Below are 115,343 nucleotides of genomic sequence, written 5' to 3'. Positions count from 1 at the left end.
TCGACTCCGCCCTCCACGAGCGCGCGCCCGGCGCCGACCCGACCTCGTTCGCGATCTCGCGGCCCGCGTCGTTCCTCTGCCGCGTCGCCAGCAACAACGCGATCAAGGTGAAGGCCGAGGTGCACACGTGAGCGACTCGACGTGGCTGCCGAACCTCGTCGGCGGGACTTCCATGTGGAAGCTCGCCGTCGACCTCAACGAGGCGAAGTTCTTCGACGGGCGGCTCCTCGTCCCGGAGACGGAGGGCTCCGAGTCGCTCCCGGTCACGGTGCGCTGGGACCTCACCGGGCTCATCCCGCTCGCGGAGGCGCGCGCGCAGCACCCCGAGGACGCCGCGCAGGCGACGAAGGACTTTCAGGCCGCGCTCGAGCGCGTGGCGAAGGTCTTCGCGACGCCGAACAGCGGCTTCGACAAGTACAAGTCCGCGTTCACGGTGCCGTCGCTCGACGCCGACGACGGCGCGAACTACTTCTACTCCCCGGCGAAGAAGAAGCTCTTCGTCATCAACTGGGGCGCCTCCCCGCGCGCGATGGGGGGCAAGGCCGAGTACGTCTTCGGCTTCGAGGACTGGGCGAAGCAGTGGGCCGATCCCGCCGCGCTCGCAGTCGCGGGCGGCGCCGCCGCCCTCGCGACGGCGGCGGTCGCGGCCGACGCCAAGCCGGCCGAGGCGCCGAAGAAGGAAGAGAAGAAAGACGAGAAAAAAGACGAGAAGAAGAAAGACGAGAAAAAGGGGCGACCGTGGTGGGTGTGGCCGCTCTTCGGCCTCCTCGTCATCGCGCTGATCCTGCTCGCGCTCTTCCTCCTCAAGGCGTGCGAGGAGCAGAAGGCGAAGGAGCTCGCGGAGGCGGGCCTCCCCGACGGCGCGACGTTGCTCGACGACGGCGCGGTGCTCCTCGCCGACGGCGCGGTCGTCTCGCTCGACGCGGCGCTCGCGGCGGACGACGACGCCGGCGCGGACGCAGGGGCCGACGCCGCGGCGGCCGACGACGGCGGCGACGGCGGCGACGCGGGCGCGCAGGGCGACGGCGGCTCCGACGCGGGGGCCGACGGCGGCAAGAGCACGAAGAACGACGGCGGCGCGGGCGACGACGACGACGATGACGACGACGTGCTCGGCTCGTCCGGCGGCGGTGGTGGTGGCGGCGGCACGGTGATCGTGAAGACGTTCCCCGGCCCGAGCGGCGGCGCCAAGACGCCGACGCATCGCAAGCACTACTCGAACGACGCCGTGCACTGGCGCATCACCGGCGGTCAGAACAAGGTCTCGCGCACGGAGGACAGCGGCCACCGCTTCGACGTGTGGCTCCAGCCGGGCCAGACCTTCGAGGGCGTGAAGGTCGAGTGGCAGGACTCGAGCGGAAAGTGGCACGTGCACTGATGGGAGATCTCGTCGCGACGCTGGAGCAGGCGATCACGGAGACGCAGTCGGTCATCGCCGGGAACCAGGAGGCCGAGAACGAGGCGGTGCTCCTGCGCGACCTCGCGCTCCGGACGCGGAAGCTGCGGCGCGCGTGGGCGCGGAAGCAGAGCCTCGGCCTCTTCGGGCCGTCGCAGGCGGGCAAGAGCTTCCTCGTCGGCGCGCTGCTCTCGCACGAGGTCGGATCGCTCGAGGTGCTCTCGCGCGGCGGCGCGGTCGACTTCCTGAAGGAGATCAACCCGGCGAAGGGCGTCGAGTCGACCGGCGTCGTCACGCGCTTCACCGCCCAGCCCGCGCCGCCGCTCCGCCGCGGCGACTTCTACTGCGAGCTCCTCTCCCTCGAGTCGGTGCTGCAGTCGATGGCGACCGGCTTCCTCGTCGAGTGCACGTCGCCCGCGCTCGACGTCGATCGCGTGGAGCGCACGCTGCGCGAGGCGCGCCTCCAGGCCGGCCCGCCCGCGCCCGCGGTCTACGCGCGCGCCTGGGAGACCGTCTGGCACGAGCTCACGAAGAAGTACCAGGACCGGCACCCGTACCTGAACGAGCTCCGGCGCCACCCCGCGCTGAAGCAGGGGATCGACGTCGTCACCGCCGCGGGCTGGCAGCTCGTGTACTCGCTCCTCTGGGGCGGCCCCGGCCACGCGCAGGACCTCGACGCGCTGATGCGCACGCTCGTCGCGGGCATCGAGCAGCTCGGGCACGCCGAGGCGGTCGAGGTCGGGCTCGCGCACGTGCGGGCGTCGAGCGACGCGCCCTCCGTCATCGACGCCTCGTGCCTCAACGCGCTCGGGACCTCGCGCACGGTCGTGCCCGCGACGACGATCGACGGCCGCGACAGCGCGCTCGATCCCGGCGTCCTCGCCGCGCTCATCGCCGAGATCCGGCTCCCGCTCCGCGGCGTGCCCGGCTCGCTCCTCGACAAGGCCGACCTCCTCGACTTCCCGGGTGGACGCGCGCTGAAGGGCATCAACGGCTTCGGCCCCGCCGAGCTCAACACCGGGAAGCTCGAGAACGCGATCGAGGTCTTCAAGCGCGGGAAGCTCACCTACCTCTTCGAGCAGTACTCGGTCGATCGCGAGATCACGGCGCTCCTCCTCTGCTCGCCGGGGCCGACGAAGCCGGAGGCGATCCAGCTCCAGTCCCAGGTCGAGAGCTGGCTCGCGATCCGGCACGGCTCCGCGACGCCGAAGGACCCGAAGGAGATCGAGCACCCCTCCCTCTTCATGGCGCTCACGAAGTTCGACATGAGCCTCGGCGCGCTCCGGAGCGACAACGCGAAGGACCGCTGGGACTCGCGCATCGAGGAGGCGTGCATCGACTTCTGGGCGCGGAGCCACGCCTCGTGGATCTTGAACTGGGGCGCGAAGAGCCGCCCCTTCACGAACCTCTTCTGGATCCGGAACCCGTACGCCGATCAGATGCAGGCGCTCAAGCCGGGCGAGCCCGACTACGAGAAGGTCAAGGAGGGCTACCTCGCGTCGCGCGCCGCGAACACGTACTTCGGCGCGATCGCGGAGAAGTGGGCCGCGGTCGAGGGCGTCGATCCCACCACCGACCTGCCGCGGAGCGGGATCCCGCTCCTCGCGACGCACCTCAAGGACAAGCTCGCGGAGGACATCAAGGGCAAGGAGCTCGGCGCCGAGGCGCGCGCGATCCGCTCCGAGCTCCTCAGCGTGCTGAAGGCGCTCACGCCCTCTCGCGACGAGACGGAGGCGCGCGCGCGGCGCATCGAAGAGGCGAAGCAGCTCGTCTCCGCGATGGACGCCGAGATGCAGCGGCGCTCGAGCGGGGCGGTGTTCGGCGAGTTCGTCGACAAGATCGTCCCCCCCGAGAACGACGTCGAGGCGGAGGTGAAGAAGGTCCTCGACGCCGTCTTGCCGATGAGCATCAAGGCGAGCGACAAGGTGAAGAAGGTCCTCGTCCACGTCCTCAAGTGGTGGGCGAAGACGGCGGCGGAGCGCCTGCGCGAGAGCGAGCTCGCGATCCCGCACGCGCAGGCCGAGAGCTTCGTGCGCGAGGTCTGCACCTCGAAGCTGCTGCTGCCGATCCTCGGCCAGGCCATCTTCCCCTACTTCGGGCGCACGCAGATCGACGTCGGCCTCGTGGCGATGGTCCTCCGCGTGAAGATCACGGACGGCATGCTCGCGCTGATGACCCCGCAGAAGCGGCGCACGCCGGAGGGTCCGGTGCGCCTCTCCTACGCCGAAGACGCGGCCGAGACCGCGGCGACGGTGGACTGGAGCGCGGTCGACTTCGACGACGAGCCGGCGGAGCCCACCGGCAACGGCATGTCGATCGTGTTCGCCGGCAACCGCTACTACTCGCTCTGGTCGAACGGCCTCGGCGACTTCTACGTCCGGAGCGGCGGGTCGCGCCCCAACCTCATGGAAGACGCCCGCGCCTCCCGCTTGCTCGAAGTGCTGAAGCGGGTGGAAACTGCAGGGGATGGCTGACGCTCGGCCGGAGGAAGCGCCTGACGACGAGGAGATCGAGGACGCGCTCGATCTCGACCTCGACGGGATGAAGCTGCGCGGTGACGTCGACGGCATCCTCGATCTCGCGAAGGCGTACCGCTCCGGCAAGGCCCCCGGCGGGCGCGACCTGAAGAAGTGCTACGAGGCGTACAAAGTCGCGGCCGAGCTCGGGAGCGGCGACGGTGACTACGCCGTCGCGCTGTTCCACCTCACCGGCGGCGTCGTCAGCCAGGACCTCAAGGAGGGCACGACGCGCCTCCGCGCGGCGGCGGAGAAGGGCTCCGTCCCGGCGAAGGTCTACCTCGGCAACCTCTACGAGCTCGGGATCTTCTACAAGGCGGACAAGGAGAAGGCGGACGTCTGGTACCGCAACGCGGCGCGCGGCGCGCACGTCGAGTCCGATCCCGGCAGCGACGACTACAAGCAGGAGCTCGCCGAGCTCGGATGCGCGCGCTACGTCCTCGCGCTCACGAGCGGGGACCTGCTCGACGAGGCCGACAAGGCGCGCCTCCTCCAGCGCGCGAAGGCCCACGGCTACGGCCTCAGGATCAAGGACGACAGCGGTCCGCTCTCCGTCACGCCGGGCGATCGCCCTACCCTCCAAGCCGCGCTCGAAGGCGCCGAGAAGCTGCCCGACGGGCTCTCGGAGAAGATCCGCGTCGCGAGCGTCCCGCCGCCGGCGCCGGCTCCGGCGAAGGACGACGCGAAGAAGGCCGCCGCGGAAAAGAAGCCGAAGCCGGCGGGGCCGACGCAGGCGCAGATCGCGCTCGGCGCGTTCGGCTACGCGCTCCTCTTCGTGCTCGCCGGCGCGGGCGCGGGCTACGCCGCGGTCTACGGCGCGGAGGAGCTGATCGAGAACGGCACGAAGCTCCCCCTCGTCGGCACGCAGACCGAATACGTCTTCCCGATCGTCTGCGGCGTGCTCGGCGTCCTGCCGGCCGGCGTCGGCTACAAGCTGGGCGCGTGGCTCAAGGCCCTCATCATGGGCGCCGCGATGGCGGGCGTCGGCTGGGTGGCGTGGGGGACCGGCAAGGCCGCGCTGCACGCGAGCCGCCCCATCCAGGCGAGCGCGTTCGCGCTCGCCGGCTTCCTCGCCGCGCTCTTCGTCCTCGGTCTGCTCGGAGGAACGAAGAAGCAGCCTCCGCGCGCGCCGACGAAGAAGAAGGCGCTCTGAGCGAGCCGGACCATTTCGCCACGGTTTCGGTTCCCCGAACCAGAACGCCACAGGGGCACGCCGTCGCGTTGTGAGAATTCCGACGAACGGGTACCCCTTTGCCTTGCGTCTCTGCGTGCCGCGATCGTTCGGCGCGGGAACGCGTGGAGGGTTTCCATGGCGTCGAAGTCGACGGTCGTGACGGCGGCACCGGGCGGGAGGTCGAAGAAGAAGACCAAGAAGACCGCGAACGGGAACGGACACGCTCCAGGAAGCCCGCCGCGCGCGCGCGCCGGCACGTCGACGATGATGAACGCGATGGGCGACACCGTGCCCGTCACCGAGTGGGACCTCCTCTCGGCCGACACGCGGCGCGAGGTCGACCACCTCATCGAGGTGCTGAAGGCGATCAAGCAGGGCGACTTCCAGGCCCGCGTCGAATACTCGAAGAACGGCATCCTCAACCGCGTCGGCGAGCTCGTGAACGACATCGTCGCGCAGAACGAGCACATGTCGAGCGAGCTCGTGCGCGTCGCGAAGGTCGTCGGGCAGGAAGGCCGCATGCACGAGCGCGCCTCCGTCGGCGCCGCGCGCGGCTCGTGGGCGGCGGGGATGACCTCGGTCAACCAGCTCATCGCCGACCTCGTGTCGCCGACGAACGAGGTCGCGCGCGTCATCACCGCCGTCGCGCGCGGGGACCTCTCGCAGAAGATGGTCCTCGAGATCGAAGGGCGCCCCGTCCGCGGCGAGTTCCTCCGCATCGGCACCACCGTCAACAGCATGGTCGATCAGCTGAACTCCTTCGCGGCGGAGGTCACCCGCGTCGCGAAGGAGGTCGGCAACGAAGGCAAGCTCGGCGGGCAGGCCGAGGTCAAAGGCGTCAGCGGCACGTGGAAGGACCTGACCGACAACGTCAACGGCCTCGCCGCGAACCTCACCGCCCAGGTCCGTAACATCGCGAAGGTCACCACCGCCGTCGCGCAGGGCGACCTCTCCCAGAAGATCACCGTCGACGCGAAGGGCGAGATCCTCGAGCTGAAGAACACGATCAACGTCATGGTCGATCAGCTCTCGTCGTTCGCGGCGGAGGTCACCCGCGTCGCGAAGGAGGTCGGCAACGAAGGCAAGCTCGGCGGCCAGGCGGAGGTCCGCGGCGTCTCCGGCACGTGGAAGGACCTGACCGACAACGTCAACGGCCTCGCCGCGAACCTCACCGCCCAGGTCCGTAACATCGCGAAGGTCACCACCGCCGTCGCGAACGGCGACTTGAGCCAGAAGATCACCGTCGACGCGCGCGGCGAGATCTACGAGCTGAAGAACACGATCAACACGATGGTCGACACGCTGCGGAGCTTCGCGGCGGAGGTGACGCGCGTCGCGAAGGAGGTCGGCAACGAGGGCAAGCTCGGCGGCCAGGCGGACGTCAAGGGCGTCTACGGCACGTGGAAGGACCTGACCGACAACGTCAACGGCCTCGCGTCGAACCTCACCGTGCAGCTCCGTGACGTCTCGCGCGTCGCGACCGCGATCGCGAACGGCGACCTCACCCAGAAGATCACCGCCGACGTGAAGGGCGAGATCCTCCAGATCAAGGACGTCATCAACCGGATGGTCGATCAGCTGAACTCCTTCGCGGCGGAGGTCACCCGCGTCGCGAAGGAGGTCGGCACCGAAGGGAAGCTCGGCGGTCAGGCCGACGTCAAAGGTGTCAGCGGCACGTGGAAGGACCTCACCGACAACGTCAACGGCCTCGCCGCGAACCTCACCGCCCAGGTCCGCAACATCGCGAAGGTCACGACCGCCGTCGCGAACGGCGACTTGAGCCAGAAGATCACCGTCGACGCGCGCGGCGAGATCCTCGAGCTGAAGAACACGATCAACGTCATGGTCGATCAGCTCTCCTCGTTCGCGGCGGAGGTGACGCGCGTCGCCAAGGAAGTAGGCACCGAGGGAAAGCTCGGCGGACAGGCGAACGTCAAGGGCGTCAGCGGCACCTGGAAGGACCTGACCGACAACGTCAACGGCCTCGCCGGCAACCTCACCGTGCAGCTCCGCGACGTCTCGCGCGTCGCGACCGCGATCGCGAACGGCGACCTCACCCAAAAGATCACCGCCGACGTCCGCGGCGAGATCCTCCAGATCAAGGACGTCATCAACCGGATGGTCGATCAGCTGAACTCCTTCGCCGCGGAGGTCACCCGCGTCGCGAAGGAGGTCGGCACCGAAGGAAAGCTCGGCGGCCAGGCCGACGTCAAAGGCGTCTCCGGCACCTGGAAGGACCTCACCGACAACGTCAACGGCCTCGCCGCGAACCTCACGAGCCAGGTCCGCAACATCGCGAACGTCACGACCGCCGTCGCGAACGGCGACTTGAGCCAGAAGATCACGGTCGACGCGCGCGGCGAGATCTCCGAGCTGAAGAACACGATCAACGTCATGGTCGATCAGCTCCGCTCCTTCGCCGCGGAGGTCACCCGCGTCGCAAAAGAGGTCGGCACCGAAGGAAAGCTCGGCGGCCAGGCCGACGTCAAAGGCGTCTCCGGCACCTGGAAGGACCTCACCGACAACGTCAACGTCCTCGCCGCGAACCTCACCACCCAGGTCCGCAACATCGCGAAGGTCACGACCGCGGTCGCGAAGGGCGACCTCTCCCAGAAGATCACCGTCGACGCGAAGGGAGAGATCCTCGAGCTGAAGAACACCATCAACACGATGGTCGACACGCTGAACAGCTTCTCCGCCGAGGTCACCCGCGTCGCGAAGGAGGTCGGCACCGAGGGCAAGCTCGGCGGTCAGGCCGACGTCAAAGGCGTCTTCGGGACGTGGAAGGACCTCACCGACAACGTCAACGTCCTCGCGTCGAACCTCACCGTACAGCTCCGCGACGTCTCGAAGGTCGCGACCGCGATCGCGAACGGCGACCTCACCCAGAAGATCACGGTCGACGTCAAAGGGGAGATCCTCCAGATCAAGGACGTCATCAACAAGATGGTCGACCAGCTGAACTCCTTCGCCGCCGAAGTGACGCGCGTCGCGAAGGAGGTCGGCACCGAAGGGAAGCTCGGCGGCCAGGCGGAGGTCACGGGCGTCAGCGGCACGTGGAAGGACCTCACCGACAACGTCAACGTCATGGCCTCGAACCTCACGAAGCAGGTCCGCGGCATCGTCAAGGTCGTCACCGCCGTCGCGAACGGCGACTTGAGCCAGAAGTTCGTCCTCGAGGCGAAGGGCGAGGTCGCCGCCCTCGCCGAGACGATCAACAACATGACCGACACCCTCCGCACCTTCGCGGATCAGGTCACCACCCTCGCGCGCGAGGTCGGCATCGAAGGCAAGCTCGGCACCGAGGCGCGCGTGCCCGGCGCGTTCGGGGTGTGGCGCGACCTCACCGACAACGTCAACATCATGGCCTCGAACCTCACGAAGCAGGTCCGCGGCATCGTCAAGGTCGTCACCGCCGTCGCGAGCGGCGACCTCTCGCAGAAGTTCGTCCTCGAGGCGAAGGGCGAGGTCGCCGCCCTCGCCGAGACGATCAACAACATGACCGACACCCTCCGCATCTTCGCGGACCAGGTCACCACCGTCGCGCGCGAGGTCGGGTTCGAAGGGAAGCTCGGCGGTCAGGCGAAGGTGCCGGGCGCGGCCGGGACGTGGCGCGACCTCACCGACAACGTGAACCAGCTCGCCGGGAACCTCACCTCGCAGGTGCGCGCGATCGCGGAGGTCTCCACCGCCGTCGCGAAGGGCGACCTCACGCGCAGCATCTCGGTCGAGGCGCAGGGCGAGGTCGCCGCGCTCAAAGACAACATCAACCAGATGATCGCGAACCTGAAGGACACGACGCACAAGAACCAGGAGCAGGACTGGCTGAAGACCAACCTCGCCCGGTTCTCGAGCATCATGCAGGGCCAGCGCAACATCATGTCGGTGGCGCAGCTCATCATGAGCGAGCTCACCCCGCTCGTCGACGCGCAGCACGGCGCGTTCTACATGCTCGACGAGTCGAGCGGCGAGCCGGCGCTGAGCCTCATCGCGTCGTACGGCTTCGGCGGCCGGAAGAGCCTCGCGACGTCGTACCGGATGCGGGAGAGCCTCATCGGGCAGTGCGCGTTCGAGAAGAAGCGCATCCTCGTCGTCGAGGTCCCGCAGGACTTCATCTACATCTCGACCGGCATGGGCGAGGCGCCGCCGCGCAGCGTCGTCGTGCTCCCGGTCCTCTTCGAGGGCGACGTGAAGGCCGTGATCGAGCTCGCGACGTTCCGCCGCTTCGACCCGAACCACCTCACCTTCCTCGATCAGCTGATGGACTCCGTCGGCGTCATCCTCAACATGATCTCGAGCTCGATGCGCACCGACGAGCTGCTCCAGCAGCTCAAGAAGTCGAACGCGGAGCTCGAGGAGCAAGCCGCGGAGCTGAACGACAAGGCGAAGCTCCTCGAGGTGAAGAACAACGAGGTGGAGCTCGCGTCGCGCAGCCTCGAGGAGAAGGCGGAGCAGCTCCAGCTCATCTCCAAGTACAAGTCCGAGTTCCTCGCGAACATGAGCCACGAGCTCCGGACGCCGCTGAACTCGCTCCTCATCCTCTCGAAGATGCTCGCCGAGAACTCGGCCGGGAACCTGACCGCGGAGCAGGTGAAGTTCGCGCAGACGGTCTACACCTCCGGCAACGACCTGCTCTCGCTCATCAACGAGATCCTCGACCTCTCGAAGGTCGAGGCCGGCAAGATGCCGATCGACCCGCGCATCGTGCCGATCACGGACGTGCGGGACTACCTCGAGCAGACGTTCCGGCACATGGCCGACCAGAAGGGCCTCTCCTTCGACGTGAAGCTCGAAGAGACCGCGCCGCGGACGCTCTTCACCGACGTGAACCGCCTCCAGCAGATCCTGAAGAACCTGCTCTCGAACGCGTTCAAGTTCACGAGCAAGGGCTCCGTCACGCTGACCTTGAAGCGCGGCGCGAAGGAGACGATCAGCTTCGTCGTCACCGACACCGGCATCGGCATCGCGCCGGAGAAGCAGAAGCTGATCTTCGAGGCGTTCCAGCAGGCGGACGGCACGACGAGCCGCAAGTACGGCGGCACCGGCCTCGGCCTCACGATCAGCCGCGAGATCGCGCGCCTGCTCGGCGGCACGATCGACGTCGTCTCGGTGCCGGATCAGGGCAGCACGTTCACGCTCTCGCTGCCGGTGCAGTACATCGGCCCCGAGGCCGCGCCCGACGGAGCGACCGCCGACCTCGAGCCCGGCCCCGAGGTCCCACCCCTGCCGGAGGACGCCGACTTCACGGGGACGCGCGTGCTCGTCGTCGACGACGACATGCGGAACATCTTCGCGATCAAGAGCGCGCTCGAGGCGCGGGGGGTCGAGGTCCTCCACGCCGAGAACGGCAAGAAGGCGCTCGAGATCCTCAACGCGACGCCCGACGTGAACCTGATCCTGATGGACACGATGATGCCGGAGATGGACGGGCTCACCGCGACGCGCGCGATCCGCGACATCCTCCAGTTCCAGTCGCTCCCGATCATCTCCGTCACGGCGAAGGCGATGAAGGGCGATCGCGAGAAGGCGCTCGAGGCCGGCGCCTCGGACTACGTCACGAAGCCGGTCGATCCCGAGCACCTCCTCTCCGTCATCTACATGTGGCGTCGCCGCGCGGTCGCGCTGCAGAAACAGCTCTCCTGATGCAAGCAAACGAGCCGGCGAGCATCTTGCTCGTCGACGACACACCCGCGAACCTGTTCGCGCTCTCCGCGGTGTTGAAGCCGCTGGGCGCGCGGATCGTGGAGGCCAAGTCCGGGCCCGAGGCGATCGAGCACGTCGCGAAGGAGTCGTTCGCGGTCGCGCTGCTCGACGTGCAGATGCCGGAGATGGATGGGTTCGAGGCGGCCGAGAAGATCCGCGCGATGGACGGCGGGCGCGAGCTGCCGATCATCTTCCTCACCGCGATCCACCGCGACGATCGCTTCGTGAAGCGCGGCTACGACGCGGGGGCGGCGGACTACATCACGAAGCCCTTCGACGCCGACATCGTCCGCGCCCGCGTGCGCGCCTTCGTGAAGCTCTACGAGCAGCGCGAGGCCACGCGCCAGGCGCAGGTCGCGGTCCGCACGCAGGAGCGCGACGAGGCGATCCGCCGGCTCGTCGCGTTCGAGCGCATCGCGACCGCGGCGCTCCAGACCGCGGACCTGTCCGCCTTCCTCAACGAGCTGCTCGGCGTGTTCATGAGCGCGGCGGCGGACGCGGACTCGGCCACGATCCTGCTCCGCGACGGCGACGAGCTCCGCGTGCAGGCCTCTGTCGGGCTCGAGGACGCGCTGATCGAGCGCTTCCCGGTGAAGGCGGGCGACAGCTTCGTCGGGTCGGTCGCGGCGTCGCGCCAGCCGATGGAGCTCCACGACGCGGCGGCGTCCTCGAGCGTGCGCAGCCCCGCGCTGAGAGCGCGCGGGACGAAGGGGCTCTACGCCGTGCCGCTCCTCCACGACGGAGACGTCCTCGGCGTCGCGCACATCGGCTCGGTGCGGACCGACACGTTCTCCGACGCGGACAAGCGGCTCTTCGGCGCGATGGTGGAGCGCGCGGCTTGGGCGGTCGGCGAGCGCGTGAAGCGCGCGCGGCTCCACGAGATCCTCGCCTCGGCGCCGGCGATGATCGCGATCTTGAAGGAGGACGGGGCGGTCGACTTCCGGAACGCCACGTACGAGGGGTTCTTCGGGAGCGCGCTCGAGGCGCCGCTCGCCGCGCTCGCCGCCGCGGCGCAAGAGAGCGGCGAGACGCGCGCGGCCGACGAGCTCAAGGTCTCCGGCGACCGCGTCGTGCGCGCGGCCGCGAAGCCGCTCCGGAACCACGCCGGCTCGGTCGATCGGGTGGTCCTCTTCGCGATCGACGTCACCGCGCAGGCCAACGTCCGCGCGCAGCGGTCGCGCCTGTTGGAGCTCGAGCGGACCGCGCGCCTCGAGGCCGAGACCGCGAGCCGGATGAAGGACGAGTTCCTCGCCACGGTGTCGCACGAGCTCCGGACCCCGCTCAACGCGATCCTGGGGTGGACCGTCACCGCGCGCGCGAAGTCGCCGCCGGAGCTCGATCGCGCGCTCTCGATCGTCGAGCGCAACGCCCGCGCGCAGGCGCGCATGATCGAGGACGTCATCGACGTGTCGCGCGTCACGAGCGGCAAGCTCCGCCTCGACATGTCCGACGTCGTGCTCGACGACGCGGTGAGCGCTGCGCTCGACGCGGTGCGCCCCGCCGCGCTGGCGAAGAACATCACCCTCACCGTCGAGACGCCGGCGCGCGTCGTGCTCCACGCGGACGCGCAGCGGCTCCAGCAGATCGTCTGGAACCTCCTCTCGAACGCGATCAAGTTCACGCCGAAGGACGGCCACGTGAAGCTCGTGACCTCGCGCGAGGACGACGACGTGACGCTCACGGTAGAGGACGACGGCGAAGGGATCGAGCCGCAGTTCCTCGCCCACGTGTTCGAGCCGTTCCGCCAGGCCGACGCGTCCACCACCCGGCGCCACGGCGGCCTCGGCCTCGGCCTCGCGATCGTGAAGCAGATGGTCGACGCGCACGGCGGCACGATCTCGGTGCACAGCGACGGACCCGGCGCGGGCGCGCGGTTCACGATCGTGTTCCCCGTCGCGGGCACCTCCGCGACCGACAGCGCCGCGGCGCAGGTCCCCTCGCGCCCGCCGCTCCCCGACGGCGATCGGATCACGCTCGGCGGGATCAAGGTGCTGGTCGTGGACGACGACGACGACGCGCGCTCGCTCCTCGCGCACATCCTCGCCGAGCGCGGCGCCTCGGTCGCGGAGGCGGACTCCGCGAGCTCCGCGTTCGACGAGGTCGAGCGCTTCCGCCCCGACGTCATCGTGAGCGACATCGCGATGCCGGGCGGCGACGGCTACGGCCTCATCCGCGCGGTGCGCGCGCTGCCGCTCGAGCGCGGCGGGCGCACGCCCGCGATCGCGGTGACGGCGCACGCGCGCCAGTCCGACGGCGAGCGCGCGTTCGCGGCCGGCTTCCAGGGTCACATGCCGAAGCCGGTCGACCTCTCGCGCCTGGTCTCGATGATCAAGAACCTCTCCGGACGCTCGTACGACGAGCAAGCGAAGGCCTGAACGATGCCTGCATCCACGAAGAACCCCGGCGGCCCGCTCACCCAGGCCGCCGCCGCGCTCGAGAGCGAGCTCCGTCGCTACGAAGAGACCGCCGCCGAGCTCGACAAGGTCGCCCTCACCTCCGAGAAGACCCTCCAGCGCGCGCGCAAGGTCCTCGAGGAGTGCGCCGCGCACCAGAGCGAGCTCGCGCTCCTGCTCCCCGCGTTCGCGCAGGCGATGCAGGCGGCGCAGGCGAAGCAGCAGGCGTGCATGGAGCTCACGGCGCGGGGGACCGCGCGGATCAAGGAGCGGTTCGAGGCGCGGATGGCGCTCCTCGAGCGCGTCGCGGCGCTCGGGCAGCGCGCGCAGGACATCAACGGCCCCGTCGCCGCGGTCATGGACGGCGACGCGGAGCGCACGCCGGCGGAGCTGCTCAAGTCGCTCGAGGAGGTCGCCGGTCGCACCGAGGCCGTCATCGCCGAGGCGAGCGAGGTCCACGCCGCGGCGGAGACCGACGACTGGCAGGACATCGCGCGCGACACCGACGCGCTCAAGCAGCAGTTGCAGTCTGCACGCAACAAGCTGCTCGTCGCGCAGCGCAGCGTCGCCGAGCGCGCGCCGTCCTAGCGGCACTGCGGCGGGAGGAACTTCTCGCGGTAGTACTTCTGGAGCGGGGCGCGGCTCTCGGTCTCGAGCCACGTGCCGCCGTACGTCAGGTTCGTGGCGGCGGGGCACGCGCTGCCGTTCCAGGCGACGCCGCCGAGGCGCGGCTGCGTGCGACCCTGCACGAGCATGCCCTGCCGCAGGAAGAAGTTGAACGTCATCGCCTGCGTCCCGTCTCCGTCGACGCCGACCGCCGATCCCCAGCTGTTCCGGAAGAGGACGATGCCGCCCTCGGCGCGCACGATGCGGCCGAGGAGGCTCGACCGTCGGAGGTCGCGCTGCGCGGCCGGATCGCTCGGCACCGGGCCGTAGTCCGGATCGAGCGACTTCGCGAGGCGATCGAAGGCGCCGTTCACGAGGATGCCGCGCGACTGCTCGGCGACGGAGTCGATCTCCTCCGCCGTGACGTAGCCGACGCCGACGACGGCGTGGCCGCCGCCGGCGCCCATCTCCACCGTCGTCATCCAGACCGGCTCGCGGTTGTTCGGCGCCGCGGGGACGGCGAGGGCGAGGAACGCCGCGTCGCCCTTGTCCATGAGGCCGAGCGCGAGCTGGAGGCTCTTCTTGTGCGCGGCGAGCTGGGCGTCGACCATGTGCTCGATCGCGGACGAGGTGAGCGAGCACTCGTCATCGCCGGTCGCGGCCGCGTCGGCGGCCTCGCCCGCCGCGGCCGCGTCGAAGTTGCACGTGAAGTAGCGGTTCGGATCGAAGTCGAAGCACATCACGAGGGCCTCGCGCGGCGTGACCTGGAGCTTGTTCGTCGCCGCTTCGGGGTTCGCGGAGAAACACGACGCGTGTTTGCCGTCGAGCTCGACCTCCGGGATGCGCGCGTTCGGCGCGATCGTCGCCTTCATCGGCAGCGTGACCGGGTACGGGCCGGCGGGGAGCTGCCCGAGGTACTTGGGGCCCGCGACGACGTCGCTGCGTTCCTTCGTCGAGTCGGCGGTGCCCGCGATCGCGTCGGTGAGCATGACCTCGCCGGCGGAGTCCGTGACGAGGCCCTGCGCCGCGTCGCTCTCGAAGCGATGCATGTTCTTCGCGACGGCGGAGTACGGGTACGCCGACTCGGGGAGGACGCCGATCTTCGCCGTGAGCTCGGCGAAGCGCGCGATGACGCCGGGATCGCCGCCGAGCGTCCCCGTCTGGAAGTAGTTCGAGTAGACCATGAAGCGCTCGGAGAGGTCGGGCGTGATCCCGCGCTCGTTGAACAGCTGGTTCTCGAGGAGACCGAGGAAGGAGAAGCTCGCGCACGCGGCGAGGCTTCCCTGGTCGCGCGCCGCTGCGCCGAGGTCCATCACGCTCGCGCCGAGCGGCTCGAACGGCTCGAGGCGGCGCATGCCGGCACGCACCTCGGTCGGATACGGCGCGAAGTCCGCCGTCGCGCTCTGCTCCGAGGACGCCGCCGCGTCCTCCTGAACAGCCTGGGTGCAAGCGAGGAGGATCAGCGGAAAAAGGGAAAGTGCCCGTCGCATGGCCGGGATGTACGCAAAGGTAAGACCAGCAGAACGATCCCATGAATCCAGGTACTTACGCAGATCACCTGAGGTCGCGCTCACCTCAGTCCGCGCCGGCGCGATCCAGGCGGCGAAACACCGCATACCCAGCGCTGCCAAGGGGTAGCGCGGCGATCTGCGCGAAGCGCTCGCGGAAGAGCGGCGCGCGGAGGATGCGCTGCTCGACGTGGCGCGGCGGCGCGTAGAGGACGACGGTGTCGACGTCGCGATCGAGCAGCATCGCGACGTCGACCGCCTTCGACGTGTGTCCGCCGGGGAGCACCGCGACGCTCGGATCGGTGAGCCCCGCGAGATCGACGACGCGGGCCTCCGTCGCGGCGCCGACCCACCCGACGTCGAGCGCGGCGACGACCTTCGACGACGCGAGGACGGGACGCGCCGACGCGACGAGCACGCGGCGATCGGGATCGACGTGCCGGCCGGCGGGGGCGGCGTTCGCGGCGAGGTAGACGCCGAGGGTCGCGGCCGCGGCGAGGCGGGCGAGCGTGACCGCGCGGTGCGCGACCGCGGCGACGTCCGCGGCCGCGAGCACGAGGCCCGGCACGATCGGGACGATGAGCCGCGCGAACGGCATCCAGTCGCCGCCCACCGCGACGAGGACGAGCGCGTGCACGAGGAGCGCGACGACGAGCGAGCGCGCCCGCGCCGTCGCGCGCCGCAGCGCGAGCGGGGCGAGCACGAGGAGGGGCAGCAGCGCGACGACGACCGCCGCGACGGCGTACACGACCCCGTGCGCCGCGTCGCTCGGCTTCGCGAGCACCGCGAGAGGCGCCGCGCGCCCGAACGCGACGACGCGCACGAGCGTGCAGACCGCGAACGGCGCGAACGCGAAGAGCGCCGGGAGCGCGAGCGCGCGCCGCCGCGCCTCGGCGCGGGCGATCGTTGCGCCTACCGCGATCGTGAGCGCCCATGGGGTGAGCTCGGGGCGAAGTGAGGCGGCGAGGCCGGCGAGGAGGCCGGCGCGGTTCGGGCGCTCGAAGTTGCATGCTGCAAGCGTCGCGAGGGTGGTCGCGAGGCCGGTCTCCATGCCGGCCGCGGCCCAGGCCCCGACGGGGAACGCGAGCGCGAGGACCGCAAGCAGCGAAACGCGGCGCGCGTGTGGACCTTCGGCGGCGCCGAGCTTCGCGCCGAGGGCCGCGCCGCCGGCGGTCCAGGCGACGACGCCGAGGACCTTCGCGCGCGTGAGGACGGCGAGGAGGTCGGGCGTGCGCGCGAGCGGCGCGAGGAGGAACGGCCACGGGAGCGGCGTGACGCCGTCGGTCGCCGGCGCGCCCGCGTTGAAGGACCAACCCGCGCCGGTGACGAGGTGGTGCGCGTAGCGGATCGAGATGAGCGCGTCGTCGACGGTGAACCCCCACATCGCGATCGACGGGACGAGGGCGGCCGCGGCGCCGGCGAGCGCGTACCAAGCACGTCCTGGGGTGTCCACTCTCCTGCAGTCCATGCCGAAAACTACGAACGAGGCCGCACGCTTCTTAGCATCAGTGACGTTCAAGAATGCGCAGCTTCGAGATCTTCGTCGAACCGCAGCACACCACCAACGCATGGAACGGCGACGACGTCGGCGCCGCGACGGGGAGCATCGCTCCGCGCTCGCAGGTCCCCGCCTCGCACAAGCGCGTCCGTCCGAACGAGGTGCTGGACCTCTTCATCCACGGCGCGAACGTGACCGCGCGCGTCGCCGAGAGCCACGCCTCGTGCGTGCTCCGCGACCTCGCCGTCGCGCTCGGCGACCTCACCCGCGAGCCGCGCGGCAAGCGCATCGTCCGCTTCTACGACGACGCGTGGGAGCTCTGCGTCGAGCGGCTCGGCCGCGGCGCGACGCTCAGCGTGTACCGCGGCGGCGCCGAGCCCACCGTCCTCGTCTACGACCGCCCGGTCGTGTTCGCGGAGATGTGCGCGAGCGTCGTCGACGCGATCGACGCCGCCCTCGCGCGGAGCCCGGAGGACGGGGTCACGCGTGAGCTCGCCCTCGTCCGCGAACCGCTCGGGGAGCCGCTCGCGGTCGACGAGGAGGTCTCCGTCGCCCTCGCGCCGCCGGTCGCGATCGACGTCGAGCCCAACGCGCCCCTCTCCTTCGCGGTCGAGTTCGCGCTGCGCGGGAACGGCGCGGCGAACGCGGAGCGCGGGATCGAGCGGGCCGACCTCCACGCCCTCCTCGTGCGCGGTCCGATGCGCGCGGAGGTCCGCGGCCGCTCCGTCGACCTCGGCGAGAGCTACCCCTTCCTCTTCGCCGAGCGCCTCCTCGATCTCTCCCGCCGCGCCCTCGACGCGTGGGAGCGCGGGCAGCCCTTCTACACCCGCATCGACGCCGGCGGCATCATGCTCGGCCTCCGCTCCAACGCCGAGGAGAACCCGCGCGCCGCGCTCACGCTGATGCCGGGCGGCGCCGAGCACGCGAAGCTCGAGCTCGTGATCGAGGGACCGCCGAGCGCGCGCTCGCGCTTCGGGCAGACGACCTTCCCCGAGCTCTGCCTCTTCGACGTCGTCGAGTCGGGCCTCGCGTTCGGTCGCGCGCTCGTCCGCGCGATCGTGCGCCGTGACCGCGCGCAGAGCTCGAACCTGCGCCTCTCCGCCTTCCGGCGCGATCTCCGCGCGACCGAGGGCGCGCTCCGCGACGTCCGGCGTCAGGACGCGCGGATCAACCCCGCGCCGGAGTCGTACCGCGCGTTCGCCGAGAGCCGCCGCGCGAGCGACGTCCCCGCCGGCCCCCCGCTCTCCGCGTCCGCGCGCCTCCGCTACGCCCAGCGCTGGCAGGCGCTCGTCCCCGGGATCGATCTCCGCTCGACGTTCCTCTGCGGCGACCGCCTCGTCATCGGCGCGGCGGCGGAGACCTTCTGCCTCGATCGCATGACGGGCGAGCTCTTGTGGCGCAAGGCGACCGCGCGCGCGGCGAGCGTCGTCACGCCGGCCGGCATCGCCCGCGTCGCCCCCGACGGCGCGATCGCGCTCCACGACTTCGCGACCGGCGACGTCACGCTCCGCACCTGGATCGCGCCGCGCGTGAGCGGCCCCTCCGCCGGCGCGGTCGTCAGCGCGCAGGGGCTCCCCCGCCTCCTCATCGTGACGGAGGGCGAGCGCCACCTCGTCGCGATCGACCTCACGAGCGGCGAGGCGCGCTGGCGCTACCCGTGGACGACGAGCAGCCGCGCCGGCGCCCCGCGCCTGAAGCGCTCCGGCAAGCTCCTCTACGTCGCCTCCGGCGACAGCGCGCTCACCGCGATCGACGTGCAGACCGGCGCGGTGGTGTGGCGGATGCGCGATCGCCTCCGGTTCGTCGCGCAGCCCACCGTCGACCACGAGTCGCTCTTCGCGATCGCGGGCGGCTCGAGCAGCGCGGCCGCGCTCCACTCGATCGATCCGTTCTCCGGCAAGAGCCTCTGGACGGCGCGTCTCCTCTCGACCCCGAACAGCGTCGAGGGCCCTCCCCTCCTCGCCGCGTCCTCCGTCTGCGTCGCGGTCCGCGCGCGGCGCGGCCTCCGCCTCGCCGGCTTCGCGCGCGCGGGCGGCGCGCCGCTCTTCGAGACCGACGCGCCGGTCGCGCCGGTCGGCACGTCGTGGCTCGCGGTCGACGACCTCCTCGTCGGCAACACCCCGACCGGCGAGCTCGTCGGCGTCGACGCGACCACCGGCGCGGTGCGCTATCGCCACGTCTTCGGCCGCACCGCGGACTCGGACGTCCCGCGCCGCCTCGAGCCGGTCCTCCGCTCCGGCGCCCTCTTCGTCCCGCACGTCGACGTCCACGTCTTCCGCCCGAGCGACGGCGCGCACCTCGCCCAGATCGGGCCGTGCGACGCGATCCCGGATCTCCTCCGCGTCGACGAGCGCTGCGACGTCTACGTCGCGGAGGAGAGCGGCCACATGGCGGCGTTCGGCGTCGGCCCGCGCCTCGCCCTCGTGAAGTAGATCGGCTAGAACGCCGGCGATGGCGGACACCGCGCCGGCGACGGTCGACTCGATGCTCGGCCGCACCGTCGGCCACTTCCGGATCGACGCGCTCCTCGGCTACGGCGGCATGGGCGCGGTCTACCGCGCGTGGGACCTGAGCCTCGAGCGCCCCGTCGCGCTGAAGACGGTGCTCTTCGAGAGCGAGCACACGCGCGCGCTCTTCGTCCGCGAGGCGCGCGCGCAGGCGAAGCTCCGTCACCCCAACGTCGTGCCGGTCCACTTCATCGGCGAGCACGAGGGGCACACGTACCTCGTGATGGAGCTCGTCGAAGGCGAGTCGCTCGCGGCGAAGCTCGAGCGCGAAGGGCGCCTGCCGGAGGCCCGCGCGCTCGAGATCGTCGACGCGGTCGCCGCCGCGCTCGAGTCGGCGCACGGTCAGGGCCTCATCCATCGCGACGTGAAGCCCTCCAACGTTCTCGTCGAGAACGCCGGGCGCGTCCTCCTCGCCGACTTCGGTCTCGCGAAGGGCGTCGGCGCGCCGATCCCGGTCGAGGAGGCGGGGGCGCATCGAGCGGTCGACAAGAGCGGGATCGTCACGCACACGAAGGGCACGGTCGGGACCCCCGCGTACATCGCGCCGGAGCTCACCGCGGGAGGCGGCGAGATCGACCATCGCGCCGACATCTACTCTCTCGGCGTCACGCTCTACGAGGTCGTGACCGGGACGCGGCCGTTCAGCGGACCGACGAACAGCCGCGTCGCCGCCGCGCACGAGCGCGCCCCCGTCATCGCGCCGCGCATCATCGAGCCCAAGCTCAGCGAGGCGACCGAGGCGGTCATCCTCCGCATGCTCGCGAAGACGCCCGCCGAGCGCTTCCCGACCTACGCCGATCTCCGCCGCGCGATCGCCGACATCCGCGTCCAGCGCGTCCCCGCCGCCTTCCTCTCGCGCGCCGGCGCCTTCCTCATCGACCTCACGCCGTTCGCGATCTTGAACAGCGTCCTGCTCTGGTCGTTCCCGCGCGGAGAGTCGCGTCCCCTCGTCTGGCTCCTGGCCGCCGCCGTCTACGCGTGGTTCGAGTCGCGCAAGGGCGCGACGTGGGGGAAGCGCCTCGTAGGGATCCACACCATCAACGAGCTCGGGCGGCGGCCCACGTTCTCGCGCGCGTTCGTCCGCGGGCTCGTGAAGCTCTGGGCTCCGCTCGCCGGCGCCGTCCTCGATCTCGTGCTCTACCACGGCGGCACGGTCCTCTCGATGCAGGTCAACGGCGTCGGCCCGAGCACGCCGCCGCGCGGAGGTCAGACGAGCGCGATCGTCACGGCGCTCTGGGTGATCTGGATCGTCCTGATGTTCCTCGCGCTCCGGAAGGACCGCCTCACGCTCCACGATCGCGCCGCGAAGACGCGCGTGCTCGTCGACCTCGGGGCCGCGTGAAGCGCGCGCTCCTCGCGCTCCTCGTGCTCGTGGCGTGCGGCGATCGCCCGCCGAGCTCCACCGCGGGCTGGCCCGGGGCCGCGACCGAGCCCACCTCCGCTCCTGCCGCTGCGTGCAGCAAGGGGAGCGCGCCGAAGGGCACATTCAAGAGAACGGTGAACGTGTTCGGCAAGAGCCGGAGCTACACGCTCGTCGTCCCGCCCGGCTACGCGGCGGGCACGTCGCATCCGCTTATTTATGTGCTTCATGGTCATGGCGGCACGGGCGCGCAGGCGCGTTCGTCGTTCGACCTCGAGGGCGCGAGCGGCGGGAAGGCGGTCTTCGTGTACCCCGACGGCATCGGCGGCGGCTGGGACCTCGACTCCCCCACCCCGAAGAACGGCGACGTCGCGCTGTTCGACGCGACGCTCGCGATCGTCCAGAGCGACTACTGCGTCGATCTCCATCGCGTGTTCATCGCCGGCTTCAGCAACGGCGCGTACATGGCGAACCAGCTCGCGTGCCGCCGCGCCGAGCGCGTGCGCGCCGTCGCGACGCACTCCGGCGGCGGCCCGTACGAGAACGGCCCCGACGCGAAGTACGACGACAGGGGCGCGCTCGTGTGCAGCGGCAAGCCGGTGGGGAGCCTCGTCATCCACGGCGCCGCGGACGGCACGGTCGCGCCGGCGGAGGGCCAGAAGAGCGTCACGCACTGGACGGCCGCGAACCGCTGCGGCGCGACGCCCGCGAAGAACGGCGCGTGCGCGGCGTACTCGGGCTGCGTGAACCCCGTCGTCGCGTGCAAGGTCCCCGGCCTCGGCCACGCGCTGTGGCCGGAGGCGAAGGCGCGCGTCTGGGCCTTCTTCGATCAGCAGAAGTGACGCCTCACGTCACGGCGGCGCGAGGACCTCGACCGCGGCGAGCGCCCCGGCCGGCTCCCCCGCCGCGGTGGCGAGGCGCGTCGCCGGGACGCCCTTGTCGCGCGCGGCCTCGGCGATCGCCTTCGCCGCCTTCTCGCCGCCCTTCGCGGTCACCTTGAAGTAGGCGCGATCGAACACGCCGGAGAGGAACCGGAGCTGCGTCGCGACGGCGTCAGCATCGCCGGCCGTCGCGCGGTAAAGGACGAGCGGGACCGCGCCGGCCGGGAGCGGTCCGAACGCCGCCGCGCCGGCGTCTTCCTCCGGGGGCGGCGCGGGCGTCTCCGTCTTCGGCGCCGGGGCGAACCCGGTGATCACGCGCGCGTCGATCGGGAGCGGCTCCGGCGCGGCCGTGGTCGTGAGGCCGCCGCCGCGCGCGAGCTGCCACGTCTTCGTCATCAGGGCGTCGAGGTTCGCCGGCGCTTTCGCGAGCGGACCGAGGATCGACGTCTCGTCCTCCAGCGTCGTGCGCTCGAGGAGCCCGAGCCGCTCCACCAGCACGAGCGCCTCGGGCGCGCCGCCGACCCCGGCCCCGAGCACGAACGACGGGTCCTTCGCCGCGAGCTTCCGCGCGACGCCGGGGACGTCGGCCGCGACCTTCCCCTGCCCTTCGAGCCAGCCCTTCGCGAAGCTGCGGAGCACGTCCTCGCGCGCGTCGATCACCGCCTTCGGCGCGAACGCGACGATCGGGACGAAGTGCGACGCGTCGACGGTGGAGAACGCGAGCTTGCGCGGATCGGTGGTCCCGACCCCCGCGAACGCGGCCGCCTTCCCTTCCGGCGTCTCCGCGCCGACCAGGCGGAGACGCGACGGCGCGACGCCGAGGAGATCGACGGCGAAGAGCGCGAGCACCGTCGCCGACTCGGTGTTGCCGCGGACGAGCTTCACCTCGTCCGCGCCCGGCGGCACGCGAAGGAGCGCGCCTGGATTCGCGTGGACCTGCTCGCGCCCGCGCGAGAACCCGACGACGAGGAACACACGCGGCTCGAGCGCGCGCAGCCGCTCGTACGAGGCGACGAACGACGGCAACGGCAGCACCGCGACCTCGGCGCCTTGCGGATCGCCGCCGCCGCGCGCGAGCCGCGCCTCGATCGCGGACAGCTCGCTCTCGGGCGCGAGCTCCAGCGCGGGGATCCCCGCGCCCGGCGCGGCGAGCTCCCAGCCCAGCGTCGCGACGCGGAGCGGCTTGTCGCCGACGCTCGCTTCGATCGCGGCGACGCCCGCGTCGGCCGCCGCGAGCGGGACGGCGGAGGCGTCCGCGCTGTCCGCGTCGGCGCCCGCGTCCTCGCTCTTCGTCTCCTTCACCTCGATGATCTCGGCGGGCGCGTCGTGCTTCGTGCGATCGCGCGTGAGGAGGAGGAAGACGAGCCCGAGGCTCATCACCGCGATCAGGAAGAAGGTCGCGTAGTGCTTCACTTCGACGCCTTCGGTGTCGCTGGCGCCGCGGCGGGGCGCTCCTCCGGGAACACGGGGCTGACGCCGCCGAGGAAGTACGCGAGGCGCGCCATCGTGCGCGAGCCGCTCTGCGCGTAGCGATCGCCCTCGCTGACGAGGAGCGGCTTCGACGCGAAGTCGGCGGCGACGAGGAGGAGCGCGACGCCGAGGAGGACGATCGCGAAGACGTCGACGACCATCGCCGCCCCCCCGCCGAGCTTGGTGCGCTTGAACAGCCGATCCGAGACGAACGCGGGGAAGCCGACGACGACGACGACCGCGACGAGGAGCCGGACCCAGAAGTTGTCGGTCGCGAAGCCGACGACGGACATCATGCCGACGAGGGTGACGAACCCGCCGAGGACGATCCCGATCGTGCGGGTGATCCTCATGAGCCGGATCATCTGCGGCGACGGAGAGTCGCCGCTCGAGTTCCCTTTGCCGGTGCTCGCCGCCGACTTCTTCTTCGGAAGCAGGTCGTCGTCCTTCGCCACGCGCCGGATAGTAGTCCGTTCACGCGGGCGGCGGCGGGCTAATCTGGAGCTGCTTGGGACGCGCGACATGAGCGACGAGGGCGAGCTCGGACGGCTCGGCTACGCGCAGGAGCTGATCCGCCGGATGGGCGGGTTCTCGAGCTTCGCGGTGAGCTTCTCCATCATCAGCGTGCTGACGGGCTGCATCGTCGCGTACAAGGACGCGTTCGCGGTCGGCGGGCCGGGGAGCTTCGGCATCGGCTGGCCGCTCGTCGCGGCGGGCACGATGCTGGTGGCGCTCGCGATGGCGGAGCTCGCGAGCGCGTTCCCCACCGCGGGGGCGCTCTATCACTGGTCGGCGCTCCTCGGCGGCGCCGGCGCGGGGTGGGTCACCGCCGCGATCAACGTCACCGGCCAGCTCGCGATCGTGGCCGCGATCGACCTCGGCTGCGCCGCCGAGCTCGCGCCCGTCCTCGGCGTGCCGGAGGCGACGCTCCCGCTCCTCGGCGTCGTCCTCGCGTCTCACCTCGTCGTCAACGCGTTCAGCGTGCGGCTCGTCGCGCTCCTCAACGACTTCTCCGCCACGGTGCACATCCTCGGCGTGGTCGTCATCGTCGGCGCGCTCTTCCTGTTCGCGCGCGCGCAGCCCGTCTCGTTCTTCTTCGCGACGAACCTCGCGGTAGGGCCGCTCGGCTTCTGGAACGGCCTCGTGCTCAGCATGTTCACGTTCACCGGCTACGACGCGTCCGCGCACCTCGCGGAGGAGACGCACGATCCGGCGCGCCGCACGCCGTGGGGCATCCTCGCGAGCGTCGGCGTCAGCGCGGTGTTCGGCTGGCTCCTCCTCGCCGCGATCACGCTCGCGATCGACCCGAACGATCCGTCTCCCCTCGCCGCGATGACGACCGGACTCGGCAGCGCGGCGGGGCGCGCCGCGATGAGCCTCGCCGTCGCCGCGATGTGGTTCTGCGGCCTCTCCAGCGTCACCAGCGCCTCGCGCACGGTCTACGCGTTCGCGCGCGACGGCGGCCTCCCCGGCTCGCGCGTGCTCGCGCGCGTGAATCCGCGGACGCGCACGCCGATCGTCGCGATCGTGGCGGTCACCCTGCTCCCGTTCCTCCTCGTCCTCGGCACCCACGTCGCGTCGAGCGCGGGTCTCCTCGACGTGATGACGAAGATGGCGACGATGGGCCTCTACGTGAGCTACGCGATCCCGATCGCGCTCGGCGCAGTGGCGCGCAGCCGGCACAAATGGCGACGACCGGGTCCCTTCCACTTGCGTGGGTTCGGGATCCCGGTCGCCTGGGCCGCGACGGCGTGGTGCGCCTTCGTGCTGGTCGTCTGCTCGCTGCCGCCCAACCTCGTGGCGGCGGAGATGCTCGCCTGCGTCCTCGTGGTGCTCGCGGTGATCTGGTTCGGCTTCGTGCGGAGGCGTTTCGTCGGGCCGAAGGTCGATCTCGCGAGCCTCGAGGAGCGCCGGAGCTGACGCGGACGCTCCGCGGCTCAGCGCTCAGCGGCGCGGCGGGTTCGCGAAGCGCGGGTCGGCCGGGAACGGGCTCGCGTTGTCGCGGAGCCGGGCCTCGCCGGAGAGGTCGAAGGAGTCACCGCGCTCCGAGAAGAACGCGACGCCGATGACGCCGACGTTGCGCGCGGACCCCATCTGGGCGGCGTACGACTCGCCGACCGCGGCGAAGCGGAACGCGGCGACGGCGTTCATGCTCTGACGGAAGCCTTCGATCTCGAGGGTCGCGAACGGCATGAGGACGTAGCCGCGGTTCTCGGCGGTGCCCGGCTTGCCGTTGATGACGTCGAGCCCGTCGACGGTGACGACCGACTCGAAGCGGTGGCTCGTGTGGTTGGTGAGGACGATCGAGTAGCGCTGGCCCGCCTGGCCGACGACGAAGGTCCGGTCGCCGGCGCGCACGGCCTCGAGGTTGTTGCCGTTCGCGTCGCGGATCGCGACCGTCACCGCGCCGCCGCCGGCGGGCACGTCCCGCCGCGTCTCGCGCGAGCCATGGAGGTTGGCCTGCGCCTCGACGCCGCGACGATCGTTGTAGTTCATGCTCGCGACGGCGAAGGGCCGGCTCGAGTCGCGGACGAAGGTGACGTCGTGCACGCGCGAGTTGCGGGTCTCCCCCCACTCGGTGCCGAGACCGGGCCGAGACTCGGGCGCCGGCTCACGCGACGCCCGCGAGTCGGCGCTCTTGGCCGGCGGCGCGGCGGGAGAAGGCTGGGCGCCGGTAGCCGACTCCGCGGCCGGAAAGCCGGCGGGTGAGCTCGGCAGCGCATCGGCGTCTCCGCCGAAGGCGTGCTGGGCGGGCGGCGGCGAAGCGGTCGACGCCGACTTGGCGCTCGGCGCTGCCCCTCCGCATCCAGCGAGGACGAGCAGGAGAGAGAGGAACAACCAGAGCTTCTTCGTCGTCGACATCGTGGCCTCCAAGTGAAGGCATCAACGCGCCGCCGGCGGCGTCCTTACAGCTCCGTCGGGCCTCAGTGGTCCGGCTCATAGCGGAAACCGCTTGCTAATGATCTTCGGTCCCCCCGCGAGGGTGGCCCCGGGCCAGGAGGTGGCCGGCCCGGGCCAGGGTAAGGGGTGGCGGGGGCCGGGCCGGGGCCGGGGGGTGGAAGCCCCGGCCGGCCGGGGCCGCGGTGGCCGGCGTTAGCGCAGGGTCAGGAGGAGGCTCTTCATGTGGACGTCGCGGGTGGGGGGGGGCGGAAAGTCTGGGGCGTCGGGGAGGTCCTTGAGCTGCATGACCTCGCGCTTGGCGGCGCGGGCGCCTTCGTGGAGCATGCGGCGGAGCTTTGCGCGTGTGAGCTTGCGGTGGTTGCAGCAGGCTAGGATGCGCGCGCCGGGGGCGGCGAGGGCGGCGGCGAGCGTTACGAGCTCGCCGTAGTCGGCGTCGGCGACGAAGCGGCGCTTCTTCGTCGATGAGTAGCTCGGTGGGTCGAGCACGAGCACGTCGTAGCGCTCTCCCCTCTTCGCCGCCTTCGTGAGCCACGTGAAGCAGTCGTCGCCGATGAAGGTGTGCGATGCGCCTAGCGGGATGCCGGCGTATGCGAAAGCCTCGCGGCCGCGTTCGAGGGCGGAGAGGGAGGCGTCTACGCTCACGGTACGCTTCGCGCCGCCTCGGGCTGCGGCGACGCTGAAGGCGCACGTGTACGCGAAGAGGTTCGCGACCGATGCTCCGCGCGCGGACTCGCGCAGCGCGCGGCGGTTGAGCCGCTGGTCGAGGAAGATGCCGGTCGATAGGCCGTCGTCGAGGCGCACCAGGAACGGGATCCCCTCCTCCTCTATCGGGAGCGGCGACGGCGCGGCCTCGCCGCGGACCGGGGCGCGTGGGGCGACGTCCTCGCGTCGCGTGTCGATGAGGACGTTCGATTGCTTCGGGCGGACCTTCAGATAGATCCCGTCGAAGCCGAGGGCGTGGAGCGCGTCGAGCACGCGGTCGCGGCGGCCGGGGACCGACCACTCCTCGGAGGCATAGAGCTGCGCGACCAGGTGCGCGCCGTACACGTCGACGGCGAGGCCCGGCAACGCATCGCCCTCCTCGTTGACGAGGCGGAACGCGGTGGTGCGGCGCTCGGGGGGATCGCGATCCGCGCTGCGGCCCAGGCCCCAGCGACGCTCGAGCGCGAGGGAGAGCGCGCGGTCGAGGGCAGCGCGATCGTCGTAGACCGCGTAGCCGAGGTCGCCGCGCGTGAGCCATGCCTCGAGCTCGGGGCGCGCTCGTGGGTCCTCGATCACCAGGCGCTTCTTCGTTCGCGGATGGTCGAGCGTGAGCGAAGAGGCGTGGAGAAGGAGGCGCGGGGCGGGGGCGGGGGCGGGGGCGGGGGCGCCGCCGTAGATGGGGTCGCCCGCGATCGGAGCGCCTGCGTGCGCGAGCTGGACGCGCGCCTGGTGCGTGCGGCCCGTCTCGAGCACGAGATCGAGGAGCGCGCGGTCGCCGCGCGTGGCGCGGAGCGTGACGTGCGTCACCGCGCGCTGCGGCTTCTGGCGCGGGCGGGAGCGGGTCTTGCTCGCGACGCGCATCGTTTTGTCTTCGCCGGGGACGAGGTCGTCCGTGAGCGTCACTCGCTTCGGGCCGCGCCAGCCGACCACGCCGGCGAGGTAGCGCTTCTCGAGGGAACGACGCTCCATCTGCGCGGCGATCGCGGCGTTCGCCTCGGGGCGCTTCGTGAACAGCACGACGCCGCTCGTGTCGCGGTCGAGGCGCTGGTGCACGCCCAGGTACGCGCCGCCGAGGTGGGCGCGGAGACGCGTCACGAGATCGTCCGGGCGCGTCGGGTCGGCGGCCTGGCTCGCGACGCCGGCTGGCTTGTGGACCACGAGGAGATCGTCGTCCTCGAAGAGCACGTCCTCGGGACGGAAGAACGGCCAGACGCGCGCGCGGTCCATCGGGTCCGCGCATTGTGCGTCAGAAGAGGCCGCTCGCGGTCAACAACCCACCGTCGTAGCTCGGCGTGACGCCGATCCAGACCGGGCGCTGCTTCACCGAGTCCTCGCGATGGAGGTGGACCACGAGCGCCCCCACCGCCGTGCCCGCGAGCGCGCCGCAGAGCACGTCGGTCGGGAAGTGCGAGCCGCCGCGGACGCGCTCGTATGCGACGAACGTCGTGAGCGCGAGACCGGCGCCCATCGTGATCCACGGACGGGGCGAGCGGGCGCCCGAACGCACGAACGCGATGTACGTGGCGGCCGACGAGAGCGACGCGACCGCCGACGTGTGCGCGGAGAAGAACGAGAGCGAGCTGTCGGTCTCGGCGTTGTTGTACACGTTGGGATCGCCGCCGCGCGCGATGAACTCGTTCCGCTCGATGTACGCGATCGGACGCGGGCGCCGGAACGCGATCTTCGCGAGGTTCGTGACGCCCTGCGTGATCGCGGCCGCCTCCGCGTACATGATCGCGTCGACGAGCGCGGCCGTCTTTCCCTCGCGCCAGATGTCGGCGATCGAGTCCGCGAGCGCGAAGGCGGCGGCGGAGTAGAGGGCGATGTTGGAGCGCGTCGACGAGCTGTGGTCGACGGTCTGGGTGACCGCCCCGCGATCGATCGCGAGGAGCTGGCTCGTTTGGAAGTCGGGAGCGATCTGCTGGGGCCGGATCTCGCCGGTCGAGAGCATCTGGCTCGAGAGCACGCCGAACGTGAGGCCGAGCAGGATGACGCCCGTGTCGGCGACCGGATCGGCGGTGAACTTCTGGCCGCGTGAGGGCTCTTGCGCAGAGGCCGTGCCGGTCACCGTGAGACCGACGAAGAGACTCGTGAAGAATACACGTATGCGCATTCGTCGAGGAGTAGCCGCCGAAGGCTACACCGTCGAAGCGGTTCTCGATCTCAGCCTGGCTCGAGGCCGACTTCCGAGAGCGAGGGGTTCGAGTCCTTGTCGCGCTCGAGGCGCTCCAGGCCGCGCTTGTGGAGGACCAGCGTCGCGTTCTCGATCTGCTTCGTCGCGCCCGCCTGCACCTCGACCCGGATCGGGAGGCGGTAGCAGCGCGGCGCGTCGATGAAGCGCACGCGGCGCGTCGTGTCGTCGAGGACCGGGACCGGCTTCGTCGCGTCGTCGAGGCGCGCGAAGATGGGCGAGAGGTCGTAACGGAAGACGTGCTTCACGCGGCGGACACCCGACGCGACGAGCTGCGCGTTCGGCAGCACCTCGCCGTTGTGCTCGTACGTGAGGACCGTCACCGCGGTCGAGGCGCCGCACTCCGGGTTCAGCGGATCGGGCACCCGGTTCACGTTCTGCGTGAAGCTCTCGCGCGCGCTGACGACGACGTCACGCGTAGGGAGACGCCGATGCGGCGCGCGGTAACGCGTGATGCGCTGGGCGCCCCAGACGCGGTGGACGCGGCGGGTCATCCAGTCGCGGCCGATCTCCTTGAAGCGGTCCTTCGTCGCGTAGACCAGACCCGCGAGGATGGTCAGGAGGACGAAGCCGGAGCTCACCGTCGCGGTCGCGTTCTGCGTCGCGTTCTGGAGGAGCGCGATCTGCCACGCGAACGCCCACGTCGACGCGATGATCGCCGCGATCGCGGCGACCCAGTGGTACGCGCGCTCCGCCGTCTTGAAGCTCTCTTGCTCGAGGAAGAGCACCTCCTGGAAGTGCTTCTTCAGGCGGCTCGCGCGATCGAGGTACTTCTCGAGCGCGTGCGGCGACGACGGATCCGCGACCGTGAACGAGTGCTCGGCGCGGTAGGCGAGCTCGTTGCCGAGCGCCTCGCCGAGACGCCCCTCCACCGCGGCGAGCACCGGCGCGAGGCGCGTGGCGTGGAGGCTCTTCGACTCGACCACGTTCGAGAGCCCGCGCTCCGCGCCCGCGAGCATCTCGAGGAGCCGCACGCTCACGTACTCGTCGACGAGCTTGCGCTCGCGCGCGAGCTCCGAGGCCTCCCCATCCTCGCCGCGCGTGAGCCGTTCGCGAGACTCCTGCGCGATGCGCACCGACGCCTCGATCCAGATCGTGAGCGCGTCTTCGAGCTCGCTGTGAGGCGCCGTCGCGAAGAGTGAGCCCGCGAGGCGGCAGTGACGCTGGAAGCCGTCGCTCGCGCGCGCGAGCTGGTTCGCCATCGCGAGCGCGCCGCGGCGGAGCGCGTCGATCGTCACGACGTCTCCGACCGCGGCGAACGCCGGGCCGTCGAGGCGCGTGAACGCCTGCATCTGATCCCAGGGGACGTGACGCACGAACGCGTTCGACGGGATCTGCATCTCGACCCGCAGCGAATACTTCGCGGGGCCGTCGGCCGGCTCGGGGAGCGGGACGGAGAGGCTCCACTCGAGCCGGGACGCATCATGGACGCCGACCCTGACCCTCCCGGCCCCCTCGGCGGCGGCGTCGCTAGCCGCAAAAACTTCCTGCGCTAGCTCGACAATCGCCATGAAAAAGACACAGAACCGTCACAGACGGCGATCTTTCTAATGACGGATAACTATCGGTCCCGCAAGCGAAAGTTCGGTCTTTTTTGCGGGTCGAGCCGCTACATGCTCAGGCCGCCGTCGACGTCGATGGTGCGGCCGTTGAAGTAGTCGCACTCGAGGACGAATTTGACGCCGAGCCAGATGTCCTCCGGCAGGCCGATACGGCCGACCGGGATAGCGGCGACGAGGGCGTCGCGGGCCTTCTGGTTCATGCCCTGCGTCATCGGGGTCTCGATCATGCCCGGGGCGACGGCGCCGACGCGGATGCCGAAGGGCGCGAACTCCTTCGCCCAAGTGACCGTGTTGGCCGCGAGGGCCGACTTCGCCGCGGTGTAGTTGGACTGCCCGCGGTTGCCGTGACGCGCGATGCTCGAGATGTTCACGATGACGCCCGGGCGCGCGTTCGTCTCGACCATCTTGGCGACCACGTCGCGCGCGAGGAGCGTCGCGCCGGTGAGGTTCACGCCGATGACCGCGTCCCACTGCTCCTTCGTGAGCTTCTTGACCTGACCGCTCTCCTTGTCCTTCTTCACGAGGAGGCCGTCGCGCAGGATGCCCGCGTTGTTGACGAGGCCGTTCAGGCCGCCCATCGCGCCGGCCGCCCACTCGACGTACGCGCCGACCTCGTCCTCCTTCGAGACGTCGAGCTTCCGCGCGTGGATCTTGCCCTTCGCGCCCTTGCCGGCCTCGACCGTCTCCGCGAGCCCGACCTCGTTCACGTCGGCGATCGCGACCTGCGCGCCGGCCTCGGCGAGGCGCTGCGCGAAATGACGGCCCATGCCCTGGGCTCCACCGGACACGATGATCTTCAAGTCTTCGAGCTTCATGGGCGCGCTCTATAGCACGCTACCAACGAAGCCAGCCGAGCTCGGTCGCGGCGGCGAGGGCGAGCGTGATGATCGTGACCTCGACCGCGAAGCGCGCCGAGCGCTTGAGGAGCTTGTAGCCGAGCGCGATCGCGAGCGCCGCGACGACGAGCGCGGGCAAGCCCGTGTGGTCGGCGACCCAGGCGAGCTTCGACCAGAACGGCACCCTCACGCGGGCGATCGGAGCCCGGCCCGCGCGGGAGGGGCAACTTCGCTGGCATTCCGGCGAAATCAGGACCATAACGGGCCGAGGGGAGATGACCACGAGCCACGCCACCGACGACGCGCTGCCGGTGGGCACCGACTCGGTGCGCGCCCCCGCCGCGGCGTCGCGCGCCGCGTGGGTCGGGCTCGGCGCGATCGTGCTCCTCGCCGTCCTCGTCTTCTGGGTCTTCGAGGCGCTGCCCTTCCAGGACCTCCCCGCCCACGCGGGGCTCATCGCGATGCGGCACCGCTTCGAGCACTCCGCCTTCGAGCAGCGGTTCTTCGTCCTCGCGCCGCACATCGGGCCGTACTCGCTCTTCCGCTTCCTCGGCGAGACGTTCCTGCGCTTCGGATCGCCGCTCGCGGCGGTGCGCCTCCTCGCGACGCTCCCCGTCGTCGCGACCCCCGCCGCGCTCGTGCTCGCGCGGCGGCGGCTCTACGGCGAGTCGTCGCCGACGTTCGGGTTCATCGGCGTCACGACGTCGTTCGGGCTCATGACGCTCCTCGGCTTCGCGAGCTACCTGCTCGGGGTCGCGGTCATGCTCGTGGGGCTCACGCTCTGGCTCGACCTGATGGTGCGCGCCGACGACGCGCCGAAGGACAAGGGCACGCTGCGGCGCGAGCTCGTCGTCCTCGCGTTCGCGCCGGCGATGTTCATCGCGCACGGCCACGCGTTCCTCCTCTTCCTCGCGTGCGCCGCGCTCTCCGCGGTCGTGACCGGCGACCGGCGCGCGCGGCTCCTCCGCCTCCGCGCGCTCGTGCCCGCGTTGCTCCTCTCCGGGTGGGTCGCGTGGATCGAGCGAGGCGGCACGCCGCCGGGATCGGTCGCGCGCTACCATGACATCCTCCCCCGCTTCCAGGGGCCGCTCGACAAGCTCGGGCTCCTCCTCACGCCGACGCTCATGACGCGGAGCGGGATCGACTTCCTCGTCGCGTGCGCCCTCCTCGCGTTCACCGTCGCGTGCACCGTCACGTCGCTGCGGATCTCCCGGCGCGACGACACGTCGGCGCACGCCCGCCACGCGCGCGCGCTCTACGCCTGCGCCGGCGCCGTCGGCCTCGTGTTCCTCGCGCTGCCGCACGCGATCGGCTGGTTCGGGTTCGTCGACGGCCGCCTCGTCCCCGTCGCGTTGCTCCTCGCCCTCCTCGCCGTGCGCCGGGACGACCTCCCCCGCCCGCTCGCGCTCGGGCTGCACTGGGGTCCGCCCCTGCTCGCGTCGACGGTGACGCTCCTCGCGCTGGTCGCGTCGTACCGGTTCCAGGCCGAGGCGCACGGCTACAAGGAGGTGTTCGCGCGCGTCCCGGCGGAGTCGCGCCTCCTGAACCTGCCGCTCGATCCGAACAGCGACGTGTTCACCGCGCATCCGTTCGTGCACTACGACAAGCTCGTGCTCGTCGAGCGGCCGATCGTGGTGAGCGACATCTGGCTCCACCAGGGCTCCGCGCTCTACCCCACCCCCGAAAACCCCGTCCTTCGTCTTCCGCCCAGCTACAGCGAGAGTAACCTGAAGACGATCGACTGGCCGGCCTACCACCTCGAAGACTGGGACTTCGTCCTCATCCGCACCCGGCCCGACGCGGCCGAGCCGCGGACCCCCGAACGTCTCACGCTCGAGGAACATCGTGGCGGTTGGTGGCTCTACCGGAGACTTCGATGAACCGTTGGGAGAAGACCGTGCTCGTCGCCGTCGCGCTGCTGTTCGCGGCCGCCACCGCCATCGCATGCGAAGCCGAGACCGGGCCCGACGCCCCGCCGCGCGAGAACGGCTGCATCGAGCTCACGTGCGCGCCGCAGCCCACCGTCGACGCCGGCGGCGACTGACACCTGCAGGGCCGTTCCTTGCTTTGAACGGCCGGAAGCTCTAGGACTTGCCGGCAAATGCGGCTCGTCGTCTTCGGTGCGGGTTACGTCGGTCTCGTCAGCGGGACCGGCCTTTCGGACCTCGGTCACGACGTCCTCGTCTACGACATCGATCCGGAGAAGATCGCGCAGCTCAAAGGCGGCAAGATCCCGATCTACGAGCCCGGCCTCGCCGACCTCGTGCACCGCAACCAGCGGAGCGGCCGCCTCCACTTCGGCACCGAGATCAAGGCGCCGTTCGACGAGGTCGACGCGTACTTCATCGCGGTCGGCACGCCGCCGGATCCGGAGGGCGCCGCCGACCTCTCGTACGTCATGTCGGCCGCCGACACGATCGCGAAGGTCGCGACGAAGGACGCGATCGTGGTCGTGAAGAGCACGGTGCCGGTCGGGACGTGCGACAAGGTCCAGAAGCGCCTCGAGGGCGCGAAGGTCTCGCTCGAGGTCGTGTCGAACCCGGAGTTCCTGAAGGAGGGCGACGCGGTCAACGACTTCTTCAAGCCGGACCGCGTCGTCGTCGGCGCCCGCAGCGAGGCGGCGAAGCAGTGCCTCCGCGATCTCTACGCGCCGCTGCAGCTCTCGGGCGAGCGCCTCGTCGTCACCGATCCGCGCTCGAGCGAGCTCATCAAGTACGCGTCGAACACGATGCTCGCGATCCGCATCTCGTTCATGAACGAGCTCTCGCGCCTCTGCCACGCGACCGGCGCCGACATCCACTCGGTGCGCCAGGGCGTGGGCAGCGACTCGCGCATCGGCAAGAAGTTCCTCTACGCCGGGCCCGGCTACGGCGGCTCCTGCTTCCCGAAGGACGTCCAGGCGCTCGCCGCGCTCGGGCGCGAGAACGGCGTCCCGATGAAGGTCGCCGAGGCGGCGCACGTCGCGAACGAGGACCAGGCGCACTTCCTCGCGGAGCTCCTCGCGCAGGGCGTCGAGGGAGGGCTCCAGGGGAAGCGGGTCGCGCTGTGGGGGCTCGCGTTCAAGCCCGAGACCGACGACATCCGCGAGGCGCCGGCGGTGAAGCTCACGAAGGTGCTCCTCGCCAAGGGCGCGACGGTGACGGGCCACGACCCGGAGGCGGGCCCGAACTTCCAGAAGCTCTTCGGCGACAAGGTCCAGGTGACGACGCGCGACTACGACGCGCTCGACGGCGCCGACGCGCTCGTGCTCCTCACCGAGTGGCGCAGCTACCGCGCGCCGTCGTTCACCGAGATCAAGAAGCGGCTCGCGGGCACCTTCGTCCTCGACGCGCGCAACATCTGGAGGCCCGCGGACGTGACGAAGGCCGCGCTCCGCTACCAGGGCATCGGCGTCAACGCGCAAAAGCGCTGAGTCGTGTGAGTCACACGACATGAGCTCCCGAAGGTCGCTCTAATGGCTCGCTGGCTCGTCACCGGCGGCGTCGGCTTCATCGGCCACCACCTCTCGCGCGCGCTCGTCGCCCGCGGCGACACCGTGCACGTCCTCGACGACTTCTCGGACGCCCCCTACCCCACGCGCCTGAAGCGCCTCCACGCCGAGACGCTGGCGAAGGAGAGCGGCGATCGCTTCTCCGTCACCGAGGGCTGCGTCACCGATCGCGAGCTCGCGCGTCGCCTCACCGACGGCGTCAGCGGCGTGATCCACCTCGCGGGGCTGGCCGGCGTTCGACCCTCGTTCGCCGATCCGGCGCGCTACGCCGCGGTCAACGTCGAGGGCACCGCGACGTTGATGGACGCCGCGCAGAAGGCCGGCGTGAAGACGTTCGCCTTCGCGTCGAGCTCGTCGGTGTACGGCAACTCCACGCCGCTCCCGGCGACGGAGGACGCGCCCGCGATCGATCCGGAGTCGCCGTACGCCGCGACGAAGCGCGCGTGCGAGCTCGTCGCCTCCGCGCTCGCGCGCAAGACGCCCGAGATGCGCTGCCCCGCGCTGCGCTTCTTCACCGTCTACGGGCCGTGGCAGCGCCCGGAGATGGCGATCACGAGCTTCCTCCGGAGCATCCTGAAGGGCGAGCCGATCACGGTGTTCGGCGACGGCTCGATGAAGCGCGACTTCACGCACGTGGACGACATCGTCCGCGGCGTCCTCGCGGCGGTCGACCGCGCGCCGGCGGGCGTGCGGCCGTACAACCTCGGCTCGGGCGCGCCGATCACGCTGAACGACCTCGTCGCCGCGATGGGCCGCGCGTCCGGGAGCGCGCCGAAGGTCGAACGCGCGCCGGTGCCGCTCGGCGACGTCGAGGCGACCTTCGCCGACATCGCGCGCGCGAAGACCGAGCTCGGGTGGGCGCCGCGCGTCCGCCTCGAAGACGGCCTCGCCACCGTCGTCGCTTGGCTCCGCCGCGAAGGCTGAATACGCTCGGCGGATGACGCAAAAGTACCGCCTGGTGACGCGCAGCGATTTCGACGGGCTCGTGTGCGCGGTGATCTTGAAGGAGCTCGGGATGCTCGACGAGATCAAGTTCGTCCACCCGAAGGACATGCAGGACGGCAAGGTCGAGTGCACCGACCGCGACATCACGACGAACGTCCCCTACGTGAAGGGCGTTCACCTCGCCTTCGATCACCACCTCAGCGAGACGAAGCGCGTCGTCGACAAGCCGGCGAACCACATCATCGACCCGAAGGCGATGAGCGCCGCGCGCGTGGTCTACGACTACTACGGCGGCGCCGCGAAGCTCCCGCGCATCAAGGAAGACATGATGGTCGCGGTCGACAAGGCCGACGCCGCCCAGTACTCGAAGGACGACATCCTCGAGCCGAAGGACTGGACGCTCCTCAACTACCTGATGGACCCGCGCACGGGCCTCGGCCGCTTCCGCGAGTTCCGGATCTCGAACTACCAGCTGATGATGGACCTCATCGACGCCTGCCTCACGATGGAGGTGAAGGACATCCTCCAGCTGCCGGACGTGAAGGAGCGCGTCGAGCTCTACCGCGAGCACGAGGCCAAGGCGAAGGAGCAGATCCAGCGCTGCTCGACCGTGCACGAGAACCTCGTCGTCCTCGACCTCCGGAACGAGGAGAACATCTGGCCGATCAACCGCTTCGCGATCTACGCGCTCTACCCGCAGTGCAACATCTCCATCCACGAGATGTGGGGCCTCAAGAAGCAGAACACCGTCTTCGCGACCGGAAAATCGATCCTCGACCGCAGCTCGAAGACCAACGTCGGCGACCTGATGCTCTCCTACGGCGGCGGCGGCCACGAGGCCGCCGGCACCTGCCAGGTCGACAACGACAAGGCCGACGCGACGCTGAAGGAGCTCATCGCGAAGATCACCGCCGACGGGTGAGTCTTTCTTGTTCGAGAGGGCTCTGCCCTCTCGAGCTCTCCCGCCGGGTGCCTTCGCGCGAAGACGCGCTCAGCGCCCCCGGACCCCCCGAGAGGGGAACCGCGGCGTTCGATTCCAGCTCGTCACTCGATGAAGCGGGCGCCGAGGAACGACAGGTAGACGCCCGGGTTGTCCTCGAAGAAGGTCGCGAGGTCCTGCTTCGTGATCGAGAAGAGCTTGCCGGTGCGCGTGACGCGCGCCGTGCTCGGGGCCGGCGCGCCGCTGCGGAGCGCGTCGACCTCGCCGACGAAGGCGCCCGTCGCGAACGGCTTGAGGTCGCCGGCCGGTCCGCGCATCGTGACGATCGCGTCGTCGACGAGGTACGCGGAGGTCGGGACCTCCCCCGCGCGCCAGAGCACCTGCTCGTCGTCGGCGTGGGTCGGGACGAGGTAGGTCTGGAGCTGCGTCTTCTGCGCGGACGTGAGCGAGCCGAGGACCGCGTTCTTGCCGAAGAGCTCCCACGCGCCCTCGTCCCGCACCCGGACGAGGCGCTCGAGGCGGGTGAGCATCTCGCTCCCGCGGAGGACGGAGAGGAAGTCGTGCCGATCGATCGCGATGAGGTCGACGTCGGTGATCGAGACCGCGTCGGCGGAGCGCGGCTGATCGAGGAGGATCGCCATCTCGCCGAAGTAGTCGCCGGCGCGGTAGCGGTTGATCGGCTGCTTGTCGCGCACGATCTCCACCGTGCCGTGGACGATGATGTAGAAGCTGTCGCCCTTCGTCCCCTGGGTGACGATCTTCTCCCCGGCCGGGATCGCCATCCGGCGCGCGACCTGGAGCAGCGAGCGAGCGCGCGCGAGCGGGAGGTCGCGGAGGAAGTCGACCATCGCGAGGTTGTCGAGCAGCTCGATCGCCTCGCTGAAGCGCGGCGTGCTCGAGGGCTCGACGCGGATCGTGTGCTCGAGGCCCTCCTTCGCCGCGACGAGCCCCTCGTCGGCGGGGACGTCCTTCGACGCGATGTGCACGAGGTAGAGGCGCTTCTTCACCTCCGGCGGCAGCGCCGCGAGCGCGCTCGTCGGGGTGTGGAGCGGCGGGATGCCGGCCTCGTGCAGGATCGCGCTGTGGTGCTCCGGGAACGCGACGAGGGCCTCGTAGCGCTGCTTCGTGAAGACGCCGTCCTCGTACATCTTCGTGATGCGCTCGGGGTCGTAGAGCGTGTCGCCGGAGATGGAGATCGAGCGGTTCCCGTAGAACGCGTCGACGCCGATCGTCGGGATGGAGTGGAGGGTGTACTTGAACCAGAGCTCGCCGCCGCGCACGTGGACGGGCTCGCCGATGCGCACGGGGTAAAACGAGAACGTGCGCCGGAGGAGGTCCTCCGAGAGCCCCGAGAGCGCCGAGTACTTGCGGAGGAACGAGCCGAGGATGTGCGGCGTCGTGTAGAGGTTGATCCGCGACTCCTCGAGGAGCTTCTGGAACGTCCCCGCGTCGTGGTCGGCGTGGCAGTGCGTGAGGATGACGCCGTCGATCGTCTTCGGCGCGACCCCGCGCATGCGGAGGTAGTCGGTCGAGTCGGTCGGCGGGTCGACGAGGATCGCGCGGCCGCCGATCCAGAGGAGGAAGCCGGTCGTCTTGCCCGACGGATCGAAGCCGTGGCTCGCGCCGAGGACGGTGACGCCGAAGGTCGGCGGGAGGAACGACGGCGGCGGCAGCTGCGAGTTCGTGACCGCGCGCGGCGGGAGCGACACCGTCGCGCCGACCGACGCGACGTCGCGCCCGCCGTCGTGCACCGTGATCATGTCCTGGCCGAGCGTGAGGGAGACGGGGCCCTCGATGATCGCGACGCCGTTCGGGTCCGCGACGACGAACTCGACGAGGTCGTCGACGTTCAGGCGGCCCTTGCCGGGGACGGTGCGGAAGTAGTTGCTCTCCTTCTCGAAGTCCGGCCGGTGCGACTCGGGGAAGCCGTCCGCGTATTCGCTCGCGAGCGGCCCGGTGGAGGGGCCGAAGAGCGACTCCTGGAAGATCGAGCGGACGCGGCGCTCGACGTCGAGGTTCGGGACGACGAGGCGGCAGCGGCGCTTGAGGAGGAAGAAGCTGTAATATGCAGGGAACTCGAACTCGGCGACGGAGAGGCCGCGGCGGCGATCGAAGAGCTCGCGCGGGAGGACGTACGCGATCGGGACGGAGAGCTTGAGCTCCATCACGTCCTTGATCGTCTCGGGCGGCATCCCGACCTGGATCGCTCCGGCCGAGGTCGTCACGTAGTAGCCACCGCGCGGCAGCGCGCGCCACGCCCCCACGGTCTTGGGGCCCATCGTCGTATGCCGGTCGTCTGCCACGCCGCGGCGAGGATACGTGGGGCCCCATTGTTTCGCCACCCGAGCCAAAGATGATAGGTTTCGAGCGTGAGCGTCGTCGGCATCGACCTCGGGACGACCAACACGGTCGTGTCCGCGGTCCGCGCGGGAAAGGTCCATGTTCTCGCGGACGAGAAGGGAGCCCGGCTTCTCCCGAGCGTCGTCTCTTTCCATCCGAACGGCGACGTCCTCGTCGGCGCGGCCGCCAAGGCGCGCCGCGTCATCGACGCCAGGAACACGGTCTACAGCCACAAGCGCCTCATCGGCCGCTCGTGGGGAAGCCCCGAGATCGCGCAGGCGAAGCAGCGGTTCCCGTTCGAGCTCCGCGAGGGCCCGGGCCAGGGCCCGCTCGTCCACGCGCGCGGGCAGGACTACACCCTGCCCGAGATCAGCGCGTTCGTCCTCAAGCGCACGCGGCAGATCGCGGAGGCCGCCCTCGGCACGCCGGTCGAGCGCGCGGTCATCACCGTCCCCGCGCACTTCAACGAGCTTCAGCGCGCGTCGACCAAGGTGGCCGGCCGCGTCTCCGGCCTCGAGGTCCTCCGCATCCTCAACGAGCCGACCGCGGCCGCGCTCGCGTACGGCCTCGGCCGCAGCGGCAACGAGCGCGTCGCGGTCTACGACTTCGGCGGCGGCACCTTCGACTGCACGCTGCTCGATCTCAACGGCAACGTCTTCGAGGTCCTCGCCACCGCCGGCGACTCGTTCCTCGGCGGCGACGACGTCGATCAGCTCATCGCCGACCGCATGGCAGACGCGTACCTCAAGATGTACCGCCAGGACGTCCGGTCCGATCCGCAGGCGTACGAGCGGCTGAAGACGACGGCGGAGGAGATCAAGATCGTCCTCTCCACCGCGGAGACGCACACCGTCGTGCTGAAGGAGCTCGCGCACGGCACGGGCGGGTCTTCGATCAACTTCACCTTCACGATGACGCGGCGGGACCTCGAGGCGGCGATGACGCCGCTCGTCGATCGGACCTTCAAGGTGACGCAAGACGCGCTCTCGCTCGCGCGCCTCTCGCCGACGTCGTTCGACAAGGTCATCCTCGTCGGCGGCTCCACCCGCGCGCCGCTCGTGCGCAAGCGCGTCGAGGCGTTCTTCGGCTCGCAGCCGATGGACCGCGTGAACCCGGACGAGGTCGTCGCGATCGGCGCCGCGATCCAGGCCGCCGCGCTGACGGAGGGCCAGCGCCGCCGCAGCATCCCCGCGCCGCCGGGGCGGAAGGTCGACAAGCAGGAGTTCACGCAGACGAGCGAGCTCGACCCCGCGATGCTGAAGCCCGCGTTCGCGAGCGAGCCGCCCGCGTTCGGGTTCGCCTCGACGGTGGGGTCGCACGCGCCGCCCGGCGGCGCCGCCTTCGGGTTCGCGTCGACGATCGGCTCCGAGGCGCCGCCGGTCACGCCGGCGCAGGCGCAGCGGCGCACGAACCCCGGCATCGCGCCGGCGCCGAACCGCCCGCCCTCGGAGGCGTTCGCGGACGATCCGTCGCTCCAGTCGATGCCCGACCTGAAGGCGCCCTCCCCCTTCGAGTGGAGCGGGCCGCAGACCTCGCCGAACACGACGCCGGATCCGGCGACGTTGACCGGCGTGGCGCCGCCGGCAGCAGCGTCGCCGTTCGCGAGCCACGTCCCCGACTACAACCGCATCGACGAGCCGCCGTCCGTGTTCGCGACGTCGACGGGCCGGATGCCGCCGCACCTCGCGCGCGGCGCCAAGCCGGGATCGCAGCCGCCGCCGTCGTCGCGCCGCATGCCGGCGGCGAAGCCCTCCGCGCCGCCCGCGCCGCCGCCCCCGCCCGCGGACGTCCCCGGTTTCGGCGAAATCGGCGATCTCTCGCTCATCTCGACGACGGGCGTGTCGGCACCGGATCCGGGCTTCGGGCAGATCGGCGACCTCTCCCTCGTCTCGACGACGGGCGCGTCGGCGCAGACCGAGACGAACGCGCTCAGCGAGATCGCCGCCGCGCGGATGAAGGTGCTCTCGGGCGAGCTCGCGGAGGACATCCCGACCGAGGTCGGCAAGCTCTCCCCCGCCGCGCTCGGCGCGACGCTCGCGAGCCCCGGCGCCGCGTCCCCCGCGAAGAAGCCCGCCGGCCCCGGCAGCACCGTGCAGCTCGAGCCGGAGGCGAACCCGGCCGCGGCGAAGGACGACTCGCTCCTCGATCGGGCGGACCTCCCCGCCGTCGTCGCGAAGGCGAAGCCCGCGCGCAAGCCCGGCCAGCAGACGGTCCCCCAGCTCGCGGGGAAGGCCCCGCCGCTCATCGCGCCGCAGCCGTTCGGGCCGATGGAGAAGATCGCGGACGAGCCGGCGTCGAACCCGCGGACCGCGGCGCTCCAGGCGCCGCAGCCGGGCGCGCCGCCCGCGACCCACCGCATCCCGCCCGGCGCGAGGCAGGCGCCGCCGCAGATCTCGAAGACGAGCCAGGGGAAGATCCCCGCCGCGACGGCCACGCCGCAGACCTCGCCGATGCCGCAGACCTCGCCGATGCCGGCGCCGATGCCGGCGCGCTCGGCCCAGCCGCCGCCGCGGGAGCCGCCGCCGATGCTCCAGCCGCCGGGGCCGCCGCCCGCGCCCCCGGTCCCGCAAGCGAAGCCCGCGCGCCAGTCGACCGAGCTCTCCGGCTCCGCGAACCAGCCCCAACAGCCGGCGCCCCCGCCGCTCCCGCGCCAGCAGCCGCCGCCGATGCCGCAGGCTCCTCCGCCCTTCGCCGCCGCACCTCCGCCGAATCAGCCTTTTTCCGCGCCTCCGCCGAATCAGGCCTTTTCTGGGCCTCCGCCGAATCAGGCCTTTTCCGCGCCTCCGCCGAATCAGGCCTTTTCTGGGCCTCCGCCGAATCAGGCCTTTTCCGCGCCTCCGCCGAATCAGCAGTTCGGGGGCTTCGGCTCGGGCGCGCCTCCGCAGCCCCAGCAGCCGTTCGGGCCGGGCTTCGGCTCCGGGGCGCCGGGTCCGTACCAGCAGCCCTCGCAGCCGCCGACGTTCGGCGGCTTCGGCTCCGCGCCTCCGTCGAACGCGCCGCCGGGCGGGCAGCTCTTCGGCAACTTCCAGTCGGCGCCGCCGGCCGACGCCGCGATCCCCCTCGACTACTCGAGCAACGCGTTCGAGCAGCAGGTCGCGGTCCCGCCGCCGGGCGCGCCCCCGCAGATCGAGTACAGCTCCCCCGTCCTCGTCGACGTGACGCCGCGCGGCCTCGTCGTCGAGACGGCCGGCGGGTACACCGACGTCATCATCCCCCGCAACTCGAAGATCCCGTGCGAGCGCACGCGCCGCTTCGCGACCGGCCGCGACATGCAGACGAGCGTCCGCGTCCGCGTCGCGCAGGGCGAAGGCACGATGTTCACGGAGAACACGTACCTCGGCGAGGTCGAGCTCTCCGGGCTCCGCCCCGCCCCCCGCGGCGCCGTCACCGTCGCGGTCACGTTCGAGGTCGACGCGGACGGCACGCTGAAGATCCGCGCGCGCGACGTGGAGACGGGCCAGGAGGCCCGCGCCACGCTCCAGCTCATCGGCGTCGCGGACGAGTCCTCCGTCGTCATGATGATCAACCGCTTCGCGAATCAACAGGTGAGCGGCTAGTTGGACACCGAGGCGCTGCGTCAGTGGCTGAACGCCCTCGACTCGATCTCGTACTATGAGCTCTTCGGCGTCGAGGCAAAGACGCCGTACGACGATCTCCGGCGCGCGTTCCATGTCTTCGCGGAGTCGTTCCATCCCGACGCCCATCGCTGGCGGCACCCGAACGAGCAAGCCGCGATCGGGCGGATCTACCGGCGGGGGATGGAGGCGTGGCGCGTGCTCTCCGACGTCACGCTCCGCGCGCGCTACGACGAGGCGCTCAAGAACGGCATCCTCCGCCCCGAGAACCTGATCGTCGAGGCCGACGGGCCGCCGTCGATGGGCCGCCGCCCCGCCGGCCCCGCCGCGGCGGACTCGAAGGCGCCGCTCGTCGACAAGATCCGATCGCCCGGCGCACGCCCGTTCGTCATGCGCGCGGAGGAGCTCCTGAAGAAGGGCGACCCGAAGCAGGCGAAGATCCAGCTCGTGATGGCGATGCACATGGACCGCGGGAACGCCGCGCTCGAGGCGTTCGGGAAGCAGCTCGACGAGGCGATCGCGGCGAAGGCCGAGGCCGACAAGAAGAGCTGGAACAAGTGATCGAGCTCGTCGGTAGGTGGTAACGTGCCGGCCGTGCGGAAGCAGAGCGGGACGTTGTTCTATGCCCTCCTCGGGACGTCGGCGCTCCTCATGCTCGCGTCGATCTACTGGATCTTCCTCCGCGCCCCGATCGAAGCGACGATGGGGATCGTCCAGAAGATCTTCTACTTCCACGTCCCCGGCATCATCGCGATGTACATCGGCGCGGGCGCCTGCTTCTTCGGCTCGATCGGCTACCTGCTGAAGCCGCGCGCGGGCTGGGACGCGCTCGCGCGGGCCGGCGCCGAGCTCGCGATCGTGATGGGCCTCACGATGCTCGTCACGGGGCCGCTCTGGGGCGCGAAGGCGTGGGGGACGTACTGGACGTGGGACCCGCGCCTCACCACCGCGCTCCTCTCCTGGCTCATCTACGTCGCCTACGCGGTGCTGCGCTCGTTCTCGGGCGACGGCGCGAGCGAGCGGAAGTTCGCGGCCGCGCTCGGCATCCTCGGCGGCGCGAACCTGCCGATCATCCACTACAGCGTGAAGAAATGGGGCGGCCAGCACCCCACCGTGGTCACCGGAAACGGCGGCGGTCTCGCGCACGCCGACATGCGGATCGCCTTCGCGCTCGCGATGTTCGCGTTCATGTTCTTCGCCGCGACGCTGCTCTACGCACGCGTCCGCCTCGAGCTCGCCCGCGCGCGGCTCGTGCGCGCGGAGGAGGACGCGACGGACCTCGGCCTCGACGACCGAACGGAGACATGACGTGACGACGCAAGAAGCGCCGAAGCCCGAAGACCGGGCCGAGGTCTACACCGCGACGGCCGAGACCGGCGAGCAGTACAACGGCTACACGCTGATGGTCGAGGCCTACGCCGCGATCTGGCTCATCGTCATGGGGTGGCTCGTCCTGCTCTGGCGGCAGCAGGCGTCGCTGACCGCGCGCGTGACCGGCCTCGAGGCCGCGATCGACCGGGCGGAGAAGAAGATGCGCGGGCCGAAGGGGGCCCCGCCCAAGAAGGACGAGGCCTGATGGGCCTCCCCGGCCCCGAGCACCTCATCTTCATCCCCGGCGTCCTCCTCGTCGGGATCACGATCGGCTGGATGCTCGGCGGGCGCGCCGCCCGGGCGCAGATCGAAGAGAAGGCGCGCCGCGCGCGCGAGTAGGATCGCCTCGTGGGCGGCGCGAGCCATGGCAAGACCGGCCTCGGCCGCGCGCTCGATCTCCTCGGGCTGTTCGCGGTCTTCGCGGTGCTGTGGGTCTCTTCGAAGCTCGCGCCCGGCACCGGCGGCGACGCCGCGCTCGTCGCCACGCTCGGCTTCCTCCTGCTCGCCGGCACGCTCCTCGCGGAGCTCCTCGAGGTCGTGGGCCTCCCTCACCTCACCGGCTACCTCGCCGCCGGCATCCTCGCCGGGCCGCACGTCCTTCACCTGATCGATCACGCCACCGTCGACCGGCTCGGACCGGTGAACACGCTCGCGCTCTCGCTCATCTCGCTCGCCGGCGGCGCCGAGCTCCGGATGGCGAGCCTCCGCGCCGTGTTCCGCACCCTCGTCTCGGCGACGTTCTTCCAGACCTTCCTCGGGATCACCCTCGCCGGCGGCGCCTTCTTCGCGGTGAGCCCGCTCATCGGGTTCACGAAGGACCTCGCGACCGGCGCGGTCGCCGGCGCGTCGCTGCTCTGGGGGGTCCTCTCGATCTCGCGCAGCCCCTCCGCCGCGCTCGGCGTGCTCGCGCAGACGCGCGCGTCCGGATCGCTCGCGCGGTACACCCTCGCCTTCGTGATGTCCTCGAACGTCGTCGGCGTCGTGTCGCTCGCGGCCGCGATCACCGTCGCGCGCTCCCTCGTCGACCCGGGCGTCTCGTTCTCGACCCAGGCGTTCGGCGTGCTCGGGCACGAGATCCTCGGCAGCGTCGCGCTCGGCACCACCCTCGGCCTCGTCCTCGCGATCTACCTCCGCCTCATCGGCCGCCAGCTCCTCGTCGTCCTCGTCATGCTCGGCTTCGGCATGACCGAGATCCTGAGCTACCTCCACTACGACGCGCTCCTCACGTTCATGGTCGCGGGGTTCGTCGTGCAGAACCTCTCGAAGCAGGGCGACAAGCTGCTCCAGGCGATCGAGCAGGCCGGCGCCGTCGTCTACGTCGTGTTCTTCGCGAGCGCGGGGGCGCACCTCAACATCCCGCTCCTCCGCGCGCTCTGGCCCGTCGCGCTCGCGCTCACGGTGTCGCGATCGATCGTCTCGTTCGTCGCCGCCCGCACCGCGAGCTGGGTCGCGAAGGACGACGCGGTCCTCAAGCGCTGGGCGTGGGCGCCGCTCGTCTCGCAGGCCGGCTTCGCGCTCGGCATCGCGCAGATCGCGGCGCGTGAGTTCCCCTCCTTCGGGCGCGGGTTCGCCGACCTCGCGATCGCGACGATCGCGATCAACGAGGTCATCGGCCCGATCCTCTTCAAGGTGGCGCTCGATCGCGCGGGCGAGACGAAGGCGCCGGCGCCCGCGCTCGAGGAGGCCGAAGAAGCGGCGTGACGCGCCGGGCGACGCGTGGAATCCTTCCGGCCCCATGATCGATTTCGAGCTCACCGAAGAGCAGCGCGCCCTCATCGACATCGCCCGCCGCTTCGCGCGGGAGAAGATCATCCCCGTCGCGCCCGAGTGCGACCGGAAGTCGGAGTTCCCGCGCGACGTCTTCGCGGAGGCCTGGAAGATCGGCCTCGTGAACCCCACCCTCCCCGCCGAATACGGCGGCCCCGGCCTCTCCGATCTCGACTCCGTCCTCGTCACCGAGGAGCTCGCCTACGGCTGCAGCGGCATCCAGACGAGCATCACCGCGAACACGCTCGGCCTCACCCCGATCAAGCTCGCGGGCTCGGAGGAGCAGAAGAAGAAGTACCTCGGCTGGCTGATGAGCGAGCCCACCCACGTCTCGTACGCGACGACGGAGCCGGGCGCGGGGAGCGACGTCGCCGGCATGCAGTGCCGCGCGGTGAAGCAGGCCGACGGGAGCTACGTCCTCACCGGCACGAAGGCGTGGATCACGAACGCGAACCTCGCCTCGTTCTACGTCATCTTCGCGACCGAGGACCCGGACCTGAAGCACAAGGGGATCGGCGCGTTCATCGTCCACCGCGATCAGAAGGGCCTCAGCGTCGGCAAACACGAGGACAAGCTCGGCCAGCGCGCGAGCGACACCGCGCAGGTGATGCTCGACGGCGTCGTCGTCCCGCCGGCGCAGGTGCTCGCCGCGCCGGGCCACGGCTTCAAGCTCGCGATGGAGACGTTCAACCAGACGCGTCCCGACATCGGCGGCATCGCGTGCGGGATCATGAAGCGCGCGATCGACGAGTCCGTCGCCTACGCGAAGGAGCGGAAGACGTTCGGCAAGCCGATCAGCGAGCACCAGCTCGTCGCGGCGATGATCGCGGAGATGGCGATCCGCTACAACGCGACGCGCCTCCTCGTGCACAAGGCGGCGTGGTCGCTCGACAAGGGGATCCGCGATCCGCTCACGAGCGCGTGCGCGAAGGCCTACGGCGCCGACGCCGCGATGCAGACCGCGACCGACGCGGTGCAGGTCTTCGGCGGCAACGGCTACGTGAAGGAGTACCCGGTCGAGAAGCTGATGCGCGACGCGAAGATCCTCCAGATCTACGAGGGCACCGCGCAGGTGCAGCGCATCGTCATCGCGAAGCAGCTCTTCTCGTAGTCACCGCCGGCGCGCGAGCTCGGCCTCGAGCTCCGCGACGCGCGCGAGCGCGGCTTCCTTCGCGCTGAGCGCGGCTTCCTTCGCGGCGCGTTCCACCTCCTTCGCCGCGCTCGCGGCCTCCTCGCCGGTGAGCCAGAAGTCCGTCGCGGCCGCGTCCTTCGCGACGCGGAGGCGGCGGCCGTCGTTGGTGACGACGAGGTACGCGTCGAGCGCGTGGGAGCGGACGGGGCCCCCGCCGCTGTAGACGCGCGTGAAGCGATCCCTCGCGTCGCGGCGCCAGACCTGGAGCAAGATCGGACCGCCGTGCGTCTTCGGGCCGACGAGCAACGGATCGAAGACCACGAGCTCCTGCGTGCCGCTCGCCGCGTACTTCTCCGGCGCGATCTCGTAGTCCTTCCTCGGGTTCGCGTCGCTCACGACCTCGATCGCGAGGAGCGGCGGCGCGTGGCCCGGCTGCCAGGTGCGGAGGCTCGTCAGCATCTCGTCCGGCGGCGACGGGACGAGCACCGCGAGATCGGGGTCCACGCCGACGTTGGGGCGCTCCTCGATCCATCGCACCGCGAGATCGCGGACGATCCGCGCGCCGCTCCGCGCCGCCCAGTACCTCAAGATGGCAGAGAGCAAGTCGATGACCTCCACGTGCAGCTCGGATTGCGGCATCTGTTCCTCGGGGAGCTCCCAGCCCGCGCGGACGCGAGGGACCGAGTAGCTGAGCGTCGTCATGTCTTCCGAGTGAGTGGTCATCGGACGGATCATAGCGCGCAGGTCCGTGTCGGCGCACGCGGGCGCCGGTTGCGTGATAAGCGAAGGAGCGGTGCGGTTCGCCCTCCCCTTCGCGATCGTGGTCGCGTGCTCGCCGTCGTCGCCGCGGGACATCGTGCCGGTCACGCGCGACGTGCGCGGTGAGGCGGAGGCGATCGACGCGGGCGCGGGCGACGTCTACGAGCACGTCGTGAAGCGACCGCACGGGACGATCGCGATCGCCGAGTCGCGCGGGATGGCGCGCGCGGACGCGATCGCGATCGCCGACGAGCTCGCCGATCGGTTCGAGCGGTGCGCGGCGGCCCTCCAGGAGCAGGGGCTCCTCGTCGAAGGTGCGGCGCGCATCGTCGCGGAGCAGGACGCGTCGTGGTCGGCGCCCGCGACCTCGGTGCGGCTCGCGCCCGGCGGCGCGGTGGCGCAGAACGCCCTCCTCTGCCTCGTCGCGCCGCTCCGGTCGATGCAGCTCAAGCCGTCGAAGCCGAACGTCCGTGCAGGGGTCGCGATCGAGAGCACCTGGCAGCCGGCGCGTCTCCCAGACGTCTCAATACCTCCCAACTAGCGGTCTGCCTTCGCTTTTCATGTGGCTCATCTCCGCCACGATGCTACAGGCTGCGCGTCCCTGGGGCACGGATTGCTCAGGTGCCGAGACGATCCACTCGACTGGGAGCTGGCGAATGCGGGTTAGCGCGGGACTCGGACTGATTGTGCTCATCGGCCTCGCCGCCGCCTGCACCACGGAGATCGTAACGGTCCAGGCACAGCCGGAGGACCCGACCAAGTCGACGAGCGCGACGGATCCGGACTCGACCGATCCGTCGACGCCGCCGGGCGCGATCGTGTCCGGGCTCACGATCACGGACGTCGCGGTCTTCCAGGGCGTGAAGGTCCCGATCGTCGCCGACGGCGCCGAGGTGAAGAGCAAGCGCAAGGCGCCGGTCGTCGGCGGCCGGCCCGGCATCATCCGCGTCTACGTGAAGGCGGAGAAGGGCTTCAAGGCGCGCGAGGTCACCGCCGAGCTCCGCCTCGCGACGGAGGACGGCGCGTTCCCCATCATCCGAGAGAAGAAGCGGATCTCCGGCGACTCGAGCGAGGAGGACGCGGACTCGACGTTCAACATCGAGTTCCCCGCCGACAGCTTCCCCGCCGGCGTCAGCATGCAGGTCTCGCTCACGGCGAAGGACGGCGTCGCGGCCGCGGACGGCGAGGACAACCCGGGCCGCTGGCCGCAAGACGGCGGCTGGCAGGACCTCCGTGCGGGGGACACCGGCGTCCTCAAGGTCGTCCTCGTCCCGATCAAGTACACCTTCGACGGCTCGGACCGCCTGCCGACGCTGACCGACGAGCAGCTCGAGGCGTACAAGACCACGCTGATGGGCCGCTACGCCGCGAGCGACGTGGAGATCACGGTCCGCAAGGAGCTCGCGTACGACGCGGAGATCTCCGGCACGAAGCCGCAGACCTTCGTCGATCTCCTCGCCGCCGTCCGCGACCTGCGGCGCAAGGACAAGGCGAAGGACGACGTCTACTACTACGGCTCGATGATGACGACGAAGTCGTTCGCGACGTTCTGCTCCGCCGGCTGCGTCGCCGGCCTCAGCACCGTCGCCGACGACTACCGCGCCTCCGCGCTCCGCGCGAGCATCGGCGTCGGCTACCCCGGCCAGCAGGCGGCCGAGACGATGGCGCACGAGATCGGCCACGCGCACGGCCGCGAGCACGCCCCGTGCGGTCCGGGCGGGCAGATGCCGCAAGGCATCGACGCGAGCTTCCCGCACGACGGCGCGAAGCTCGGCGTGTGGGGCTACGACATCTTCTCGAAGACCTTCCACTCGCCCGACATCGGCCACGACATGATGTCGTACTGCAAGGACGAGTGGGTCAGCGACTACACGTACAACGCGCTCGCGAAGCGCCTCGCCGAGCTCAACAAGCTGTCGAGCGGCGAGGACGAAGACGAGGAGATGCAGCTCCTCCCCCCGCAGGCGCAGGGCTACACGATCGCGAACGTCGACGCCGACGGCAACACCGTCCTCGAGCGCGAGGCGCCGTACCGCGGCGGGATCTCCGGCGGCTTCGCGCGCAAGCTCTCGATCCGCGATCGCGCCGGCGCGATCGAGGACGTGACCGCCCGCTTCTTCCCGTACGACCACGCCAAGGGCGGCGTCATGTACATCCCGAAGCGCCTGAACGAGGCGTGGCAGGACGTCGCGATCGAAGGCGCTTCCTTCCGGCACCTCGTCCGGCGTTAATTCGCGGCGCTTCCCGTGACGACGCGGGAGCTGAGCTCGAAGCCGGTGAGGGTGCGCGCGACGCCGGTCTCGAGGTCGATGAACGTGAGGCGGCCCTCCGGGTGCTGCTGCGCGATGAACGCGCGGCGTGCGCCCGGCACCGCGCCGACCGCGATCGGCGGGCTCGCGAGCGGGTAGCGCTCCGCCATGAGCTGCGGCATCCGCACGAGGTGCGCGCCGTAGACCTTCGCCGCGTCGTTCCGCTCCGCGACGACGGCGCGATCGTCGAGCGTCGCGACCGCGGTCGGGGGCGCGAGCGTCGCCACGATCTTCGCGGGGAGGTTCTGCCCGATCGGCACCACGCTGAACGCGCCGCCGCTCGCGGGGATCGCGCCGTCCTCGGACGGCGCCGCGCGGTCGTGGAGCACGATCGCGTGCTGCGCGTCGGGGGCGGCGAAGATGCCGAGGACCGGCGAGTAGAGGCGCACCGTGCGGAACGTCGGCGTCGCGCCGAGATCGAGGACGGTGAACCGCTCGGCCGCGGTCGCGTTCGTGTAGAGGAGCGCGCGTGTCCCGCCAGGCGCGATCGCGACGGAGCCGATCGTCTCCCCCGTCACGGTGATCGACGAGGTGCCCGACGGGTCCGCGATCGGAATGAGGGCGACCTCCGCGGTGGACCGCACCACCGCGACGGCGCGATCGCCGGTGTCGGCGAGGTCGAGGTCCGTCACCGGCCCCGAGAGCGTGATCTCGGAGCGCTGGTCGGTCGCGAGCGTCACGATCGTGATCGTGGAGGAGCCGTCGCGGCGGATGAACGCGCGCGCGCCGTCCTTCGTCACGAAGACGTCGCGCGTGCCGGGATCCTCCGTCGGAGAGTCCGAGATCGCGACGTTCTTCGTCACCGCCGGCGTGCCCGCGAGCGCGACGAGCGCGATGCCGTCCTGGGTCACGGCGTACGCCTGGGTGTTGTCGGCGCTGAAACCGACCGCGACGGGTCGATAACCGACCGCGAGGATCGTCGACGTGCCGGTTTGGAGGTCGAGGACCGTGAGGTCCTGGAAGCCGCGCGTCTTCGGCGCGTCCGGGACCTTCCGCGCGTCGGCCCAGACCACGGCGTAACGACCGTCGCTCGAGAACGTCGAGGTGTTCGCGAGCTGCGCGGTCTTGAACGTCGTCGTCTCGATCGCGCCGGCGGTGCTCGTCGCGCGGAGCAGCGTCGCGTCGGCGGAGGCGACGTTGAGGACGAGGGTGGTGTCGACCTGTTGGTTCGGCACGCTCGCGAGGTAGGTCGGCGCGTTGCCGGCCTCGACGGTGCGGACCTGCAGCGTCACCGCGTCGACGAGCGCGACGCGCCCGCTCTTCGGGTTCGCGATCCACACCACGTTGCCGGTCGCGACCGGCGCCTCGTAGTCGGACTCGATCTCGCGCTCGGCGGGGAGCCCGTCGCCGCCGGAGCCCGCGCCGCCGCTGCTGCTGGAGATCCCGCCGGACGGCAGGCCCGGCGCTTCGCGGCCGCTGTCGGCGTAGAACGTGCTGCCCTCCTCGCTGCCGCAGGCGGCGAGGAGGAGGAGGATGGGGAGACTTCGGACGAGGAGGGTTCGCATGGTCAGAACGTCGTCGCGATGGAGAGGCGCCAGAAGAACGAGCTCAGCGCGAGGCCGTTCACGCGGACACGCTCGTCGGTGCCGAGCGCGTCGTTCGCGTCGCGATCGGGGCGGAGGTCGAGCCCCGGCCGCGTCGTGTAACCGTAGCCGAGCTCGGGGACGGCCCAGATGCGGAGCGTGCGCCGCTCGAGGTCGGCGTCGGGGCCCGTCCCGCCCTTCGCGACGTACTTGCGAGGTCCGAGGAGGATGCCGGCGCCCACGCTCGCGTCGGCCGAGAAGGCCCACGCCGTGTCCTTGAGCGCGTTCGGCGAAGAGGAGTCGACGATCTCCGCGAAGATCCCGGCCGCCCCGGGCGCGACCTTCACGAAGCCGTAGACCTGCGGGATGAAGTGGTAGCGAGCCTCGATCGGCGCCTGGAAGCGGTGCACGGCGAGGTTCGTCGACATCCCGCGGAGGTGGCCGTCGCGACCGCCGACGCTGTAGCCGAGCCCGACGCCGAGCGTCAGCTTGTCTCGCGTGAGGAGCGGGTACGTCGCGTCGATCGCGATGTTCCCGAGGAAGTTGTCGTCCGCGAACGTGTCGAAGCCCGAGGTCCCGACGTAGTCGAAGCGACCGCCGACGCCGATGCGCCAGAGGTCGTAGCGCGGCTTCCCCACCCCGGGAGGCGGAGGGCGATCCACGTCCGGCGCCGCCTCCGGCTCCGGCGCGGCGGCGGGCATCGTGTACGTCACGGTGACGGGGCGCGGCGGCTCCGACGCCGGCGCGGGCTCGGAGTCGTCCGCGAGCGCATGCGCGGAGCACGTGACGACGAAGGCGAACGCGACACAAAAGCCAAGGCGGTTCATTGCAGCTTCTCCAGCATCAGGCCGTAGTACGAGCGGCTCGCGGTCGTATCGGGGTCGATCGCGTCGAGCACCGTCGCCCCCACCGACCCGCGCATGTCGAGCGCGATGAGCGAGCGCCCCCCGCCTTCGCGCTCCACGTCGTAGACCGCGGTGATCGGACGATCGAGCGTGAGCGGGATCGGGTGCAGGTTGTCGAGCGTGACCTCGGAGAGGTTCTGCGCGCCCTGCTGGAACGCCCAGAGCCGCTGCCCGTCGGGCGCGACGTGGATCGCGGCCTGCTGCAGCGTCGTGAGCGGCGCGGCGGTGCGGCTCGCGAGGTTGAGGACGAAGAACGCGTTGCCGCCGCCCTGCAGCACCTTGAGCTCGGGGCGCGGTGGAGGCACGTCGCGCACGGTGCTCACCGACGACGAGAGCGGCACGATCTCGACCGTGCGGTAGGTCTGCCCGACCGCCTTGCCGAGGGAGAGGAACGCGACGCCGTTGGTCTGCCCTTCGCCGTAGAGGAGCGCGGTGTCGGTGCCGGCCTGCGCGTCGACGACGCTCGTGATGAGCGAGATGCGCGAGAACGCGCCGTTGACGTCGACCTCGCTCGTGATGCTCGTCTGCGGATCGAAGAGGACGACCTTGCGCGTGTTGGGGACGACGGCGGCGAGGCGGACGCCGAGGTCGGTGCGGACGAAGACGATGTCGCCGGGCGTGCCGCCGACCTCGGTGAGGTTCACCTCCGGGCGGAAGTCGTTCGAGATCGTGTCCGGCTCGTCGCCGGGCCCGGGCTCCGCGTCGACGAGGGTGAGCGTGAAGACGCTCGAGTCGTTCTCGACGCGGACGCCGATGCGCGTGTCGTCGTTGCGCTCGGAGAGGCCGTCGTCGACCGCGATCGCGGCGGGGCGAAGCGCGTTCGTGCTCGAGCCGGAGGTGAGGCGGACCGTGATCTCGGGGCGCCGCGGCGTCGCGCGGAGGTTGTCGAGGTCGAGGAGGTGGACGTCCTGATCGGTCTCGACCACGAGCAGGCGCCGCTGGCCGCGCGGGAGGTTGAGCGGATCGGTGAACGTCACGCGCTGCGGCTGCCCGCCGAACGAGCGGATCGTGCGCGGCGTCACGGTGCCCTCCTCGAGGTCGACGATGAGGATCTCGTTCGGGTTCTCGACGAACGAGGCCTGGGCGAGGAACGGGTCGTTGCTCCGGCCCGGCTTCGCGAAGAGCGCGACGTAGCGGCCGCGCGGATCGAGCGCGAGGTCCGAGTGCAGCGACTCGAGGTCGAACCTCCGCGCGCCGCCCGCGTCGTCGATGACGGTGAGGCTCGGCCGCTCGTTCTTGTCCTTCCGGCGCGGCACGTCGCCGGCGGAGAGGACGAAGAGGCGCTTGCCGTCGGGGGCGACCTGCGCGCGGATCTGCGAGCGCCCGATCGGCACGAACGAGGTCGCGAGCTCCTGCCCCGCCTTCGGGACGAGGAGCCCGACGCGGTTCGCGTTCTTGTCGACGACGGCGACCCGATTCGTGAGCGCGAACGACTCCGCCTGCGCCGCGAACGGCGTCTCGTAGCTGTCCGGCCGATCGCCGCACGCCGCGACCAGCGCAAAGAGACCTACCGTCCCAATCCTCGACCTCATTGCACACCACTCCCATCGACCACGCGGGAAGAAAGCTCGAACCCCGTGAGCGTCCGCGCGACGCCGCTCTCGAGATCGATGAACGTGAGCCGCCCCTCGGCGTGCTGCTGAGCGACGAAGGCTCGGCGCGCGCTCGGCACGACGCCGACCGCGATCGGCGGGCTCGCGAGCGGGTAGCGCTCGACCATGAGCTGAGGCATCCGCGCGAGGTACGCGCCGTAGACCTTCGACGCGTCGTCGCGCTCGGCGACGACGGCGCGATCGTTCAGCGTCGCGACCGCGGTCGGCTTCGCCCCCGTCTCCACGATCTTCGCGGGGAGGTCCTGGCCGATCGGGACGACGCTGAACGCGCCGGGGTTCCCGTCGTGGAGGACGACCGCGTGCTGCGCGTCGGGCGCGGAGAAGACGCCGAGCACCGGCGAGTAGAGGCGCACCGTGCGGAAGGTCGGGGTCTGCGCGAGGTCGAGGACGGTGAAGCGCTCGGCCGCGGTCGCGTTCGTGTAGAGGAGCGCGCGCCCGCCGCCGGGCGCGATCGACACGGAGCCGATCGTCTCGCCCGTGATCGTGACGGAGGCGTTGCCGGACGGGTTCGCGATCGGGAGGACCGCGACCTCCGCGGTGGCGCGGACGACCGCGACGGCGCGGTCCCCCGTGTCGGCGAGATCGAGATCCGTCACCGGGCCCGAGAGCGTGACCTCCGAGCGCTCGTCGGTCGCGAGCGAGACGATCGTGATCGTGGAGGAGCCGTCGCGGCGGATGAACGCGCGCGCGCCGTCCTTCGTCACGAAGACGTCGCGCGTGCCGGGGTCCTCCGTCGGCGAGTCGGAGATCGCGACGTTCTTCGTCACCGCCGGCGTGCCCGCGAGCGCGACGAGCGCGATGCCGTCCTGGGTCACGGCGTACGCCTGCGTGCTCTCGGCGTTGAAGCCGACCGCGACCGGGCGGTAGCCGACCGCGAGGATCGTCGACGTACCGGTTTGGAGGTCGAGGACGGTGAGGTCTTGGAAGCCGAAGGTCTTCGGCGCGTCCGGGACCTTCCGCGCGTCGGCCCAGACCACGGCGTAGCGACCGTCGCTCGAGAACGCCGAGGTGTTCGCGTCGCGCGCGGTCTTGAACGTCGTCGACTCGACCGCGCCGGTCGCGGTCGTCGCGCGGAGGAGCGTCGCGTCGGCGGAGAGGACGTTGAGCACCAGCGTCGTGTCGACCGGCTGGTTCGGCACGCTCGCGAGGTAGGTCGGCGCGTTGCCGGCCTCGACGGTGCGGACCTGCAGCGTCTGCGCGTCGACGAGCGCGACGCGTCCGCTCTTCGGGTTCGCGACCCACACCACGTTGCCGGTCGCGACCGGCGCCTCGTAGTCGGACTCGACCTCGCGCTCGGGCGGGAGCTCGCCGGGGGCGCCGCTTCCCGAGGTCCCGCTCGACGAGCCCGTGCCGTCGTCGCCGCTGTTCTTCGCAGAGCGGCGGTCCCCCGAGTCGAGCGACGTCGCGGCGAGGTCCGAACAGCCCACAGCAATCAAGAGGAGCGGCAACGGCCATCTCCAGAGAACGCGACCCATCGTCGACCTCCCTCGACGCCGAGTGGAGCAACCGATGTGCCATCCGTCCAGATCCCTGAAATTCGATGGATCTACGGCGCAGGGTCTGGCATCCGTGTCGTGCCCGGCTGTGTCGTCAGCTGCCGATCCAGACGCCGCGCTGGTTCGCGGTCGCGATGTCGCGACGGAGCTCGGCCTCCTTGCGATCGAGATCGGCGCCGGTCTCACCGCGGCGGCGCCGGCTCTTCACGAACGCGAGCTCCACGAGCTGGAGCTGCTTCTTGCGGCGGACCGAGAACGGCCCCCAGCCCTTCGAGAAGAGGACCCCCCAGTTCTTCATCCCGAGCGCGAAGTAGCTCGAGACGAGGTGCAGCTCCTTCGGATGGAGGAGCCCGCCGACCTCGCCGAAGAGCTCGCGGATGACGATGCTCCGATCGCGCACGACGAGGAGCGCGAGGAGGACGAAGAACAGGATGTCGATGAGCCACGAGATGAGGAGCATCAGCACGAGGCCGCCGTCGCCGAAGAAGGTCGGGAGCGAGTTGTGCATGCAGTGCATCAACATCGCGCAGCCGAAGCCGATGACGGGCGCGGCGATCTTCACGAACCAGCTCTTCGCCTCCGTCGCGATGCCGAAGCCGAGGCCGGTGCACGCGGTGAAGGTGCAGTGCGAGAGGCCGAGGAGGATCGTGCGGAGGAAGAGGAGGACGACGAAGCCGCCGAAGCCCTGCGTCGCGAACTGGTTCGAGACGTAGAGGATGTCCTCCGTCAGCGTGAAGCCGAGGCCGACGACGCCGCCGTAGATCGCGCCGTCGAGGGGGCCGTCGAGCTCGCGGAGGCCGAGCGCGCTGATGAGGGCGATCAGCGCGACGCCGATCCCCTTGAAGCTCTCCTCGAAGATGGGCGCGAACACGGTCGCGCCGATGACGTCGAGCTCCTTCGGCGACGCGTCGAAGAGCGCCGACGTCATCGCCTGCGCGAAGCTCGAGGTGAGGCCGCCGCCGAGGGTCGCGAAGATCGCCCCCCACAGGAACGCCGCGAGGATCAGCCACCACGGCTCGGGCTCGAAGCGATCGACCCAGCGGATGAAGAAGAGGTACGTGAGGACCAGCGGCGTAACGCAGAGCACGCCGAGGATGAGGCCCACCAACATGTTCGAGAAACGTTAGCATCGACGCGGATGGGATCGACGAAAGGAGTGGTCGCCGCGGGCGACCCTCAGACCGCCGAAGCGGGCGCGGCGCTTCTTCGCGAGGGCGGCAACGCGGTGGACGCCGCGGTCGCCGCCGCCTTCGCCGCGTTCGTGTGCGAGCTCCCGCTCTGCTCGCCGCTCGGGGGCGGGGTGTGCGTCGTCGAGCGCGGCAACGGCGAGGCGATCGCGTTCGACATGTTCGCGCGGACGCCGGGCCTCGGCCTCGCGCCGGGATCGCCGCGCGACTTCGCGGCGGTGACGGTCAACTTCGGCGCCGCGGCGCAGGTGTTCCACGTCGGCGCCGCGAGCGTCGCGGTCCCGCTCGCGCTGTCGGGGCTCATCGAGCTCCAGCGGCGGCTCGGCGCGCGCCCGCTCGCGGCGGTGCTCGCGCCGGCGACGGCGCTCGCGAAGGACGGGTACGTCCTCGGCACCGGGTGCGGGTTCGTCTTCGACATCCTCCGGCCGATCATCGACCTCACGCCCGAGGGTCGCGCGCTCTTCTCGGGAGCGGACGGCGAGATCGCGGGCGTCGGCGCGCACCTCCGGAACCCGGACATGGCGCAGACGCTCGCCGACATCGCGGCGCGCCCGGCGCGGGTGCGCGAGCTCTACCGCGCGCTCGCGGACGAGCTCGGCCCGCGCCACGGCGGGCTCATCACGCCGGAGGACGTCGACCACGCCGCGCTCGCGGAGCACGCGCCGATCGCGGTCGCGCACGGCGACTGGCACCTCGCGACGATGCCCTTCCCCTCCACCGGCGGGCTCCTCGTCGCGCTCGGCCTCCGCCTCCTCGAGGGCGTCGGCCGCTACCGGTGGCTCTCGAAGGAGCACGAGCTCTTCGTCGGCAAGGTCCAGGAGGCGCTCCTCTCCGAGCGCGACGACACGTTCCGTGATCGCGTCGCCGATCCGGTCCTCGCCCGCGCGATGCTCGAGGACGAGCGCCTCAAGGTCGCGCGCGCGAAGGCGCGGAGCCTCCTCGGCTCGACGACGCAGATCAGCGCGATCGACGAGGAGGGCAACGCGGTGTCGCTCACGCTCACGAACGGCGAGGGCTCCGGCCACGTCCTCCGCGGCACCGGCATGATGGCGAACAACATCCTCGGCGAGGAGGACCTCCATCCGCGCGGCTTCCACGAGGACGCGCCCGGCACCGCGATCAACACGATGATGGCGCCGGCGATCCTCTCGCGCGGCGCGGACCGCGTCGCGCTCGGCAGCGGCGGCTCGAACCGCCTCCGCACCGCGATCCTCCAGACGATCGTGGGGCTCGTCGAGCACGGCGTGTCGCCGGCGGAGGCCGTGCACGCGCCGCGCCTCCACGTCGAGATCGACCGCGCGAGCGGGGAGCCCAAGCTCGCCTTCGAGGCGGCCGGGATGGCGCCCGACGTCGTGCAGGCGCTGAAGGACGCGTACCCCTTCGCCCCCGCGGTGTTCGAGGCCCCGAACCTCTACTTCGGCGGCGTCCACTGCGCGCTCCGTATCGACGGCAGCTTCGAGGGCGTCGGCGACGCCCGCCGCGGCGGCGCCCGCGTGATCGTCTAAGGGGACGCCGGGTAGTCGCCCGGCGGGGTCAGCGTCGCGGCGCGGGGCTGGAGCGCGGCCGCGATCGCGTCGTAGCCCGGGCGCTCCTGCGTCACGTAGAGGAACGCGCCGAGGAGCGCGGGCTGGCGGCCGGCGGGGTACGCCGGATCGGGGTTGCGCGTCAGCGGACCGTCGACGCCGTAGCGGCCCGCGAAGCCGATCGCGGTCGCGCCGGCCTCGTCCGTTCCCGTGTAGAGTACACGCACATGGAAGCGGCCGGCCGCGGTCGTGCGCGGCTCGGCCCAGGGATCGGCGACCGCGACCGCGTCGAACGCGCCGGCGACGTGCGAGGCGGAGAACACCGGGCCGATGCGCTGCCAGGCGAGGCCGTCGGGGCTCGCGGCCTCCTCGATCTCGAGGCCGCGCGTGTAGAGCATGCGGAGGCTCCCGTCCGGGAGCGCGAAGACGCTCGGCGCCGCGCCGCCCCACACGATCGGGCCGGGCTCCTTCGTGAACGCGAGGCCGTCGCTCGATCGCGCGACGCCGATCCCCTCCTCGCCCGCGTAGTAGAGCCAGACCTCGGCCCCGCGGCGCAGCGCGAACGGGCCCGCGAGCGCGATCTCCCACGGCTCGGTCGGCGCGAGCACGACCGCGGGGGCGCGCCCGACCTGGCCCGCGCCGAAGAAGGTGCGTCCGTCGTTCGCGCGCGTGCGGACGATCTTCCCTTGCGTAACCGCATACAGAAGCGTGCTCTCGCCGTCGGCGAGCACGGCGGGATCGGCGTAGCGCGCGAGCGAGTCGTCGAGGACGAACGGCGCGGCGCCCTTCAGCTCCTTCTCCGCGAGGGGACGGAACGGGCCCATCCCCGCGCTCGGGAGGATCGCCTCGTCGCCGCCCGCGTCGCCGGTCGTGCCGCACGCGACGAGCATGACGAGCATGACGAGGCCGAACGCGCGCGTCATCGCCGCTCCTCTTCCTCTCGGCCTCGGCCGAACGCGAACGTCATCGCCGCTCCTCTTCTTCTCGGCCTCGGCCGAACGCGAACGTCGCGGTGAGGCCGAGGTTCAGGAAGTCGCCGCGCGCGCGGAAGTCGCCGACGAAGTCGGCCGGGCTCGCCTTCCGCGTCGTCGCCTCCGGGAGGACGCCGACCTGCGCGTGCGCGTCGACGGAGAGCGTGCCGGGCACGAGGCGCGATCCGGAGCGCACCGCGAGGCCGCCGCCGAGCGCGAGCGTGTGGAGGTCGCGATCGACGTAGGTCGTGAAGCCGCTCTGCGCCTCGATCGGGCTCTTCATCCACGCGTAGCCGGCGCGGACGAAGAAGCCGCGCGCGGGCTCCCACTCCACCCCGGCGCGCGGGACGACGCGGTCGCGGAGGCGGAGCGGGATCACGCGGGACGGCGGCGGCGGGGTCGGCGGCGCGATCGTGGACGGCCACCCGCCCGCGGGCGGCGGGATGTCGAGGACGGCGTCGAGCTGCGAGGCCGGCGCGACGTACGCGCTCCAGTCGACCCAGGTGAGGTCGAACGTGAGCTGCGTCCGGCGCGTGAGCGCCCACGAGCCGCCGAGCACGACCTGCTGCGGGACGAAGCCGCTCACGCTGCGGGACTCGAGCTCGTAGAGCGCGGTCGTGAGCCCGGAGACGTCGCCCTTCAAGCGCGCTCGGAGATCGAGGTTCTGCTGCACCTCGCCGCGATAGACCATCGCGAGCGCGATCCGCTCCGAGAGCGCGACGCGCACGCCGAGCTGCGGGTAGCGCACCGCGACGAAGCTCGCGTCGACCTCGTGACGGAGGGCGGAGTCGTCGGAGCGGAACAGGTCCGCGGAGCCGGTCACGTCGAGGCGCGCGGTCGTCGCCGAGACGAACGAGATCCCGCCGCCGATCTGGAGCCACGGCAGCGGCTCGATCGCGACGTTCGCGGCGAAGAAGAGGCGCTGGTTCCGGTTGTCGTAGAGCTCCCAGCGCGGCTCGTCCTGCGGCCGCGAACGCGTGCGCGCGAGCCGATCGTTCGGGAGGTGCAGCGCGACGCCGAACGCGACCGGCACGTGGAAGACCTTGCCCGGCACGACGAGGCCGCCGACGATCCCGCGCACGGGATCGACCTCGCTCCCCTGCCCGTTCATCTCGAACGCGTGCGCGGCGTGGAAGTAGCCGAGCGAGAGCTCGAGCCCGCGCGAGCGCGCGAGCGCGGCCGGGTTGTAGTAGCCCGCCGCGACGCCGCGCGTCTCCGCCGCCGCCGCGCCGCCGAGCGCGACCTCGCGTGAGCCGAAGCCGTACGTGTCGGGCGGGTTCGCGCGCGCGAGCGCGGGCACGAGGAGCGCGGCGACGGCGAGCGCGGCCGCGCGCTTCAAAACCGCACCGTCCCGGTGAGGCCGAACGCGGTGATGCGGCCGTGATCGAGGACCCAGTGCCGCTGCACGAACGTGTCGAGATCGACGTGGCGGAGCCCGAGCCCGAAGCCGCCGGTCACGACGAGCCGCGTCCCGTCGAAGTAGCGCGTCGGCACGGCGACGACCGTCTTCGTCGCCGGATCGAACGCGCGCGACTCCGGGAGCGAGCCCGGCAGCGCGGAGGTCTCGACCCATCCGCCCGCGCGGGCGCGCAAGACGACGCCGGGGGCGAGGTCGATCCCGTGCTCGGCGCCGGCGCGGACCACGAACGTGTCGCGCCACGCGATCTCCGGCGGGGCGAGGCCGCACGTCGTGACGCCGGGGCTGCACACCAGCGTGGGCTCGACGAGCCCCGGGAAGTCCCGCCATCGCTTGTAGACGCCCTGGAGCGCGAAGGTGGAGCGCGCGTCGGTGCGCGCGACCTCGACGACGATCTGCGCCGGATCGTACTGCGCGAGGCCGGCGATGTCGAAGACGGGGATCGGGAGCGTCGTCAGCTTCGATCCGTCGACCGTCACCGCGAAGCGCGCGTCGAGCTCGCCACGGAAGACCACGCCGACGCGGTAAACGCTCGGCCTGCCGAGCGCGTCTCGCCCAGCGCCGTGCTCCCAGGTCGCGCCGATCGTCGGCGCGTAGGTCGTGACGAGCTGGTTCTCGACGCTGGAGCCCTCCGCGGTCGCGACGACGCTGCCGCTCAGCGCCGCGAGCGTGGCGACGCCGAGGCCGGCGCGCACGCCCCACCCGACGTCGACGCCGAAGCCGGCGCGCAGCGTGACCGACTGCGCGCGATCGGTGAGGAGCGGGAACTGCGGCGTCTCGGGGTAGAGCACGCGCGCGCGGACGAGGAGATCGCGCGGCATGTAGAGCGCGGCGGAGACGCCGACGCGATCGCGCAGGAAGCCGCCGAACGGGATCGGGATCGCGGCGCCGGCGAGCACACCTTTCGCCGCGGGCGCGTCCGTGCGCGGCGTGAGCGCGAACGCGGCGCCGCCGAGGCCCAGCGTCACCGCGTTCCGTCGCGTGAGCGATCCGAGCGCGGGGTTGTGGTACGCGCTCTCCGCGCCGGTCCCGTGCGTCGCGCCGGTCGCGCCCATCGCGCTCGTCCGCGCGCCGTACCCGAAGAGGTCCTCCGGCGACGCCGCCGCGCGAGCGGGCACGACGAGACTCGCCAACACGGCGAGGCCGAAGCACGCGCGCGTCATTTCTCAACGTCGGGGCTTCGCCCCGACACCCCACCCCAGACACGGCCCTCGCGCTGCGCGCTCGGGGCGCTTTGCGCCCGCTGGGGCGGCCGCTTCTGGGGCCCCTTCTCGAGGTCGGGGACTTCGCTTCGCGACTGTGGCGGCCCGTCTTTTGCCGCGAGCTGGCCGCAGGCGGCGTCGACGTCGGCGCCGCCGCTGTAGCGCTTGTGCGAGAACACGCCGCGGGCGCGAAGGACGTCGCGGAACGCGGCCTCGACGTCGTCGGCGGCGCGCGCGAACGGGTCCGGCGCGCCGATGCCGTTGTACGGGATGACGCTGAGGCGCGGCGACTTCCCGGTCCGCTCGCGGAACGAGAGGATCACGTCGGCGAGCGCGTGCGCGTGCGCGGCGGAGTCGTTCACCCCGGCGAGGAGCGTGACCGCGAACATCGGCGCGAGGCCGGTCAGCGCGACGTGCTCCGCCGCCGCGTCGAGCACGTCCGCGAGCGCGTGCGATCGCTCGATCGGCATGAGCGATCGCCGCGTCTCCGTGAGCGCGGACCCGAGCGAGAGGCCGAGCCGCACCTTCGGCGCCGCCTGCGCGAGGCGGCGGATCCCGCTCGGCAGCCCCGACGTGCAGACCGTGATCGCGCGCGCGTCGATCGCGAGCGCGGAGGGCTCCATCATCACCTCGATCGCGTGGAGCACGCGATCGAGGTTCGCCATCGGCTCGCCCATCCCCTGGAAGACGACGCCGTGCACGCGCGTCCCGGCGGGGAGGCCGCGCCGGACGACGCGCACCTGCTCGACGATCTCCCACGTCTCGAGGTTGCGCTGGAGGCCCATCCGCCCCGTCGCGCAGAACGTGCACGCGAGCGCGCAGCCGACCTGCGAGCTCACGCACACGGAGAAGCGGCCCTTCGCCTCGAGCGGGATGCGCACCGTCTCCACGACGTGCCCGTCCGCGGTCGCGAGCGCGTACTTCACGAACGGGTCGACCTTGCTCGCGCGCTCGGCCGCGATCGCGAGCGACGGCACGTGGCCCGCGCGGACGACCTCCTCGCGCGACGAGCGGCGGATGCCGGAGCTCGGCGTCTGCGGATCGACGTCGCGATGGACCTGCGAGACGACGCGGCGCGCCTCGTCGAGCGTGAGCGCGGGGAGCTGCCGCGCGAGCGCGGCCGGCGTGATCCCCTGGAGCGCGACGGGAGCGGCCATGACGGTGCCCGAGGCTAGCGGGCCCGACTGGCGGAGGCCACCCGGCACGAAGAAGGTGCTAGGTTGATCGCGTGTTCGGCTTCAGCTTCTCGGAGCTCGTGGTCGTCGTGCTCGTGACGCTCATCGTCATGGGCCCGAAGGACCTGCCCAAGATGCTGCGGAAGCTCGGGCAGTGGGCGGGCAAGATCCGGCGCGCCGCGGCGGACCTCCGCGCGCAGTCCGGCATCGACGACGCGCTCCGCTCGGAGGGGCTCGCGGACGACATCGCGGAGATCCGGAAGCTCGCGCGCGGCGAGCTCGACGCCGTGCAGCGGGCCGCCCGCGTCGAGGCCGACGCGCCGAAGCCGATCGCGCAAGAGGACTACGCGCGCGGCGACGACTTCAACGTCTTCCGCGACCGCGAGTACCCGCGCGACGGCGCCGACTCGTACGGCTGCCTCCCCGACAACGCGATCGTCTACGCGGAGGGCCTCCCGAAGAGCCCGCTCGCACGCGACGCGCTCTACCTCCTCGGCGACGAGGACGCCGAGCTCCCGCCCTTGCCCCCCGCGGAGGAGACCGAGGCCCCCGAAGAGACCGAAGCTCGGGCGGAGGCGGAGGCGTCATGACGACGGCGGAGACGAGCGAGCACGACGAGCCCGAGGACGACGTCAAGATGACGATCTGGGAGCACCTCGGGGAGCTCCGGAAGCGCCTCGGCCGCGCCGCGATCGGCCTCGTCGCGGGCGCCTGCGTCTGCTGGGCGTACCGCCAGCTCCTGCTCGACTGGCTGATGGTGCCGTACGCGAAGGCGTGGGGGGAGCGGTTCCCCGAGCTCGTCGCCGCGGGCCAGAAGCCGGAGCTGCAGACCCTCGCGCCCGCCGACGCGTTCGTGAACTACATGCAGCTCGCGCTGGTCGGCGGGGTCATCCTCGCGACGCCGATCGTCTTCTACCAGCTCTGGGCGTTCATCAGCCCGGGCCTCTACTCGCGCGAGAAGCGCTACATCATCCCGTTCGTCGTCTTCTCGACGACGCTGTTCACGTCGGGCGTCGCGTTCGCGTACTACGTCGCGCTCCCGTTCAGCTTCCCGTTCTTCTTCTCGCTCCTCGGCGAGGTCGGCTCGCAGTCGGGCGTCGTCCTGACGACGAAGCCGACGATGGAGTACTACCTCGACTTCGCGGAGCACATGCTGCTCGCGTTCGGCTTCGTCTTCGAGCTGCCGCTCTTCATCGGCTTCCTGTCGCTCGCGGGGATCGTGACGCCGCAGCAGCTCGTGCGCTTCAGCCGCTACGCGATCGTCGGCGCGTTCGTCGTCGGCGCGTTCGTCACGCCGGGCCCGGAGATCTCGAGCCAGATCGCGGTCTCGAGCGCCCTCATCGCGCTCTACTTCATCAGCGTCGGCCTCGCGTTCTTGATCGCGAAGAAGAAAGAGGCCCCCTCACAGTCGTGAGGAGGCAGGCGGCGCGGCGAGGAGGAGGCTGACGAGCTTCGGTCCCGCCGTCTCTTCGAAGGCGCTCACGATGAGCGCGTCGTACACGAACCCGTCGTCGCCGGGCGGCGGCAGCGGGGCGCCGGGGAGCGAGCCGGGCAGCCCGGAGATCCAGTCGACGGGGAGCGTCTCCGGCGGCGTCGCCTTCAGCGAGAACGTCAGGACGCGGAGGTCTTGCGGGACCTGGATGAGGACGTCGACCTTGACCTGGACGCCGAGGTAGCGCCGCTTCGTGTCGCGGGAGAGGAAGGTCGCGCCCGACCACGCGACGTCGACGTCGACGACGAGGGTGGGCGACGGCACGTTGGGGAACGGCGGCTTCGGCGGCGGCGGGAGCTCGGCGGCGGTCGCCTCGTCGATCGACGCTCCGACCTTCAGCGGGAACACGTCGGCGGGGAACACGGCGTGGAAGGCGCGCTCGATCCCGCGCACGATCGCGGCGTCGCGCGCCTTCCCTCCTTCGCCGGCGAAGAGCGGCGTGACCTCGGCGGCGCCGCCGGGCGCGGGCGCGCCGTCGTCGTCGAGGAGCCCCTTCGCCAGCAGTCGGTCGGCGGCGGCGAGGCCCGCGACGTTCCGGCGGCGGATCCGGACGTCGAACGGAACGGGGCGCTCCTCGGCCCAGGTGAGCATCGACTCGATGATGGGGACGACGTTCTTGTCGGACGTGCTCTGCTTCTGTTTGAACGTCGCGCGCGTCTCGGCGTAGACGTCGCGGATCTTCGTCTGTCCCTGGAACGCGTCCGGCGCGTCGGGGTAGCGGGCGATGAACGCGCGGACGCCGGACACGGTGGTCTGCGCGAGGAACTCGGCGTGGAGCGCGTCGCGGAAGAGCGCGCGCGCCTCCGCCTCGACGCCGGACTTCGGGTACGCCTTGAGGAACTTGTCGAGCTCCTCGACGAGCCGCCCGCCCTTCTCTTTCTTCGCCTCCGCGAGCTTCGCCTTCGGGATGATCGTGCTCGAGACCTCGGGCGAGCGCAGCCCGCCGCCGCGGACGTAGGCCTCCGCGAGCGCGACCTCGGGGTGCGCCTCGAGGCGGGCGAACACGCGCTGATCGCTCTGCCAGTTGCGGAGCCGCCACGTCGCGACACCGAACACGAGCCCGCAGATGAGCGTGATCGCCCAGATGAAGCGCGTCCAGCCGGGGCGGCCCTTCGCGAGGAGCCCGAAGTCGTTCGTCGGCAGGAAGTTCCGCGCCCGTGCGTCGGCGAAGGGATCGAAGGCGAGGAGCTCCGAGAGGTCGCCGCGCGCCATCGCCTGGAGCAGGATCTGCCGTGAGCTCTGGACCGCGGCGAGCTGCGACTCGGCCTGGTCCTGCCCCTTGATCTCGAAGACGAACGACTTCTCGGGGAACGCGAACCAGAGCGTCGAATACGTGTATTTTCCACCCTTCGTGTGATGGACCGGGTCGATCGACTGGAGGTCCGAGAGCGGGTAGAGCTCGAGCTCGCGCGTACGGGCGTCGACGAGGTCGAGCGGGAAGACGTACACGCCAGGCGCGAACGGGAGGGAGCCCCGGAGCGCGCTCCGCCGCCCCAACATCGAGAGCGCGAGCCCGATGAGGCCGCAGGCGGCGACGTAGAACCCGAGCCAGCGCCGGTCCTGCACCGGCGCGGCGGAGGCGCCGAACTGATGGAGGACGCCGACGACCATCGCGCTGAGCGTCAGGATGAGCAGCAGGTACCAGAGGACGGGGCTCCGCGCCTTCGAGACCCGCCGACAAATCGGCGCCGCCGACGGCGACACCGACACCAACGACCGCACGAAGCGCTCGCGACTGGTGCGCGGAAGGTCATTGAAGTCGACTTGACGCAAGGCCCGCCGAGCCTAGCATTCATGGTCGGGGGCTTCGCCCCCGACACCCCCACCCCGCGAACACGGCCCTCGCGCTTCGCGCGAGGGTTGCTTCGCAACCGCTGGCGCGGCCGCTTTCGCGGGGCCCCGGGGGGCTCGCCGGCGGCCTGCGCGGGGTCCCGGGGGCTCGCCGGCGGCGAGCCTGCGAGCACGGCTGCGAGCAGGGGCGAAGGCCCGACTATGAAAGACTCACGGGGACGCGGCGGGCGTCCATCCAGAGGCCGTCGATGTCGTAGGCGGCGCGGGCGTCGTCTTGGAAGACGTGGACGACGACGTCGCCGAAGTCCATGAGCACCCAGCTCGCGTGCGGGAGGCCCTCGACCGCGAGGGCTCGCTTGTTCTTCTTGCGGAGCGCCTCTTCGATCGCGGCGGACAGCGCGGTGACGTGGCGGTCGCTGCGGCCGGACATGAGCACGAGGAAGTCCGCGTAGTCGACGCGGCCGGCGACGTCGATCACCTCGAGGCCCGAGGCCTTCTTCTCGATCGCGGCGGTCGCGACGAGGACGGCGAGCGCGCGCGCCTCGTCGCTCGCGGTGCTGACCGGCGACGCGGCGCGCGGGGCCGAAGCGCCGAGCGACTTCGGCTCCTGCGACGCCGGCGGGCGCGCCTTCTTCGGGCCCGTGTCCGCGCCCTCGCGCCGCGATCGCGGGGCCGTCGCGCGCGCGGGTCGAACGCCCGGCAGCGACGCGCGCGCCTTCTTCTTCGCGCCCGGCCCGCCGGAGGAACGCGGCGTAGCTCCGCCATGCGAGGAACGGATCAGCGGGCGATCCCCGCCCCCGGGCTTCTTGTTTGCGGCCACGAGCGGATCGTCGACCGACCCCGCCCCCCCGTCAACCAAGGATTTGCCGCCTGCTAGGAAGCCCTCGTCTGGCCGTCGCCGTCGACGATCCACTTCATCGTCGTCAGCGACTCGAGGCCCATCGGGCCGCGCCAGTGGAGGCGGCTCGTCGCGATGCCGATCTCGGCGCCGAGGCCGAGCTCGCCGCCGTCGTGGAAGCGCGTCGACGCGTTCACGACGACACACGCCGCGTCGACCTCGCGGCGCCATCGCTCCGCGTGCGCCGCGTGCGGCGTCACGATCGCCTCGGTGTGGCCCGAGCCGTAGTCGGCCACGTGCGCGAGCGCGCCCTCGAGGCCGTCGACGACCTTCACCGCGAGCACCTTGTCGAGGAACTCGCGTCCCCAGTCGTCGTCGGCGGCGGGCTTCATCGACGGCACGAGCGCGCGCGCCCGCTCGTCGCCGCGGAGCTCGCAGTCCGCGAGCGCCGCCGCGATCGAAGGGAGGAGGCGCGCTGCGTCGGCGGCGTCGACGAGGAGGCACTCGAGCGCGTTGCACACGGCGGGACGGCTCGTCTTCGCGTTCCGCACGATCGCGACGGCGCGGTCGACGTCGGCGCCGCGATCGACGAAGAGGTGACAGACGCCCTTGTAGTGCTGCACCACCGGCACGCGCGCGTTCTCGGTCACGAACCGGATCAGCGCCTCGCCGCCGCGCGGGATCGCGAGGTCGACGAAGTCGGTCTGCTGCACGAGCGCGCGGACCGCGTCGCGATCGGTGAACGGCAGCACCTCTACCGCCGCGCGCGGGAAGCCGCTCGCCTCGAGCGCGTCGCCGATCGCGGCCGCGAGCGCGGCGTTCGAGCGCGCCGCCTCCGAGCCGCCGCGGAGGACCACCGCGTTGCCCGCCTTGAGCGTGAGCGCGCTCGCCTCGACCGTGACGTTCGGGCGCGCCTCGTAGATCATCGCGACGACGCCGAGCGGGACGCGGACGCGCGTGACCTCGAGGCCGTTCGGACGGCGCGTCTTCGAGACGACGTCGCCGACGGGATCCGGCAGCGCCGCCACCTCGCGCACCGAGCGCGCGATCGCCGCGACGCGGGCATCGTCGAGCGTGAGGCGATCGAGCATCGCGCCGCTCGTCCCGCGCCCCCGCGCCTCCTCGAGATCGGCCGCGTTCGCGGCGAGGATCGAAGGCGCCGCCGCCTCCACCGCCCGCGCGATCGCCTCGAGCGCCGCGTCCTTGTCGGCCGTGCTCCGCGGCGCGACCGCGCGCGCAGCCCTCCGCGCGCCAAGACAAATCTCGCGAACCGCATCATCGATCCTGCTCATCACCGACCACTCTAGCGCGCCCCCCCGCTCACTCGACCGGACAACCCCGGGGTGCCCTCTCGGGGCCGCGGAGCGCGCCTTCGCGCGACAACCCCCGGCAGGAGAGCCCGAGATGACAGCGCCGGGTACCCTCTCGGGGGGCCCGGGGCCGCGGAGCGCGTCTCCGCGCGACGGCCCCCGGCGGGAGAGCCCGAGACGACAGCGCGGGGGGTACCCTCTCGGGGGGCCCGGGGGCGCGGAGCGCGTCTCCGCGCGACGGCCCCCGGCGGGAGAGCTCGAGAGGGCAGAGCCCTCTCGAACAAGCCAAGCCTAGAACCCGATCGCGAGGTGGAGGCCGGTCTGCACGTAGCCGCGGAGGCCACGGATCTCGTCGTCGATCGGGCCGATGAGGCCGCCGGTGAGGTTCGCGCCGACGCGGACGTCGGCGTCGTCGAGGCCGAGCGCATACTCGAGCGCGAAGCGGCCGGTGCCGACGCCCGCGAAGCCGCTGCGATGATCGGGGCGGCTCACGTGGAGGACACCCGCGCCCATCCCGATGATGGGATGGATCCGGCCGCGCTTGTTGAGGTCGAGCGTGATCTCACCGCTGTAAATGCCGACCGAGTCGCCCGTCGGCGTGCTCGTGCCGTCGTCCTTCTTGCCCTCGCCGCGGAGCCACGCGGCCGAGAGGCGCGCGCCGACGGAGCCCTGCCCCATGTCGGCGCCGAGGCCCACGCCGTAGCCGAGGCCCTTGCCGGTCGTGAGCGCGGTCGGGCCGAGCGTGAGGCGGAGGAACGAACGATACAGCTCCGGCTCGCGCGCGATGAGACCGTCGTCGGCCCGGATGGGCTCGGGCGGCGGCGGATCGCTGAAGCGCCCCGGCGGGACGGCGACCGCGATGGTGGCCTCGTCCGCCCTCGCTTCGCGCTCCGCAGCGAACATCACGGTGGTGACAGAGACCAGAGCCAGCGTCGAGAGGAGGAGCGGTTTCGTCATCGCAAAGAACGAAACGCGCTGCTCCGCTCGGCCTTACAGTGAGGTATCCTCGCGGAATGACGCGCTGGCGTCGGCTTCTCTTCCTCGTGGCGGTCCTCACCATGGCCCCCGTCTCCGCCGTGGCGCAGCCCGCCGGCGGCGCGGTCTCCGCCGAAGACCAGCGGAAGGCGCAGGAGCACTTCCACAAGGCGCGCGAGCTCTATGGCGCCGGCAACTACCGCGAGGCGATCCACGAGCTCGAGGTCGCGCGCGGCCTCGACCCGAAGGCGAAGGACCTCGTGATGAACCTCGCCATCGTCAACGAGAAGGCCGGCAAGTACGACGAGGCGCTCGCGTGGTTCAAGACGTACCTCGAGATGGACGGCATCACCGCCGCGGAGCGCTCGAAGGCCGAGGCCAACATGAAGCGCATCGAGGGCGCGAAGCGCGAGCACGCCGCGCGGACCCCCTCCCCGCCCGCCTCCGGCACGCCCGCGCCGCCGCCGTCCGCTACCGCGTCGGGCGCCGAGCCCGCGCGGACCGATCCGCCGAAGGGCCGCGTCGACGGCGCGACCATCGCCGCGGGCGCGATCGCCGGCGTCGGCCTCGCCGCCGGCGCGACGTTCGGGATCCTCGCGCTCACGCAGCGCCCGAACGGCTTCGTCACCGGCCGCGACGGCACCTTCGCCGATCTCCAGTCGAAGACCGACGGCGCGCACACGATGGCGATCGTCGCCGACGTCGCGCTCGGCGTCGGCGTCGTCGCGACGATCGCGACGCTCTACCTCTACTTTGGGCGCACGAAGGAGCCGGCGAAGAGCGGCTTCGTCGGCGGCTTCCGGTTTTGACGCGGAGCCGCCGCCTTCGCCGCGCGTTCGCGCTCTCGACCGCGCTCGTCAGCGGCCTCTTCGGCTGCCAGCTCATCGTCTCGAGCGCGGCGCCCGACTTCCGCTGCGAGCCCGGCTTCCCCGGCGCGTGCCCCGAAGGTCAGACGTGCGAGCCGACCGCGCGCGTCTGCGTCGCGAGCGTGACGACGGAGGGCGGACCGAGCGACGTGGCGCCGGACCGCGACACCGGCGGCGACGGCCCGGCCGGCGACGACGACGACGCCGGCGGCCGCGCGCAGCTCGGCGAGCCTTGCGACAACCAGCGTCCGTGCGCGTCGACCCTCCTCTGCGGGACGAGCAACCTCCTCACCACCGCGATCCTCGCGAGCACCACCGACGCGATCTGCACGAAGACCTGCTGCACGAGCACCGACTGCGGCGACGGCTTCGTGTGCTTCGGCGCCGGCACCGGCGGCAGCTACTGCGTCTCCGCCGCGCGCGCGAAGCGCGAGGGCCTCGGCACCGGCGCGGCCGGAGCGGAGTGCGCCGCGCCCTCCGAGTGCCGCTCCGGTCTCTGCGTCGACGACCATTGCCTCGACACGTGCTGCACGGCGGAGCACTGCACCGGCGAGACGCTCTGCCGCGTGAAGAGCCTCGCGGCGCCGCCGCCCGCGCGCGAGAACTGGGTCTGCGCCCTCCCCGAGCCCGGCGCGTCGCTCGAGGCCGGAACGGTCTGCTCCGGCAGCACGACGCGGTGCATGAACGACAACTGCAGCGGCTTCCCGCAGAAGTGCAGGCCCACGTGCTGCAACAGCGAGCAGTGCGCCGCGCTCCACCCGAGCTTCACGACGTGCGCGTACGGCGAGTTCACGACGACGGGCTCGCACACGAAGTGGTGCTTCGACAGCTCCGGCACGCGCCCGCTCGGCGAGGCGTGCAACGGCAACGGCGACTGCGCGAGCCGCTTCTGCGATCCCGACCAGAAGAAGTGCGCGGCCGTCTGCTGCCAGGACACCGACTGCACGCGGGGCGAGGTCTGCCGCCCCGCCGCGTCGGGGACGCCGTTCCTCCGCTGCGTCCCCGCGGCGTCCCCCGAGTGACCACCAAGGAACGACGAATGCCCTTTTTTGCTGTTTTCCGCTGCTTCCGCGGCTGCGACGGATCCTTCCCGCTCACGCAGGCGATCTACCGCTGCCCCACGTGCGACGGGCTCCTCGCGGTGAAACACGACCTCGCCGCGCTCGCCGAGACGCCCGGCGCCGAATGGAAGAGCACGTTCGACCGGCGCTGGAGCGCGACCGCGTCGTCCGGGGTGTGGAGCAAGCGCGAGTGGGTCGCGCCCGGCGTCCCGGACGAGCACGTCGTGACGACGGGCGAAGGGATGACGCCGCTCTACCCCGCGCGCCGCCTCGCGGAGGAGCTCGGCTTCGGCGAGCTCTTCGTGAAGCAGTGCGGGACGACGCACACCGGCTCGTTCAAGGACCTCGGCATGACGGTCCTCGTCAGCGTCGTGAACCACGCGGTGAAGACCGGCGCGCTCAAGGTCAACGCGATCGCGTGCGCGTCGACCGGCGACACGTCGGCGGCGCTCGCGGCCTACGGCGCCGCGGCCGGCCTCCCCGTCGTCGTCCTCCTCCCGCGCGGGATGGTCTCCGTCGCGCAGCTCGTGCAGCCGCTCTCGCACGGCGCGAAGGTGCTCGCGCTCGAGACCGACTTCGACGGCTGCATGGCCGTCATCCGCGAGCTCGCCGCGCGCGGCCTCGTGTACCTCGCGAACTCGATGAACCCGCTCCGGATCGAGGGGCAGAAGACGGTCGCGATCGAGATCGCGCAGCAGCTCGGCTGGAGCGTGCCGGACTGGGTCGTGATCCCGAGCGGCAACCTCGGCAACTCGGCCGCGCTCTGGGCCGGCTTCTCGATGGCGAAGGAGCTCGGCGTCATCGATCGCCTGCCCCGCCTCGCGATCGCGCAAGCGGCGAACGCGAACCCCATGTACCTTGCATACACCGCAGGGACGCTGAAGACGGGGGAGGTCGCGTCCGTCACCGCGAAGCCGACGCAGGCGTCGGCGATCCGGATCGGCGCGCCGGTGAGCGCGCCGCGCGCCGTCGCCGCGCTCGAGGCGATGAACGGCGTCGTGGAGCAGGCGACCGAGTCCGAGCTCGCCGACGCGTGCGCGCGCGCGGATCGCTCCGGCCTCTACGCCGATCCCCACACCGGCGTCGCGATCGCGTGCGCGCGGAAGCTACGCGCGAAGGACGTCATCAAGGCGAACGAGCGCGTCGTCGTCGTCTCGACCGCGACCGCGCTGAAGTTCACCGAGTTCAAGCTCGGGTACCACGAGAAGAAGCTCCCCGAGATGGACTTCCCCCTCGCCAACACGCCGGTGCCGCTCCCCGCCGACGTCGACGAGGTCGCGAGACATCTCGCGTAGGTCTTCGACGCGAGGGGCTGACGCCCCCGGCACCCGCTCAGTCGCCGGAGTCGGCGTCCTCGATGTCGGCGTCCTGCTGCTGCTGCGGGTCGGCGTCGCCTGCGTCGCCGGCGTCGGTCTCGGTCGACGTCTCGGGCACGTCGCCGTCGCCGACGACCGCGCCGTCGCCGACGCCGTCCGCGTCGACGAGGACGCCGGAGTCGATGAAGCCCGCGTCGATCTGCGTGCGATCGAAGTCGACGATGAGCTCGCAGCCGCCGAGGGCGAAGCCCGTCACCATCGTGGAGGTGAGGGCGACGAGCGGGAGGACCTTCTTGATCGTGATCTTCTTCATGATGCGCTCAGAACTGGAAGACGCCGCCGAAGCCGCCGCCATGCTGGTTCACGTAAGGCGCCGGCGTGAACTTCACGAGCGGCTTCTTCTTCGCCGCGGGCGCGGCCGCCGTGCGCGGGAGCTTGGCCTTCGCGCTCGAGGGCGCGTCGTTCGAGAGGAAGAGGACGGCGCTCGTGACGCCGAACGTGATCGCGATGCCGAACATCATGTCGGCGACGAGCGCGTTGTTCTCGCCGTCGTCGGCGCGCTCGGTGGTCGGGTTCTTCTTGAACTCGCTCGAGTCGTTGAGGGCCTTGATGCCGAACACGGTGCCGACGCCGGCCGCGACGATCGCGACGCCGCCGGTGACGTACGCCGGCACCTTGCTGCGCGGCTCGGGCGGCGGAGGCGGCGGGGGCGGCGGCGGAGGCGGCGGCTGCTCGGCGACCACGGGCGGCGGGGGCGGCGGGGGCGCCTTCTTCACGAGCTCGATCTTCACGTCCTGCTTCGACGCGTACGTGACGTCGACGTCGTAGCTGCTGTTCTCGTAGCCCTCCGCGCCGACGAGGAGCTTGTGCTTCCCGGGCGTGAGCGGGATCTCGACCGGCGTGGTCTTCTCGTACGGCGTCTGCGCGCCGTCGAGGACGATGGAGGCGCCCTCGGGCACGGTGATGACGTTCACCGTGCCGGGCGTCGCCTGGATCGCCTCGACGCGCTTCCTCGCCTGCTCGACCTCGTCGTTCATCTTCTTCGCCGCGGTGGCGTCGGCGATGAACTTCTCGTACGCGGCGACGGCCTCGGTGAAGTGCTGGAGGTTGTCGTGCGAGACCGCGACGTAGCGCTGGGTCGCGATGTCGGCCTTCGCCGCGTTCGACGCCTCGAAGTCGGCGAGCGCGCCGGCGTAGTCGCCGGCCTTGAACTTCTTCTCTCCCGACGTGAAGAGGGCCTTCGGATCGGCGGGCTTCTCTGCCGCCGGGGGCGCGGGCGCCGGCTGCGCGGACGCGGGGCTGACGAAGACCAGCGAAGAGACCAGAGCGACCGCGACACCCGTCGCGACTCGCTTGGATTTCCCGAAGATGATCATGGCGGCAACTCTTACACCAACTCGCGCCGCGCTGCGCCAGCTATCTCTTATTCAGCGTCGGGGGCTTTGCCCCCGACACCCCCACCCCAGACACGGCCCTCGCGCGGAGCGCTCGGGGCGCTTCGCGCCCGCTTTCGCGGCCGCTTCTGGGGCCCCCGGCGGCGGGGCGGCAAGACGGTAGCGCGGTAGGGCAGTAGGGCAGCACGGTTGGGCGGTTGGGCGGTTGGGCAGCGCGGTTGGGCGGTTGGGCGGTTGGGCAGTAGGCAGCGCGGTTGGGCGGTTGGGCGGTTGGGCAGTAGGCAGCGCGGTTGGGCGGTTGGGCGGTTGGGCAGTAGGCAGCGCGGTTGGGCGGTTGGGCAGTAGGCAGCGCGGTTGGGCGGTAGGGCGGTATGATTTCGGTTCTTCTTCCTTATCGGAATGCTGTGGGGACGCTCGATGAGGCGATCGGGAGCATTCGGGCGGATCTCGGGGGGGAGGACGAGATGGTGCTCGTCGATGACGGCAGCACGGACGGCGGGGCCGCGATCGCCGCCCGGTACGCCGGCCCACGTGTCATTCAGGTGACAACGCCGGGGGTCGGTATCGCTGCGGCGCTCAACGTCGGGTTGACGCGGTGCCGCGGTCGCTACGTCGCGCGGATGGACGCCGACGACGTCTCGCTCCCCGGCCGCCTCGCTGCGTCGCGCGCTCTGCTCGATCGCGATCCCGCGCTCGCCGTCGCCGCGGTCCGGGTGGAGCTCTTCGGCTCCCCCGCCGCCGGGATGGAGCGCTACGTCGCGTGGCAGAACGGGATCGTCACCGCCGAAGAGCACGCGAGCGCGATCTTCGTCGAGGCGCCGGTTTGTCATCCCGCGACGCTGATCCGGCGCGAGTCGCTCGCCGCGGTCGGCGGCTACCGCGACGGGCACTTCGCGGAGGACTACGACCTGTGGCTCCGCATCGTCGCGGCGGGGATGGGCATCGCGAAGGTCCCCACCGTGCTCTTCCGCTGGCGCATCCACCCCGGCAGCCTGACCTGGAGCCACGCGCGCTACTCCGCCGACGCGCACCGCAAGCTCCGCGCAGGCTACCTCGCCGCGCGCCTCCCCGGCCCGTTCGCGCTCTGGGGCGCGGGCGCCGCCGGCCGCCGCCTCGCGCGCGAGCTCGAGGCGCACGGCCCGCGCCCCGACTTCTTCATCGACATCGATCCGAAGAAGATCGGCCGCACCGCGCGCGCGCGTCCGATCCTCGCCCTCGACGACGGACTCGCCCGCGCTCGCGCCGAAGGCCTCTTCGTCATCGTCGCCCTCGCCGCCCCGGGCGCCCGCGACCTCGCCCGCGCCCGCCTCGCCGCCGGCGGCTTCCGCGAGGGCAGCGACTACCTCTGCGGATGTTGAGTTTTTTTTTCAACGCAGGGGCTGCGCCCCTGCACCCCGCTCGCACGATGCAGAAAAACGTCAGAACGTTTTTCTGCCGCGTGCTCGCTCTGAACGCGAGCTTTGCTGTTTGCCTACTTGGTTGGCTTTTTGGTTGGTTTCTTTGCGGGCTTCTTGGTGGGGGTGGGGTCTGGCGTCGGTGGGGTGAGGTCGAGGCGGAGGAGTTGGTAGCGGCCGTGCTCGCGGCGGAGGACGAGGTCCTTCGTGTCGCCGCCGACGCGGAGGTGGAAGCGGACGCGGTCCATCGTCAGGATGTGCTGCCAGTCGTCGGGCTCGGGGTTGGCGCACGTCTCCCACGGGTTGATGCGCGTGGTCTTCGACTCGAGCATGAGCCGATCGACGATCGCGGCGCGGAGCGCGTCGATCGGCGACTCGAGCAGCATGTCCTCGAGCTCGCGGTCGCGCCCCGCTTGCGTGTTGAACGAGGTGGAGCCCGACTCCGACACCATCGCGAGCGAGATGCGGCGGTAGAGCGTGTGGACGTTCGGCTTCGGCGCGCCGAGCTCGGCGACGACCTCGAGGCACGCCGCGCGCGCGTCTTCTTGCTGCGATTCCGTGTCGACCTTGGCGCCGGCGCGCGCGACGGCGTCGGCGACGAGGGTGGCGGGGACCGACATCGCGACCGCCTCGCGCGATCGGATCTTCAGCGTGTTCACGCCGAGCACGTTGAAGCGCTCGCTCGTCAGCGGTCCGCCGCTGTTGCCCTTGTCGATCGGAGCGGTGTGCTGGATGTACGAGGCGCCGTCCCAGGGATCGACGAAGTGCTGGTTCGAGACGTAGCCGCGCGTCGTCTGGTAGGAGGGTCGCGCGTCGAGGCCGGGGTAGCCCGTCGCGATGACGACCTGATGGTCCTTCGCCGGCTCCGTCTCGAGCGCGAGGCCGTAGCTGACGGTCGGCTTCGACGGCTTGAGGATCGCGATGTCCGCGTTCGGATCGGTGTACGCGATCTGCGCGGGGATGACGGCGCCGTCCGGCATCTGCAGGCTCGCGCTCTCGCCGAAGTCGACGACGTGCCGGTTCGTGACGACGTAGACCTCCCCCTCCCGCGGGACGACGAAGAAGCCGCTCCCGAAGCCGCCGCGCGTCGCGCTCTCGAAGACCGTGCGCCGGAGACCGACCGAGAGCTGCGACCACTCGTCGAGGCGCGCGCGGATGCGACCTTCGGGCAGGACGCGGATGACCACGACCATCTTGCGGAGGTCGGGCTCCTTCGACGTGACCCACTGCGTCCGGCGCACGGCGGTGAGCGGCTTGTCGTCCTTCTCCTTCACGCCGCAGCGGGCGTAGAGCTTGTCGATCGCCTTCGCGATGCCCTCGTTCTTCTCTTCCCCCATCGTCGCCTGGAGCGCCTCGGCCTGCTTCTCTTGCTCCGTGAGCGAGCGCTCGGCCTCCTCGATCTTCTGCACGAGCGTCTTCAGCTTGGCCTGCAGGTCCGGGCTCCTCGGCTCGATCTTCTGGAGATCGCCGCGCGTCTTCGGGAGCGCGGCGGCGGACCAGTCGGCGAGGAGGAGGTTCAGCGCCACCGACGCCGTCGCCGCGCAGTCCGGCTCCTTCGGCTTGCACGGCGCCGAGAACGCCGGGCGGAGACGCTCCACCTCGGCGTAGATCTCGCGCATCTGCTTCGCGTGCGCCTCTTGCGACTTCGTCGCCGCGTCGAACCAGGCGACCGGCGTCGCGAGCGCCTTGTCGGCCGCGTCGACCTCGGTCGTGAGACTCCGGTCGAGCTCCACCGCTCGCTTCAGCTGCGCGCGGAGCTCCGTGTAGCCGGCGATGAGCTTGCGCCCGGTGCGGATCCGAGCGGCGGCGGTGGGGCGCGGGCCATGCTTCGCGAGCGAGTCCGACGCCTGCTCGAGCGCCATCGCGCCGAGGAACAGCTCGTTGCACGCGGCCTCGCTCGCCTGCCCCGCCGGGCCCGCCGGCGCGGACGGCGCGGTGGCCGGCGTCTCCGGCGGCGGCTCGCCTCCCCCGCAACCGACAGCGAGCGCGGCGACGCCCAGCGCCGCGAGCGCTCGCTCCGCTCTCACCGCGCGCCTTCGGCGAAGATGCGATCGTATTTGGCGCCGAACGTCGACCAGCTCGCGAGGCCGTCCGCGTCGAACGTCGCCCTCGTCTCGTTGCCCTTCTCGACGTACGTGACGCTTCCGTCGGCCTGACGCTTCGCGACCGCGACGGCCGGCTTCTCCGCGACCGCGACGAGCGGGATCTTCACCGGCGCCGCCTTCTTCGAGGTCGCCGCCGCCTGCATGCGGCTCATCCACCCCGGCATCATCAGCGACGTCAGCCCCGTCTTCGCGGACATGCGCTTGCTCACGACGTCGAGGCGATCCGCGCCGAGCTTCACGCTCCAGCCCTTCGCGTCGCGCGCCGCCTTCACGTGCACCGTGGTCTCGTTGTTCACGACGTTGTGGAGCCGGATGTCGCTCTCGCCCCCGCGCGCGTTCGCGACCGCGTAGGCCGTGGTGTCGACGCCGTTGATCTTGCCGCCGCTGACGTCGAGCGCGATCTCGGTGCCGAACGTCTTCGTCCCGCCCTTCGGCTCGGCGTACGTCACGAGCTCGTAGTAGCCGATCGTCTTGCCCTCGGACTGCATCTTGTAGATGACGACGCGCTTCGGGGCGGGGCTCGGCGGCGGGTCGAGCGTGAGCGAGCCGAGGACCTCGCTCGCGAAGGCGTGGAAGCGCTTGTCGAAGCCGACGGTGCGGTCCGAGCACGCGAGCGTGAACGCCGCGCTCGAGGTGACGATCACCTTGCGATCGGCGACGAGCGTGCCCGCCTCGTCGTGCACGCTGCCGCGCGCGGAGAGGACGGGGCGGCCGCCGACGACGGACACGTCGAGCGCCGTGACCTCCGTCGTCGTCTTCGCGACGGTGTCGCTCTTCTCGATCCCATCGTCGCCCCAGTCGTGCTCGCCGCGGAGATCGGCGGCGGCGAGGCTCGCGGGGAAGAGGCGCTCGTCGAACGCGGTGCAGTACACCGTCTGCCCCTCGCCGAGCTTCGCCTGGATCGTCGTGTAGAGGATGCCCTTCGTCGGCGACGCGTGCGTCTCGACCTTCGGGGTCTCGACCGCGTGGAGCTTCGTGACGATGCGACCCTCGAGCATGCTGACCTTGTGCTCGTTGCCGGCGAGGGCGGCGTCGCGCTTCAGCGGCGGGACTGCGGCCTCCTTCTTCGCCGGGGCCTCGATCGTCGCGGCGGTCGTGTGCGTCGCGGCGGGGACGACCTCGGCGGAGGCGCACCCCGCGCCGGCGCTCATGAAGGCGACGAAACCAAGCAGCCGTGCTGAGGACATGTCCAGGCCTTCCGTGTAAGGACAGGTAAGTCTTTTCGGCATACGATACGCTTGCCGAAACGCAAGGCGCGACGATGCGTTTTCCTGCGCTTTCTACGGCCCGGCGGCGGCTTCGTGGTCGGGCTCGACCAGCTCGACGAGCACGCCGCCCGTCGCTTTCGGATGCAAAAACGCGACTTTGTGCCCCCTGGCCCCCTTGCGCGGGGTCTCGTCGATGAGCTGGACGCCGAGCGCCTTGAGGGTCGCGAGGGCGCCTTCGATCCCCTCGACCTCGATCGCGATGTGATGGATCCCCGGCCCGCGCTTCTCGAGGAACTTCGCGAGGCCCTCGTTTCCCTTGGGCGAGATGAGCTCGATGCTGGTCTCGCCGATCGGCAGGAGCGTCGCCTCCGTCTTCTGCGACGCGACGACCTCGCGCACGTCCGGCTCGAGGCCGAGGACCTGCTTGTATTTCGCAATCGCTTCATCGGTGTCCGCGACACAGACGGCCACATGGTCGATCTTCTTGATCTTCAGCATGACGCTCCCCCCAGCATAGTTGTAGAGTCCGCCGCCATGAAGGCCCTGAGATTCGCTTCGCTCGCATCGTTCGCCGCCGCCGGCTTCGTCATGTTGTCCACGCTCACCGCGGAGACGGGCTGCAGCTCGGCGCTCGCGCAACCCTTCGAGCAGCTCAAGGGTCAGCCGATCACGATCCATCGCCTCCAGAACTTCGAGCCGCCGCAGGCGCAAGCGCAGCAGCCGGGGCAGTCGCCGATCCCGGGCCTCCAGATCCCGCCGCAGGTCATGCAGTGGGCGCAGGGCGCGGCGCAGATGCTCCCGCCGGGCCTCATCCCGCCGGGCATCCTCCCCGGCTCGACGCCGGTCCCCGCCGCGGCCGACGCGCCGCGCTTCTACAACTTCCGCATCCTCGGCACCGCGCAGGTCGCCGACGCGAAGCTCCGCGAGGAGGTCAACGAGCTCTTCGGCAAGGCGGACAACTTCGAGCCGCCGAAGCAGTCGTGCATGTACGCCGAGTTCGGCTTCCAGATCGGCCAGGCCGGCGCGCCGACGGTGCAGGGCGCGCCGCCCGCGGCCGGCACGCCGGCGGACATCCTCGTCTCGCTCTCCTGCAACCAGGTCGAGCTGAAGACGTACGCCTGGCCGCACGGCGGCAACACCGGCCTCAAGGACGACACGGCGAAGAAGATCATCGAGATCGTCCAGAAGAGCTTCGGCGGCTGAACGCGCACGAGAACCCCGCCCTCGCCTGGGTCTATCGCCGGTTCTTCGAGAACATCGCGGTCGACGAGGCGTGGGCGCGCGAGGTCCACGCGGCGGAGGCGCGCGGCACCGTCGTCTACGTGCTGCGGAACCTCTCCTTCGTCGACTACCTCGCGCTCGACTACCTCACGAAGAAGCTCTCGCTCCCGCGGATCGGGTTCGCGAACGACCTCGGCGTGCTCTCCTCCGTGCTGCCGCGCAGCGAGGCGCAGCACGTCCAGCGGCTCCGTCGCGCGATCGACTCCGGCAGCTCCGCCGCGCTGTTCCTGAAGCGCCCGCCCTCCCTCCTCGAGCCGCAGCTCCGCCGCGGCCGCCGCGAAGGCGACGCGTTCCTCGAGGAGCTGCTCGCTCTTCAGCGGGAGCTTCGCTCGCCGATCCTCCTCGTGCCGCAGGTGTTCGTCTGGACGAAGAGCCAGGACGAGCGGAAGCAGAACGTCGTCGACGCGCTCTTCGGACCGCGCGAGTGGCCGGGGAAGATCCGCACCGTGACGCAGTTCTTGATGAACTACCGCCACGTCACGCTCCGCGCCGGCGAGCCGCTCGACCTCCAGGAGTTCCTCCGCGCCGAGGAGGGCGGCGCGCAGGAGCTCTCGGGGGTCCGGGGCGGCGGAGCGCGTCCAAGCGCGGAGAGGCCTCTCGAACAAGACGCGGTGCTCGTGCGGCGCCTCACCTACGCGCTCCTGCGGCGGCTCGAGCGCGAGCGCCGCGCGGTGGTGGGGCCGACGAAGAAGGCGCCCGATCGGCTGCGCGATCAGGTCGTGCGGAGCCCGCGCCTGCAGAAGGTCATCCGCGACATGGCGGGCGAAGGACAAGAGCAGCGGCGCGTGCTCGGCTTCCGCGCGCTCGCGATGTTGCGCGAGCTCGAGGCGGAGATCGATCCCAACGCCCTCCGCGCGATGGACGCGGCGTTCGATCAGACCGTCGCGCGGATGTACTCCGGCTTCGAGATCGACAAGGAGGGGCTCGAGCGCCTGCGCGCGGCGGCGAAGGACGGCACGCTCGTGCTCCTGCCGAGCCACAAGTCGCACGTCGACTACATCATCCTGACGCGGCTCTTCATGCACGCGAACATGCCGGTGCCGCTCGTGGCCGCGGGCGACAACCTCTCGTTCTTTCCGCTCGGCCCCGTCCTCCGGCGCGGCGGGGCGTTCTTCATCCGCCGCAGCTTCAAGGGCGACCGCCTCTACGGCGCCGTCGTCGACGCGTACATGCGGCGCCTCATCCTCGACGGCTGGCCGCTCGAGTTCTTCCTCGAAGGCGCGCGCTCGCGCACGGGCAAGCTGTTGCCCCCGAAGTTGGGCCTATTGTCCATCGTCGTCGACGCCGTGCTCGGCGCCGCCTCGGAGGGACCGCAGCGGAAGGTGTACTTCTGCCCGATCTCGATCGGCTACGAGCGCGTGGTGGAGGAGCGCGAGTACGTGCGCGAGCTCACCGGCGGCGAGAAGAAGAAGGAGGACGTGCGCGGCCTCTTCGCGGCGGCGGAGACGGCGCTCGGCCGCTACGGCCGCCTCAACGTGCAGTTCGGGGAGCTCGTCACGATCGACGGCGTCATCACGGAGCTCGGCGGCTCCGGCGTCCAGGCGCTCACGCCGGCGCGGCGCCGCGCGCTCGTCACGCGCCTCGCCTACCGCGTGATGAACGAGATCAACCGCGTCACCGCGGTCACGCCGAGCGCGCTCGTCGCCGCCGCGCTCCTGACGCACGGCCGCCGCGGCATCACGCACGAGGACCTCGTCGCGTCGTGCGAGCGCTTCGTCGCGATCCTCAAGGCGGAGGGCGCTCGCTTCACGCCGTCGCTCCGCGTCGTCACCGGCACGAGCTTCGAGCTGCGCGTCGGGGCGATCCAGGAGGCCTGCGAGCTCTTCCAGCGCGCGGGGCACCTCGAGACGCATCGGCCGGGACCGGTCGGGGAGAAGGCGGCCGCGCCGCGGCCGGGACCGGAGGCTATGTACGTCGTGCCCGACGTCGCGCGCCTCTCGCTCGACATCGCGAAGAACCTGCTCGTCCATTTCTTCGTCACGCGCGCGATGCTCGCGACCCCGCTCGTCGCCGCGCCGCAGGGCCTCACCCGCACGCAGCTCGAGGAGAACGCGCAGGCCCTCTCCCGCCTCTTCAAGTACGAGTTCCAGTTCCGCGCCGACGCGACGTTCGAGACGATCTTCGCCGAGACGCTCGCGGCGATGCAGGCGAGCGGCGAGGTCGCCGCGCGCGACGGCACGTTCCTCCTCGCGCCCTCCGGCGAGCCACGCGAGCGCGCGGTGCTGCACGCGCGGATGATCCGGAGCTTCCTCGAGGGCTATCGCGTCGCCGCGCGCGGATGCGCGGCGCTCCTGAAGGGCCCCCTCGCCCCGAAGGACCTCGCGAAGCGCGTGATCGCGACCGGCGAGCGGATGTTCCTCGCCGGCGACATCGCGTACCGCGAGGCGGTGAGCCGCCCCGTCATCGAGAACGCCCTCCTCGCGTTCGCCGAGCAGGGCTACCTCGGCCGCGCGGACGGCAAGTACGTCCTCGCCGAGAGCTACGCGAGCGCCGACGCGGTGAAGGTCATCGAAGGCCGCGTCGCGGCGTGGCTGCCGAGCCCCACGCTTTGAGCTGACGCGCCGTCAGCAGAGGCGGCGCTTGCGGTCGATGCGGTCGAGGCTCTGGAGCTCGTCGACGAGGCCCGCCGCCATCGCGCGGGCGATGCGTGTAGAATGCACGGAGCGGTCCGGATCGTTGACGGAGGAGGTCTCCTCGAGGAGCTCCTCGACCTCTCGCGCGAGGCGAAGCGCGCGCTCGAGCGGCGACTCCTCTTCCCTACGCGTATAAACGACCCGCGGACCCTCGAGCGCCATGCAGCCTCCGTTACGACGGCAGTTGTGTAGCCCCGTTCCGGTATCGCGCAAGGAACTTCTCTCTCAACCAACGTCGGGGGCTCTGCCCCCGACACCCCCGCCCCAGACACGGCCCTCGCGCGGAGCGCTCGGGGCGCTTCGCGCCCGCTTTCGCGGCCGCTTCTGGGGCCCCGGGGTGACTTGGAGGACTTGCCGAGATTGTTCGAGTTCGGTAGCGAATGGGGGGTGCGGTGGGTCGTTGCTCTTGCGTTTGGGTTGGTGGGGTGTGGGAGGACGCCGTCGCCGCTCGTGCCGCAGTTCTCGGGGTCGATCGGGACCTGCAACCGGGGGGTGCTGACGGGGTCGGCCGAGCTCCCGCGCTCCGGGGAAGGGTTCAAGTGGCTCCGCAACGACGACCATCACCACGGGGTCCCGCGGTTCGTCGCCGCGATCGAGCGCGCGGCCGGATCGGTGGCGCGGCAGCGGCCCGGCGCGATGCTGTCCGTCGGCGACATCTCGGCGCTCCACGGCGGCATGCTCATGCCGCACCTCTCGCATCGGAGCGGTCGCGACGCGGACCTCCTCCTCTACTGGACCACGCTCGACGGCGCGCCGGTCGAGACGCCGGGATGGATCCGGATGCAGGCCGACGGCCTCGCGTGGGACGAGAAAGGGAAGCGCTTCCTCCGCTTCGACGTCGAGCGGACGTGGCTCCTCGTGAAGGCCCTCCTCGAGGACCCGGAGGCGCGCGTGCAGTGGGTGTTCGCGAACCGGAAGGTCAACGCGCTCCTCGTCGAGTGGGCGCGGGCACGCGGCGACTCGAACGCGACGATCGCGCGCGCGATCGACGTGATGCTCGAGCCCCGGCCCGGCGGGCCGCACGACGATCACGTGCACGTCCGCACCGCGTGCACGGCGGCGGAGATCATCGCCGGCTGCGAGCCCACCGGTCCGCCGCGGCCGTGGCTCCTCGCGCTCGACGACGCGTTCGAGCTGCCGAGCGACCACGAGCTCGCGACCGCGCTCTTCCAGCCGTACCGGAGCGATGGGGCGAAGCGCTGAGAACGCGCTCGTCCACGCCGACGCGCGCGACCTCGGACGCTTCGTCGCCGCCGGCTCCGCCGACCTCGCGTACCTCGATCCGCCCTTCAAGGTCGAGAAGACCTTCGGCGCGCGCGTCGCGCGGGGGACCTCGCGCGCGAAGGGGCCCGTCGCGTACGACGACACGTGGCCGTCGCTCGAGGCATACCTCGCGTGGCTCGAGGAGCGCGTCGCGATCGTGCGGGCGCTCCTGTCGCCGCGCGGCACGATGTGGCTCCACCTCGATCAGCGCGCGGTCCACGAGGCGAAGGTCGTCTGCGATCGCGTCTTCGGCGCGCGCTCGTTTCGCGGTGAGGTGATCTGGGTCCCCGGCAACGGGAGCAAGAGCCGGACCGGTCCGGGGATGGGCCACCAGACGCTGCTCCTCTACGCGCGCGGCAAGGAGCCGATCTGGAACGCGAAGGATCCCGCCCTCCGCGCGCCGTTCGCGGCGACGAGCCAGGCGATGCACTTCAACAACGTCGACGCGGACGGTCGCCGCTACCGCGATCGCACGGTGGGTGGGAAGACGTATCGCTACTACGCCGACGAGGGGCGCGCGCTCGGCAGCGTGTGGACCGACTGCCCCTCGATGAGCGCGAACACGCCGCTCCGCGCGGAGACGACGGGGTACCCGACCCAGAAGCCGCTCAAGCTGCTCGATCGCATCGTGCGGGCGTCGAGCGCGCCGCGATCGCTCGTCGTCGATCCGTTCTGTGGATCCGGCACCACGCTCGTCGCCGCCTCGAGCGCGGGGCGGCGCTTCGCCGGCGCGGACGTCGGCGCGCTCGCGATCGCGACGACGCGCGCTCGCCTCGACGCGGCTCGCATCTCGTACGCGATGCGTTCATGATCGCGGGATGAGCCTCTTCCCGCTCTTTCTCCGCCTCGACGGGAGAGACGTCCTCGTCGTCGGCGCCGGCGCGGTCGCCGAGCGGAAGATCGAGGACCTCGCCGCCGCCGGCGCGCGCGTGCGCGTCGTCGCGAAGACGGCGACGCCCGCCGTGCACGCGATGAGCGCCGAGGGCGCGTGCACGCTCTCGCTCCGCGCGTTCGAGGCGCGCGACGTCGGCGCGGCCTGGCTCGTCGTCGCGGCGACGGCGGACGCGGCGACGCAGAAGGAGGTCTGCGACCTCGCCGCCGCGGCGCGCATCTTCGCCGTCGCGATCGACGATCCTCCGAATGGCTCCGCGATCTCGGCCAGCGTCGTCCGGCGCGGGCCCTTCACCGTCGCGATCTCGTCGTCGGGCGAGGCGCCCGCGCTGTCGCGGCTCCTGCGCGAGGTGCTCGAGCAGGCCCTCCCCGCCGACGACTGGATCGAGGCTGCCCGCGCGCTCCGCGAGCGATGGAAACGCGAAGGCACCCCGATGGCCTCACGCTTCCCGGAGCTCGTCCGCGCGTTCAAGGAGCGCGCGCGGTAGTTTCAGTCTTCGAAGAGCGTCACGCGCCACGGGTGGGGTTCGCCGTCGGCCGAGCGGACCTCGATGAAGTACGGCTGATCGCGACGGAACGGGAGCGTCGGCGTGGTCGCGAGGTTCAATGGCGCCGCGTCGCCGACGCTGACGAAGAGCTGGACGGCGCCGTGGTACTGGATCTCGAACCTCGTCGCCGTCGAGCTGATGCGGAACGTGAGGAAGTCGCTCTCGCTCACCACGCCGGCATCGGCATCGGCGTCCGGCGCGCCTGCGTCGGCGTCGCTCGCGTCGACGGCGTCCGCGTCCGCGGTGTCGCCGGCATCGTCGGGCCCGGCATCTCCCGCGTCGTCGGTCCCAGCGTCTGCGGTGTCGGGCGGCGGGGCGGCGACGATGCGGACGATCCCGCAGCGCGAGCCGGTGAGCGTGTTCGCGGTCGCCTTCGTGTCGTTCGGCTCGACCTCGAGCTGTCCGTTCGCGACGCAGGGGATCGAGGTTCCGCCGACGTCGAAGACGATCGCGTCCTCGGGTCCGGCGTCGCGATCGCCGATCGGACGGATCCCGCTGTCGTGGACGAACGGCGCGTCGGTCGGATCGTTCGGTCCCGTCGCATCGCGCGGCGCCGTATCGAGCGCCACGTCGCTGCCCGCGTCGACGACCGAGGCCGCCCCAGCGCCATCGTCATCCCCACACGCCGCCCACACGAAGACGCTCGCCATCGCCCCCCCGACGAACACCACACGCCCCAGCCTCCACATCCAGAGAGAATGCCACGCACCACCACCACCAAGCATCTTTCAGGCGATACGACACCGAGCACTTCACGCGATGCGGCCACGCGCGGGCGTGGCGGCGCGCTCGGGCGCGGCGGTATGCGCGGGCGCGGCGGGGCTGATGACGCGCCTCGCGACGACGTCGCCGATCACGACCAGCGCCGGGGTCGCGAGGGCGGCGTGCTCGACGGCGGCCGCGATCGTCGCGAGCGTGGCGGTGACGACGCGCTCGTCCGGCAGCGTCGCGCGCGACACCACCGCCGCCGGTGTCTCCGGCGCGCGGCCCGCCGCGATGAGGCGCGCCGTGGTCTCGCCCAGCGTCGAGAGACCCATGTAGAGCACGATCGTGCCGCTCCGCGGGAGGTCGGCGAGCGGATCCGCCGTCGAGTCGTGGCGCAGCTGCGCGGTCGCGAACGTCACCGCCTTCGACGCGTCGCGGTGCGTGAGCGGGATCCCGCTCGACGCCGCGGCGCCGAGAGCGGCGCTGACGCCGGGGACGATCTCGAACGGGATCGCCAGCGCGGTGAGCTCCGCCGCCTCCTCCCCGCCGCGCCCGAAGACCATCGGATCGCCTCCCTTCAAGCGCACGACGTCGTGACCGGCGAGCGCGCGCTCGAGCACGGCGGGATGGATCGACGGCGCGCTCGGACAGGTGCCCTTCCTCCGGCCGACCGGGATGCGCTCCGCGCCCGCCGGGATCAGGTCCATGATCGCGGGGCCGACGAGCTCGTCGTACGCGACGATGCATGCATTCTGCAATATACGGAGCGCCTTCACCGTGAGGAGGTCCGGATCGCCCGGGCCCGCGCCGACGAGGAACACGCGGCCGCGGGGGGCCGACTTCGCGACGACGAGCATCAGGGCGCCGCCGTTCCCCAGCGGCGCGCGACGAGGCGCTCCACCGGACCGAAGAGGACCCGCTCGCTCGCGCGCGACAGCACGACGATGACGACGACGACGCCGAGGACGAGCGCGGTGTCGGCGAGGTCGCGGCCCGTCTCGAGGAGCTGCCCGAGGCCACCGGAGACGAAGAGGAGCTCGCCCGCCATCAGCGAGCGCAGCGCGAAGGTCCAGCCCATCTTCGCGCCGGTGAGGATCCCCGGGAGCGCCGCGGCGAGGAGCACCCGGAAGAGGAGCGTGAAACCTCGCGCGCCCATCGTGCGCGCGGCGCGCTCGATCGAGGGCGGGAGCTGGCGCACGGAGCTCTCGGTCGCGAGCGTGATCGGGAGCGCGGCGCCGAGGACGACGACGACCTGGATCGCCGCCTCGGACAGACCGAACCACACGATCGCGAGCGGCAGCCAGCAGATGGAAGGGACGCTCGACAGCCCGAGGAGCAGCGGGCCGAGCGCCCGCTTCAGCGCCGGGACGCGCGCGAGGACGACGCCGAGCGGCACGCCGAGCGTCAGCGCGAGCAGGTACCCGAACGAGAGGCGGAGCGCGCTCACGACGACGGCGCGTCCGAGCATGCCGCCGCGCGCGGACGCGACGAGCGAGCGCGCCACCTCGAGCGGGCCCGGAAACAGCGCGCTCCGCGCCGCCTCAGACGCCGCCGCCCAGACGACGACGAGGACCGCCGCGACGACCGCTCTCTGCAGGATGCGCGTCGCCGTCGGCTTCGACTCCCCAGGCACCATCCGCCTCCTCCCTCGCCACCTTCTCGACCTCGCTCCGGATCTCGTCCGCGATGCGCTGCGCGATCTCCATCGCCCGCGCGTCGCGCACCCGCGGGCGCGGCAGGTCGACGTGGACCTCGCCGACGATCCGCCCCGGCCTCGCCCCGATGAGCACGACGCGATCGCCGAGGCGCACCGCCTCGTCGATCTGGTGCGTCACGAACACCATCGTCGTGCGCGAGGCGCCGACGAGGCGCTCGACCTCGCTCTGGAGCAGCTCGCGCATCTGCCCGTCCAGCGCCGCGAAGGGCTCGTCGAACAGGATCATCCGCGGTCGCGTCGCGAGCGCGCGCGCGATCGCCCCGCGCTGCCGCATCCCCCCCGACAGCTCGTGCGGATACATCCCGCGGAACCGCGAGAGGTGCACGAGGCGGAGCAGCTCCTCGACGCGGGCCTCTCGCTCGGCGCGTTCGACTCCGGCCATCTCGAGCGGGAACGCGACGTTCTGCGCGAGCGAGAGCCACGGGAACAGCGCCGCGTCCTGGAAGACGACGGCGCGCTCGGGGCTCGGGCCGTCGATCGGCGCGCCGTCGAACGTGACGCGTCCCGCAGTCGGCGCGACGAGGCCGGCGAGGAGATTCAGTATCGTAGACTTGCCTCCACCCGAAGGACCGACCAGGCACAGCGCCTCGCCCGGCCCGACGGCCAGCGTCACGTCGTCGAGGATCGACGTATCTCCGAGCCGTAGGCTGACGTGCTCGAGCCCCGCCGTCGCGAGCCCCCGCCGCTCCGGCGCGCGCGTCACCACGTCCGCCAAGCTGGAGAGTTTCGCCGCTGCGGACATTGGTTCATCATAATGAACGGCCACGAAGAATCAATACGTCCCGAGACGGCAGCCGGCCCGTCAAATCGGCTGCGGCAATGGGTCGGTGCGAGCCGCGAAGCGAGCGCCGCCGGATGCGGCTTCAGCGCTCGTAGAGGATGACGTTGTGGTAGCGCGCTTCCGACGAGCCGTTGTTCTCGTACGCGTGCGAGCGGTCGGCGGGGAACGAGACCGAGTCGCCGGCGAGGAGGTCGATCGTCTCGCCTTCGACGTGGAGGCGAAGGCTCCCAGAGAGGACGACGACGAACTCGTGTGTCCCCGCCGCGTGCGGCTCGGAGGTGTGCGTCGCCCGCGCGGCGAGGCGCAGCTCGTAGATCTCGACGAGCGCCGACGCCCCTGCCGGGGTGAGCGGCCGGCTCTCCAGCTTGCCGTCGAGCGACCGCAGCACCTGCGCCTCGCCGCGGCGAAGCACGCTGATGCCGGTGCGCGGCTGCCCGAGCAGGTCGGCGAACGGGACGCCGAGGCCGACCGCGATCTTCCAGAGAAGGCCCACCGTGGGGTTCGTCTTGCAGGTCTCGACCTGCGAGAGCGCCGCGCGGCTGACGCCCGACGCCCGCGCGAGGTCGTCGAGCGAGAGGCCGCGCACCTTCCGTTTGTGCCGGAGGTTCTCCGCCACGCGCCGCGCGAGCTCCGCCGCACCGACGTCGTCGCCGAGCGCCTCCGCGACCGCCGACTCCGTACCCTTCTCTACCCCGCTGCCTGCTTTCCGCTTGCGTACCGCCAACACCTTCTCCACTATAATAGACATTCAAACGCTATGACGAATCGCGCCTCGACCAACCTAGCATTTGCAGACGGCGCGGGGCGCGACCGCGGCGTCGTCGTGTGGCTCACCGGCCTCTCCGGCGCGGGGAAGTCCACGATCGCCGAGGCGCTCGCGCCGGTGCTGAGGGCGGCGGGGGGCCGGGTCGAGGTCCTGGACGGCGACGTCGTCCGAACGCACCTGTCGAAGGGGCTCGGCTTCTCGCGCGAGGACCGCGACCTCAACGTCGCGCGCATCGCGTTCGTCGCGCATCTACTTCAACGAAATGGCGTCCACGTCATTGTCGCCGCGATCTCGCCCTTCCGCGCGGCGCGCGAGGCGGCGCGGGCGCTCATCGGCGACTTCGTCGAGGTGCACGTCGCCCCGCCGCTCGAGGCATGCGTCGCCCGCGACACCAAGGGCCTCTACAAGAAGGCGCTCGCCGGCGAGATCGCCTCCTTCACCGGCATCAGCGACCCCTACGAGCCGCCGCTCGCCCCCGAGCTGACCCTCGACACGAGCACCCTGACCCTCGCCGAGAGCGTCGCCCGCATCGTCGACCTGCTCACCGCCCGCCGCGCGCCCCCCCGAAACGACGACTCGCACGCCGCCCCCGCCGGACGGAGCGACGAACACGCTCGACCGCCCGAGCACGAACCCCCGAGCGCACGGACCGACGACGCCCGACACACGCCCCCCGAGCGCAGACACCCGAGCGCACGGACCGACGCCGCGGAGCCGCTCACTCCGCCAGAGCGCGAACACACGAGCGCCCGAAACCACGACGCTCGGCCCCACACGCCGCCGGAGCGCGGACGCACGAGCACGCTGAACGACGACGCTCGAGCGCTCACGCCGCCAGAACGCGAACGCACGAGCGCACGAACCGACGACGCGCGGCCGCACACGCCGCCAGAGCACACGCACACGAGCGCGACGAACGTCGACACGCGACCGCTCACGCCGCCCGAATGCGAACCCCCGATCGCACGGACCGACGACACGCAACCGCTCACGCCGCCCGAATGCGAACGCACGGGCGCACGAACCGACGATACGCGACCGCTCACGCCGCCGGAGCGCGAGAGCGCGAGCGCGCTGAACGACGCGCGGACGCGCACCGCGCTGGGAAGTCGGAGCGACGAGCGCGCAGCGGCGGGCGCGGCGTTCGAGGGGCGCGATGGCGGAGGGGTGGAGGCGCGCGAGCGGGTGGGCGCGCCTCCGCGGGGTTGGGGGAACGGGCGGAACGACGATGCTCGTGCGGGTGGGCCGCCGGAGGGGGGATGGGGGGAAGATGCGCGACGAGCGCGGGCGGGGGGCGCGGGCGGAGATGCGGACGGAACGGAGGAGACAGCATGGCGGCGGTGACACTTCCGAAGTTCTCGGAGGCGCGGGACGTCGACGAGTTCGTCGCGAAGCTCGAGGCGTTCGAGCGTGGTGAGATCGGGCCGGATGCGTTTCGCGCGTATCGACTGACGCGCGGGGTGTACGGGCAGCGCCAGGAAGGCACCCAGATGCTGCGGGTGAAGATCCCGTTCGGGCGCCTCGACGAGACCGCGCTCAACGCGCTCGCCGACGTCGCCGACGCCTACTCGCGTGGGTTCGGGCACGTCACCACCCGCCAGAACGTCCAGTTTCACTTCGTGAAGATGAGCGACGTCGAGGCCGCGATGCGGCGCCTCGACGAGGCCGGCCTCACCACCCGCGGCGCGTGCGGGAACTCCGTGCGCTCCGTCACCGCGTGCGAGCTCGCGGAGGTGTGCAGGGCCGCGCCGTTCGACGTCACGCCCTACGCCGAGGCGATCACGCGGCTGTTCCTCCGCCATCCGCTGAGCGAGACGCTCCCGCGCAAGTTCAAGATCGCCTTCAGCGGCTGCGCGAACGACTGCGCCAAGGCTGCGATCCACGACCTCGGGTTCATCGCCACGACGAAAGACGGAGAGAAGGGCTTCAAGGTCGTCGCCGGCGGCGGCCTGTCGTCGTCGCCGCGGAACGCGCTCGTGCTCCACGAGTGGGTGCGCGGCGCCGAGATCGGCCGCGTCGGAGAGGCGATCGTGCGGCTCTTCGATCGCCTCGGCAACCGCGAGAACCGCCAGCGCGCGCGCCTCAAATACGTGCTGAAGAAGCTCGGCGACGACGGGTTCCGCGCGACGTACGCCGCGATCCGCGCCGAGGTCGACGCCGAGGCCGCCGCCGAGCTCGCGCTCCCCGAGCTCGCCGGGACGACGCCCGGCACCCCGATCGAGAGCGCGGACGCGAAGCGGGACGCGGACTACTTCGCCTGGCGCGCGTCCTCGGTCGTGAGCCAGCGCGACCACGAGCACGTCGCCGTCTACGTGCGCCTCCTCCTCGGCGACGCGACGAGCGCGCAGCTCCGCGAGATCGGCGCGCTCGCGAGCGCGTTCGGCGACGGCACCGTGCGCCTCACGATCGATCAGAACCTCCTCCTGCCGTGGGTGCACCCGCGCTCCCTCCCCGCCCTCTTCGCGCGCCTCGACGCCGCCGGCCTCGCGAAGCTCGATCTCCACACCGCCCGCGACGTCACGAGCTGCCAGGGCGCCGACACCTGCAACCTCGCGGTGACGTCGTCGCGCGCGGTCGCGAGGGCGATCACGGACAAGCTCGAGGCGCTCGGCCTCGGCGCGAGCGGCGACGTCGCGAAGACGATCATCAAGGTGAGCGGTTGCCCCAACTCGTGCGGGCAGCACCACATCGCCGACCTCGGCTTCCACGGCGGCGCCAAGACGATCGGCGACACGACCGTGCCCGTCTATCAGCTCCACCTCGGCGGCGGCGTCGACCCGCGCGGGGCCCGCTTCGGGCGGCAGGTCGTGAAGATCGTCGCGCGCCGCGTGCCCGACGCGGTCCTTGTGCTGCTCCGCCTCTACGAGGCCGAGAAGAGCGACGGCGAGACGCCGGCCGCGTTCTTCGAGCGCGCCGACGCGAAGAAGGTCGTCGCCGCGCTCGGCGACATCGTCTCCGCCGCGCCGCGCCCCGACGAGGCCGCCGACGTCGGCGAAGCCTCCGGCTTCCTCGTCCAGCTCGGCGAAGGAGAGTGTGCCGCATGACCACCCGCGCCAACGCCAACGCATCATGACGCACGAGCGCGACGATGACCTCGCGGCCGCCAACGCGCTGCTCGAGCACGCGTCGCCACGCGAGGTCCTCGCCCACGCGGTCGCGCGCTTCGGCGACGACCTCCTCTTCACGTCGTCGTTCGGCGCGCAGAGCGGCGTGCTCCTCCATCTCTGGAGCGAGGTCGCGCGGCACCTGCCCGTCGTCTTCATCGACACCGGCTTCCTCTTCCCCGAGACGCACGCGTACCGCGACGAGCTCGTCGCGCGCCTCGGCCTCACCGTCCACGTCGTACGCCCCGACGTCGAGCACGACGCGTTCGTCGCGCGCTACGGCGCGGACGTCCAGCAGACAGACGCCGACTTCTGCTGCGGCCTCAACAAAGTCGCGCCGCTCGCGCCGCTCCGCGCACGCGCGCGGGCATGGGTCTCCGGCCTCCGCCGCGATCAGAGCAAGACGCGCGCGGACCTCGCCGTCCTCGAAGCGGACGGCCCGCTCGTCCGCGTGCATCCGCTCGCGGCGATGACCCGCGCCGGCGTCGCGGAGTACCTCCGCGTCCACGACGTCCCCGCGCACCCGCTCGCCGCGCGCCGCTACCTCTCGATCGGCTGCGTCCCGTGCACGCGCCCCGCGGCCGAAGGAGAAGACGAGCGCGCCGGCCGCTGGGCATGGTCGAACAAAACCGAGTGCGGCCTGCACACGGCCACGGCCCGCGCAGACCGGACGGCGCGGACGTGAGCACCTCGCCGCGCGTGGACGGGAGGGCGCGGGCGTGAGCACGTCGCGGCGTGCGTTCCTCGGTGGGCTCGCCGCGGCGGCGCTCACCGGCGCGACCGGTTACGCGCTCGCGCGGCGGCCGGGCAAAGACGTCCTGCGGCTCGGCGCGATGACCAACCTCACGCACGCGCCGATGCTCGCCGGCCTCGGCTCCGGCCGCATCCAGGCCGCGCTCGCGCCGCTCGTCGTGGAGACCCGCCTCTTCCGCGCCGGACCGCGCGTCGCGGAGGCGCTCGTCGGCGGCGCGATCGACGCCGGCACCGCCGGCCCGTCCGCGATCGTCGTCCATCACGCGCGTCATCGCGACGGCGGCGCGGGCCTCCGCGTGATCGGCGGCTGCTGTTCGGGCGGCGCCTCGCTCGTCGTGACCCCGAAGAGCGGGATCCGCGGGAGCGCCGACGTCCGCGGCAAGCGCCTCGCCGTCACGCAGATCGGCACCGCGCAGGACGTCTCGCTCCGCTGGTGGCTGAAGCAGGCCGGCCTCCGCGACGCGGCCGCGGGCGGCGACGTCACCGTGCTCGCGATCGCCGCCGCCACGATCCTCGATCAGATGAAGCGCGGCGAGCTCGACGGCGCGTGGCTCCCCGAGCCATGGGCGACGCGCGTCGTCCACGAGGAGGGCGCGCTGCGGCTCATCGACGAGCGAGACCTCTGGCCCGATCGACGCTTCGCGACCGCCGTGCTCGCGACGCGCGCGCGCGACGCCGAACGGCCCTGGGCGCCGGCGCTCGCCGCCGCCCTCGCCGCCGAGGTCACACGCGCGTCACAGGATCCGGAGACGGCCCTCGACGAAGCCCACGCCGAGCTCACGCGACACGTCGGCAACCCCGGGAAACGCTCGCTCTTTTCAGTTGCGAACGAATACGTCGACTTCACGTCCGACCCGCTCCGCGCGTCGATCGAGGCCTTCGGCGAGGCCGCCGCCGCGCTCGGCCTCGCCCCTGGTCATTCGACCGATCATCTTTTCGGAGATTGACCGGACCCGGGGTACGCTTCGGGCCGTGCCGGCGATCCAAGATGCGCTGATGCCGGGGACGGTCTTGGCCGGCCGCTACCGCATCGAGCGCACCGTCGGCCAAGGGTCGATGGGCATCGTCACCGAGGCGACGGACCTGACCCTCCAGATGCGCGTCGCGGTGAAGGTGATGTCGCCCGAGCGCGCACACAACGAGGAGGCGCGCCAGCGCTTCATCCGCGAAGCGCGCGCCGCGAGCGTGCTCTCGAACGCGCACGTCACGAAGCTGTACGAGGTCCTCGAGCTCGAGAACGGCGTGCCCTTCCTCGTGATGGAGTTCCTCGAGGGCTCCAGCCTGGAGGCGATCGTGACGCGCGACGGACCGCCCCCGCTCGACGTCGTCCTCGACTGGTCGCTCCAGGCGCTCGAAGGCCTCGCGGAGGCGCATCGCGCCGGCTTCGTGCATCGCGACATCAAGCCCGAGAACCTCTTCCTCCACGATCCCAAGAGCGGCCCGCCGATCGTGAAGGTGGTCGACTTCGGCGCGGTGAAGGAGATCGCCTCGAAGGCGACGCGCCTCACGAAGACGGGCTCGACGATGGGCTCGCCCGCGTACATGCCGCCGGAGCAGGTGCGCGCCGAGGACGACATCGATCAGCGTGCCGACGTCTGGGCGATGGGCGTGTCGATCTACGAGATGACGACGGGGCGGCTCCCGTTCGGCGGCGACTCGATCCCGCAGACGCTCGCCGCGATCCTGCGCGAGGATCCGGTCCCGCTCCGGCAGCGCCGCGGCGAGTGCTCGCCCGAGCTCGAGGCGCTCGTGAACCGCGCGCTCTCGAAGGACCGCCACGCGCGCTTCGCGAACTGCGCCGAGATGCTCGAGGCCCTCCGCGCCGTGCGCGCGCAGCTCAAGCAGACCTCCCCCGTCACGAAGACGCTCTTCTTCTCGCCGTCGAACAACCCCGCCGCCCAGTTCGGGCAGGGCTTCCTCGACAGCGGGCCGCTGCCGCCGAGCACGCCGCGGCCGATGCCCTCCTCGTCGATCCCGGACGAGTTCGCGGAGACGACGGCCGCGCGCAGGGCGGTAGTGCAGCAAGCGACGGCGCCGGAGAACGATCCGAGCCGCGTCCGCCCGCGCGTCGTCATCAACGCGCGCGGTCACGTCATCACGACGAGCAACACGAACCAGCCCGCGCCGAAGAGCACGCCGGCGTGGCTCCCCTTCGTCATCGCCGGCGCGGGCGGCCTGCTCGTCGCCGTCATCGTCCTCCTCGCGCTGACGTGGCGTTCGAGCTCTCCGCACCCGAGGCCGGCGCCGGCTACGTCGTCGTCGGCGCGACCTTGATCGCGCCGAGCCACGCGTCGAGCTCCGCGAGCGCGCGGTCGGCCATCGCCTGATAGCGATCGCGCTTCCGCAGCTTCGGATCCGCCGGCGGCGGGATGCACGCCCAGGTGATGTTCGAGGGCTGGAAGCGCTCGCTCTCGCGCATGAGGTGCGTCCGGATCCCGCCGAGCGCGGTCGTCTCCGGCGGCGGCGAGAGCGCCTCGCCGCGCAGCGTCTGCGCCAGCATGATCGCGCAGACGAGGCCGCCGGCGCAGCTCTCGACGTAGCCCTCCACCCCCGTCACCTGGCCCGCGAGGTACACGTTCGGGCGCGCCTTGAGCTGCATCCGCTCGTCGAGCATCTTCGGCGAGTCGACGAACGTGTTCCGATGCACGCTCCCGAAACGCAGGATCTCGGCTTCTTCGAGGCCGGGGATCATGCGGAAGACGCGCTGCTGCTCGCCGTACGTCATCCGCGTCTGGAAGCCGACGAGGTTGTACGCCGTCATGGCCTGGTCCTCGGGGCGGAGCTGCACGACGGCGTAGGGACGGCGTCCGGTCCGCGGATCGGTGAGCCCGACCGGCTTCATCGGCCCGAACGCGAGCGTGCGCTCGCCGCGCGACGCCATCACCTCGATCGGGAGGCAGCCCTCGAAGTACTTCACGTCCTCGAAGGAGCGCGGCTCGACCTTCTGCGCCTCCACGATCGCCCTCACGAACGCGTAGTACGCGTCCTTCTCGAACGGGCAGTTCACGTAGGCCTCGTCGCCGGTCGCGGTCGCGTCGAGCTTTTCGTCGCTATCGACGTTTTCCGCGCCCTTCCCCCAGCGCGACTGCTTGAAGACCCGGTCCCAGTCGATCGAGTCGGCGCTGATGATCGGCGCGATCGCGTCGTAGTACGCGAGGTGCTGCGCGCCGACCGCGCGCGCGATGTCGGCCGCGAGCGCGTCGCCGGTGAGCGGACCGGTCGCGATGATGACGGGGCGATCGGGCGTCGCCTCCGGGATCGCCTCGATGACCTCGTGCACGATCGTGATGCGCGGGTGGCTCGCGATGCGCGCGGTCACCGTGTCGGCGAAGACGTCGCGGTCCACCGCGAGCGCCCCTCCGGCCGGGACGCGCGCGACCTCGGCCGCCTGCATGACGAGCGAGCCCGCGCGCCGGAGCTCCTCCTTGAGGAGGCCGACCGCGTTCACCAGCGCGGCGCCGCGCATCGAGTTCGAGCACACCAGCTCGCACAATTTGTCGGTGTTCTGCGCCGGGGTGCGCGCTTTCGGCTTCTGCTCGACGAGCGTGACGTCGATCCCGCGCTCCGCGAGCTGGTACGCCGCCTCGCACCCCGCGAGCCCCGCTCCTACTACAAGGACCTTCATCCGCGCTCAGACCATCGAAAACATCGGTTTGCTTCGAAAGATTGGTACGCTCGGTAACGGATGTCTTCGAGCCGCGTCAAGCCCGGCGACGTGCTGGGCGACAAGTATCGCGTCGAGAAGGTGCTCGGCGCGGGCGGGATGGGGATCGTCGTCGCGGCGAAACACCTCGACCTCAACCAGCGCGTCGCGTTGAAGTTCATGCTGCGCGAGGCGATGGCCGACAGCGCCCACGCGGAGCGCTTCCTGCGCGAGGCCAAGGCGGCGGTGCAGCTGAAGAGCATCCACACCGCGCGCGTGCTCGACGTCGGCAAGCTCCAGAACGGCGAGCCCTTCATGGTCATGGAGTACCTGGAGGGCCACGACCTCGACGCGGAGATGCAGCAGCGCGGTCCCCTCCCGCCGCACGTCGCGGTCGAGTACGTCCTGCAAGCGAGCGAGGCGCTCGCCGAGGCGCACGGCCTCGGCATGGTGCATCGCGACGTGAAGCTGAAGAACCTGTTCCTCACGAAGACGGTCGACGGCCGCCCGCTCGTGAAGGTGCTGGACTTCGGCCTCGCCAAGCAGATCGGCGGCGGCAACGGCGACGTCTCGCTCACCGCGACGAACTCGGTGTTCGGATCGCCTCAGTACATGTCGCCGGAGCAGATGCGATCGGCGAAGGACGTCGACTACCGGAGCGACATCTGGTCTCTCGGCGTGTGCCTCTACGAGCTCCTCACCGGTCGCGTCCCGTTCGATGCCTCCGGCGTCGCGGAGATCTGCGCGATGGTCCTCAAGGACCCGGTGCCGCGTCCGTCGCAGCACGTCTTCGGGCTGCCGCTCGATCTCGAAGCGGTGATCATGCGGTGCCTCGAGAAGGACCTCAACCGCCGCTACCAGTCGATCGCGGAGGTCGCGTTCGCGCTCCAGGGCTACGCGTCCGACGAAGGATCCGCGCGCCGCATCCTCACCGTGATGCAGCAGTCCGCGCAGAAGGTCGACATGCCGACCCTCGTCACGGGCGAGCCGCAGATGGAGGGCACCGGCAAGACGCTCAACGCGTGGGACTCCGGGAGCCCGCAGGTCCGGCGCACGACGTCGCTCTCGAAGGGACAGCTCCTCCTCGTCGCCGGCCTCATGGTCTCCATCGTGTTCGGCGCGACCGGGCTCGGCCTCCTCGTCCTCGTGAAGAGGCGCCCGACGACCGGAAGCGCTCCGACCGCGACGGCGGTGGTCGAGCCCCCCGCCGAGCCGCCGCCGCCCGAGACCGCGTTGCCGCCGCCGGTCGAGGCGCCACCTCCGCCCGAGCCGACCGCCGCCGCCGAGCCGCCGGTCGAGCCTCCGCCGGTCGAGCCTCCGGTCGAGCCGCCGCCCAAACCTCCGAGCGCGGTCGCGGCGCCGCCCGTCGTGCGACCGCCCCCCGCGCGACCGCCCGCGCCCGCGCCGCCGCCGGCCCCCGCGACGTCGACGAAGAAGGTCCCGAAGACGCCCGAAGGCTCGAACTACATGTGACGACGTGCCCGAAATTGGGCGACAATGGCCGCGATGCGGCGACGCTTCGTCTTCCTTTCCCTCACGACGATGACGCTCCTGCTCGGCGTCGCCCACGACGCGCGCGCGGACGGCGATCCCGAAGGCGCGAAGAGGCACTTCGAGGCGGGGCGAAAGCTGCGCGACGACGGCGACTGCGCGAAGGCGATCCCGGAGTTCGAGAAGAGCCTCGCCGCCGACAAGTCGATCGGCGCCTACTACAACATCGGGTTCTGCCAGGAGCAGCTCGGCCTGCGCCAGGAGGCGTACGAGGCGTACCGTCTCGCGAAGGAAGCCGCGAGCGCGAAGAAGGACGAGCGCCTCAAGGAGATCAGCGGCGCGCTCGCGGCGCTCCTCGAGACGCCGAACGTCCGCCTCGTCCTCCCGCAGCCGCCTCCGAGCGGGATGCAGATCTACGTCGACGGCGCGCTCGTGCCGCAGGCCCTCTACCAGAACGAGACGGTCGTCTTCACGAAGGCGGGCGGCTCGCACGACGTCCGCGTCACCGCGCCGGGCTACGACGAGCTACAGCTGAAGGTCGAGACGCGCGAGCTCAAGGGGATCGACCTCAAGCCGGCCGGCAGCACGAAGCCGGCGACGCCGGAGGGCCCCGCCGCGACGAAGTGGTCGTTGCAGCACTGGGGCGGCGTCGGGGCCATCGGCGCCGGCGTCGTCACCGCCGCGATCGGCGGCATCATCCTCCTCGCGTACAAGGTCACGCAGGACACGAACCTGCGCGATCACGACGCCGCCGAGAAGAAGTGCAACGGCGGCGACGCGCCGTCGTGCGATCGCGCGCGCGACATCGCGATCCGGTACAACACGCGCGAGGACGAGATGAAGGACAACATCCCGCTCCTCGTCGGGCTCGGAGTGAGCACCGCCGTCCTCGTCGGCGGCGGCGTCGCGCTGTTCCTCCTCGCGAAGCCCGTCCCGGTCGAGGACAAGACCGCGCGCCGCGCGCCGCCCAAGCCCACCGTCGCCCTCACGCCGGCGGTCGGCCCGACGTTCCAGGGGCTCTCGCTCGCCGGGACGTTCTGACGGCTACGCGCGCTCGACCGCGACGACGCCCTGCACCTTCTGGAGGGCCTTCATCACGTTCTTGAGCTGCGAGAGATCGGAGCAGACGAACGTGAAGACGTTGATCGCCTTGCCGTCGTCGCCCGCGCGGCAGTTCGCCTCCGAGATGTTGATGCCCATCTGGCTGAAGGTCTGACCGACGGTGGCGAGGATGCCGGGGCGGTTCGCGGTCACGACGCGGAGCTGCACCGCGCGGTTGATCTTCGCCTTCGTGTCCCACGTGATCTCGACGCGCCGCTCGGGATCGGTGTCGAACGCCTTCGGGCAGCCGCGGCGGTGGATCGTGATGCCGCGGCCGCGCGTGATGAAGCCGAGGATGTCGTCGCCCGGCAAGGGGTTGCAGCACTTGGCGTAGCGGACGAGGACGTCGTCGATGCCGTTGATGCGGATGCCGCCGTCGTCACCCTTGATGACCTTGCGGACGAAGCCGGCGAAGCGACCCTCGCGGAGCTGCTCCGGCGGCGAGCTCTCCTTGCCGTCCATCGACGGCGGCGTGAGGACGTCGAGGACCTCCTTCGGATCGATCTTGCCGTAGCCGATGCCGATGAGGAGCTCTTCCGTGTTCTGGACGTTGAGCGTCTCGAGGATCTTCCGGAGCTCGTGGTCGTTCTTGAGGAGCTTGCTGAGCGAGACGGAGGACTTCTGGAACTCGCGCTCGAGGAGCTCGCGGCCGAGGCGGAGCGACTTGTCGCGCTGCTCGGTGCGGAGATAGTTCCGGATCTTCGCGCGCGCGCGCGTCGTGACGACGAAGTCGAGCCAGTCCTTCGACGGCTGCTGCTGGTTGCTCGTCACGATGTCGATGACGTCACCGTTCCGGAGCTTGTAGCGGAGCGGCTCGAGCTTGCCGTTCACGCGCGCGCCGGTGATGTGCTCGCCGAGCTGCGAGTGGATCGCGAACGCGAAGTCGACCGGGGTGGACCCGCGCGGGAAGACGCGGACCTCGCCCTTCGGGGTGAAGACGTAGACCTCGTCCTGGAAGAGGTCGACCTTCACGCCCTCGAGGAACTCGGCCGGATCCTTGAGGTCCTTCTGCCACTCCATGAGCTGGCGGAGCCAGCCGAATTTCTGCGCGTCGGTCTCGGCGATGCCGCCGCCGTGCTTCTCCTTGTATTTCCAGTGCGCGGCGATGCCGCGCTCCGCGACGCGGTGCATGTCGTGGGTGCGGATCTGGATCTCGATCCGCTCCCGCCCCGGACCGATCACGGTCGTGTGGAGCGACTGGTACATGTTCGGCTTCGGCAGCGCGATGTAGTCCTTGAAGCGGCCCGGCACCGGCGTCCACTTCGAGTGGATGACGCCGAGCGCGGCGTAGCAGTCGCTGACCGACTCGACCAAAACGCGGAAAGCGATGATGTCGTGGATTTGATCCACCGACGAGTCGTTCGCCTTCATCTTGCGCCAGATCGAGTAGAGGTGCTTCGCGCGGCCGGTCACGTCGGCGGCGAACCCCTGCTCCGCGAGGCGGCTCGACAAGGTCTTGCTGACCTCGACGATGTACTTGTCGCGCTCCTTCTTCGTCTTCGCGACGCCGTCCTTGACCTCGTGGTAGCCCTCCGGCTCGAGGTAGCGGAAGGAGAGGTCCTCGAGCTCGCTCTTGAAGGCCTGGATGCCGAGGCGGTTCGCGAGCGGGGCGTAGATCTCGAGCGTCTCGCGCGCGATGCGCTCCTGCGCCTCCGGCTTCATGTGCTCGAGCGTCCGCATGTTGTCGACGCGATCGCAGAGCTTGATGAGCAGCACGCGGATGTCGCGCGCCATCGCGACGACCATCTTGCGGAAGTTCTCCGCCTGCCGGTCCTCCTTCGAGGTGAAGTTGATCTTGCCGAGCTTGGTGACGCCGTCGACGAGCGACGCGATCTCCCCGCCGAACTCGCGCTCGATGTCCTTCGTCGTCGCGAGCGTGTCCTCGACCACGTCGTGGAGGAGCCCGGCGCAGACGCTCGCGGTGTCGAGCCGGAGCTCGGTGATGATGCCGGCGACGCTCGCGGGGTGGATGAAGTACGGGTCGCCGGACTTCCGCTTCTGCCCCGTATGAGCTTTTTCGCTGTAGTCGTAGGCTCGCTTCAGCAAGTCTACGTCCGCCGCCGGTTGATAGGCGCGCACGCGATCGATGAGGTCTGTCGACTCGATCATCAGGTGAAGCGAGTCCAAAAGGTAACACTGGCGATTTGGGTGGGCAACGTAGTGGTACAGTCGTCGTATCGTGGCTGCTAGTCCCGATCGCCCGAAGGCTGCCTCCGCCCCCAAGAGCTTGGTGGCTGGTACGAGCGTCGACCGCTATACGGTCGAAGCGCTCATCGGGCGCGGCGGTATGGGCGAGGTCTACCGCGCGGTCGACGACCGGCTCCGGCGCAAGGTCGCGCTCAAGGTGGTCCGGCCCGATCCCGACCGGAACCCCGACGGGGTCGCCCGCCTCCTCCGCGAGGCGCGGGCGGCGGCGGCCCTCACCCACCCCAACGCGGTCGCGATCCACGACCTCGGCGAGGAGGACGGCCTCTTCTTCATCGTGATGGAGCTCGTGAGCGGGCAGCCCCTCCTCGCCTACGTCGGCGACGAGCGCGTCTCCCTCGCGCGGCGCCTCAAGTGGCTCGGCGAGATCGCGAGGGCCCTCGCGACCGCGCACGCGAAGGGCGTCATCCACCGCGACGTGAAGCCGTCGAACGTCATGATCTCCGACGACGACGTCGCGAAGGTCCTCGACTTCGGGCTCGCGAAGCCGATCCACAAGAGCGGCGCCGCGCCGGAGAGCATGGGGTTCCGCACGATGGCGGGCCGCATCCTCGGCACCGTGCGCTACATGGCGCCGGAGCAGATGCTCGGCGCGGAGGCCGACGGGCGCGCCGATCAATACGCGCTCGGGATGACGGCGTACGAGCTCATCGCCGGGCGCTACCCGGCGTCGAAGCAGTTCGAGCTCCCGCCGATGCTCGACGGCGTCGTCGACGGCTTCCCTTCCGACGGCGCGAAGGCGATCGCGCGCATGCTCAGCCGCCACCGCGACGACCGCTTCCCGTCGATGGACGACGTCGCGAGCGCGTTCGAGGACGTCGCGCAGAACCGGCCGGTGCGGGCCCTCTCCGTCTCGGGGAAGCCGCCTTCGCCGCCGAGGCAGGAAGAGTCGTCGATCGCGCTCACGATGCCGGAGCCGCCGATCGGGAGCACGCTGACGTCGGCGGCCGACGACCTCAGCGCCGACTCGCAGCTCGCGGCGGAAGAGGCGCTCATGCCGACGGTGACGCCTAGTCAGCTTGTTCGAGAGGGGCTCCGCCCCTCTCGAGCTCTCCCCGCCGGGGGTATCTCGCGCGAAGACGCGCTCGACGCCCCCGGACCCCCGCGAGAGGGGGGGGGCCCGGCGTCCACGACGGCGGAGGCGGCGGAGAAGGCCGCGCCTTCGCCGGGGGGGAGTGGGGGGGTGAAGGGGGGGGCGACGCTCGCGTCGGCGAATGCGGGGGACGCGGTCGCGAAGGTGCGCGCTGCGACGGCGAAGAAGGGGCGGCCGGCGCCGGAGGTCACGTCGGCGCCGCCTCCGCCCGCCACCGCGCAGCCGGACACGCCGGCGGAGATCGTGGCGACGAAGCCGTCGCGCGAGCCGGCGCCGGCGCCGAAGAAGAACAACACGCTCGTCTTCGTCGGCGCGCTCCTCCTCCTCGCCCTCGCCGCGTTCGCGGGCAACTACTTCGGAGCGCGATCGCGCGGACCGTAGCGGCGTGGCCTCGATCTACGTCCACTTCCCGTGGTGCCTCGCCAAGTGCCCGTACTGCGACTTCGTCAGCTACGCGACGACGCGCGAGGCGATCGACCACGCGGGCTACGCCGACGCGGTCCTCCGCGAGGCGTCGCTGCGCGCGCGGAGCGACGAGCGGCGGCGCGCGATCGACAGCGTGTTCTTCGGCGGCGGGACGCCGAGCCTCTGGGATCCCGCCGCGCTCGGGCGCGTCCTCGCGGGGCTCCACGAGTCGTACGCGATCGCGCCCGACGCGGAGGTCACCGTCGAGTGCAACCCCACCTCGCTCGACTACGACCGCGCGCGCGCGCTCCTCGACGCGGGCGTGAACCGGCTCTCGATCGGGACGCAGTCGCTCCGCGCCGAGCAGCTCAAGTTCCTCGGACGCCTGCACGATCCCGCCGGCGCGCAGGCGGCGGTGGCGGCGGCGATCGCGGCCGGGGTCCCGCGCGTGTCGACCGACCTCATCTTCGGGCTGCCCGAGCAAAGCGTGCAAGATGCACGCGATCAGGCGGCCGCGCTCGCGGACACCGGCCTCGCGCACCTCTCCTGCTACCAGCTCACGATCGAGCCCGGGACGCAGTTCGGCGAGCGCAAGAAGCGCGGGCTGTTGCCGCTCGCCGACGACGGCGCGGTCGCGGACGCGTTCCTCGCGATCGACGAGGAGCTCGAGGGGCGCGGCCTCCGTCACTACGAGATCTCGAACTACGCGGCGCCGGGGCAGGAGGCGCGCCACAACCTCGCCTACTGGCGCGGCGACGAGTACGTCGGCGTCGGCTGCGGCGCGTACGGGATGATCCGCACCGCGGAGGGCGGCGTGCGGTGGCGGAACGCGATCGTGCCGGGCGACTACGTCGAGCGCACGCGACGCGGCGAGGTCGAGATGTCGCGCGAGGAGCTGTCGCGCGAGGAGCTCCTCCGCGAACGCATCATGCTCGGTCTTCGCGTCGCCGAGGGCGTCGACCTCGGACGCGCAGGCGCGGACCTGGGGACGGATCCGTGGACGCCGGCGCGCCTGCGCGCGCTCGCGAAGCTCGAGGAGCGCGGCCGCGTCGTGCGCGACGGCGACGTGCTCCGCATCCCCCGCCCCGCGTGGCTCTTCGCGGACGACACCGCGGCGCGCCTCTTCTAACATCGGCCGATGCGCCGCACGCTCGCCCCGCTCCTCCTCGGTGTGCTCGCCGCGGCGTGCGGGAAGAAGCGCACCGGCCCGGTCGACGAGCCCCCGACGCAGCTGCCGGAGTCGGTCGAGTGCGGCGTCCCGCCGGGGCGAAGCCCGTTCGCCGATCTCACGTTCGGCCCCGGCGTCGACGGCGTCGTCTTCAAGTCGCCGCGCCCGCGCGACGGCGGGCAGCACAGCGAGGTCGGGCGGCTCGGCGCGCCGTGCGCCACCGCCACCTCGCGCGAGGCGTGCGAGACCGCCGTCGCCGCGGCGACCGCGGCGGCGGGATGGCGTCACGTCGGCACGTACGCCGGCCGGCCGGATCTCGACTACGGCTATGGCGTCGTCACGCGCGGGGACGATGTCCGCGTGCTCGCGACCGCGGAGGAGCTCCAGAAGCTCGTCGCGCCGATCGAGTCGCTGAAGGAGGCGGTCGCGCTCGCGCGCTTGGTCGAGGGCCCGCCCCACTGCAGCTCCGGCAACGCGCGCACGGATCCCGACGGCTTCGTCCTCCGCTACCAGCCGTTCGTGTGCGATCGCCCGACCGTCGAGCGCCTCGTGAAGGTCGCGCGCGACGGGACGATCTCGGTCGTCGCCCAACGCGACCTGAGCCAGGGGCGACCCATCGGGTGCTACGAAGGTCGCCGGCCGATCGGGTTCGTCGTGGAGCCGCGGCCGTGGCTCGCGTCCCTCCCCGCGCACGTCGCCGAGATCGCGCACATGGAGGCGGCCGCGGTCGTGGCGTTCGCGGAGCTCCGCGACGAGCTCCGCCGCCACGGCGCGCCGGGCGCGCTCGTGGCCCGCGTCGAGCGCGCGCGACGCGACGAGGTCGTCCACGCCGCGATCATGACGGCGCGCGCGGAGGCGCTCGGCGCACGGCCACGCGCGGTCGCTCCTCCTGTCGCTCCTCCTGTCGGCGAGCGACGCACGCTCTTCGAGCTCGCGCTCGACAACGCGACGGAGGGCTGCGTCCACGAGACGTACGGCGCGCTCGTCGCCGCGCACCAGGCCCGCCACGCCGCCGATCCCGCGCTCCGCCGCGCGTTCGCGCGCATCGCGCGGGACGAGGCCGCGCACGCCGCGCTCGCGCTCGACCTCGCCGACTGGCTCGCGACGCGGCTCGATCCCACGGAGCGAGCGCACGTCGAGGCGGCCCGAGCCGCGGCGTGGCGCGACCTCACCGCCGAGTGCGCGCGCCTCCCCCCGGCGCCCGAGGTCGTGCACGACGCAGGAATGCCCACCGCCCCGATCGCAACAGCCCTCGTCACCGCGCTCCACCACGCCCTCGCGGCGTGACGCGGCGACCGCGCTCGCGACTACTTGCGGTCGGTCATTGCGGGATCGGGGCCGGGTGGTGGCGGCGGCGGGGCGGGCTTGTCGGTGTCCGCGGCCGGCGGAGGGCGGCGGCGGACCTTCGGTTTCGCTGCAGGCGTGGACGGAGCCGGCTTCACCTCTTGCGCGGCGCTCGGGACGCTCGCGGATGGCGGCTTCGCGACGGCGGCGGGGAGCTCCTCGCTCGCAGGAGGCGGCGGCGCCGTGGCGGCGGGGACCGGCGGAGCATCCTCCCTTCGCATGACGAACAGCGCGCCCGCCGCGACGGCGACCGCGACGATGACGACGGCGAGCGCGCCGACGAGCTTGCCACCCCCCTCCACCGGCGCGCGGATCGACTCAGGCGGCTGCGAGACGACGGCCCGAGCCGCGCCGTCGTGGGGCCCCAGAAGCGGCCGCGAAAGCGGGCGCGAAGCGCCCCGAGCGCGCAGCGCGAGGGCCGTGTCTGGGGTGGGGGTGTCGGGGGCGAAGCCCCCGACGTTGAAAAGACCGGCGACGCGGAGGATGCGGTCGATCGAGGTCTGCGCGGGCGCGCTCGCGAGCGGGGCGAGGAGGAGCGCGAGATCGGCGACGCTCGGGACGCGCTGATCGGGTGACTTCGCGAGGCAACGATGGATGACGTCCTCGAGGAGCGGCGACGCGCCGGGCACGAGCTGCCGGAGCGACGGGGGCGGCGCAGTCGCGATCATCGCGCAGAGCCCCTGGATCGTGTCCGCCTCCCAGACCGCGCGGCCGGTCACGAGCTCGAACAAGATGACGCCGAGCGCCCAGACGTCCGAGCGCGCGTCGACGTCCTTCGCGGAGAGCATCTGCTCCGGCGACATGTAGCGCGGCGAGCCCATCATCGTGGCGGTGCTCGTCAGCTGCGTGGACGCGCTGCCGTCGCCGGTCTTCGAGATCCCGAAGTCGAGGACCTTCACGAGCGGCGAGCCGTCCTTGCGCCGGGCGAGGAAGAGGTTCGCGGGCTTGAGGTCGCGATGCACGATCCCGAGCTCGTGCGCCTCGACGATCGCCTCGCAGGCCTGGAGCACGTACTCGACCGCGTCCTCCGGCGCGAGCGGCGACGCGAGCGCCCCGAGGTCCGCGCCCTCGAGGTACTCCATGACGAGGTACGGCGCGCCGCTCTCGAGGACGCCGGTGTCGACCACGCGCGCGACGTGCTCGCTCGTGATCCGAGCGGCGGCCTTGCCCTCGCGGAGGAAGCGCGCGACCGCGTCCGCGTTCTCGCACGCGGCGGGGAGCAGGAACTTGAGCGCGACGCGCTGATCGAGCTGGAGGTGGCGCGCGGCGACGACGACGCCCATCCCGCCCGCGCCGAGGATCCGCTCGACGACGTACTTGCCCGCGAGGACGTCCCCCGACTTGACCGGCGCGACGACGGACGACGCGTTCACGGTGTCGGCGCCGCCCTGCACCGGCGTCGTCGGCGCCATCACGTCGATCGGCCGCGCCTTCGGGAGCAACGACGACGACCGCACCACCGCCGAGACGAGCGCGCGACACTCGTCGCACTCGGCGAGGTGCACCTCGACCGCGCGCCGGAGGGCGGAGTCCCCCTCGCCGCGACCGAAGGCGAGGATCGTCGCTTCGTCCGGGCACTCATTCATGATGGGGCTCCGCCCCATACCCCGCCCCAACCCATCGACCGGCGCCCGCGGGCGCCGCTCTTCGGGCATTGGGGCCCCGGGGGTTGCCCGAAGCACGCGGGGGGACAGCAGAGCAGCGCACGGCAGAGGCCATCGTAATGGCTCGGGGCGCATGTTAGGAGGGTGGCATGCGTTTTTCGGTTCTGACTCGGGTGCTCGTGGCGGGGGTCTTCTGCGCCGGCGCCGCGACCGCGCAGCCCGCGAAGCCCGCGCCCGCGAAGCCCGCCGCTCCCGCTCCTGCCGCCGCGAAGCCCGCCGCGCCGACGCTGTCGCTCGACGTGAAGAAGGCGAAGCTCGACAACGGGCTCCGCGTCGTGATGCTCGTCGATCACACCGCGCCCACCGTCGCGGTCGACGTGGTCTACGACGTCGGCGGGCGAAACGAGGAACGCGGGAGATCCGGGTTCGCGCACCTCTTCGAGCACATGATGTTCCAGGGCTCCGCGAACGTGCCGCGCGGCGATCACTTCAAGCTCGTGACCGCCCACGGCGGCACCCTCAACGGGACGACGAGCGAGGACCGCACGAACTACTTCGAGATGCTGCCCTCGAGCGAGCTCGCGCTCGGGCTCTGGCTCGAGGCCGACCGCATGAAGTCGCTCGACGTGTCGCTCAAGAACTTCGAGAACCAGCGCGCGGTGGTGAAGGAGGAGTACCGCATGCGCGTCGAGAACGCCGCCTACGTCCCGGCCGACATCCGGCTCCAGGAGCTGACGTTCCAGGGCTACTGGCCCTACGAGCACTCCGCGATCGGCACGATGAAGGACCTCGACGCGGCCCAGCTCGACTGGGTCCGCGCGTTCCACAAGGCGTACTACGCGCCGAACAACGCGGTGCTCGCGATCGCGGGCGACTTCGACGAGGCCGAGGCGCTCGCGCTCGCGAAGAAGTACTTCGGCGACGCGAAGCCGACCGAGGTGCCGAAATACGAGCCGGGCCCGCTCCCCGAGCAGACCGCGCCGCGCAACGCCGTCGTCGAGGACACCCACGCGAAGCTCCCTGCCCTCCTCTACGGCTGGACGCTCCCGCCGAGCGGCGAGCCCGACAACTACGCGGTCCAGATCGCGGGCGACGTCCTCGGCGACGGCGAGAGCTCGCGGCTCTATCGCGTCCTCGTGCGGGAGCGCGGGCTCGCGGTGGAGGTCGACCAGGGCGTCGCGCACCACCGCGGCCCCGACATGTTCGAGCTCACGGTGAAGCTCGCCTCCGGCGCGAAGGTCGCCGACGTGCAGAAGGTCATCGACGCGCAGATCGCGGAGCTCGCGAAGAACGGCCCCACCGACGACGAGCTGAAGAAGGTGCGCGCCCGCACGCAGTCCGGCTTCATCCTCGGCCTCGAGTCCAACATCGGCCGCGCGAACAAGCTCGCCGAGTTCGAGCTCTATCGCGGCGACGCGAGCCTCCTCAACAAGGAGCTCGACAAGTACCTCGCCGTCTCGAAGGACGACGTGAAGCGCGTCGTCACCAAGTACCTCACCGCCAACCGCCGCTCCCTCGTCGAGGTGAAGCCCGCGGCGCCCGAGAACAAGGCGGAGAAGAAGTAGCCATGAAGCGTCTCGTCCTCTCGATCTCGTCCCTCCTCCTCGTCACCGCCTGCGGCGCGCCCAAGGTCGCGTCGACCGGCCCCGCCAAGGTCGAAATCCCGGCCTACGACGGCATGCCGCCGCCGAAGAAGAAGGCCGCGCCGGCGCGGCAGAGCCCGCCGCCGTCGGGCGCGACGAAGGAGTCGCCCTTCCCGAAGGTCGCGCGCTCGAAGCTCGCGAACGGCCTCGGCCTCGACGTCGTCACCGCGAAGACGCTGCCGCTCGTGAACATGCGCGTCGTGGTGAAGGCGGGCTCCGCCTACGGCGCCGCCCCCGGCCTCGGCGACCTCACCGCCGAGATGCTCAAGAACGGCGGCACGCGCGCGCTCGCGAGCGCCGAGCTCCTCCGCCGCGTCGAGACCCTCGGGAGCAACCTCTCGATCGCGACGAAGGCGGACTCGACGACGATCGCCCTCGTCGTCACGAAGGACAAGGTCGCGGAGGGCCTCTCGCTCCTCTCGCAGGTCGTCCGCGAGCCGCGCTTCGACGACGGCGAGCTCAAGAAGTACAAGACGCGCCTCGTCGACCAGACCGAGGACCAGCTCCGCTCGAACGGGCGCTTCACGGCCGGCTGGATCGCGTGGAACGAGCTGTACGGACCGACCCACCCGTACGCGATGCGCGACGCGCTGCCGGCGCAGATCGCGAAGCTCGGTCGCGCAGAGGTCGTGGCGCACCACAAGAAGTTCTTCGTCCCGTCCAACGCGACGCTCATCCTCGCCGGCGACGTCGACGAGGCGCAGGCGAAGGACCTCGCCCAGAAGTCGTTCGGCGCCTGGACCGGCGGCGCCGCGCCGAAGATCGACTTCGCGGAGCCGAAGGCGCCCGACAAGACGCGCGTGATCGTCGCGCACCGGCCGAAGAGCGCGCAGTCCGACGTCTTCGTCGTCCTCCTCGCGCCGGAGCGGCAAACGAAGGAGTGGCCGCGCCTCCGCGTCGCGACCCACGTCCTCGGCGGCGGCGTCGCGAGCCGCCTCTTCGGCGACGTCCGCGAGCAGCGCTCCCTCGCCTACGCGGTGTCGGCGTCGATCAGCGAGCTTGCGCACGGCAAGCAGCCGCTCATGCTCTACGCCGGGACGCAGTCCGCGAAGACGACGGAGGCCGTCAGCGGGCTCCTCGAGAACCTCGATCGCATGGCCACGAGCCCGCCGTCGGCGCAGGAGACCGAGACCGCGCGTCGGTACTTGAGCGACAGCTTCGCGATCTACATGGAGACGGTCGGCGCGATCGCGTCCCTCGTCGGCACCCAAGAGTCGCTCGGCCTCCCCGACAGCTACTGGGACGACTACCGCCGCGAGGTCCGGAAGACCGAGGCCGGCGACGCCGCCGCCGCCTCCCAGCTCCTCTTCGGCGGGGCGAACGAGCGCGCGCTCATCGTCGTCTCCGGCGACGCGGACGCGATCGGCCAGGACCTCACGCGCTTCGGCGAGGTGACGGTGGTGGACCCGGAGAAGGAGTTCAAGCCGATCAAGAAGCTCGAGGCGAAGAAGTAGCGGCGATGGCAGCGAAGAAGACGACCGCGAAGAAACGCACCGGCCCGGGCCCGAAGCGCAAGCGCGTGCTCGCGAAGAAGATCGCGGCGGAGCGCGCGGCGAACCCGCCGCCGAAGGAGCGCGACCTCACCGGCAGTCAGACGCGCTACCTCCGCGGCCTCGGGCATCACCTCGATCCCGTGGTGCAGGTCGGCAAGGACGGCATCACCGACGGCCTCGTCGCCGCGACGAAGGAGGCGCTCCTCGCGCACGAGCTCGTCAAGGTGAAGGTGCAGCAGGAGGCCCCGCTCGACCGGAAGGACGTCGGCCCCGAGCTCGCGAAGCTCGCCGCCGCGTCGTTCGTGCAGGTCCTCGGCCGCACCGTCCTCCTCTACAAGCGCCATCCCAACAAGCCCAAGATCGCGCTCCCCCCGAAGGAGTAGAGCGGGTTCCGCGCGGGACAAACGAATTCGCGGAGCCGGAGATCCCAGATACGCTGGGAGTAATGCGAGCGCCCTGCCGGCACTGCGGAATCGCTCACGACGCCTACGCGGCGTGCGTTCGGCGCCCGGAGAAGGGCGCGCCCGCGATCGGCGACAGCCAGCTCGTCGGGAAGGTGCTCGGCGAGCGCTACCGCGTCGGCGAGGTGATGGGCGCGGGCTCCACCGGCACCGTGTTCGCGGCGGAGCAGCTCGCGTTCGCGAAGCCCGCGGTGGTGAAGGTCCTCCGCGCGCGGCACGCGACCCCCGAGCTCGTGAGCCGCGTGTTCCACGGCGACGCGCTCGCGGCCTGGAGCCTGACGCACCCGTCCTTGTGCGAGGTCTTCGACATCGGCTCGCTCTCGGACGGCACGCCCTACTTCGTGATGGAGCGGCTCGAAGGCGAGACGCTCCAGGCGCGCATCACGCGCGAGAAGCTGTCGCTCGCGGCGGCGATCGACATGATGATGCAGCTGCTCTCCGCCATCGTCGCGATGCACGCGCGCGAGCTGCTCCTCCGCGACCTCCGCCCCGCGAACGTGTTCCTCGTGAGCCGCCGCGGCTGCCGTCCGCTCGTGAAGCTCCTCGACGTCGGGCTCGGCCGCCTCGCGCCGCTCGATCGCCTGCAAGAGCACTGGACGAACGCGGGCCCGCAGCCGGGCGGCCACCCGCACTACCTCTCGCCGGAGCGCGTGCGCGGCGAGCACGTGGTGGAGCACGCGAGCGACCTCTTCGTCGCGGGCGCGATCTTCTACGAGTCGCTCACGGGCGAGCGGCCGTTCGGCGGCGCGGCGTGGCGCTCGATCGTCGACAACGTATGCCGCGCCGAGCCGGCCCCGCTCCACGAGCGCCGCGGCGACATCCCGCTCGAGCTCTCGCAGTTCGTGCAGCGCACGCTCTCCGCCGCGCCGCAGAAGCGCCCCGGCACCGCGAAGGAGATGCAGGACGAGCTCCGCGCGATCTTCGAGGACGCGCGGAAGGCTTCGGTGTCGATCTACGCGCCGCCGCCGGTCTCGCGCCGCATGACCCCGAGCCCGATCGCGCGGAACGTCGTCGCCGAGCCGTACGACGAGACCGCGACCCGACGCGCGCCGGTGTCGATCCGCTCGCACGACGGCGCGCCGTCGCCGCTCGGCGAAGAGCCCCATCCCGCGGTCCTCGACGAGATGGAGCAGACGCTCGAGCGCATCGGCCACGCGCAACCGCCACCTTCGACGAAACCGGGCTTTGCGCTCGGTGTCCCCGCCGCGCTCACCGGCGAAGAAGACGAGACGCAGACGACGAGGATGAGCCCCGACATCCGCGCGCGCATCGACCAGCTGATGAACCCCAAGGGCAAGACGCGTTAGAGCGGCACAGGTCCGCATTTAGGCGGGCGAAAAACCTGTGGACAATACCTGAACGGATTGGGAGGAGCCGGTGGGCATGTTGTTCACGCCTGAACGTAAGGCATGCCTTTCCATGGAGTTACGTTCAGTATCTCGACCTCGGTCGAAGGGTGGACGGACCTACCAGATGATGGAGCCCTTTAATCTTGCCACCACAAGATGTAGCGGTATAGAACCTCTTCCTCGCCCGCCGGTGCGCGTGGACGGCTCTCGAGCCCACACCTCGTTCCACCCGCAGGGCTTCGCTTTCGTATCCTTGATCAGTAGCCTTTGTTCAGTAGCCACGGTCTGGTAGCAACTGAGTAACGGTTCGCGCGTTCCCCTGACAGCCTGCGCAGCTCGCTGAACAGACGGGAGGGGACGACGCAAATCAGGAACGACGGCAGAGCGCCATCGCGGCGCAGGCAAGAGCATCGAAACAGAGAGCGACGAGAGGGCGGCCCCCGACCATCGGGTTGGAGGCAGCGCCGTCGGCGTGCGCGCGTCCCGAAGAAGCCCGAGCGCGGGCAGGGACGCGCGAAGCCGTGCGGCGTCGGTGACGGGCATTCGCGCGAAAGGCGCCGGGCGGGTTCCCGGGCGGTTCGCAGGAGCGGGTAAAGATGGCTATGGGAGTTGGTTCGCGGGATTCGATGGGCGCCGACAAGATGCGGAAGCAGGCTGCAGCGACGCAGGCGAAGGCTCGTCCGGCGCAAGCGCAGGCGCAGGCGCAGAAGAAGAGCGAGCGCAAGAGCTCGCCTTCCCTGCACACGCCGCCTCGCAAGGGCGGAGGCCGCGGCGTCACCGTCGCGCGCATGTTCACGCGCCCCGGCGTCGACCCCCTCGAGAGCGGCGCGCCCGGCCTCCCCACCCCCACCGGCCAGAAGACCGAGCTCGTCTACGAGCGGCGCTCGAGCATCATCACGAACCCGGACGGCTCGATCGTCTTCAAGATGGAGGGCGCCGAGATCCCGTCGCAGTGGAGCCAGCTCGCGACGGACATCGTCATCTCGAAGTACTTCCGCAAGGCCGGCCTCCACGGCGACGCGAAGGTGGGCGAGAAGAGCGTGCGCCAGGTCGTCCACCGCATCGCGCACACGATCCGCGACGCGGCCGACAAGTTCGGCGGCTACTTCGCGACGAAGGCCGACGCCGACGCGTTCGAGGCGGAGCTCTCCTTCCTGATGGTGCACCAGGCCGGCGCGTTCAACTCGCCGGTGTGGTTCAACTGCGGGCTCTGGGCCGAGTACGGCATCACCGGCTCCGGCGGCAACTGGGCCGCGGCCGTGGCGGGCCTCCCCGGCTACCAGGGCCACAACGGCGCGAAGAGCAAGGGCCCGGCCCAGACCCAGGTCTTCGAGACGAAGAACGCCTACGAGCGCCCGCAGTGCTCGGCGTGCTTCATCCAGTCGGCGAACGACGACCTGATGAGCATCTACGACCTCATCAAGGCGGAGGCGCGCCTCTTCAAGTACGGCTCGGGGACGGGCTCGAACTTCAGCAACATCCGCGGGCGGCAGGAGAAGCTCTCCGGCGGCGGCACGTCGAGCGGCCTCATGAGCTTCCTCGAGGTCTTCGATCGCGCGGCCGGCGCGACGAAGTCGGGCGGCACCACGCGTCGCGCCGCGAAGATGGTCTGCCTCGACATGGACCACCCCGAGATCGAGGACTTCATCAACTGGAAGGTGCGCGAGGAGAAGAAGGCGCTCGCGCTCATCGCCGCGGGGTACCCGAACGACTTCAACGGCGAGGCGTACCACACCGTCAGCGGCCAGAACTCGAACAACTCGGTCCGCGTGACCGACGAGTTCATGACGGCGGTGAAGGCCGGCGGCAAGTGGCAGACGATCATGCGCACGAGCGGTGAGGTCTGCGAGACGCTCGACGCGAAGAACCTCTGGGGCCAGGTCGCGAAGGCGGCGTGGCACTGCGCCGACCCGGGCGTGCAGTACGACTCCACGATCAACCGGTGGCACACGTGCCCGAACTCCGGGAAGATCAACGCGTCGAACCCGTGCTCCGAGTACATGTTCCTCGACGACACGGCGTGCAACCTGTCGTCGATCAACCTGACGAAATTCCTCAAGGAGTCCGAGGACGGCGTCCAGAGCTTCGACGTCGACGGCTTCCGCCACGCGTGCCGCGTCTTCTTCATGGCGCAGGAGATCCTCGTCGATCTCTCGAGCTACCCGACGGAGCAGATCGCGCGGAACAGCCACGACTACCGCCCGCTCGGCCTCGGCTACGCGAACCTCGGCTCGCTGCTGATGCAGATGGGCGTCCCGTACGACTCGGACGAGGGTCGCGCCATCGCCGGCGCGCTCACCGCGATCATGTGCGGCAAGGCCTACGCGACGAGCGCGGAGATGGCGTCTACGAAGGGCGCGTTCGTCGGCTTCGCGAAGAACCGCGAGCCGATGCTCAAGGTCATGGGGATGCACCGCGACGCCGCCTATCAGATCAACCGCGACAAGTGCCCGACCGCGCTCTACCGCGCGGCGTGCGAGGACTGGGACGTCGCGGTCCGCCTCGGCGAAGCGCACGGCTACCGCAACGCGCAGGCGACGGTGCTCGCGCCGACCGGCACGATCGGCCTCTTGATGGACTGCGACACGACCGGCGTCGAGCCTGACTTCGCGCTCGTGAAGTTCAAGAAGCTCGCCGGCGGCGGCTACTTCAAGATCGTGAACCAGTCGGTGCCGAGCGCGCTCAAGAAGCTCGGCTACAGCGCGTCGGAGATCCAGGAGATCGTCGCGTTCGTCACCGGCACCAACACGCTGCTCGCGGCGCCGAACGTCAACCGCAAGACGCTGAAGGACCGCGGCCTCCGCGACGAGGAGCTCGCGAAGGCGGAGGCGGCCCTCCCCGGCCTCTTCGACCTCGACTCCGCGTTCGCGCCGTGGGTCCTCGGCGAGGACACCTACGATCGCCTCGGCGTCACGAAGGAGGCCCGCTCGGTGCGCGGCTTCTCGCTCCTCACGACGCTCGGCTTCACGAAGGCCGAGATCGACGAGGCGGCGGACCACATCATCGGTCGCATGACGATCGAGGGCGCGCCCTACCTCAAGCCGTCGCACTACCCGGTCTTCGACTGCGCGAACCGCTGCGGGAAGACGGGGCAGCGCTTCCTCCCCGCGATGAGCCACGTGCACATGATGGCGGCGGTGCAGCCGTTCCTCTCGGGCGCGATCTCGAAGACGGTGAACCTCCCCAACGACGCCACGGTCGAAGAGGTGCAGGAGGTCTACGAGGAGGGCTGGCGCCTCGGCCTCAAGGCGGTCGCGCTCTACCGCGACGGGTGCAAGGCCTCGCAGCCGCTCTCGACGAAGAAGGA

Annotated in this window: 89 protein-coding genes (2 of these 89 running past the window's edge); 50 read left to right on the top strand and 39 right to left on the bottom strand. The window is 71.3% G+C overall.

Annotation, left to right across the window (positions count from 1 at the left end):
- The 7 genes from KF837_22195 to KF837_22165 all read left to right on the top strand — a co-directional run.
- On the top strand, positions 1-131 hold the final stretch of the coding sequence (locus KF837_22195) for a hypothetical protein (protein ID MBX3230049.1). The gene continues 523 nt to the left of window position 1, outside the view; 131 of the gene's 654 nt are visible here — the last part of the coding sequence; the start codon falls outside the window, past its left edge; its stop codon occupies positions 129-131.
- Positions 128-1,378, top strand: a complete 1,251-nt coding sequence (locus KF837_22190; GenBank protein ID MBX3230048.1) for a hypothetical protein — start codon at positions 128-130, stop codon at positions 1,376-1,378. The genes KF837_22195 and KF837_22190 overlap by 4 nt, the downstream gene beginning before the upstream one ends.
- The gene (locus tag KF837_22185; GenBank protein ID MBX3230047.1) at positions 1,378-3,870 is read left to right on the top strand and encodes a hypothetical protein; all 2,493 of its coding nucleotides are present in this window, start codon (positions 1,378-1,380) and stop codon (positions 3,868-3,870) included. The genes KF837_22190 and KF837_22185 overlap by 1 nt, the downstream gene beginning before the upstream one ends.
- Entirely contained in the window at positions 3,863-5,065 is a 1,203-nt protein-coding gene (locus KF837_22180) for a sel1 repeat family protein (GenBank protein ID MBX3230046.1), read from the top strand. The genes KF837_22185 and KF837_22180 overlap by 8 nt, the downstream gene beginning before the upstream one ends.
- 156 nt (positions 5,066-5,221) lie before the next feature.
- Complete coding sequence (locus KF837_22175) at positions 5,222-10,729, top strand: HAMP domain-containing protein (protein ID MBX3230045.1); 5,508 nt, start codon at positions 5,222-5,224, stop codon at positions 10,727-10,729.
- Positions 10,729-13,164 (top strand): response regulator, encoded by a 2,436-nt coding sequence (locus KF837_22170; GenBank protein ID MBX3230044.1) that lies wholly within the window; start codon positions 10,729-10,731, stop codon positions 13,162-13,164. Before KF837_22175 ends, KF837_22170 begins: the two co-directional genes overlap by 1 nt.
- A gap of 3 nt (positions 13,165-13,167) precedes the next feature.
- The gene (locus KF837_22165) at positions 13,168-13,770 is read left to right on the top strand and encodes a hypothetical protein (GenBank protein ID MBX3230043.1); all 603 of its coding nucleotides are present in this window, start codon (positions 13,168-13,170) and stop codon (positions 13,768-13,770) included.
- Here KF837_22165 and KF837_22160 read toward each other — a convergent pair.
- Entirely contained in the window at positions 13,767-15,278 is a 1,512-nt protein-coding gene (locus KF837_22160; GenBank protein MBX3230042.1) for a hypothetical protein, read from the bottom strand. The two genes, KF837_22165 and KF837_22160, sit on opposite strands and share 4 nt — an antisense overlap.
- An 85-nt stretch (positions 15,279-15,363) precedes the next feature.
- Positions 15,364-16,764: a hypothetical protein gene (locus tag KF837_22155; protein MBX3230041.1), complete on the bottom strand. Its 1,401-nt coding sequence runs from the start codon at positions 16,762-16,764 to the stop codon at positions 15,364-15,366.
- A gap of 53 nt (positions 16,765-16,817) precedes the next feature.
- Between KF837_22155 and KF837_22150 the strand changes: the two genes are divergently transcribed.
- The 3 genes from KF837_22150 to KF837_22140 are packed head-to-tail and all read left to right on the top strand — an operon-like array spanning position 16,818 to position 21,503.
- On the top strand, positions 16,818-19,226 hold the full coding sequence (locus KF837_22150) for a PQQ-like beta-propeller repeat protein (GenBank protein ID MBX3230040.1): 2,409 nt from the start codon (positions 16,818-16,820) through the stop codon (positions 19,224-19,226).
- Positions 19,227-19,245: 19 nt separating this feature from the next.
- The gene (locus tag KF837_22145) at positions 19,246-20,643 is read left to right on the top strand and encodes a protein kinase (protein MBX3230039.1); all 1,398 of its coding nucleotides are present in this window, start codon (positions 19,246-19,248) and stop codon (positions 20,641-20,643) included.
- Positions 20,640-21,503, top strand: coding sequence for a hypothetical protein (locus KF837_22140; GenBank protein MBX3230038.1), 864 nt, complete (start codon positions 20,640-20,642; stop codon positions 21,501-21,503). The genes KF837_22145 and KF837_22140 overlap by 4 nt, the downstream gene beginning before the upstream one ends.
- Positions 21,504-21,512: 9 nt before the next feature.
- Here the strand turns inward: KF837_22140 and KF837_22135 are convergent, their stop codons facing one another.
- Complete coding sequence (locus tag KF837_22135) at positions 21,513-22,955, bottom strand: hypothetical protein (GenBank protein ID MBX3230037.1); 1,443 nt, start codon at positions 22,953-22,955, stop codon at positions 21,513-21,515.
- Complete coding sequence (locus KF837_22130) at positions 22,952-23,467, bottom strand: hypothetical protein (GenBank protein MBX3230036.1); 516 nt, start codon at positions 23,465-23,467, stop codon at positions 22,952-22,954. The genes KF837_22135 and KF837_22130 overlap by 4 nt, the downstream gene beginning before the upstream one ends.
- A 124-nt stretch (positions 23,468-23,591) precedes the next feature.
- Between KF837_22130 and KF837_22125 the strand changes: the two genes are divergently transcribed.
- Positions 23,592-24,932, top strand: coding sequence for an amino acid permease (locus KF837_22125; GenBank protein MBX3230035.1), 1,341 nt, complete (start codon positions 23,592-23,594; stop codon positions 24,930-24,932).
- A gap of 24 nt (positions 24,933-24,956) precedes the next feature.
- Here KF837_22125 and KF837_22120 read toward each other — a convergent pair whose 3' ends face one another.
- The 6 genes from KF837_22120 to KF837_22095 form a co-directional block, all read right to left on the bottom strand.
- Positions 24,957-25,850 carry a hypothetical protein gene (locus KF837_22120; GenBank protein ID MBX3230034.1) on the bottom strand — a complete coding sequence of 298 codons (894 nt, stop codon included), beginning with the start codon at positions 25,848-25,850 and terminating at the stop codon, positions 24,957-24,959.
- Positions 25,851-26,105: 255 nt separating this feature from the next.
- On the bottom strand, positions 26,106-27,842 hold the full coding sequence (locus KF837_22115; protein MBX3230033.1) for a class I SAM-dependent methyltransferase: 1,737 nt from the start codon (positions 27,840-27,842) through the stop codon (positions 26,106-26,108).
- Between the two features lie 19 nt (positions 27,843-27,861).
- Entirely contained in the window at positions 27,862-28,728 is an 867-nt protein-coding gene (locus tag KF837_22110) for a phosphatase PAP2 family protein (protein MBX3230032.1), read from the bottom strand.
- 50 nt (positions 28,729-28,778) lie between these two features.
- The gene (locus KF837_22105) at positions 28,779-30,317 is read right to left on the bottom strand and encodes a hypothetical protein (GenBank protein MBX3230031.1); all 1,539 of its coding nucleotides are present in this window, start codon (positions 30,315-30,317) and stop codon (positions 28,779-28,781) included.
- A 98-nt stretch (positions 30,318-30,415) separates the two neighbouring features.
- Entirely contained in the window at positions 30,416-31,183 is a 768-nt protein-coding gene (locus KF837_22100; GenBank protein MBX3230030.1) for an SDR family oxidoreductase, read from the bottom strand.
- Between the two features lie 19 nt (positions 31,184-31,202).
- Positions 31,203-31,394 carry a hypothetical protein gene (locus KF837_22095; protein MBX3230029.1) on the bottom strand — a complete coding sequence of 64 codons (192 nt, stop codon included), beginning with the start codon at positions 31,392-31,394 and terminating at the stop codon, positions 31,203-31,205.
- Between the two features lie 85 nt (positions 31,395-31,479).
- Here KF837_22095 and KF837_22090 point away from each other — a divergent pair, with 85 nt between their 5' ends.
- From KF837_22090 to KF837_22070, 5 genes are read left to right on the top strand one after another with little or no spacing between them, the layout of a single operon-like run.
- Positions 31,480-33,084, top strand: coding sequence for a hypothetical protein (locus tag KF837_22090; GenBank protein MBX3230028.1), 1,605 nt, complete (start codon positions 31,480-31,482; stop codon positions 33,082-33,084).
- Complete coding sequence (locus KF837_22085; GenBank protein ID MBX3230027.1) at positions 33,081-33,248, top strand: hypothetical protein; 168 nt, start codon at positions 33,081-33,083, stop codon at positions 33,246-33,248. Before KF837_22090 ends, KF837_22085 begins: the two co-directional genes overlap by 4 nt.
- 57 nt (positions 33,249-33,305) lie before the next feature.
- Positions 33,306-34,616 carry a UDP-glucose/GDP-mannose dehydrogenase family protein gene (locus KF837_22080; protein MBX3230026.1) on the top strand — a complete coding sequence of 437 codons (1,311 nt, stop codon included), beginning with the start codon at positions 33,306-33,308 and terminating at the stop codon, positions 34,614-34,616.
- A gap of 42 nt (positions 34,617-34,658) precedes the next feature.
- A complete protein-coding gene (locus tag KF837_22075; GenBank protein ID MBX3230025.1) occupies positions 34,659-35,618 on the top strand; it encodes a GDP-mannose 4,6-dehydratase in 960 nt (319 codons plus the stop codon).
- A gap of 13 nt (positions 35,619-35,631) precedes the next feature.
- On the top strand, positions 35,632-36,561 hold the full coding sequence (locus KF837_22070) for an exopolyphosphatase (GenBank protein ID MBX3230024.1): 930 nt from the start codon (positions 35,632-35,634) through the stop codon (positions 36,559-36,561).
- A gap of 122 nt (positions 36,562-36,683) precedes the next feature.
- Here KF837_22070 and KF837_22065 read toward each other — a convergent pair whose 3' ends face one another.
- Complete coding sequence (locus KF837_22065; protein ID MBX3230023.1) at positions 36,684-38,858, bottom strand: cAMP/cGMP-dependent 3',5'-cyclic-AMP/GMP phosphodiesterase; 2,175 nt, start codon at positions 38,856-38,858, stop codon at positions 36,684-36,686.
- A 90-nt stretch (positions 38,859-38,948) separates the two neighbouring features.
- Between KF837_22065 and KF837_22060 the strand changes: the two genes are divergently transcribed.
- The 6 genes from KF837_22060 to KF837_22035 all read left to right on the top strand — a co-directional run bounded on the left by KF837_22060 (position 38,949) and on the right by KF837_22035 (position 46,743).
- The gene (locus tag KF837_22060; GenBank protein ID MBX3230022.1) at positions 38,949-42,476 is read left to right on the top strand and encodes an Hsp70 family protein; all 3,528 of its coding nucleotides are present in this window, start codon (positions 38,949-38,951) and stop codon (positions 42,474-42,476) included.
- A complete protein-coding gene (locus KF837_22055; protein ID MBX3230021.1) occupies positions 42,477-43,055 on the top strand; it encodes a DnaJ domain-containing protein in 579 nt (192 codons plus the stop codon).
- Positions 43,056-43,145: 90 nt separating this feature from the next.
- Positions 43,146-43,802, top strand: coding sequence for a cytochrome c biogenesis protein CcsA (gene ccsA / locus KF837_22050; protein ID MBX3230020.1), 657 nt, complete (start codon positions 43,146-43,148; stop codon positions 43,800-43,802).
- A gap of 1 nt (position 43,803) precedes the next feature.
- Positions 43,804-44,070: a CcmD family protein gene (locus KF837_22045; protein ID MBX3230019.1), complete on the top strand. Its 267-nt coding sequence runs from the start codon at positions 43,804-43,806 to the stop codon at positions 44,068-44,070.
- A gap of 143 nt (positions 44,071-44,213) precedes the next feature.
- Positions 44,214-45,566, top strand: coding sequence for a sodium:proton exchanger (locus tag KF837_22040; protein ID MBX3230018.1), 1,353 nt, complete (start codon positions 44,214-44,216; stop codon positions 45,564-45,566).
- A 34-nt stretch (positions 45,567-45,600) separates the two neighbouring features.
- Positions 45,601-46,743: an acyl-CoA dehydrogenase family protein gene (locus tag KF837_22035; GenBank protein MBX3230017.1), complete on the top strand. Its 1,143-nt coding sequence runs from the start codon at positions 45,601-45,603 to the stop codon at positions 46,741-46,743.
- Here the strand turns inward: KF837_22035 and KF837_22030 are convergent, their stop codons facing one another.
- Entirely contained in the window at positions 46,744-47,487 is a 744-nt protein-coding gene (locus tag KF837_22030) for a Uma2 family endonuclease (GenBank protein ID MBX3230016.1), read from the bottom strand.
- 70 nt (positions 47,488-47,557) lie between these two features.
- Between KF837_22030 and KF837_22025 the strand changes: the two genes are divergently transcribed.
- Together KF837_22025 and KF837_22020 are read left to right on the top strand one after the other, a co-directional pair.
- Positions 47,558-48,064 (top strand): hypothetical protein, encoded by a 507-nt coding sequence (locus KF837_22025; protein ID MBX3230015.1) that lies wholly within the window; start codon positions 47,558-47,560, stop codon positions 48,062-48,064.
- A gap of 115 nt (positions 48,065-48,179) precedes the next feature.
- Entirely contained in the window at positions 48,180-49,754 is a 1,575-nt protein-coding gene (locus tag KF837_22020; GenBank protein MBX3230014.1) for a hypothetical protein, read from the top strand.
- Here KF837_22020 and KF837_22015 read toward each other — a convergent pair.
- The 5 genes from KF837_22015 to KF837_21995 all read right to left on the bottom strand — a co-directional run bounded on the left by KF837_22015 (position 49,751) and on the right by KF837_21995 (position 56,480).
- A complete protein-coding gene (locus KF837_22015; protein ID MBX3230013.1) occupies positions 49,751-51,337 on the bottom strand; it encodes a hypothetical protein in 1,587 nt (528 codons plus the stop codon). The two genes, KF837_22020 and KF837_22015, sit on opposite strands and share 4 nt — an antisense overlap.
- A 2-nt stretch (positions 51,338-51,339) precedes the next feature.
- Positions 51,340-52,182, bottom strand: coding sequence for a hypothetical protein (locus KF837_22010; GenBank protein MBX3230012.1), 843 nt, complete (start codon positions 52,180-52,182; stop codon positions 51,340-51,342).
- The gene (locus tag KF837_22005) at positions 52,179-53,792 is read right to left on the bottom strand and encodes a hypothetical protein (GenBank protein MBX3230011.1); all 1,614 of its coding nucleotides are present in this window, start codon (positions 53,790-53,792) and stop codon (positions 52,179-52,181) included. The genes KF837_22010 and KF837_22005 overlap by 4 nt, the downstream gene beginning before the upstream one ends.
- Entirely contained in the window at positions 53,789-55,348 is a 1,560-nt protein-coding gene (locus tag KF837_22000) for a hypothetical protein (protein ID MBX3230010.1), read from the bottom strand. The genes KF837_22005 and KF837_22000 overlap by 4 nt, the downstream gene beginning before the upstream one ends.
- A gap of 115 nt (positions 55,349-55,463) precedes the next feature.
- Positions 55,464-56,480, bottom strand: coding sequence for a PrsW family intramembrane metalloprotease (locus KF837_21995; protein MBX3230009.1), 1,017 nt, complete (start codon positions 56,478-56,480; stop codon positions 55,464-55,466).
- 27 nt (positions 56,481-56,507) lie between these two features.
- Between KF837_21995 and KF837_21990 the strand changes: the two genes are divergently transcribed.
- Entirely contained in the window at positions 56,508-58,061 is a 1,554-nt protein-coding gene (locus tag KF837_21990; protein ID MBX3230008.1) for a gamma-glutamyltransferase, read from the top strand.
- Here KF837_21990 and KF837_21985 read toward each other — a convergent pair.
- The 4 genes from KF837_21985 to KF837_21970 are packed head-to-tail and all read right to left on the bottom strand — an operon-like array spanning position 58,058 to position 62,826.
- On the bottom strand, positions 58,058-59,002 hold the full coding sequence (locus tag KF837_21985) for a hypothetical protein (protein MBX3230007.1): 945 nt from the start codon (positions 59,000-59,002) through the stop codon (positions 58,058-58,060). The genes KF837_21990 and KF837_21985 overlap by 4 nt on opposite strands.
- Before the next feature lie 40 nt (positions 59,003-59,042).
- On the bottom strand, positions 59,043-60,389 hold the full coding sequence (locus KF837_21980) for an outer membrane protein transport protein (protein MBX3230006.1): 1,347 nt from the start codon (positions 60,387-60,389) through the stop codon (positions 59,043-59,045).
- Complete coding sequence (locus tag KF837_21975; GenBank protein MBX3230005.1) at positions 60,386-61,603, bottom strand: hypothetical protein; 1,218 nt, start codon at positions 61,601-61,603, stop codon at positions 60,386-60,388. Before KF837_21975 ends, KF837_21980 begins: the two co-directional genes overlap by 4 nt.
- Positions 61,604-61,626: 23 nt before the next feature.
- On the bottom strand, positions 61,627-62,826 hold the full coding sequence (locus KF837_21970; GenBank protein MBX3230004.1) for a radical SAM protein: 1,200 nt from the start codon (positions 62,824-62,826) through the stop codon (positions 61,627-61,629).
- 71 nt (positions 62,827-62,897) lie between these two features.
- On the opposite strand from KF837_21970, the gene tatB reads away from it, so the two are divergent.
- Positions 62,898-63,434: a Sec-independent protein translocase protein TatB gene (tatB, locus tag KF837_21965; protein ID MBX3230003.1), complete on the top strand. Its 537-nt coding sequence runs from the start codon at positions 62,898-62,900 to the stop codon at positions 63,432-63,434.
- On the top strand, positions 63,431-64,258 hold the full coding sequence (gene tatC, locus KF837_21960; protein MBX3230002.1) for a twin-arginine translocase subunit TatC: 828 nt from the start codon (positions 63,431-63,433) through the stop codon (positions 64,256-64,258). The genes tatB and tatC overlap by 4 nt, the downstream gene beginning before the upstream one ends.
- Here tatC and KF837_21955 read toward each other — a convergent pair.
- The 4 genes from KF837_21955 to KF837_21940 all read right to left on the bottom strand — a co-directional run bounded on the left by KF837_21955 (position 64,247) and on the right by KF837_21940 (position 69,232).
- Entirely contained in the window at positions 64,247-66,109 is a 1,863-nt protein-coding gene (locus KF837_21955) for a hypothetical protein (protein ID MBX3230001.1), read from the bottom strand. The genes tatC and KF837_21955 overlap by 12 nt on opposite strands.
- A 217-nt stretch (positions 66,110-66,326) precedes the next feature.
- Entirely contained in the window at positions 66,327-66,947 is a 621-nt protein-coding gene (rsfS, locus tag KF837_21950; protein MBX3230000.1) for a ribosome silencing factor, read from the bottom strand.
- A 53-nt stretch (positions 66,948-67,000) separates the two neighbouring features.
- A complete protein-coding gene (locus KF837_21945; GenBank protein ID MBX3229999.1) occupies positions 67,001-68,257 on the bottom strand; it encodes a glutamate-5-semialdehyde dehydrogenase in 1,257 nt (418 codons plus the stop codon).
- Between the two features lie 309 nt (positions 68,258-68,566).
- The gene (locus tag KF837_21940; GenBank protein ID MBX3229998.1) at positions 68,567-69,232 is read right to left on the bottom strand and encodes a hypothetical protein; all 666 of its coding nucleotides are present in this window, start codon (positions 69,230-69,232) and stop codon (positions 68,567-68,569) included.
- Positions 69,233-69,288: 56 nt separating this feature from the next.
- On the opposite strand from KF837_21940, the gene KF837_21935 reads away from it, so the two are divergent.
- Genes KF837_21935 through thrC form a run of 3 tightly spaced genes read left to right on the top strand, consistent with a single transcriptional unit; the run spans position 69,289 to position 72,472 of the window.
- Entirely contained in the window at positions 69,289-70,059 is a 771-nt protein-coding gene (locus KF837_21935; GenBank protein MBX3229997.1) for a tetratricopeptide repeat protein, read from the top strand.
- The gene (locus tag KF837_21930) at positions 70,056-71,138 is read left to right on the top strand and encodes a hypothetical protein (protein MBX3229996.1); all 1,083 of its coding nucleotides are present in this window, start codon (positions 70,056-70,058) and stop codon (positions 71,136-71,138) included. Before KF837_21935 ends, KF837_21930 begins: the two co-directional genes overlap by 4 nt.
- Positions 71,139-71,155: 17 nt before the next feature.
- Complete coding sequence (thrC, locus tag KF837_21925) at positions 71,156-72,472, top strand: threonine synthase (protein MBX3229995.1); 1,317 nt, start codon at positions 71,156-71,158, stop codon at positions 72,470-72,472.
- A 37-nt stretch (positions 72,473-72,509) separates the two neighbouring features.
- Here thrC and KF837_21920 read toward each other — a convergent pair whose 3' ends face one another.
- Together KF837_21920 and KF837_21915 are read right to left on the bottom strand one after the other, a co-directional pair.
- A complete protein-coding gene (locus tag KF837_21920; protein ID MBX3229994.1) occupies positions 72,510-72,806 on the bottom strand; it encodes a hypothetical protein in 297 nt (98 codons plus the stop codon).
- Between the two features lie 7 nt (positions 72,807-72,813).
- The gene (locus KF837_21915) at positions 72,814-73,869 is read right to left on the bottom strand and encodes a PEGA domain-containing protein (GenBank protein ID MBX3229993.1); all 1,056 of its coding nucleotides are present in this window, start codon (positions 73,867-73,869) and stop codon (positions 72,814-72,816) included.
- 389 nt (positions 73,870-74,258) lie between these two features.
- Here KF837_21915 and KF837_21910 point away from each other — a divergent pair, with 389 nt between their 5' ends.
- Positions 74,259-75,245: a glycosyltransferase gene (locus tag KF837_21910; protein ID MBX3229992.1), complete on the top strand. Its 987-nt coding sequence runs from the start codon at positions 74,259-74,261 to the stop codon at positions 75,243-75,245.
- Between the two features lie 113 nt (positions 75,246-75,358).
- Here the strand turns inward: KF837_21910 and KF837_21905 are convergent, their stop codons facing one another.
- The 3 genes from KF837_21905 to mce form a co-directional block, all read right to left on the bottom strand.
- The gene (locus tag KF837_21905; protein MBX3229991.1) at positions 75,359-77,308 is read right to left on the bottom strand and encodes a trypsin-like peptidase domain-containing protein; all 1,950 of its coding nucleotides are present in this window, start codon (positions 77,306-77,308) and stop codon (positions 75,359-75,361) included.
- Positions 77,305-78,573 carry a hypothetical protein gene (locus KF837_21900; GenBank protein ID MBX3229990.1) on the bottom strand — a complete coding sequence of 423 codons (1,269 nt, stop codon included), beginning with the start codon at positions 78,571-78,573 and terminating at the stop codon, positions 77,305-77,307. The genes KF837_21905 and KF837_21900 overlap by 4 nt, the downstream gene beginning before the upstream one ends.
- A 93-nt stretch (positions 78,574-78,666) precedes the next feature.
- Complete coding sequence (mce, locus tag KF837_21895) at positions 78,667-79,083, bottom strand: methylmalonyl-CoA epimerase (GenBank protein ID MBX3229989.1); 417 nt, start codon at positions 79,081-79,083, stop codon at positions 78,667-78,669.
- A 45-nt stretch (positions 79,084-79,128) separates the two neighbouring features.
- Here mce and KF837_21890 point away from each other — a divergent pair, with 45 nt between their 5' ends.
- The gene (locus KF837_21890; GenBank protein MBX3229988.1) at positions 79,129-79,797 is read left to right on the top strand and encodes a hypothetical protein; all 669 of its coding nucleotides are present in this window, start codon (positions 79,129-79,131) and stop codon (positions 79,795-79,797) included.
- 119 nt (positions 79,798-79,916) lie between these two features.
- Positions 79,917-82,427, top strand: a complete 2,511-nt coding sequence (locus tag KF837_21885) for a 1-acyl-sn-glycerol-3-phosphate acyltransferase (GenBank protein ID MBX3229987.1) — start codon at positions 79,917-79,919, stop codon at positions 82,425-82,427.
- 12 nt (positions 82,428-82,439) lie between these two features.
- Here KF837_21885 and KF837_21880 read toward each other — a convergent pair whose 3' ends face one another.
- On the bottom strand, positions 82,440-82,670 hold the full coding sequence (locus KF837_21880) for a hypothetical protein (GenBank protein ID MBX3229986.1): 231 nt from the start codon (positions 82,668-82,670) through the stop codon (positions 82,440-82,442).
- Between the two features lie 330 nt (positions 82,671-83,000).
- On the opposite strand from KF837_21880, the gene KF837_21875 reads away from it, so the two are divergent.
- From KF837_21875 to KF837_21865, 3 genes are read left to right on the top strand one after another with little or no spacing between them, the layout of a single operon-like run.
- The gene (locus KF837_21875; protein MBX3229985.1) at positions 83,001-83,711 is read left to right on the top strand and encodes a penicillin-insensitive murein endopeptidase; all 711 of its coding nucleotides are present in this window, start codon (positions 83,001-83,003) and stop codon (positions 83,709-83,711) included.
- Positions 83,695-84,582 carry a site-specific DNA-methyltransferase gene (locus tag KF837_21870; GenBank protein ID MBX3229984.1) on the top strand — a complete coding sequence of 296 codons (888 nt, stop codon included), beginning with the start codon at positions 83,695-83,697 and terminating at the stop codon, positions 84,580-84,582. The genes KF837_21875 and KF837_21870 overlap by 17 nt, the downstream gene beginning before the upstream one ends.
- A 7-nt stretch (positions 84,583-84,589) precedes the next feature.
- Complete coding sequence (locus tag KF837_21865; GenBank protein ID MBX3229983.1) at positions 84,590-85,150, top strand: bifunctional precorrin-2 dehydrogenase/sirohydrochlorin ferrochelatase; 561 nt, start codon at positions 84,590-84,592, stop codon at positions 85,148-85,150.
- Between the two features lie 2 nt (positions 85,151-85,152).
- Here the strand turns inward: KF837_21865 and KF837_21860 are convergent, their stop codons facing one another.
- From KF837_21860 to KF837_21840, 5 genes are all read right to left on the bottom strand, one after another.
- The gene (locus KF837_21860; GenBank protein MBX3229982.1) at positions 85,153-85,860 is read right to left on the bottom strand and encodes a hypothetical protein; all 708 of its coding nucleotides are present in this window, start codon (positions 85,858-85,860) and stop codon (positions 85,153-85,155) included.
- A gap of 102 nt (positions 85,861-85,962) precedes the next feature.
- On the bottom strand, positions 85,963-86,772 hold the full coding sequence (gene cobA, locus KF837_21855; protein MBX3229981.1) for a uroporphyrinogen-III C-methyltransferase: 810 nt from the start codon (positions 86,770-86,772) through the stop codon (positions 85,963-85,965).
- Positions 86,772-87,551, bottom strand: a complete 780-nt coding sequence (locus tag KF837_21850; protein ID MBX3229980.1) for an ABC transporter permease subunit — start codon at positions 87,549-87,551, stop codon at positions 86,772-86,774. The genes cobA and KF837_21850 overlap by 1 nt, the downstream gene beginning before the upstream one ends.
- Positions 87,457-88,374, bottom strand: a complete 918-nt coding sequence (locus KF837_21845) for an ABC transporter ATP-binding protein (GenBank protein MBX3229979.1) — start codon at positions 88,372-88,374, stop codon at positions 87,457-87,459. Before KF837_21845 ends, KF837_21850 begins: the two co-directional genes overlap by 95 nt.
- A gap of 121 nt (positions 88,375-88,495) precedes the next feature.
- Positions 88,496-89,140: a helix-turn-helix transcriptional regulator gene (locus KF837_21840; protein ID MBX3229978.1), complete on the bottom strand. Its 645-nt coding sequence runs from the start codon at positions 89,138-89,140 to the stop codon at positions 88,496-88,498.
- 30 nt (positions 89,141-89,170) lie between these two features.
- Between KF837_21840 and cysC the strand changes: the two genes are divergently transcribed.
- From cysC to KF837_21815, 5 genes are read left to right on the top strand one after another with little or no spacing between them, the layout of a single operon-like run.
- Positions 89,171-90,523, top strand: coding sequence for an adenylyl-sulfate kinase (gene cysC / locus KF837_21835; GenBank protein ID MBX3229977.1), 1,353 nt, complete (start codon positions 89,171-89,173; stop codon positions 90,521-90,523).
- Positions 90,511-92,223, top strand: coding sequence for a nitrite/sulfite reductase (locus tag KF837_21830; protein ID MBX3229976.1), 1,713 nt, complete (start codon positions 90,511-90,513; stop codon positions 92,221-92,223). Before cysC ends, KF837_21830 begins: the two co-directional genes overlap by 13 nt.
- 25 nt (positions 92,224-92,248) lie before the next feature.
- Entirely contained in the window at positions 92,249-92,968 is a 720-nt protein-coding gene (locus KF837_21825) for a phosphoadenylyl-sulfate reductase (GenBank protein ID MBX3229975.1), read from the top strand.
- Between the two features lie 34 nt (positions 92,969-93,002).
- Positions 93,003-93,983 carry an ABC transporter substrate-binding protein gene (locus KF837_21820; GenBank protein ID MBX3229974.1) on the top strand — a complete coding sequence of 327 codons (981 nt, stop codon included), beginning with the start codon at positions 93,003-93,005 and terminating at the stop codon, positions 93,981-93,983.
- A 25-nt stretch (positions 93,984-94,008) separates the two neighbouring features.
- A complete protein-coding gene (locus tag KF837_21815; protein ID MBX3229973.1) occupies positions 94,009-95,310 on the top strand; it encodes a serine/threonine protein kinase in 1,302 nt (433 codons plus the stop codon).
- Here the strand turns inward: KF837_21815 and trmFO are convergent.
- Positions 95,285-96,661, bottom strand: a complete 1,377-nt coding sequence (gene trmFO, locus KF837_21810; protein MBX3229972.1) for a methylenetetrahydrofolate--tRNA-(uracil(54)-C(5))-methyltransferase (FADH(2)-oxidizing) TrmFO — start codon at positions 96,659-96,661, stop codon at positions 95,285-95,287. The two genes, KF837_21815 and trmFO, sit on opposite strands and share 26 nt — an antisense overlap.
- Before the next feature lie 60 nt (positions 96,662-96,721).
- Here trmFO and KF837_21805 point away from each other — a divergent pair, with 60 nt between their 5' ends.
- Together KF837_21805 and KF837_21800 are read left to right on the top strand one after the other, a co-directional pair.
- The gene (locus tag KF837_21805; GenBank protein MBX3229971.1) at positions 96,722-98,152 is read left to right on the top strand and encodes a serine/threonine protein kinase; all 1,431 of its coding nucleotides are present in this window, start codon (positions 96,722-96,724) and stop codon (positions 98,150-98,152) included.
- Positions 98,153-98,185: 33 nt separating this feature from the next.
- Positions 98,186-99,211 (top strand): hypothetical protein, encoded by a 1,026-nt coding sequence (locus KF837_21800; protein ID MBX3229970.1) that lies wholly within the window; start codon positions 98,186-98,188, stop codon positions 99,209-99,211.
- Positions 99,212-99,214: 3 nt separating this feature from the next.
- Here the strand turns inward: KF837_21800 and KF837_21795 are convergent, their stop codons facing one another.
- Positions 99,215-101,380, bottom strand: coding sequence for a bifunctional (p)ppGpp synthetase/guanosine-3',5'-bis(diphosphate) 3'-pyrophosphohydrolase (locus tag KF837_21795; protein MBX3229969.1), 2,166 nt, complete (start codon positions 101,378-101,380; stop codon positions 99,215-99,217).
- A gap of 1,310 nt (positions 101,381-102,690) precedes the next feature.
- On the opposite strand from KF837_21795, the gene hemW reads away from it, so the two are divergent.
- Positions 102,691-104,103, top strand: coding sequence for a radical SAM family heme chaperone HemW (hemW, locus tag KF837_21790; protein MBX3229968.1), 1,413 nt, complete (start codon positions 102,691-102,693; stop codon positions 104,101-104,103).
- Positions 104,104-104,112: 9 nt separating this feature from the next.
- Positions 104,113-105,429 (top strand): ferritin-like domain-containing protein, encoded by a 1,317-nt coding sequence (locus KF837_21785; protein ID MBX3229967.1) that lies wholly within the window; start codon positions 104,113-104,115, stop codon positions 105,427-105,429.
- Positions 105,430-105,449: 20 nt separating this feature from the next.
- On the opposite strand, the gene KF837_21780 is transcribed toward KF837_21785, so the two are convergent.
- Positions 105,450-107,072 (bottom strand): protein kinase, encoded by a 1,623-nt coding sequence (locus KF837_21780; GenBank protein ID MBX3229966.1) that lies wholly within the window; start codon positions 107,070-107,072, stop codon positions 105,450-105,452.
- A 167-nt stretch (positions 107,073-107,239) separates the two neighbouring features.
- Between KF837_21780 and KF837_21775 the strand changes: the two genes are divergently transcribed.
- The 5 genes from KF837_21775 to KF837_21755 all read left to right on the top strand — a co-directional run.
- Positions 107,240-108,655 (top strand): insulinase family protein, encoded by a 1,416-nt coding sequence (locus KF837_21775; GenBank protein ID MBX3229965.1) that lies wholly within the window; start codon positions 107,240-107,242, stop codon positions 108,653-108,655.
- A 2-nt stretch (positions 108,656-108,657) separates the two neighbouring features.
- A complete protein-coding gene (locus KF837_21770; GenBank protein MBX3229964.1) occupies positions 108,658-110,187 on the top strand; it encodes an insulinase family protein in 1,530 nt (509 codons plus the stop codon).
- Between the two features lie 5 nt (positions 110,188-110,192).
- Positions 110,193-110,609 carry a ribosome assembly RNA-binding protein YhbY gene (yhbY, locus tag KF837_21765; GenBank protein MBX3229963.1) on the top strand — a complete coding sequence of 139 codons (417 nt, stop codon included), beginning with the start codon at positions 110,193-110,195 and terminating at the stop codon, positions 110,607-110,609.
- Positions 110,610-110,671: 62 nt separating this feature from the next.
- Positions 110,672-111,994 (top strand): serine/threonine protein kinase, encoded by a 1,323-nt coding sequence (locus KF837_21760; protein ID MBX3229962.1) that lies wholly within the window; start codon positions 110,672-110,674, stop codon positions 111,992-111,994.
- A gap of 683 nt (positions 111,995-112,677) precedes the next feature.
- Positions 112,678-115,343, top strand: the 5' portion of a protein-coding gene (locus KF837_21755) for a vitamin B12-dependent ribonucleotide reductase (GenBank protein ID MBX3229961.1). 925 nt of this gene lie beyond the right edge of the window; the window shows 2,666 of its 3,591 coding nt (coding positions 1-2,666); it begins with the start codon at positions 112,678-112,680; its stop codon lies beyond the right edge, outside the window.

The sequence above is a fragment of the Labilithrix sp. genome (genome assembly GCA_019637155.1).
Taxonomy (GTDB): domain Bacteria; phylum Myxococcota_A; class Polyangia; order Polyangiales; family Polyangiaceae; genus Labilithrix.
The sequence above is the reverse complement of the archived record's forward strand: the minus strand, read 5'-3'. Positions and strand labels throughout refer to the sequence as shown.

Bases quoted from the DNA above. Each gene is read 5' to 3' on its own strand.
- KF837_22185 (MBX3230047.1), top strand. From the start codon at position 1,378: ATGGGAGATCTCGTCGCGACGCTGGAGCAGGCGATCACGGAGACGCAG.
- KF837_22180 (MBX3230046.1), top strand. From the start codon at position 3,863: ATGGCTGACGCTCGGCCGGAGGAAGCGCCTGACGACGAGGAGATCGAG.
- KF837_22175 (MBX3230045.1), top strand. From the start codon at position 5,222: ATGGCGTCGAAGTCGACGGTCGTGACGGCGGCACCGGGCGGGAGGTCG.
- KF837_22170 (MBX3230044.1), top strand. From the start codon at position 10,729: ATGCAAGCAAACGAGCCGGCGAGCATCTTGCTCGTCGACGACACACCC.
- KF837_22165 (MBX3230043.1), top strand. From the start codon at position 13,168: ATGCCTGCATCCACGAAGAACCCCGGCGGCCCGCTCACCCAGGCCGCC.
- KF837_22160 (MBX3230042.1), bottom strand. From the start codon at position 15,278: ATGCGACGGGCACTTTCCCTTTTTCCGCTGATCCTCCTCGCTTGCACC.
- KF837_22155 (MBX3230041.1), bottom strand. From the start codon at position 16,764: ATGGACTGCAGGAGAGTGGACACCCCAGGACGTGCTTGGTACGCGCTC.
- KF837_22150 (MBX3230040.1), top strand. From the start codon at position 16,818: ATGCGCAGCTTCGAGATCTTCGTCGAACCGCAGCACACCACCAACGCA.
- KF837_22145 (MBX3230039.1), top strand. From the start codon at position 19,246: ATGGCGGACACCGCGCCGGCGACGGTCGACTCGATGCTCGGCCGCACC.
- KF837_22125 (MBX3230035.1), top strand. From the start codon at position 23,592: ATGGGCGGGTTCTCGAGCTTCGCGGTGAGCTTCTCCATCATCAGCGTG.
- KF837_22115 (MBX3230033.1), bottom strand. From the start codon at position 27,842: ATGGACCGCGCGCGCGTCTGGCCGTTCTTCCGTCCCGAGGACGTGCTC.
- KF837_22110 (MBX3230032.1), bottom strand. From the start codon at position 28,728: ATGCGCATACGTGTATTCTTCACGAGTCTCTTCGTCGGTCTCACGGTG.
- KF837_22105 (MBX3230031.1), bottom strand. From the start codon at position 30,317: ATGGCGATTGTCGAGCTAGCGCAGGAAGTTTTTGCGGCTAGCGACGCC.
- KF837_22100 (MBX3230030.1), bottom strand. From the start codon at position 31,183: ATGAAGCTCGAAGACTTGAAGATCATCGTGTCCGGTGGAGCCCAGGGC.
- KF837_22090 (MBX3230028.1), top strand. From the start codon at position 31,480: ATGACCACGAGCCACGCCACCGACGACGCGCTGCCGGTGGGCACCGAC.
- KF837_22085 (MBX3230027.1), top strand. From the start codon at position 33,081: ATGAACCGTTGGGAGAAGACCGTGCTCGTCGCCGTCGCGCTGCTGTTC.
- KF837_22080 (MBX3230026.1), top strand. From the start codon at position 33,306: ATGCGGCTCGTCGTCTTCGGTGCGGGTTACGTCGGTCTCGTCAGCGGG.
- KF837_22075 (MBX3230025.1), top strand. From the start codon at position 34,659: ATGGCTCGCTGGCTCGTCACCGGCGGCGTCGGCTTCATCGGCCACCAC.
- KF837_22070 (MBX3230024.1), top strand. From the start codon at position 35,632: ATGACGCAAAAGTACCGCCTGGTGACGCGCAGCGATTTCGACGGGCTC.
- KF837_22065 (MBX3230023.1), bottom strand. From the start codon at position 38,858: ATGGGCCCCAAGACCGTGGGGGCGTGGCGCGCGCTGCCGCGCGGTGGC.
- ccsA (MBX3230020.1), top strand. From the start codon at position 43,146: ATGCTCGCGTCGATCTACTGGATCTTCCTCCGCGCCCCGATCGAAGCG.
- KF837_22035 (MBX3230017.1), top strand. From the start codon at position 45,601: ATGATCGATTTCGAGCTCACCGAAGAGCAGCGCGCCCTCATCGACATC.
- KF837_22030 (MBX3230016.1), bottom strand. From the start codon at position 47,487: ATGACCACTCACTCGGAAGACATGACGACGCTCAGCTACTCGGTCCCT.
- KF837_22020 (MBX3230014.1), top strand. From the start codon at position 48,180: ATGCGGGTTAGCGCGGGACTCGGACTGATTGTGCTCATCGGCCTCGCC.
- KF837_22015 (MBX3230013.1), bottom strand. From the start codon at position 51,337: ATGCGAACCCTCCTCGTCCGAAGTCTCCCCATCCTCCTCCTCCTCGCC.
- KF837_22010 (MBX3230012.1), bottom strand. From the start codon at position 52,182: ATGAACCGCCTTGGCTTTTGTGTCGCGTTCGCCTTCGTCGTCACGTGC.
- KF837_22005 (MBX3230011.1), bottom strand. From the start codon at position 53,792: ATGAGGTCGAGGATTGGGACGGTAGGTCTCTTTGCGCTGGTCGCGGCG.
- KF837_22000 (MBX3230010.1), bottom strand. From the start codon at position 55,348: ATGGGTCGCGTTCTCTGGAGATGGCCGTTGCCGCTCCTCTTGATTGCT.
- KF837_21995 (MBX3230009.1), bottom strand. From the start codon at position 56,480: ATGTTGGTGGGCCTCATCCTCGGCGTGCTCTGCGTTACGCCGCTGGTC.
- KF837_21990 (MBX3230008.1), top strand. From the start codon at position 56,508: ATGGGATCGACGAAAGGAGTGGTCGCCGCGGGCGACCCTCAGACCGCC.
- KF837_21985 (MBX3230007.1), bottom strand. From the start codon at position 59,002: ATGACGCGCGCGTTCGGCCTCGTCATGCTCGTCATGCTCGTCGCGTGC.
- KF837_21970 (MBX3230004.1), bottom strand. From the start codon at position 62,826: ATGGCCGCTCCCGTCGCGCTCCAGGGGATCACGCCGGCCGCGCTCGCG.
- tatC (MBX3230002.1), top strand. From the start codon at position 63,431: ATGACGACGGCGGAGACGAGCGAGCACGACGAGCCCGAGGACGACGTC.
- KF837_21945 (MBX3229999.1), bottom strand. From the start codon at position 68,257: ATGAGCAGGATCGATGATGCGGTTCGCGAGATTTGTCTTGGCGCGCGG.
- KF837_21940 (MBX3229998.1), bottom strand. From the start codon at position 69,232: ATGACGAAACCGCTCCTCCTCTCGACGCTGGCTCTGGTCTCTGTCACC.
- KF837_21935 (MBX3229997.1), top strand. From the start codon at position 69,289: ATGACGCGCTGGCGTCGGCTTCTCTTCCTCGTGGCGGTCCTCACCATG.
- thrC (MBX3229995.1), top strand. From the start codon at position 71,156: ATGCCCTTTTTTGCTGTTTTCCGCTGCTTCCGCGGCTGCGACGGATCC.
- KF837_21920 (MBX3229994.1), bottom strand. From the start codon at position 72,806: ATGAAGAAGATCACGATCAAGAAGGTCCTCCCGCTCGTCGCCCTCACC.
- KF837_21915 (MBX3229993.1), bottom strand. From the start codon at position 73,869: ATGATCATCTTCGGGAAATCCAAGCGAGTCGCGACGGGTGTCGCGGTC.
- KF837_21910 (MBX3229992.1), top strand. From the start codon at position 74,259: ATGATTTCGGTTCTTCTTCCTTATCGGAATGCTGTGGGGACGCTCGAT.
- KF837_21900 (MBX3229990.1), bottom strand. From the start codon at position 78,573: ATGTCCTCAGCACGGCTGCTTGGTTTCGTCGCCTTCATGAGCGCCGGC.
- KF837_21890 (MBX3229988.1), top strand. From the start codon at position 79,129: ATGAAGGCCCTGAGATTCGCTTCGCTCGCATCGTTCGCCGCCGCCGGC.
- KF837_21880 (MBX3229986.1), bottom strand. From the start codon at position 82,670: ATGGCGCTCGAGGGTCCGCGGGTCGTTTATACGCGTAGGGAAGAGGAG.
- KF837_21870 (MBX3229984.1), top strand. From the start codon at position 83,695: ATGGGGCGAAGCGCTGAGAACGCGCTCGTCCACGCCGACGCGCGCGAC.
- KF837_21865 (MBX3229983.1), top strand. From the start codon at position 84,590: ATGAGCCTCTTCCCGCTCTTTCTCCGCCTCGACGGGAGAGACGTCCTC.
- KF837_21860 (MBX3229982.1), bottom strand. From the start codon at position 85,860: ATGGCGAGCGTCTTCGTGTGGGCGGCGTGTGGGGATGACGATGGCGCT.
- cobA (MBX3229981.1), bottom strand. From the start codon at position 86,772: ATGCTCGTCGTCGCGAAGTCGGCCCCCCGCGGCCGCGTGTTCCTCGTC.
- KF837_21850 (MBX3229980.1), bottom strand. From the start codon at position 87,551: ATGGTGCCTGGGGAGTCGAAGCCGACGGCGACGCGCATCCTGCAGAGA.
- KF837_21845 (MBX3229979.1), bottom strand. From the start codon at position 88,374: ATGTCCGCAGCGGCGAAACTCTCCAGCTTGGCGGACGTGGTGACGCGC.
- cysC (MBX3229977.1), top strand. From the start codon at position 89,171: ATGACGAATCGCGCCTCGACCAACCTAGCATTTGCAGACGGCGCGGGG.
- KF837_21830 (MBX3229976.1), top strand. From the start codon at position 90,511: ATGGCGGCGGTGACACTTCCGAAGTTCTCGGAGGCGCGGGACGTCGAC.
- KF837_21825 (MBX3229975.1), top strand. From the start codon at position 92,249: ATGACGCACGAGCGCGACGATGACCTCGCGGCCGCCAACGCGCTGCTC.
- trmFO (MBX3229972.1), bottom strand. From the start codon at position 96,661: ATGAAGGTCCTTGTAGTAGGAGCGGGGCTCGCGGGGTGCGAGGCGGCG.
- KF837_21805 (MBX3229971.1), top strand. From the start codon at position 96,722: ATGTCTTCGAGCCGCGTCAAGCCCGGCGACGTGCTGGGCGACAAGTAT.
- KF837_21800 (MBX3229970.1), top strand. From the start codon at position 98,186: ATGCGGCGACGCTTCGTCTTCCTTTCCCTCACGACGATGACGCTCCTG.
- KF837_21795 (MBX3229969.1), bottom strand. From the start codon at position 101,380: ATGATCGAGTCGACAGACCTCATCGATCGCGTGCGCGCCTATCAACCG.
- hemW (MBX3229968.1), top strand. From the start codon at position 102,691: ATGCGGGGGACGCGGTCGCGAAGGTGCGCGCTGCGACGGCGAAGAAGG.
- KF837_21785 (MBX3229967.1), top strand. From the start codon at position 104,113: ATGCGCCGCACGCTCGCCCCGCTCCTCCTCGGTGTGCTCGCCGCGGCG.
- KF837_21780 (MBX3229966.1), bottom strand. From the start codon at position 107,072: ATGAATGAGTGCCCGGACGAAGCGACGATCCTCGCCTTCGGTCGCGGC.
- KF837_21775 (MBX3229965.1), top strand. From the start codon at position 107,240: ATGCGTTTTTCGGTTCTGACTCGGGTGCTCGTGGCGGGGGTCTTCTGC.
- KF837_21770 (MBX3229964.1), top strand. From the start codon at position 108,658: ATGAAGCGTCTCGTCCTCTCGATCTCGTCCCTCCTCCTCGTCACCGCC.
- yhbY (MBX3229963.1), top strand. From the start codon at position 110,193: ATGGCAGCGAAGAAGACGACCGCGAAGAAACGCACCGGCCCGGGCCCG.
- KF837_21760 (MBX3229962.1), top strand. From the start codon at position 110,672: ATGCGAGCGCCCTGCCGGCACTGCGGAATCGCTCACGACGCCTACGCG.